Raw genomic sequence first — 108641 nt, 5'->3', positions numbered from 1 at the left:
GCGTGTCAGGGGGAATTGGAATCACCCCCCGCCCGTCTTGCCCGCGCAAGCGGGCATCTTTTGCCTGTCACTGTGTCTGACCCAGAAGATACCCGCTTGCGCGGGTATGACGGTGTTTCAGTCAAAACCTGACAGCCTCTAATGCGCGTCTGGCTTCTTGTGGAATTCCAGAGGCGGCAGGCGGAAGATTTTCACCCGCGCCCATTCCCGCATGTATTGGAAGCAGGTGTAGAGCATCGGGATGACGAAGATCCCGACGAAGCTGGCCGCGATCATGCCGAAGAAGACCGGCGTGCCGACCGAGCGGCGGCTGATCTGCGCCGCACCCGTCGCCATCACCAGCGGCACCAGGCCGAGGATGAAGGCGAAGGACGTCATCATCACCGCGCGGAACCGCAGGCGCGACCCGGCGACGGCGGCTTCCTGAATGGGCACGCCCTGTTCGCGCTGCTCCTTCGCGAATTCCACGATCAGAATGCCGTTCTTGGCCGACAGCGCGATGAGGGTGACGAGGCCGATCTGGGCATAGAGGTTGAGCGGCAGGGACGTCACCGTCAGGCCGATGAAGGCACCGATGCCGGCCACGACGACCGAGATCAGCACCGACATCGGGATGGTCCAGCTCTCATACAGCGCGACCAGGAAGAGGTAGGCGAAGAGCACGGCCAGAGCCAGCACCACGCCCGTCTGCCCGCCGGCCTGGATTTCCTGATAGGCCGTGCCCGTCCATTCGTAGCTATAGCCCGCGGGCAGAACCTTGCTGGAAATCTCGGCCATGGCCGCCAGCGCCTGGGATGATGAGATACCCACGCCCGGCGACCCGTCGATGGTGATGGAGCGGACGTTGTTGTAACGGGTGATGACCTGCGGCCCGGTAATCACGCGCATGGTCGCCAGGCTGCGCAGCGGCACCATGTCGCCGGCCGCGTTGCGCACATAGATTTTCCAGAGGGAGGAGAAGTCGTTGCGGTCCTGCGACCGGCTTTGCACGTTCACCTGCCAGACGCGGCCGAAGAGATTGAACTCATTGACGTAGTAGCCGCCCATCGTGGCTTCGAGGGTGGTGAAGATGTCACTGATATTCACGCCCAGCGCCTGCGCCTTGTCACGGTCGATATCGAGATAGATCGACGGATTGCCGGCCGAGAAGGTGGAGAAGACGCGGCTGAGGCGCGGATCGGTATTGGCCGCCACCAGCAGGCTGCCGAGCACCGCCGACATATCCTGCGGATCCTGACCTTCCAGCGCGTCCAACTGGTATTCGAAGCCGCCGCCGGTCGAGAGGCCGATGATGGGCGGCAGGTTGAAGGGGAAGACGACGGCGCCCATGATCTGCTGCGACATGCCGAACATCTTGCCGATCAGCGTATCGACGCCATTGGCCGGCCCGGGCCTGTCCACGAAATCCTTCAAGCGCGCGACCACGAAGGCGCCATTGGGCTCCGCCGCGCCATCCAAAATGGAATAGCCGACGATCGAGATGACATGCGCCACCTGCGGCATGTCTTTCAGCATGCCGGCGACGCGGTTGACGACTTCCTGGGTGCGGTTGATGGAGGCGCCGTCCGGCAGCTGCACGGCCGTGAAGAAGGCGCCCTGATCCTCTTCCGGCAGGAAGCCGCCCGGCGTGCGGCCCGCCAGGAAAACAAGCACGCCGACACCGATCAGGATGACGGGGACAATGACGATCGCAAACCGTACCAGCCGGCTGACGACATGGCCGTAGCCGTTGCGGACGCGGTCGATGCCACGGCTGAGGCGCGAGAACGGGCCTTTGCGCGTTTCCTTATTGGTGATCGGCCGCAGGAACAGCGCGCAGAGCGCCGGTGACAGCGTCAGCGCATTCGTCGCCGAAATCAGCATGGTGCAGCTGATGGTGACGGCGAACTGCTTGAACAGCTGGCCCGACAGGCCGGGGATGAAGCCCACCGGCACAAAGACCGAGAGCAGCACGAGCGAAATCGCGACAATCGGCCCGGTGATCTGCCGCATGGCGAGTTTCGTCGCCGTCCTGGGGTCCATCCCGGGATTTTCCTCCATCACGCGCTCGACGTTTTCGACCACCACGATGGCATCGTCGACGACGACGCCGATGGCGACGACAAGGGCCAGAAGCGAAATGGTATTGGCCGAATAACCGAGGGCGACGAGAAAGGCGAAGGCGCCCACCAGGCTGACCGGCACGGCCAGCGTCGGGATGATCGTGGCCCTGATATTGCCGCCCAGGAACAAGAAGACAACGAGGACGACGAGGATGAAGCCTTCAACGATGGTGCGGATGACTTCATGCACCGTCTCGTTCACGAAGTCGGAAGTGTCGTAGATGACGCCCGCCTTCAGTCCCTTGGGAAAGCTTTTCGAGAGATTGGCGATCACCGCCTTCACGCGTTGCGCGGTCTGCACCGCATTGGCGCCGGGTTCCAGATAGATGCCGATGCCAAGCGCGGGCGCGCCATCCAGCTGATCCTGCGTCGCAAGACTTTGGGCACCGAGCGTGATGCGCGCGACATCGCGGATACGCAGCACCGACCCGTCGCTATTGGCGCGCAGGATAATCTTGCCGAATTCCTCGGGCGTCGTCAGACGGCCCTGGGTCTGGATATTGAGCTGGAACTGCTGGTTATGGCCGATCGGCTGGCCGCCGATGATGCCGACCGCCGCCTGCGTGTTCTGCGCGCTGATGGCATTGATGACATCCTGCGGCGACAGGCCGAGCTGCGTCAGGCGGTCGGTATTGAGCCAGACGCGCATCGAGTAGTTCTGTGCGCCGAACAGAAAGGCCTGACCGACACCGGGCGTGCGGGACAGGACGTCCAGCACGTTGATGGTGATGTAGTTCGAGATGAAGAGCGGGCTCAGCGACTTGTCGGGGCTGGAAAACAGCACGAACTGAAGAACGGCCGAGGATTTCTGGCGCAGCTGCACGCCTTCCGCCTGCACCTGGCTCGGCAATTGCGACAGGGCCGCCGCCACGCGGTTCTGCACATTGACGACGTCGATATTCGGGTCGGTGCCCAGCGCGAAGCTGACGGTCAGGCTGTAGCTGCCGTCATTGCCGCTATAGGACCGCATATAGATCATGTCCTGGGCGCCGACGATCTGCGCTTCCAGCGGCTGGGCGACGGTGGCTTCCACCACGGCGGCCGAAGCGCCCGGATAGCTCGTCGTCACCGAGACCTGAGGCGGCACGATATCGGGGAACTGCGCGACCGGAATGCGGGTCAGCGCAATCAGGCCGGCGAGCGAGATAAGGACCGCGATGACGATAGCCAGTCGCGGTCTGTCGATGAAGACGGATGAGATCATGGCGCGGGCTCTATTCCTGCCTTAACCGCTCGACCCGTCGCCATTGGCGGACGGTGGCATGACGGGCGCCTGATAGGGAACGGGTTTGACTGCGGCACCCGGATGCACGCGCTGCACGCCGTCGGCGACGACCTGTTCGCCGGCCTTTAGGCCGCTGGCGATGACCGCAAGCAGCGAATTGGACGAATCGCCCATGGTGATGTTGCGGCGTATCGCGACGTTCTTGTCGTCCAGGACATAGACATAGAAACCCTGCTGGTCGGCCAACACGGCGGCGCGCGGGATGGTGATGCTTTGCACCGGGTTCTTGGATTGCAGAATGACGGTCACGAAGCCGCCGTCGAGCAGCGCGCGATTGCCACCCGCGTCATTGGCCGCGCCCCGCGCCGGATTGGGGATGGAGGCGCGCAGATCGATGGTGTCGGTCGATGAGCTGACGCTGATATCGCTGAAATCGATCGTGCCGGTCTGGTCATACATCTTGCCGTTGGGCAGGCGCAGCTTGACGCTCATCTGGCCCAGGCCGCCTTTTTCGTCAGCCATCAGCTTCATGGCATCGACTTCAGAGACCGGGAACAGGACATATTCCGGATCTTCGCTGACGACGGTGACCAGCGGCGCGTCGGTGAAGGCCACGACATTGCCCGGGTCGGTCGAGATGCCGATGCGGCCGTCGATGGGCGATCGGATCGTCGTATAGCCAAGGTTGATCTGCGCCGTCTGCAATTGCGCTTCGGCCACCAGAAGCTGGCCCTGGCTCTGGCCTTGGCTGGCGGTATCGGTATCGACGGTCGAGCGCTGGCCGGCGGGCGTATTGAGCAGGGTCGAGGACCGGTTGAGATTCTGCTTGGCGTTCTTCAGCGAGGCCTCGGCCTGGATGACGGCACCCTGGGCCTGCAACACGGCGGCCTGATAGGGCGGCTGCTCGATGATGAAAAGCTGCTGGCCCTGTTTGACCTCATCGCCTTCCTTGAAGTCGCGCTCCTCCAGAAGGCCGGTGACGCGGGCGCGGACGGTAACTTTGCTGACCGCCTGGATGCGGCCGATATATTCGCTCGACTGGTAGATCGGCGTCTCCGCCGCCTTGGTGACGCCCACGGCCGGCGGACCGCCCGGACCCATCTGGGCTTCGGCGGCGGTGGCACCGCCTGCCAAAAGACTAGCGAAAACAATCGCGGAATACGGGAGTCTCATCAGGGGTTCCTGGCTGGAGCGGCACTCTGGCGGAGGCATTCGGCAGGCGAAAAGATGTCGATGGAGAGACCATGACGGATCGTTCACGATATCTGTGAGGCCTGCTGACCGCACGGTCAACCTCGCTCTCGCATCGCAACAGACACGCTCGGTTTCCGTCATCCGCAGGCGAAGCGATTGACGGGCTGGCGGGATACGGGGAAAAGCCCTTCGGAACGCTAAGCCGCGTATCGTGATTTATACATCTGGAACATGGGTCTTATCCATGAGCCACCGCCTGACGAAAGGTGCTTCGATGCAGCGCGTCTTCTCCGGGATTCAGCCCTCAGGCATTCCCACGCTCGGCAATTACCTCGGTGCGATCCGCAACTGGGTGGCGCTACAGGCCGACCATGACTGCCTCTATTGCGTCGTTGATCTTCACGCGATCACAACATGGCAGGACCCTTTGGTGCTGCGCCGCCAGACCCAGGAAATGGCGGCGACCATCATCGCCTGCGGCGTCGATCCCGATAAGCATATCCTGTTCCATCAATCGGGCGTGCCGGCCCATGCGCGGCTGGCCTGGATCTTCAACTGCATCGCCCGCATCGGCTGGCTGAACCGCATGACCCAGTTCAAGGACAAGGCCGGGAAGGACCGCGAAGCGGCGTCGGCCGGGCTGTACGTCTATCCGAACCTGATGGCGGCCGACATTCACGCCTATCACGCGACCCGCGTGCCGGTGGGCGATGACCAGAAGCAGCATCTGGAACTGGCCAACGACATCGCCCAGAAGTTCAACCACGACTACGAGGTGAATTTCTTCCCGCAGATCCAGCCGCTGATCATGCCGGAAGCCGCGCGCGTCATGTCCTTGCGCGACGGCACCAAGAAGATGTCGAAATCCGATCCCTCGGATCAGAGCCGCATCAATATGAGCGATGATTCGGAGACCATCGCGTCCAAGGTGAAGCGCGCACGCACCGATGCCGAGCCGCTGCCGAGCGAAACGGCGGGGCTTGAGGGCCGCGCCGAGGCGCGCAATCTGGTCGGCATCTATGCCGCCCTGTCGGGCCAGTCTCAGGCTTCGGTGCTGGCGCAATTCGGCGGCCAGGGCTTTGCCACCTTCAAGAACGATCTGGCCGATCTGATGGTCGAGAAGCTTGGCCCCATCGCGGCCGAGACCCGGCGCCTGCTGGCCGAGCCCGGCCATATCGATCGCATCCTGTTCGCGGGCGCCGCGCGGGCCGAGGCCATCGCCAACCCGATCGTCGCGGAAGCCGAGCGTCTGGTTGGTTTTCTGCAACGGCCGGGCGTGTAATCGCCCGCCGGATCGGCTAATGAGAGGCTTATGAGCAGAGATATGGACGCGACCCCTGCCCCCTTCGGCGCCAGCGCTCGCACGGCCGCTCTGTCGCGGAAAACCTCCGAGACCGAGATCACCATCCGCCTGAACCTGGACGGCACCGGCCAGGTATGGACGGAGACCGGGATCGGCTTTTTTGACCATATGCTGACGGCGCTCGGCCGCCACGCGCTGTTCGACCTCGATATTGCCGCTCGCGGCGACCTGCATGTCGACGATCACCATACGGTGGAAGACGTCGGCATCGTGCTGGGCCAGCTCATCCTACAGGCCGTCGGCGACAAGCGCGGCATCACCCGCTATGGCCAGTCGCTGCTGCCGATGGACGAAGCGCTGGTGGAATGCGGCATCGACCTCTCAGGACGGGCGGCACTCGGCTGGCAGGTGAATTTCACGGCCGAGAAGATCGGCACCTTCGATACGCAGCTCTGCGAGGAATTCTTCCGCGCCCTGTCGGCGAACGGGCTGTTCAACCTGCATCTGGTCCAAAAAGCCGGACGCAACGACCACCATATCGCCGAAGCCTGTTTCAAGGCGACGGCGCGGGCGCTGCGCATGGCGGTGGCCATCGATCCGCGTCAGGCCGGAGCCATCCCCTCCACCAAGGGCTCGCTCGCGGGATGAGAGTCTATACGGCCCATCTCCGGCCCGGCAGGCCGGCCTGCCTGGTGAAGGAAGGCTTCTCCCTCGCTGCCTTCCTGTTTGGGCCGCTCTGGCTTTTCGCGCATCGCGCCTGGATTGCCGGCGTGATCGCACTCGCTGTGCTGGTGGCACTTCTGGCTCTGGGCAGCGCTTTGCCTGCCAGCCCGATACCGGGGATTCTGATCGCCGGCTATGCCGGGCTGATGGGCGTCAATGGCCGCGACCTGCTACGCTGGTCTCTGGCCCGCCGGGGCTTCACTGAAACCTATGTCGTGGCAGGGCGTGACGCGGAAGCCGCCCATGGCCGGCTGCTGACCCGCGACCCGGCGCTGGCCTCCGAGGAACTGGCATGAAGATCGCAGTCGTCGACTACGGCAGCGGCAATCTCGCTTCCGCGTCCCGCGCCGTGCAGCTGGCCGCCGACCGCGCCGGCATCGCGGCCGATGTTGTGGTGACCAGCGCCCCCGCCGCCATTCGTGCGGCGTCGCGCATCGTGCTGCCCGGCCAGGGCGCCTTCGCCGATTGCATGGGCGGGTTGGACGCCGTGCCCGGCCTGCGCGACGCGCTGGAACAGACGGTGGATGCCGGCACGCCCTTTTTGGGCATCTGCGTCGGCATGCAGCTGATGGCGGAGCGCGGTCTGGAATATGGCGCGACCGAGGGTCTGGGCTGGGTTCAGGGCGAAATTACCCGCATCGACGCGCCCGGCCTGCGGCTGCCGCAGATGGGCTGGAATGCGCTGGATTTCCAGCCCGGCTCGCATCCGCTGCTGGACGGTCTGCTACCGGGCGACCATGTCTATTTCACCCACAGTTTCGCGCTGAGCGACGGCAAGGGCGCGGAAATTCTGGCGACCACCGATTACGGCGGTCCCGTGGTCGCGATCGTCGCCCGCGACAATCGCGCCGGTACGCAGTTTCACCCCGAGAAAAGCCAGGAGGTGGGCTTGACCATCGTCGGCAATTTTCTGCGGTGGACCCCATGAGCGCCGTGGACAGCAGCACCGGTGGCCCCAAGGGGATGCCGCCTGCGGATATCCGTGAGGCCCGCGCCAAGCTGACGGTCGACCGCATCACCGTTTTCAGTGAGGAAGACCTGCTCGCTTTGTGCGAGGCGACCGATGCCGCCATTATCGATGGTGGCGGTTTCGGCTGGCTGCAATCGCCGGGGCGGCAGGTTATGGAGAGCTATTTCAAGGGGTTATTGATGGTCCCTGAGAGAGAGCTTTATGTCGGGCGGGTGGACGGCGTCATTGTCGGATCGACGCAGCTGGTGCGGCCGCCGCGCAGCAACGAGGCCCAGGCCATGGCAGCGACCCTGACGCAGACCTTCGTCGCCCCCTATGCCCGCCGCCTCGGCCTGGCGCGCATGATGGTGATCCGTGCCGAGGAACGGGCGCGGGCCATGGGCTATCAGGTGCTGAACCTGGACGTGCGGGAAACCCATACCAGCGCCATCGCGCTGTATGAGGATCTTGGCTTCGAGCGCTGGGGCACCCACCCCGCCTATGCCCGCGTCGCCGGCAAGATGGTCGCGGGCGCGTTTTTCTATAAGCTTTTGCAGCGAAAGAGCTGAGACCCGTCATGGCTGGCCTTACCCTTTACCCCGCCATCGACCTCAAGGGCGGGGCCTGCGTGCGCCTGCGCCGGGGCGATATGGATCAGGCGACCGTCTATGGCGAAGACCCTGGCGCCCAGGCGCGGGCTTGGCAGGAGGCCGGCTGCCATTGGCTGCATGTGGTCGATCTGGACGGCGCCTTTGCCGGGCGCTCGGTCAATACGGCGGCGGTGCAGGCCATTCTGGCCAATGCCACGGTGCCGGTGCAGCTGGGCGGCGGCATCCGCGAGATTGCCTCCATCGAGGCCTGGCTGGCGGCGGGCGTGACCCGCGTCATCCTCGGCTCCATCGCCGCCAAAAACCCTGATCTTGTCCGAGACGCCTGCCGGCTGTTTCCCGGCCGCATCGCCGTCGGCATCGACGCGCGGGACGGGTTCGTGGCGACCGAAGGCTGGGCCGAGACCTCCAGCGTTTCGACGGAAGCGCTCGCGCTGCGTTTCGAGGATGCCGGGGCGGCGGCCATCATCTTCACCGATATCGGGCGCGACGGCATGCTACAGGGCCTGAACCTCGACGCGACCGCGACCCTTGCCCGCACCGTCACGACGCCGGTCATCGCCTCGGGCGGCGTCGGCACGCTGGATGACCTGACCGCACTTCGCGCCTTGGCCGGTGAGACGCCTGGCATCGAAGGCGTCATCGTCGGGCGCGCGCTGTATGACGGGCGTATTCTGCCGGCCGACGCGCTGCGCGTTCTTGGCTGAAGCCGACCCTGCCGACCGCGCCCTGACGGAGGCGACCCGCGCGGTCGTGCTGCGCTATCATCAGGCCTGGAAGCGGCGGGACCGCGCGGCCATTCTGGCCTGCTATCACCCCGACATCGCCTATATCGACTATTTCCAGGGCCTCAGCCTGTCTCTGGCGGATCTCCCCGCTTACCTCGACCGCGCCATGCCAGCGGCCCCAGCCGGGGATGGCGGCGATTATCTTGAGCATATCGACCGCATCCGGGCCGACGGCGACACCGCCTTCATCCAGTATCGCATCAGCCTGCCGCTCGGCCGGCATCAGGCCGAGCTGCATTCCAGCGAGGCGATTGCGGTGCGGGACGGCCTCATCTGGCGCATTCGCGAATATGCGACGCTGACCCGACCGGCGGAGGCGGCAACGGCGGCGAAGCCCACACGCCCGGCCGAGCAGAAGCTGGGCCTCTCGGCCCGGCAGATCGGCACCTTGGCCCGCGACCTGGACGGGTATTTCGCCCGCCATCGGCCCTACCTCGCGCCCGACCTCGACCTGACCCATGTCGCGCAGGCGACCGGCTATACCCGCAACCAGATCTCCTATCTGCTCAATCAGGTGCTGGGCGTGAGCTTCTATCAATACGTGACGCAGAAGCGCCTGCAACATTGCCTGACGGCGATGGCAGCGGGGTCTGAGGCCAAGACCGACGCAGCGGCTTTCGCCGCCGGTTTCAATTCTCTCTCCGCCTTCTATCGCGCCTTTCGGCAATCGACCGGCGTCTCACCCGCCGCGTATCGGCGGTCGCTCGCCGAAAAACCGTCCTCCCTGCGGACCCGCTGAGAAGACGCGGCAGGCGCGCTTTGCTAGGCAGGCGTCACGATTACGGTGACGCGCATGACGGATTGGACGAAGCTCAGCCTCTGGACGACGCAGCTGGACGACCCTTTCGTCGCGCGCCCGTCGCTGGCTGGCGATATCGATGTCGACGTGGCCATTATCGGCGCGGGCTATACCGGCCTCTGGACCGCCTATTACCTCAAGACACGCTCGCCGGACCTCCGCATCGCGGTGCTGGAGGCTGAGACGGCCGGTTTCGGCGCGTCCTCCCGCAATGGCGGCTGGGTCATCGGCGGGCTGCTGGGCGAGGATCGGCTGGTGGGCGGCATGGCCGAACCCGGTAGGGGCGAAAGCTGGTCCCTGCTGCATGCCATTCCTGACGAGGTCGGGCGCGTCACCGCCGCTGAAGGCATCGATTGCGATTACCGCAAGGGCGGCATGGTCTATTGCGCCGCCCGTTACCCGGAACAGGAAGCGCGGCTGCGCGCCTATATGGCGAGCCTGTATCATGAGGGGCTGACGGAAGCCGATTTCCGCTGGCTGTCGCCGGCCGAACTGGCGGGCGAAGTGCGGATTAAGGGCGCGCTCGGCGGACTGTTTTCCCCCCATTGCGCGACGATCCATCCGGCCAAACTGGCGCGTGGCCTAGCCCGCACGGTGGAACGCCTGGGTGTGACGGTTTATGAACAAAGCGCCGTAACACATTGGAAAAACGGTGAAGTTCGCACCACCTCGGGTAGGGTCAATGCCCAATGGGTGGTGCCGGCCGTGGAAAGCTATGCCGGCAGCCTGCCGCCGCTCGGGCGCTATCAGCTGCCCGTCCACAGCCTGATCGTCGCGACCGAACCGCTGGCCGATGAGGTCTGGGCCGGCATCGGCCTGGATCGCGGCCAGGGCTTTGGGGATTACAGCCGCCAGGTCACCTACGGGCAGCGGACGCGCGACAACCGCCTCGTCTTCGGGGCGCGCGGCGGCTATCGCTTCGGTAGCCGCATTCGGCGGAATTTTACGCTGACGGAAGCCGAAATCGCGCTGCGGCGGCATCTGTTCACCGACCTGTTTCCGCAGCTGCGCGATGTCCGCATCACCCATAGCTGGGGCGGCAATCTGGGCATGGGGCGGCGCTTTCAGACGCATATGCTGGTCGACCGGCAGAGCCGGACGGCGCTGGCCGGCGGCTATGGCGGCGAAGGCGTCGGTGCCACCAATCTGGCCGGCCGCACGCTGGCCGACCTCATCCTGGGACGTGAGACGCTGGAGACGCGCCAGCCCTGGGTGATCCGGGATCGCCCGGTGGAGAAGGCGCTGCGCGCCTGGGAGCCGGAACCCCTGCGTTGGCTGGGCTACAACGCCATCGTGCGCAGCTTCGCGCATGAGGACAGCGTGCTGGCCGACCCGCAGGCGCCGCACTGGCGCCGCCAATTGGCGCAAAGCCTGGCTGCGCGCATGGAAGCGCTCATGACCTGGAAAATCGGCTGACTTCCTTACTTCCCCTGAAAGGACGACCATGACCATCACTCATCTGCAGAACGCCGCGGCCGCCACCCTGAGCGAGCCCAAACCCGTCAGCGCGCCGCTGGGCGAGCCGGTGCCCGCCATCAGCTATCTGGACGTGGAACGCGCCGATCAGGTGGAGACGGGCATCTGGGAAGCGACCCCCGGACGCTGGGCACGCTATGTCGCCGAGCAGGAATTCTGCCATTTCATCGCAGGCCATGGCACTTTCACGCCGGAAGGCGGCGCGCCCATCGCCTTCAAGGCCGGCGACGCTTTCATGATGTCGGAAAACACGCGCGGCATCTGGGACATTCAGGAAACCGTCCGCAAGACCTACGTCATCATCAAGCGCTGAGGGTTTTCCTCTCCAGGTCATCGCCCTTCGTGCTAGCGTGCTTGCATCGCTGTCACGGAGGTGCGGGCCTTGGCTACTCTGGTCATCCGCAATGTCGATGACGACATTCATCGCCGCTTGAAAGAACAGGCTGCCTCCCACGGGCATTCCATGGAGGAGGAGGTGCGGTTGATCATTGACCGCAGCCTTCAGGTTGAGCCCATCGATCCTGGGATGGGCTTTGCCGATGCCATTCAGGCGCTTTTTGCGCCGCTCGGCGGACTCGATCTTCCCGATATTCCGCGCGAATTGCAGCGCGAGCCGCCTGACTTCTCTGGCCCGGAATGGGATTTTCCCGAGTGATCCTGCTCGACACCAACGTCATTTCCGAATTGGCGAAGCCCAGTCCCATGGTGAAGGTCGCCGCTTGGGCAAACGCCCAGCCGACAGCAACACTTTATGCAACCGCAATAGCAGAAGCCGAGTTGCTGTTTGGGTTAACCATCATGCCGCTTGGCGCACGCCGGCAAATGCTGGAACGCGCGGTCGCAACGATATTCGGCGCTTATCTGGCTGGGCGCGTTTTTCCCTTCGACCGCGCTGCCGCCGAGGAATACGCACTCTGGGCTGCGGATCGGCGGCGCATCGGCAGGCCGGTCGCCACCGCTGATTTACAGATCGCGGCAATCGCCCGGGCCCGTCAGGTTTCGGCCATCGCTACGCGCAATACCCGGGATTTCGCGGGTTGCGGCGTGCCGGTGATCGACCCCTGGCAATAGCTGAACGAGGTTAAATCGCCTCGCCCGGCAGCAGGGTGATGACCGGCCCGCCCGCGCGAGTGGCGGGCGCCATGGCATTGGTCCAGGCCACCTGCCCCACCGTGCCGCAGACCGGGCAGGACGGGTGCCATTCCACCTGTTCCGCCGTGCAGGCGGCGCAGCGCCAGCGCGGATCGGGTTGTGCCGTCTGGCTGCGGCGCAGCGCCTCATGCGCCGCAAAGGTCGCGCCCTCGCCGCCGCCCGCCGCCGCATCCGCTTCCTCGATATCGGCACGCAGCACCCAGACACGCCGCTGATCCAGGCCGGCAGCGATAGCCGCCTGCGCTTCCTGCCGCGCCTGCCCGGTCAGCCGCGCGGCCAGCGCCGCGCGCGCCAGGATGAGATGGCTTTCGCCATGCTCCGGATTGCATTTGGCCAGCCGGTCGGCGGCCTTCAGCCGCGCCATGACGTCGCTGTCGCGCGCCATATAGAAGGTCGCGAGATCGGGATGCGGGCCGCGCGTCCAAGCCTTTTCGATGACGCCGTCAGCCTTGCGCTCCTCGCCGCGCGCCCGCAGGCGGCTGGCATAGGCGAGTGCGGCCGGCGCCAGGCTGGGATCGGCCGCGAAGGCATCGCGCGCCAGACGCAGCGCCTGCGCGGCATCGCTGGCCGCGTCGGCCGCTGCCGTCGCCATGACGGCGCGCGGTGCCTCCGGCCCCGACAGGGCCAAAGCCTCGGCCCAGGCGCCGGTGCGCAGCGCCAGTTTCGCCCGCTCGGCCCGCAGCCAGGGCGCGCCGGGATGGGCGAGTTCGGCACGGCGGGCCAGATCGGCCGCCAGCGTCCAGTCCCCGGCATCCAAAGCCTGCCGCAGCAGGCCCCGCAGGCCCAGAAAGGCGGAATCGGACTGCTCGGCCAAACGGCGGTAGCTGGCCTCGGCTTCCTCGGTCTTGCCCGACAGCCGGGCCGTCTCGGCCGAAATCAGCAGCGCCATGGGCGATTGCGGCAGCAGGCGCCGCGCGCGGTCCGCCTCGCGCTTGGCAGCCTTCGGGTCTGCGGCGGCCAGAGCCGCGAAGGCGCGCGTCACGGCGCGCTCGCCCTGGCGCAATTGACGCTGATGCCGGCCGCGACCGAAACGGCCCGGTGCGCCGAAGATCGCGGCGACCAGCCGGATCAGGACATAAAGCAGCGCGAACAGAATGATGACGGCCAGTGCCACGATGGGCAGCGAGGCGGCGAAACTATAGGTGCCGACGGTCGCGGACATCTCGCCCGGCAGCGTGCCGAGCCCAAAGGCGATACCGACCAGAATGGCGGCCAGGATCAGAAAGCCGATAACCCGCCGCATCAGCCGGCCGCCATCTGGGCCAAAGCCTGTCTGGCGTCGACCAGCGCCTGCGCCTGGCTCACCCAGACCGTCATGGCGGTCGCCGCCGGACCCTGAAGCATCTTCAGCACGGTCAGCGCACCCGGCAGGTCACCCGCCGCCAGCAGTCGCTGGGCATGGGCCAGGACACCGCTGGTGGGGTCTCCCACCAGCACGCGGTCGCCCTGACGGACGGTCACCAGATCCTGCACGCGCGTCCAGATGCCGCGCCAGAAGCCGACACGGCCATTGACCGGGCCGCCGGCCTTGGCGGCTGCTGCCGCCGCATCCGGATAGGACAGAACGAGCGCCGCCTCGGTCGGCGGAGCCGTGTCGGCAAAGCGGCTAAGAGCGGCCGGCGCATTGGGGATGTCCCCCAGCGGAGTGCCGGCGCTGAGCGCGGCCTCGGCCCGCAGGAGGCGCGTCAGATGATCGGATTGGGCGGACAGCTGCGGCAGAGCCTTGGTGCTTTGCGCCAACGACTGCGCCTGCGCATTCAGCTGATCGATCCCGGCCTTGAGGGTCGCAATCTGCTGGCGCAGTGCATCGGCGTCGCCCCCCTGCTTTTCGGCCAAGGCGTCGACGCGGCTGGACAAGGTGGAAACGCTCGCCGCCGAGGGCATGGCCTGCGCCGCTTGGGTTTGAGCCGACTGCGCCGATTGCAATTGCGCGATCTGCGCCTTCAGCACGGCGATGGCGTCATCGGAGCCCACAGTCGTTGCGGCCGGCTGGGCCGTGCTGGGCGCGCCTGACACGGGAGCGGTCTGGATATTGGCGATTGCCTCGCGCAGCGCCGCCACATCGGCGCGCTCCCGCGTGTCCAGCGAATAGACCGCCGATTGCAGGGACGAGACTTCGGATTTGAGTGCCGCCACGACGCTGGTCTGGTCGGGCGGGATGGGGGGCATGGATGGCATCGGCACAGGTCGCGTCCACAGATAGACCATGCCGCCGGCCAGGATGATGAAACCCGCCAGCGTCAGCAGCGGTGTCACGCGGTTGCGGTCGTTCGACACCAGCTGGGGCTCGGTCGGCACCGGCGCCGCTACGGTTTCGGCGTCAGATTCCGGGGCAGGCGTCGGGGTCATTTTGGGCTCATCAGTCATTCAGGAGGGCCAATACCGCTTTCTCATGAGGGTCCATTGCCACATGGATGGCGGCCCAAGGCAAGTCTTGGACAGCTTCGGCCACCGTGTGGCTGATGGCGGCCAGTCTGAACCGACCGAGGCGCGCCGCGAGCGTCGCGTCGTGGCAGACGCACTGAAAGCAAAGTGCGGTCTCGCGCGAAAAGAGCAAGACCCAGCCCGGCCGGTCTCCGTTCAAAAACGCGGCGGCGGCGGGCGGCAGCACGGTGACCGAGCGCGCCGCGTAAACTTCTTCTCTAATAACTTCAATACCAAAGGCTTGCAGGATGGTCTTCAGACGGTTTCCCTGATTGAGCCCAGCCGCAAGCAGCAGCGGCAGCCCGTCTCGCGGCAAATCGCGAATAATTAATGCCGCAAGATCATCGGCTTTGCCGTTGGCGCTGTGAACTTGGGTGAAACCATGACTGCGCGCGGCGGCGGCCGTCGCGTCGCCCACGGCATAAAGCGGCAGCGCATGATAAAGGTCAGGGAGCGCTGCAAGCGCCTGCTGGCTGGCGACCAGAATGCCCCGCAGGCTTTCTACGGGCGGCAAGGTGCGAATGAAGGTCTCCACCCGCAGCAGAGGCGCGACCACGGGCTCGAACCCCATGGACAAAAGGCGCGTTGCTGTTGCGCTGGCGCCGGGTTGCGGCCGCGTCACCAGCACCGGAACGGGCATGGCGGTGGCTCTGGCGCTAATCGAGAAAGATATCGGCGGGCGACTGGCCGCGCAACTCGTCACCCAGGCTGCGGCCGAGCGCTTCCGCGTCACGCGGATTGCCGCGCGATTCGGCGCGCAGCAGGAAAGACCCGTCTTCGCGCGCGACCAGGCCGGTCAGGTGCAACTCGCCGTTACAGATGCGGGCATAGCCGCCGATCGGCGTGCGGCAAGACCCGTCCAGCGCCGCCAGCAGCCCGCGCTCGGCCAGCGAGACGGCGCGGGCGTCCGGGTCTTCGATGGCCGACAGCAATTCGCAGAGTTCGACATCATCCGCGCGGACGGTCACACCGACAATGCCCTGGCCTGCGGCCGGCACCATGATTTCCGGCGCGATTACCACAGCCGCCTCATGCGCGAGGCCGAGGCGGCGCAGACCCGCGAAAGCCAGGAGACTGCCGTCGAATTCACCGGCTTTCACACGGTTCAGCCGGGTCTGGACATTGCCACGGATCATGCGGACGGTGAGATCCGGCCGGGCATGCAGCAGCTGCGCCTGACGGCGGACGGAGGCCGAGCCGATAATCGCCCCCGCCGGCAGGCTGGCATAGGGGTCAAGCGGATCGGGCCGGTCCAGCCCATCGCCCAGGATCAGCACGTCCCGCGCATCCTCGCGCTTCAGCGTGCAGGCCAGGACGATGCCGGGCGGCAGTTCAGTTTCCAGATCCTTCAGGCTATGGACCGCGAAATCGATGCGGCCATCCGCCAGAGCCTCATGAATTTCTTTTGAAAACAGCCCCTTGCCACCGATTTCTGCGAGGCGCTTGTCCTGCACCCGGTCGCCGGTCGTGGTGATGATATGTTCTTCGAAGACGTTCATCGCATCCAGAACCGGGCAGAACCGGCTGAGCTGCGCCTGAAAGGCGCGCGTCTGGGCGAGCGCAAGCGGAGATCCGCGTGTACCGACACGCAGGGGCAGCGTGCGGCGATGGGGTTTTACGCGCGGTTCATGCGATAAAACGTCTGAAATCCTCATTCGCGCGTGGTAGTCCCAGACTTGTCCGAAGAAAAGACTTTTGCACTGCACACCGGCTCTGACCGTAGCGGGATTTTGAGCGGGAATAATGTCGGTCCGCTGCTGGCGATCGAGTCTTCCTGCGATGAGACGGCGGTTGCCATCCTGTCCACGGACGGTCAGATCATCGCCGAGCATGTGTTGAGCCAGTTCGCCGATCATGCCCCTTTCGGCGGCGTGGTGCCGGAAATCGCCGCCCGCGCGCATCTGAGCCATCTGCCGGCCTTGGTGAAGCATGCCCTGGCCGAAGCCGGCCTGACGGTCGGCGACCTCGCCGCCGTGGCCGCCACCACCGGCCCCGGCCTGATCGGCGGGCTGCTGGTCGGCGCCGGTTTCGGCAAGGGACTGGCGCTGGCGGCCGGCAAACCCTTCATCGCCGTTAATCATCTGGAAGGCCATGCGCTGACCGCCCGCCTGCCGGGGCTGGTGCAGGACGGACTCGCCTTTCCCTATCTGCTGCTGCTGTTGTCCGGCGGGCATTGCCAATGCGTCGCCGTCGAAGGCGTCGGCCGCTACCGCCGCCTTGGCGGCACGATCGACGATGCGGTGGGTGAGGCTTTCGACAAGGTCGCCAAGCTGCTCGGCCTGCCTTTGCCCGGCGGTCCCGGCATCGAGCGTCTGGCGGCCCATGGCGATGCCAAGGCTTTCGCCTTTCCACGTCCACTTTCGGGCCGAGCCGGTTGTGATTTCAGCTTTTCCGGTCTCAAGACCGCCGTAGCGCAGGCGGTCGGCGCGCTGCCGCCCGGTGCGATCGACCAGAAGACTGCCGCCGATATCGCGGCCAGCTTTCAGGCCGCCGTGGTCGATGTACTGATGGATCGCGCGAGCCAGGCGTTGAAGGCATTGCCGGAGGCGACGGCCCTGGTAGTCGCCGGCGGCGTTGCCGCCAATCAGGCCATCCGCACCGGACTGCAAAGCCTGGCGGCGCGCCGCGATATTCCCCTGGTCGCCCCGCCGCTGCGCTATTGCGGCGACAATGCCGTGATGATCGGCTGGGCGGCGCTGGAACGGCTGCATGCGGGCCTGGCCGAAGACGGGCTCGACCAGCGACCGCAGCCGCGCTGGCCGCTGACCGCACTCGCCCTGCCCGTTCCCGAAAACGTGAGCGCGGCGGAATGAACTGTCATCAGAAACATTGCTAACAATTAACAAGACCATGCTTAAATCCTGTCGGGTCAATCGTTTCCGAGAGGATCTTCGCGCGCCATGGCCATGGTTTTCCGCGCCCGTCTGCGGCGGCCCGTTGCGGTCATTGCCCTTCTGACCGGTATCGCCGGCTGTGCCGATGCCGTCACTCTGCCCGGGCCCGGCACTGTCGCGGACGATGTCTTCGGCCCGCGCAATCTGACGGCGCCCGCGCCAGGCCTGCCGCCAAGCGCGCCGCCCGCCGCCAAGACGCAGCCGATGCTGCCCCTCCTGCTTGGCGATGGCGCGCGGGTTTACCGCGCAACCTATGCTACGAGCGCGGATGGCGCCGATGCGCCGACGCTGTCCCCTGTCATGGTGCGCCAGGACGCCGATCTGATCGCCGCCGCGATGGCGGCCGAGGTGCCGCATGCGCTGGCCTTGTCCCCCGAGCGGCAAGACGTCCTGATCGGCTTGGCCAAGACCATGGCAGAGAACGGTCATTTCTTCGTGCGCCGCCCGCAGCTTGTTTTGGTCGTCGATCGCGCCCTGAAGGGCCAGACGCTCTCCGTCACCCTGGCCCAGCCTGATGGGGACTGGGTGATTCTCGGCACGCGGTCTGTCTCCACCGGCAAGCCCGGCCGGAAGGAGCATTTCAAGACGCCCGTCGGCGTGCTGCTGAATGACGGGTCCGAACTCGGCTACCGCGCCCAGGGCACCTATAACGAGAACCATATTCGTGGTCTGGGCGTGAAAGGCATGCGCGTCTGGGATTTCGGCTGGCAGACCAGCGACGATTGGCGGACGCCGGGGGCGACCATGCAGGTGCGCGTCGAAATGCACGCGACCGACCCGGCCGTGCTGGCGGCGCGGCTGGGACGCGCGGATTCGGAGGGCTGCATTCGCCTGCCCGAAGCGGTGAACCGCTTTCTGGACCGGCATGGCATTATCGATGCCGATATCGAGAAACTGGGCGAGACCGATAACGGCTATCGCGCCCTGCTCTCCCCTTACCTGACGCCGACCGCACTGGCCGGCGTCGCGGTCATCGTGGTCGATACGTCAGAACCCTGGGCAAAACCCTATCCGCCGGCAACGACCCTGTCGCTCAGCGGCTAGAGCATTTCAGAGTTTTGACGAAAACCGCGTCATTCCCGCGAAGGCGGGAATCTTTTCCCTTTGCCAGTGCGACAAGGCATAGAAGTTGCCCGCCTTCGCGGGCATGACGGTTCGCTGACTACCCGCCGTGGCGCAGCGTCAGCCGTGCCAATTCGGCCCGCACCAACCGTTCCACCATGCTGGGGAGATGCTCATCCAGCCAGGATTTGAGCAGCGGCCGCAATTCGCCGCGCACAAACTCCTCCATCGACGGCGACGCGGAGGGAACGGGGCGCAGCAGCGCGTCGCGATCCTCGGCCAGCTTGCGCAGCAGCGCATCGACCGAAGCGGCGGCGGCGGCGGCGGCCGTCGGCGCCAGCATCTCTTCGATCTGCTGCGCCGTCAGACCCGTCGTCACCGAAGCCGCCGGCTGTACGGTTGCGGGTGGCAGCACAACCGCACCGCCGACGGTTTCCTCGACCATCGGGCCATGGGCCTCCGGCACCGGCAAGACGTGATCGACCACCGGCTCGACCGCCGCCAGATTGCCCGTCATCGGCACAAAAGCCGGGGCCAGACCCGGCAGCGCGCCAATGACCATGCTGTCGTCCAGGACCAGAACGGTGTCGGTGGTGACGGAGGAGGCCGCGGGAACGACCGGCAAAACGAAAGGCGCCGGCGGGCTTTCGGCCTGGGCTTCCGGCACCGGACCATCCTTCAGCCGCGCCTGTTCATCCAGCATGATGCGGCGGATGGAGGCGAGAATATCATCCATCGACTGATCGGTCTGCGGGCCGTCTTCCCCAGTTGCTGTCATGCCTTGTCCCGTTGAAAAGCGCCCGTCCAGGCGGTTTTACTGGTTGTTATTGCTCAGATTGTCGGAAGGGCTGCCATTGGCGTCGCCGACCGTATTCGCCGTCGGGTCGCCCGTGCCGGCCCAGGCATTCTTGACCGCGTTATAATAGGTCGTATCGTCATACAGCGGCACATGGAGGCCGACATCGCGTGCCGTGAAGCGGCCCATGGCGGTCGCCACGTTATAGGAGGCGATGACCAGGTTCGCGAGGTTCTGCACCAGCGTGACCTGGGATTGCAGCAGCAACTGCTGGGCATTCAGCACGTCGAGCGTGGTGCGGCTGCCGACGATGGCCTCGCGCTCCGTGCCGTCAAGCGCGATTTCGTTGGCGGCGATTTCCGCCCGCGTGCTGGTGATGGTCGCGCGCGTCGCGACCAGGGTTTCCCAATATTGCTCGGCATTCTGGATGGCCGTGCGGCGCTGCAACTCCACCTGCTGGCGGGAATATTCACGCTGCTGCACGGCCTGGCGAATGGCAGCGTATTCCGAACCGCCCTGGTAGATGGGCACGGTCAACTGGGCCAGAACCTCGGCGCCGTTCGACACGTAACCGGATTCGGACTGGTTGATCTGCTTATAGACAGTGCCTTCAAGCGACAGCTGCGGCATCAGCTTCGCCCAGGCGACATTCACGCCATCGGCGGAGGATGCCTGCGTGAACAGAGCCTGCACCACCAGCGGGTTATTGTTGGCCGCATAATCGGCGGCCTGCTTCTTGTTCTGAACCGGCAGCGCCATCGGCTGCGGCGGCGTCAGCTTCGCAGGCTCCAGGCCGACCACGGCGCGGAACTGCGCGCGGGACGTTTGCAGCGTGCCACGCGCCGTCTGCACTTCGGCTTCGGCCTGGGCAAGCGCGCTTTCGCTCTGCGCCACGTCGGTGCGGGTAATTTCACCGACCGAGAAGCGGTCCTGCGTCGCCTTCAGCTGCTCTTTCAGCACCTGGGCATTGTTGATGGCGAGCGCCAGCAGCTGCTGATCCTCGATCACCGTCACATAGGCCTGCACGACGTTCGAAAAGACCGTCTGCTCGACATTGATCAGGTTGGCGCGCTCGGCCATGACCTTGTTCTTGGCCTGGGCTGTCGCTGCCTTGGTGCCGCCGCCATTATAGACATTCTCTGTAATGGTGGCCCCGACGGACGCGACGTCGCGATTTTCGGTCAGGGTCGATGTGCCGGTGCCGCCATTCCCCAGGGTGCTTCCGGACGCGACGGCATTGCCCTGGATATAACCGGCGGTGCCTTGCAAGGTCACGGTCGGGCGCCAACCGGCCAAAGCCGCCGGCACGCCTTCATCGGTCGCCCGCAAATTAGCGCGCTCCGATTGCAGCGTCGGGTTATTCGCATAGGCCGCCGCCAAGGACTGTTCCAGGGTCTGCGCCGAGGCGGGCAAGGCCGAGGCCAGAAAGCCCAGGCCGATCAGAATGCTAATGCGTGAGACCATGAACCCCATTCCAATCTTCGACACGCCCTTGTCAGCGCAAGGATGCCGGAACGCTCCGGACTAAACCGCAAGGCAGGCCCTTGTTCCGGACCCCAATTGACCGACACCATGCATGAAACGCAGGCGCGCGAACAGCGCCCTTTGTGCAGTTTCCCACAAGATCAAGGGGCAACGTCATCGGCCTGCAATGATGTGATCCAGAAACCGTATCCGGGTCAAATCCGAAACGATGTCAATGGGCTTCAGAACTCAAATACGGGTTCGGGGGCGAAGCCCGCCAGCGGGCTGGTGGTGCAGTCAAAGGCCGGCGTCACGGTCAGGCTTTCGCCCTGGCGCTCGGCGATGACGGCGACGCCGGTCGGCAGCGCGCCCGGCACCAGACGCGACGCACGAACGGTAACGAGCCGCCCCTGGCCCGGCCGCAACTGGGTCGCGAAAGCCGCCGGAATGGCCGGGATCATACCTTCGATCAGAATAGCGTCCCAGGCCTGGACACCCGGCAGGCCTTCGACCGGATTGCCGATCTGGCTTGCAACCGTCAGGCCCAGGCCCTGATAGGCGGCCCGTGCGGCGGACTGGAGCGCCTCGTTCGAATCGAGCGCCGTGACCCGCGCGCCGCAGGCGGCCAGCACGGCCGCGCCATAGCCGCAGCCCGACCCCACGACCAGAATGCGCTCGCCCTCGACCGGCGCCAGCAGCTGCGCCAGACGGGCAAAGGCCAGCGGCGCCATCAGAAATTGGCCCTGGCCCAGATCAACGTCCTGATCGGCATAGGCGAGGCTGGCCGTCGCCGCGGGCAGAAACCGCTCGCGCGGGATGCGGCGCATCGCGTCCAGCACCGCCGCGCTGGTGACCTTGGTGGGACGAAGCTGGCTGTCCACCATGAACTGCCGCGCCGTCGCGAAAGAAATTGCCGTGCTCGCCATCATGTCCACCGCGTTCCAAGCCTTGGTGCGCGGCAACATAGCGGGGCGGATGACCTGCGCCAAGCAGGCAGGCCATTCCTGACCGCAATCAGACGGGCTTGACCAAGGGCGCGGGTCTATGGATAAGCCGCGTCAGACGCGCCAAGGTCCCGTGGCAGATCGGTTATGTAAGGGACTGCAAATCCCTCTAGCCCGGTTCGACTCCGGGCGGGACCTCCACAGCGACGCCTGACCTTCCGGACGCACCCGCCGCGTCTGGCCGCTATGCCCGGAAAAACATTGACTTTTTGCCGGCGTACCAGCGATACCGCGCTGCATCGTTACTGAGTGATTCGCCCTTGCGGCCGCCTTTCGCGGGCCTTCTGGCGCTTTTCCCTGTAATGACGTCATCGGCGCCGGGGATCCGGCATCGGCCCCATCACGACGCAAGACCACCACAGGATCAGATCCTCTTTGTCTCTTCACGCAGCGTCTCAAGCAGACGCAAACACTCAGGCGGCCGCTACGGCCTCTCAAGACACGACCGATGCCGCGGCTCCCGCCCCGGCTGAGGTTCTGGCTGTGGCAGTCGAAGCGGCGGCGCCGCGCACGACCTTCGCCGATCTCGGCCTGTCCGAAGATCTGCTGCGTGCCATCACCGAAAAAGGCTATGTCCACCCGACACCGATCCAGGAACAGGCGATTCCGATCGTGCTCCAGGGTCGTGACGTCATGGGCGTGGCGCAGACCGGCACCGGCAAGACGGCCAGCTTCACCCTGCCGATGTGCGAAATCCTGTCCGGCTCCAGGGCCCGGGCGCGCATGCCGCGCAGCCTGATCCTGGAACCGACGCGCGAACTGGCTTTGCAGGTCGCCGAAAACTTCGTGCAATACGGCAAGTATCTGAAGCTCAACCACGCGCTTCTGATCGGCGGCGAAAGCATGTCCGATCAGAAGGAAGTTCTGATGCGCGGCGTGGACGTGCTGATCGCGACGCCGGGCCGCCTGATCGATATGTTCGAGCGTGGCGGCCTTCTGCTCAGCGACACCCGCATCCTCGTGGTGGACGAAGCCGACCGCATGCTGGACATGGGCTTCATCCCCGATGTCGAGCGTATCGTCTCCATGCTGCCGTCCACCCGCCAGACGCTGCTCTTCAGCGCCACCATGGCGAAGGAAATCCGCCGTCTGGCCGACGCGTTCTTGCAGAACCCGAAAGAGATCAAGACCGCCGCCGCCGCTTCGGTCGCGACGACGATCACCTCGGGCCTCGTCATCGTCGATGAGGAAGACAAGCGCCGGGCGCTGCGCCAGCTCATCAAGTCGGAAGAGGTGCAGAACGCGCTGATCTTCTGCAACCGCAAGCGCGACGTCGATATTCTGTTCAAGTCCCTGCAACGCCACGGCTTCAGCGTCGGCGCGCTGCATGGCGACCTGCCGCAATCGGCGCGTTTCTCGACGCTGGAAAAGTTCCGCGCCAATGAGCTGCGCATCCTGGTCTGCTCGGACGTCGCCGCGCGCGGCATCGATATCGGCGGCTTGAGCCATGTCTTCAATTTCGATGTGCCGCATCATTCCGAAGACTATGTGCATCGCATCGGCCGCACCGGCCGTGCCGGACGCGAAGGCCGCGCCTTCACTTTCGCGACCCCTGGCCAGCAGGAAGCGGTCGTGGCGATCGAGAAGCTGACCGGCAAGCCCATCCCGCAGATCCAGGTCGAAGGTTTCGATCTTCTGGGCTGGTCGGAAGCCAGCGACAGCCGTGGCAAGGGCCGTGGCCGTGGTCGCGGCAAGGATAAGCCGGCGGCGAAGGATAGCGTGCAGTCGGCCCCGGCCGAGGCGCGGAATGACGGTCCGTCCAAATCGCGCCACAAGCCCAAGGACAAGCCGGCCGAGACGCAGGCCGAGGCCCGCAGCCCCGAGCCGCGTCAGGCCGAGCCGCGCCAGGCAGAGCCCCGCGCGACGGAAGACCGGCAGCCGCGCCATGCTGAACCGCGTGCGAAGCCAGACCGCGGCGACCAGGGCGCGCGTCCCAATCGCGACCGTGGCGGCGACCTCGGCCCGTCCGTCGTGGGCTTCGGCGATGAAATCCCGGCCTTCATGCTGGTTCGCCGGCGCAGCCAGGGCGTTGCCAGCGTCGACGCGCCCGGTTTCGTCGCCGGGGAAGACCGTCCAGCCGATACCGACGCGCCCGAGGATGGCAGCTGAGGCCGGATCGGCCTCACTGCCCTGCCTGTTATTCCTCTGTTGCTGAATTGACGCCATGACCATCGGTCCCGATGCGCCGACCTTCACCGCCCGCATTCAGGGCATCGGCGCGGACGGCGACGGCCTCTCCCGCATGGCGGACGGCCGCCCGCTGTTCCTGCCTTTCACCCTGCCGGGTGAAAGCGTGGAAGCCCGCCCCGTGCTGCGCCGGGGACAGGGGGTCGTCGGCATTGCCGAGACCATTCTGGAGCCGAGCCCCGAACGCGCCGACCCGCCCTGCCCGCATTTCGGCACCTGCGGCGGCTGTACGTTGCAGCATTGGCAGGATGAGGCCATCGCGCAGTGGAAGACCGGCGCGCTGGCCTATGCGCTGAAACAGGCCGGCTACCCGGATGCGGTGGTCGATCCCATCCGCACGACCGCGCCCGGCAACCGCCGCCGCGTCGATCTCGCCATCCGCAAGCAGGCGGGCATCGCGATCATCGGCTTCCATCAGGTGCGGACGGACAATATCGTTCAGATCGAAACCTGCATCGTCGCCGATCCGGCGATCGTGGCTATCCTGCCCGCGCTGCGCCATCTTGTGCCGCGCCTACAGGCGATCCATCGGGACGCAAGCTGCATCATCAACGCGCTCGACAGCGGTCTCGACCTGCTGCTGCGAGTGGACGCCGACCTGACGGCGAATGACCGCCGGCTGCTGGCCGCCTTCGCGGCCGAGCACGATATTCCCCGCATCGCCTGGGCGCTGAAGGACGGCACCATCGAGATCGCGGCTCAGCTGTCTCCCGTGCGGATGATGCTGACCGGCGCCCCGGTGCCGGTCGCGCCCGGCGGGTTCTTGCAGGCGACGCCGGACGGCGAGGCCGCCGTCATCGCCGCCGTGCTGGCCGGCCTGCCTGAGAAATTGAAGGCCAAAGACCGCATCATCGAATTGCATGCCGGCTGCGGCACGCTGACCTTCGCTCTGGCCCAACGCGCCCGCGTCATCGCCTATGAAGGCGACGGCTATGCCGTGACGGCCTTGCAGAAGGGCAGCGCCGAAGTCGGACTGCATGGACCGATCATGGCCCATAAGCGCGACCTGATGCGCCAGCCGCTGCTGACGAACGAGTTCAAGGATACGGCCGTCGTGGTGCTGGACCCGCCTTTCGGCGGCGCCCTGCCGCAGATCGAGGCCATCGGGGCCTCCACCGTCACCCGCGTCATCTATGTCAGCTGCAATCCGCAGGCTTTGACGCGAGACGCCGCCGTGCTCCAGCGCGCGGGTTTCGCGCTGGCCTCCGCCGTGCCTATCGACCAGTTCCTGTGGACCAGCCGGCTGGAAAGCGTGACCGTCTATACCCGCGCCGCGCCGCCGCGCGCCCGTGCCCGCCCGCCGCGCTGACCGGAAAATCTGACCGATCGGTCAGATTTCCTGTGCCTGGATTGACGTAACCCTCTCGCCATCACAAGACTGACCCCCATATGGGCTATGGCGGCCGTCGCCATGCCGTTTTGCCCGCACAACCGACAAGCTCCGGAACTCAGCCACTGCACACCTTTGAGAGCACCGTATGGCCGAGCCTGATCTAGTCGAAGCCCGCGCGGCATACCGGCTGGATCACTGGCGGGAATGCCCGGATTGCGGATTGCTTTCCTCGCTGCCGGATATGGAGCCCGGACTGGTGGCGGAATGCCCGCGCTGCCGCAAAACCCTGTGGCGCATGCTGCGCGCGCCCTTCAGCTTTCCCATTGCCTGCGGCATGGCCGCGACCCTGTTCTATGCCTTTGCGCTGGTGGCGCCCTTCCTGGAAATTTCGGCCTATGGCCGCTTCCAGCTGGCGCGGCTGGAAACAGGCCCAGATGCCCTGATGAGCCAAGGCTATCTGATGGTGGGCATGCTGGTTCTGGCGGTCACCGCTATCTTCCCCGGCGTCAAGCTCGGCATCATGCTGACGACGATGATCGGGCTGGAAACCGGCTTCGTGCCGCCGCGCGTCTCCATCGCGTTGTTCCGCATCTATCATCGCATCACGCCCTGGTCGATGATCGACGTCTATCTGCTGGGCTTCCTGGTGGCCTATACGCGCCTCATCGCCATCGCCCATGTTCATCTCGATACCTCGCTTTACGCGCTGATCGGTCTGATGGTCTCGATGGCGGCGGCCGACGGTGCGCTGGACCATGAAGCGGTGTGGCGCGCTTTGGAGCGCCAGGACCTGGCGGCCGACGCCCGCTATATCCGCCGCCATCCGAAGGTCGCGCGGGGGCCGACGCCGGGCGAACAGGAACGTGCGGAACCCGCCGTCATCGGCTGCCATGTCTGCCACCTCGTCAATCACGCCTCTCCCGGCGATCATTGCCGGCGCTGCGATGCCTTGCTGCATCCGCGCAAGCGCGACAGCGCCGCCCGCACCTGGGCCTTTTTGATCGCCGCGCTGTGCCTTTACATCCCGGCCAATATCTATCCGGTGATGCTGATCACCCAGATCGGGACCACCCAGAGCTTCACCATCATGGGCGGCATCAAGGAACTGGTCGATTACGGTCTGCTGCCCCTGGCCGCCCTGGTTTTCCTGGCGTCCATCACCATTCCACTCGCCAAGCTCATCACCCTCGCCTATCTGCTGGTGCAGACCCAGCGTGGCCGGACGACGCATCTGAACGGCCGCACCCGCGCCTTCCGCGTCATCGACTTCATCGGCCGCTGGTCCATGATCGACATCTTCATGATCTCCATCCTTGTCGCCCTGGTGCGTTTCGACCAATTCGCGCAGATCAAGGCCGAAGTCGGCGCCCCCTGTTTCGCGGCCGTAGTGGTGCTGACCATGTTCGCCGTCATGACCTTCGATCCCCGTGCCATGTGGGACGCCGCCCGCCGCCCCGAAACCGAAACGGCGGCCCACCCGCCGCCGCCCGCCTCTCCCTCGCCTGCCGCCGCGGCGGATAGCAGCCTGGGCGCCAAGGATGTTCCTGCATGACCGACCCTGACCACCCGCCGCGCGTCGACGGCCAGCCGGCGCAACCGGCCATGCCGCCACCGCCCGTTCATATCCGCCGGCGCCACTTCTCCTTCGTCTGGATCATCCCGATCCTGGCGGCGGTGATCGCGATCTATCTCGGCTATCGCACGATCATCGAGCAGGGGCCGCTGGTCACCATCACCTTCAATACCGCCCAGGGCCTGGCGGCGGGCCAGACCCAGATCAAATACAAGGCCGTGGCGCTCGGCACGGTGGAAAGCATCGACCTCAGCCCGGATAATGAGCATGTCGTGGTGCGCGTGCGCATGAACAATCTCGGCACGCGCTTCCTGACCAGCCATGCCCGCTTCTGGGTGGTGCGGCCGCGCTTCTCGGTGACCAATCTCTCGGGCCTCGACACGCTCGTCTCCGGCGCCTTCATCGGCATCGACCCGGGTGCCAAGGGCGGCCATTACGAGACCCATTACAAAGGGCTGGAAGAGCCGCCCGGCGTGCGGTCCGACGTGCCCGGCAGCACCTATGTGCTGCGGGCCGACAGCATCGGCTCCATTTCCAGCGGATCGCCGGTCTTCTATCGCGACGTCGTCGTGGGCGAAGTGCTGGGCTACGACCTGGGCGACGGCATCGGGCCGGTGACGATCAATATCTTCATCCGCGCGCCCTATAATAAGCTGGTCAAGCCGCAGAGCCATTTCTGGAATTCCTCGGGCCTGTCGCTCGGCTTCCAGAACGGCGGCTTTCATGTCGAGGTGCAGAGCCTGGAAGCGCTGCTGGCCGGCGGCGTGACCTATGACCTGCCGCCGAACGCCATTAACGATAATCCCAGCCCCGGCAACGCGACCTTCCGCCTCTTCGCCAGCAAGGAAGACGCGGATTCCGCCGGCTATTCCCACAAAGTGCCGGCCGTCGCCTATTTCCAGGCCTCCGTCGCCGGTGTCGGGCGTGGCACGCCGCTCACGATCTTCGGCATGCAGGTGGGCGAGGTCACGGGCGTGAAGCTGCTCATCGATCCTAATACCGGCAAGGCCCGCGTGCGGGTGGCGCTGGAACTACAGCCCGAGCGCGTCTTCACGGATTCCGACTTCCCCAAGAACCTGGACCCGCTGGTGGTGCTGCAACACATGGTCGATGCCGGGCTGCGCATCTCCATCGCCAGCAGCAATTTCATCACCGGCCAGAAGGAACTGGCGCTGACGATCGAGCCGAACTCACCGCATGTGCAGCTGACGCGCGAGGGTGACGCCATCCTGCTGCCCAATTCCGACGGCAGCGGCGACCCGCTGACGGCGCTTTCCACCATCACCGCCAAGCTTTCGGCCATTCCCTTCAGCGAAATCGGCCAGAACCTGAACAATCTGCTGAAGACCGCCAATGGCACTTTGGGCAGCCAGGACGTGAAGAAAGCCATCGCATCGCTGTCGACCACGCTGCAAAGCGTGCAGACGCTGGTGGACAATACCAACAAGGGCTTGCAGCCGACGCTGAAGCAGTTGCCGGTGATGACGCAGAACCTGAATGCGACGCTGCGCAATGCCAACCAGACGGTGGCACAGCTCAGCCGCAGCTATGGCGGCAATTCCGACTTCTCCCGCAATCTGGGTCAGGTCATGGCGCAGGCGAATGACGCGCTGCGCTCCGTCAAGGAATTGGCCGATTACCTGGACCGCCATCCGGAAGCCCTTCTTCTCGGCCGCACCGGCCATGCGACAGGTGGACAATGATGCCTCCCCGCCGACAGTTTCTGGCACTCGTCTTGGGCGCGGCGCCGGTCGCGCTCGGCCTTAGCGGCTGCGCCTCGGCCGACCCCAACTACTACCGCATCGGTTTCGTGCCCGGCACGGCCAGAACGGGCGGCCCGAGGCAGATCGAAGTGCGGTCCATCAGCATTCCGGGCTATCTGGACCGCACCGGCATCGTGAAGAGCGCGCAGGACTTCAGGCTCGATATCCATAGCAACGATATATGGGCCGATTCCTTCGCCAGCATGTTGCAGGATTCCATGGTCCAAGACCTGACGGCGCGCCTGCAAGGCAGCACCGTGATCGGGGCGGGCGGTTCGATCGGCGCCAATGCCGATCTGCTGGTCGAGATCAACGTCCTGCGCTTCGACCCGGATACCGACGGGCAGATGGTCCTGCAAATCCAGGCCGGCCTGCGCGACGGCAATACCATGACCCTGCTCTCCACCCGCGGCTTCAGCCATCAGGCGCCGGCCGGCGGCCCGGCCGTGGCCGCGATCGTCGCGACCATGAGCAGGCTCTGGGGACAGGCGGCGGACGATATCGCCGATTTCGCGGTGCAGACCTGGGCGACGCATCCGCCCGCCGCCAGCGCCGGCGGCTGATGATGGCGGCCAACGCGCTGCGCGCCGCGATCGGGCCCGGCCATGTCCTGCCGGGCAAGGCCGTGCCGGCTCTGCTGGCCGCGACCGGCATGGCCGATACCGACGCGCTGATGCTGGCTTTGCTGCCTTTGGCGCAGGACTTGGCCCGGCCGCCGATTTCCCGCTTTCATGTGGGCGCCGTGGGGCTGGCGGCCGGAACCGGCGATCTCATTTTCGGTGCGAATGTCGAATTTCCGGGCGTGGGATCGGGCGAGACCATCCATGCCGAGCAGTTCCTGTTCAGCCGCGCCCATACAATGGGCGTCACCCTGGCGCGCATCGCGGTCTCCGCCCGGCCCTGCGGCCATTGCCGCCAATTCATGAACGAATTCGCCGGCAATGAGACGCTTCTGGTCCTCGATCCCGGCGGCGACCGGCAGAGCCTATCCGAGCTTCTGCCCTTCCGCTTCGGCCCCTCCGATCTGGGCGAAAGCCCGGCCGGGCCTGATCGGCGCCACAGCCTTGCCGTCACCGAAGACAAAGGGCTGGACGCCGATGGTTTGGGTCTGAAAGCGCTGATCCGGGCTGGCGAGTGCGCGCATACGCCCTATTCCGGTTGCCCGTCCGCACTGCTGCTGCGGTTGCGCGACGGCACGCTGATCACCGGGAGCGCCATCGAAAACGCGGCCTATAATCCGGGCCTGCCACCGGCTCAGGCCGCGCTGATCAATCTGGTCGCCAATGGGCATGATTACGAAGAGATCGAATCCGCGATCCTCGGTGCCGTTCCCGGCGCGGGTTTCGACCATTTTGCGGGAACCGCACAGCTTTTATCGATCATTGCGCCCGGCGCATTGCTTGAGACTTTGCCCTGGCAGCCGGCGCAGTCCTCGTGACGCGGGCGATCTGATATAGAGGGCGCATGACCGCGCCCTTCTGGAAAACCAAGACCCTTGATGAGATGACCCAGGGGGAATGGGAATCGCTTTGCGACGGCTGCGGGCGCTGCTGCCTGCATAAGCTGCGCGACGAGGACACGGACGAACTGTCCTTCACCAATGTCTCCTGCCGGCTGCTGAATACCCAGGACTGTCACTGCACCGATTACGCGAATCGCTTCGCCAAGGTGCCGGACTGCGTGCAGCTGACGCCCAGCGTGCTGCGCGAGATAGACTGGCTGCCGCCCTCATGCGCCTATCGGCTGCTGGAAGAAGGCCGCGATTTGCCGGCCTGGCATCCGCTCGTCAGCGGCGACCCGATGACCGTCATATCCTCCGGCGTTTCGGCGGCGGGGCGTATCATCAATGAACGCGATGCCGGGCCTTTGGAGCATCATGTGGTGGATTGGCCGGGGCTGATGCCGAAGGGCCGGCTGCCGCGCCGCAAGCGCCCTGCCGGCACCAAGGCCTGAGGCGCGAAGCGGTTCCCATGCCATGAGCGCCCACGTTTCCGTTTCCTGGAGAAGCCTTTTCGCGCGCCCCTATGGCGCCTATCTGGCGACCTTCAGCCTGGGCTCGGCCCTGTACGCCTTCGCGGCCTTCCTGGTCTCGGCCTGCATGCCCTCGGCCGTGCAGGAACTCGGCCATCTCACGCTGATGAGCTGGAGCCTGACCTTCTATCTCATCGCCGCCATCGTCGCGGGCATCGTGGCGTCTCCGCTGAAATGGCGGCTGGGGACCGGGGCCACGCTGCAATGCGCCGGCCTCGCCTATCTGCTCGGCTCCTTCGCCTGCGGCTTCGCGCCCAATATCTGGACGCTGCTGGGCGGGCGCGTGCTGCAAGGCCTGGGGGAAGGCACCGTCTCCAGCGTGACCTATATGCTGATCCCGGAGGTTTTCCCGCCGCTGATGATCCCGGCGATTTTCGGGGTCGAGGCCATGATCTGGGCCGTGGGCTCGCTGGCCGGTCCTATCATCGGCGGGTTTCTGACCCAGGCGATTTCCTGGCGCGCGGCCTTTCTGGTCGAAATTCCGCCCATTCTGCTGTTCATGGCGCTGGTCTGGCGCGTGATCCCAGAGGGCGGGCATCGGGACGAGGCGCATCATCCCATTCCGGTTCTGCGCGTGGCCGGCGTGGGCTGCGGCATTCTGCTTCTGTCCTTCGCCGCCATCGAGCCGGGTGTCTATCCACGCATCGCCAGCCTGATCGCCGCCATGCTGGTTCTGTTTCTGGTGGCGCGCAGCGATCTGGCCGCGCCCAACCGGCTGCTGCCGCAGGGCGCCTTTTCCTTCCGCAAGCCGGCCGGCCTCGCCTTCTGGGTGGTACTGCTGCTGCCCGCTGCCCATACCGGCCCCGGCACCTATATCATTCTGCTGATCGAGCGCGTCTGGGGCTATGACCCGCTGACGGCCAGCGTGCTCGGCTCGGTCATGGTCGCCTTTTGGGGCGGCATGGGCCTGCTGGTCAGCCGCCTGCCCGCAGGATGGACGGAACGCGGCGTGTGGCTCGGGCCATGCAGCTTGGCAGCCGGTCTCGCCTTGGGCTGGATCGGCATGAGCCATGAAAGTCTGTGGATTATCCTGGTCGGTCAGGCGCTGGTCGGCACCGGCAACGGCCTCTGCTGGGGCCTGCTGAGCCAGGTCATCATGACCGGATCGGAAGCCGCCGACCGCGACCGAGCATCCGCCATGCTGCCCTCGGTGCTCTCGGCCGGTCTGGCCATCGGCGCGGCACTCGGCGGCATTGCCGCCAATGCGGCCGGCCTCGCGGAAGGCGTGCCGCAGGCGACGCTGGTGCGGGCCGGCATCGCCTGTTTCGCGGTGGCGACCTTCGCCGGCGTGCTGGCCGCCTGCGCCAGCCTGAAGCTGCGGGCGGCACGTCAGGGCTGAGGCCCAGTCCCGGCGAGGCCTCACAACACCCAACTTGCATCGGCGGCATCACCGACTATGCTGATCCGTGGAAAGTAATCGGTCGCAATGACAACCCGTCGCGTCATCCGCTTCAAATTCGCAGCAGACAAGGCACTTGCAGCCATTCATTGGATGGTCTGCCAAAGCCAGCCGCTTGATCTGCATACGATGCTCAAAACCTGCTATTTCGCGGACAAGGCCCTTTTGAATTCCGAGGGCCGACCGATCTTCGGGGCCACCTATCGCGCCATGAAATTCGGCCCGGTTCCTCTCGAAATCTATGAAATGGCTAAGGGTGAACCCTTGTGGCTCGCCGAGTTGGGTCTGCCGCAATTTCCCTGGCAGCTAAAAGGCTATCGCCTTTCGCTCGACAGCAATTGCCAGCCGGACACCGGGGCACTGTCCGAGCAGGATCTCGCAGCCCTCGAAGACGCCCTGGCCTATGCCAAATCGCTATCGTTCAACGGGCGGACAGCGGCGACCCATGGAGCGGATTGGCAAGCGGCTGACCTTGGTGTGATGCGGTACGAGGATATGCTGGACGAGACACCCGGCCGGGCAGGTCAAATCGCCGAATTGTCGGAAATGGCACCCTTCATGCGGCTTTGACGGCTATGCCGGCAGCGCTTCTCGAAGTGATCTGGATTTTGGACGATTTCATCAAGCCGCCCGGGCCGAAGATGATGGTATGTGTCGCCCCTGCGGACGGCATCTTTTTCAGGATTAATTCCGAGGATAAATGGCCGGTGGGCGTGCCTGTCACCTCCCGCGCCAATGCGTTTCTGCATCATGACTCCTTCGTTGAATGTGGCGGTCCACTTGAGTTCGACGACTACGTTGTCGATCAGTCACGCTCGCACCAGCATGCGCCGATGTTTCTCGATCGTCAGGTTTTGCCCGCCATCGTCGCGGCGGTGCGCAGATCACACAGAATTTCAGACCGAGATCGAACGATCATTTTGGCGGCCCTCGTTTAACGCACGGTCTCACGCGCGGCATTTCCGTTCGCAACCGCACAAAACGCCTCGATCTGGCCATCAAGCCGCGCTAGGTGAAGGTCATACCGCCCCCGGAGCCTTCCCTTGAAACTATCCCCCGCCCTTTTGGCGCTGGCCGCTGCCGCCTTCGGCATCGGCACCACGGAATTCGTCATCATGGGCCTGCTGCCCGAGATCGGGCGCAGCCTTGGCGTCTCCATTCCGCAGGCGGGCCAGCTTGTCTCCGGCTATGCGCTGTCCGTCACCATCGGCTCGCCGGTCATGGCCGTGCTGATGAGCCGCTTTCCCCGCCGCCAATCCCTGCTGACGCTGATGGTCATCTTCATCCTGGGCAACGGGCTCTGCGCTCTGGCCGGCGGCTATGACACGCTGATGGCCGCGCGCATCTTCACCGCGCTGGCCCATGGCGCCTTTTTCGGCATCGGCGCCATCGTCGCCGCCGAGGTGGTGCCTAAGCACCAGCGCGCGCTGGCGATTTCGCTCATGTTCTCGGGTCTGACGCTGGCCAATGTGCTGGGCGTGCCGCTCGGCACCCTGCTGGGCCAGGCCTATGGCTGGCGCATGACCTTCTGGGCGGTCTGCGTCATCGGCGCCGTCGCCTTCGTCGCGCTGTTCATCTGGGTGCCGGCCGTGCGCCAGGGCCGGCGCATGAAGCTGAAGCGCGAGCTGCTGGCCATCGTCCATCCGCAGGTGCAGCTGGCCATGGCCACCAGCACGCTGTGTTCAGCCGCCCTGTTCTCGGTCTTTACCTATATCACCCCGCTTCTGGAGCATGTCACCGGCATCTCCCCCCATGGCGTCAGCATCGCGCTGCTGCTGTTCGGCGTCGGCATCACGCTCGGCAATCTGGCCGGCGGCAAGGCGGCGGACTGGCGGCTGATGATGGCGATCGTCGTCATGCTCTGCGCGCTGATCGTGGTGCAGGCGCTGTTCACCTGGACCAGCGTCAGCCCCATCCCGGCCGTAATTACCATGGTGATCTGGGGTGCGCTGGCCTTCGGCGTCTGCTCGCCTTTGCAGATGCGGGTGGTGGACCAGGCGCGCGCGGCGCCGAGCCTGGCGTCGACCCTCAACCAGAGCGCCTTCAATCTCGGCAATGCCATGGGCGCGCTGTTCGGCGGCATCGTGGTGTCGGCCGGCATATCCTATCGCGCTTTGCCCTGGCTCGGGTCCGGCCTCAGCCTGGCCGCGCTCTGCACCATCCTGATCGCCATGCGGCTGGAGCGGCGGATGCAGCAGCGCCGGCAGGATCGTCGCGCCCTCCAGCGCAGCGCCGGTGCCGCCGCCGCCATCAGCGACATCTGAAAGCCGGCCCCATAAGAAAAGGGCCGCCCCCTCGCGGGAGCGGCCCTTTCAGTTGGTCTGGCGGGAGCCGTTAGGCCGCGATACGCGCGACTTCGACATCCTTCGTGATCTGCTGGCGACGATCCGAGATCTGCGTCTTCATCGACTTTTGCAGCTTCTCGAAGGCGCGCACCTCGATCTGGCGTACCCGCTCGCGGGAGATGCGATAGCGCTGCGAGAGGTCTTCCAGCGTCGTCGCCTCATCCTTCAGGCGGCGTTCGATCAGGATATGCCGCTCGCGCTCGTTCAGCGTCTTCAGCGCATTGGCAAGCAGAGCCTTGCGGTCGGTCAGTTCCTCGCGCTCGGCCAGCATGTCTTCCTGGCTGTCGCTGTCATCGACCAGCCAATCCTGCCACTCGCCTTCGCTATCGGCGCGAACCGGCGCGTTCAGGCTGTTATCCGGCGCCGAGAGACGGCGGTTCATGTTGATGACGTCCTGCTCCGGCACATCGAGCACGCGAGCGATTTCCGTCACGTGTTCGGGGCGCAGGTCGCCGTCCTCAATGGCCTGCATCTGGCCCTTCAGCCGGCGCAGATTGAAGAAGAGCTTCTTCTGGGCAGCGGTGGTGCCCATCTTCACCAGGGACCAGCTATGCAGGATGTATTCCTGAATTGCCGCGCGGATCCACCACATAGCGTAGGTGGCCAGGCGGAAGCCGCGATCCGGATCGAAGCGCTTCACCGCCTGCATCATGCCGACATTGCCTTCGCTGATCAGCTCGCCGACCGGGAGGCCGTAGCCGCGATAGCCCATGGCGATCTTGGCCACGAGACGAAGATGCGAGGTGACAAGCTTATGCGCCGATGCATGGTCGGTCTGGTCCCGCCAGGCCTTGGACAGGCTCAGCTCTTCCTCGGCCGTCAGCATCGGATACTTGCGGATTTCTTGAAGATACCGAGAGAGATTTCCCTCGGGCGCAAAATTAAAGGTAGCAAGGGCCATAAGTCAGACTCCTTTTTTTCTTCCAAACCGGCCTGTAGAAGCGCCGACTCTGAGAGAAGATGGTCAGGTCGTTGACCACTTATAGGAACGGGATCTGCAATTCGTCTCTTCACGACCAAGCGATTACCCCGCATTCGGCAGTAACCGTTGAGTGATGACTATAAAATCTCAAGATGCCGTGATCATTCAGATGTCATCGGCCACTCTTGCGTCGAAGAATTGCTCTCGTCCACGGCGCGGATAATACGCCGCTCACGCACTATAGTTCATTAAAATCTTGAAATTCAGAGCGGCTATGTAGAAGCGGAATGACCGGGGACTTGATCCTGGCCCGCCGCGTCACGGGTCGATGCCTGTGATACGGAGGGGATAGGCCTGCGGTTACTTGGACAGGCGGCTACTTGTCGTCGCGCTTGCGGCGCGCGCGGCCACGGAACAGATCCTGACCCATAACCAGCCCGACGACGGCGGCACCGAGCAGGAAAGCGCCCTTGTGGCGGGAGAAGACGCCGCGGCCCGCGGCAGCGCCCGCCGTGGCGGCCTTGGATGCCGCGCGCTTGGGCGCCTGCATCAGCGCGATGATGCCCGGCAGAGCGGCCGCTGCCATATCCATGGGCGAAGGACCGGCCGGACGGCTGTCGTGGTGGGCGCGGTCGCGCGACCGCGCCGGCTGCCGCTTACCGCTCCGCGACGCGACAAGCCCGATCACGAGAACAATGATCGCGATCAGTGCCAGGGCGGCGGCCGTGATGAAGGCAGCCCAGACCGGGCCGAGATGATGCTGAACCAGAATCCATACCCCGGCGGCGGCGCAGCCGACGGCGGGCAGCAGAATAAACGCCGCGAAAGCGGCGCAGGCGATCAGGATGACGATCCGCCGGGCGGCCGAAGTTGCGTCCTCCACGAGTCGCGCGGGGTTAAGGGCATTGACCACGCCCAGGCGAAGCAATTGCTGCAAGATGCCGATCATGGACCCGCGCCGCTCAGCGTGTCAGGATTTTGCTGAAAACGAAGCCTGCCGCGAAGGCGATCAGCAGGCTGGCGATGGGCTTTTCCTCGATATGCGCGGTGACCTTATTGGCGCTGCGCCGGCCCGTCTCGGACACCGTCTCATAAAGATCAGCCGCCTGACCGGAAATGCTGTCGGCGGTGTCCTGGCCGACCCGGCCGGCGAGATCCTTCATCTGCCGCACGAGCACCGCGACATCGTCCTTCAGCGCCGCGATGTCATCCGCAATGCGCTTCGCCTGTCGCGACGGATCGGGTTCGAAATCGCTCATGAGGACACCTCTTGATTGCAGGCATGGCGGGCGGACGAGACCCGGAAACGGCACGGCCCTTCTCTGCAATCAATTGGGATTGCGGGCGGAAAAGGCAATGACCGTCCCCGGTTTGTGTCAGCCGGCGGTGGCCGGCGCGGCGGGCGGCGCGAAGAACCGGCGGCTGGGCGGAATAACAAGGCTGTAGAGGCCGAAGGCCAGGATCTGGCAGATCATCGCGGCCAGAAGCGCTCCGAGCCAGCCAGACGCGATACCAGCCGGCGCCCAGGCGGCCCAGGCCGTGAGCACGGCGGGCTGCACCAGCATGAAGACCGGCATGGTGCGCGACCAGACCAGCAGCCCACGCTCGCCCACCAGATACCAGCTGCGCTCACCAAGCGCCGTGCCGCTCATAACCATCACGAAACCGATCAGGAACAGCCCCGGTCCGGCCAGGATGGAGCCGGCCAGAAGCGCGATCCAGCCCAGGATCATCGCCGGGCCGCGCACGGAGGCCAGATATTCCACCGCCCGGAACAGCGACGCGCAAATGAAGACGCCCAGCGCGAAGGCGACGAGACTGTTGAACGGCCAAAGCCACAGATAATGATGGAAACCTTCCTGGTAGCCGAGGCCGGTCAAAACGAGGCAGATGACCACGCCCGCCCAGCAGACGTCGGGGATCGCGGTCCAGGTCCAGCACAGCAGCGGCGGCAGAAGGACAAGCAGGACGACGCCCGTCGCCATGATCCAGAAGGCCGGGCCGATCAGCGGGTCTGCCCAGGGCGCGATCAGATGATGCGCGGGTCCGATCAGCTCGACCGCTTCGAACAGGACGAGCGAGACAAGGAAAAGGGCCACCAGCGGCGTCAGCAGGCGCAGATAGAGGCGCTGCGCAATTGCGCGGTTCCATTCTTCCTTCAAAACGCGCTGGAAATGGAAGGCCGCGACCCCCGCGATGATCAGCGCGAAATCCGGCATGAACCGTGCCTTGTCGACGGCGAAGGCCAGAAGCGGCGGCATTCTGTCTAGCTGCGACGCCGCCCCGCCGAGGGCCAGCCATTGCCAGACGAACCAGAAGGCCGCGACCGGCAGGCCCATCATCAGGACGCCGCGCAGATCGTTCGACGGTGCGATCGATTTGTTCTGCCAGCGCAGGGTGCCGCGATCAGCCATGGACGCATTCAACTCCGGCCTGCGGCCCGCCTTGGGCCAGGTTCCGCGCATCGCTAGCAGAGAGCGAAGCCCGCGCCAACGCGGCATGGCAGCCAACACGCGCGGCAGGGCTTTTGCGCGAAAACAGGGGCTTGCTCCGGGCAGCGCTTGCCCTTAGAGAACGGCCCACACCGCGACGGACTGGGTGCGTAGCTCAGCGGTAGAGCATCGCCTTCACACGGCGGGGGTCACAGGTTCAATCCCTGTCGCACCCACCAGTCCATTTTTTCTTCAGATCGTCATCGGGCTCAGCGAAAACAGAGCGAAATTGCCAGCAAGTCTGCGGTCAGCCGCAGACCTTGCCCAGGGACGGCCGGTAGCCTTTCGCTTTTGCCGCTGTCTCGGACATATATTCCCCGGCCTTGGTCTTTCCGTAGTAGCGCGTGCCGGGGCAATGATAGACGCTGCTGGCGGTATTGACCCAAACCTGCCCCGATGTCGGAGCCTTGGCCGGCGTGCTGGTGCTTTGGGCCAGAGGTTTGGCGGGCGGCGACATCGATGGCGCGGCGGTCGCAGCGGTTGACGGAGCGGTCGCGGGGCCTGCGGCTGCGCTGGTCCAAGTCTGCACGCCGCCATGACGCGAACAGGCCCCACGCTTCGTTTGTCCGCTGAATGTCGTCCCATCCTTGCATGTCGCCGTGACCGGCGCGGAGGTCTGCGCGAAAGCCAAGGACACACTCGCCGGGCTGAGCAGCCACAGGCTGCCGATCAGTGCGACCTGCAACTGCATACGCAGTCGCGACCCCAGGCTAAACATTCTGGCTGTCCGTATTGGGGGTCGCGCCGCCCGGTGTCGCCTGATCCACGGCATGGGGCAGAAGCTTCGACACCAGCGGCATCAGCGCCGCGATCGGTAACCCCGTCCTTTGAATCAAGGCCTGCACCTGATCATTGGACAGCACGCCTTGCACCTGCTCGGCGGTGATCGGGATATTGCCGCCCGAACCAATCCACGACTGGACATGCTGCCCAAGCCCGCTCGCGGCGAAGCTATTCGCTAGATTGTTGATCCCATCGGGAGAGTTAAGGTTGAGCACGTCGCTTAATGCGCCATGAACCACCGGAGCGGCATTTTGCTCCGCTTCGCCCATACCCAGGCTCTGCAAAATTTGTCCGAAAAGCCCGCTCATGGATGTCTCCTGGCTGGGAAAGATCATCGTCGGATCAATGTTTTTGCCATCGACCGTCACGCAGCTTGGTTTGCAACGCTAAGACGGCCGACGGTACCGCGAGGGCGCAGCCTTAAACAATAACCCAAAGGATTTAATCCGGAAGCGCGATGTTACTATGGCTTCTGGAATAGGGTGATTTTATCTGACAAATTCATGACCCTTCCATAGACCGTAGCGCTATACTGGGCCTCTATGTTACGGCAGCGCTCAACAAGCAGGGGAAGCGGAACCACAATGCGAAGCTTTTTGACTTTGGCTCTTATTGTCAGCGCGATCTTCGTGACACCTGCTTGCAACGCGGCCCAGTGCCGGGATGCACAAGGCAAATTCGTGAAGTGTCAGACGAAGCCTGTCCATTGCCGCGACGCCGCCGGAAAATATGTGAAATGCAGCGCGCCCGGCGCCAACCCGGCTTGATTTTGTCAGGTTGTCAGTGAAGCAACGGCGTCCCCGTGCTTGGCACGGGGATCGTCTTGCTGTGCCGCATCTGCGGGCAGAAGATGCCCGCTTTCGCGGGCATGACGACGCGTAAAATCAGAACCCGAACATATGGTCGAGCGAAAAACGCCCGGCATCGTCGACCAGACCGTGATAGCCGAAAAGCCGGCAGGTTCTGTCGCGGATGATGACATAGCCGCGCGGACCCGCCTTCGCGATATCGGCTTCGCTGAAAATCAGATCCGGCCGCACCAGCATGGAGCCTGAACGGGCGAGTTTGATCTCCGCCTCGGCCAGCACCACGCCCTCGCCGTCATGCAGCAGCAACTGCGTGTCCGACATATCATGCCAAGGCCCCGACGCCGGATAGATGAGGTGGGAGAAGCTGTTGCGCCCTTCCCCACCCAGCTTCAGGAACAGCCGGGTGGAGAGGCCCGGCGGCGGGCCGGAATAGGATTGCGGCTCGCCCTTATAGGTCATCAGCGTGTTGAAGATATGCGCACCGAAACTGGTCTCGGCGCTATGCGCCTCATCCCGCCGCTCATAGCGCATGAGCGCGTGCAGCCAGCCATTGGCGTCACCGCCTTCGGCAAAGTCATAGACCAGATCGGCATGACCGCCGATGTCCCGCAACGCGCCCTCTGGCAGCAGGTCGTCCAGATCGACCAGGGTTGCGTGGTCACGCGGCAGGCGGCCGAGGAATTTGGACGCCAGTTTCTGGCCCTGGTGATCGAAGACATCGATGCGCAGCGGCAGATTGTCTTCCGCCTCGGCCATCGGCGTCGGCAGCACCTGGCTGCGATACTGGCCGCGCGGCAGGATCGGGAAAGGCAGCAGGAAGCCCCGGCCCATCTGCGGCGGCAGGGTTTTGATGCCGGGATCGGGCCGCAGATCGGCGCGTTCCACGTTCACATGCGCGATGCGGGTGCGGCCCTGGCGCGTCACCTCGTAGCGCGGGCGGACAACATGCCGGCCGGTTCTGATCTCCACCTGCGCCGGCCAGCGCAGATCGGGCAGCAGTTCCGAGACATCTAAAGCGCGTGTGGCGAAAGGCGGAATTTCCTCGTCGAGCGCCACCGGCTGTTCGGCACCCATGCGGTCCAGCACGATGCCGCCCTTGGGGATGGCGGACCCATGGCTATTCTGCACCCAGAGGATCACGCGCTCATCGGCGCGCGGCGCCGGCAGGCCGGCATAGCGGGCGGAAGGCCAGGCATTGGCGTCATGCGTGCAGGAGAGGCTCTGCTCATTGCCCGCGCCGATGGTGTCGACCGCGTATTTCACCACGTCGTGACCGGCGACGCCGACCGCATGGATGAACAGCTGGCCGGTGAAATCGCCCAGATTGAAGCGCGCGCGCACGTCACGGCTGTCGAAGGCAATACCGCCCGCGCCTTTCGGCGCTGTCTCGCTCCATTCCGCCAGAACCTGGCCCGCCTGATCGTACAGACGCAGCCAGAAGCGCACGTCGGTGGCACCATAGCCGGCCCAGTAATTGGCGGTGACAAGGCGCGTCGACAGCCCCTCCGCATCCCGGAAGAAGGCGTAGTTCACCGCGAAGTTCAGCGGGTCCAGATAACGGCGGGTATTGGTCAGCCGCTCAGCCGGAATCCGGACCTCGTCGAGACTGAGGATAGCGATCTCAGCCGGGATGAAGGCGCGCAGCAGAGCCACGGTGCGCGCGGCGTCGAAGCCCGCCACCAGCAGGGTGCGGATGCCGCTGGTGCCGATATCGCTCATCGCTTCGGCGACCAGCCCGGCCCGCGTTTCGCCCACCTGGCGCACGTCCTGCACGAAAAGCCGGGTGACAGGCAGCGCCGGATACATGGTGAGCAAGGGCGGCGCCACCGAATCGGGGTCGAAAAGCCCGACCGGTCCGGCGGATTGCAGACGCCCGCTCAGCTTTTCCATCGCAACCGCCGCCAGCGGATGGGCCAGCGCTTTATAGAGGACGTTGCCACCCTTAACGGCGTCAAAGGTCTGAATATCGAGCATCGCCGCTGCCTCCTAGAAGCCTAGTCTTTGGCGCATGTCCTGCGCCGCTTCCGCCGTATCGTCCAGGGGGGCGACCGGCCAATGCTCATAGCGGCCCTGGAAATGCCGCACGCGGCCGTCGGCCACCAGCCCATCGGTGAAGATGCCGATGCGGCGCGACCGGCCCGGCAGCGAGGCCAGCATGACAGGGGCCGAGGTGGCGACCCCTTCCGAGACCATGGAGACCGAGTCGATGGTGACGATGATCATGTCTGCCAAGGCCAGCATGCCGAAATAGGGGTTTTCGCCCTCGCCGTCCCAGACATAGGCGCCGCGCGGTGAAAGCGTGTCACGAAAGGCGGCCGTCGCCTTCGGGTCGGTGCGGCGCGACGGCGTCAGCATCAGCCCCACGCGATCCTGGTCCATCATCGCGGCCAGCGATTGCGCCAGATTGGCGGCGACCGGTGCATCGAGCTTGAAGCGCCCATTGGTGCCGCCGACCAGCACGGCGACCAGCGGACGCGGCAGATGAGCGAAAACCGGCGCCCATTGGGCGCGGGCGTCCGCCAGCCGGGCCTGGGTCACGCGATGCAGCGCGGTGCGCGTCACGATGACGTTTTTGCCCGTCACCTCGTCATGCCGGTTGACGATGATGAGGTCGAATTTGCTGAAGGCCATACGCGGATTCTGGATATGCACGACGCGGTGCTGCGGGCTGCGGATGGCCGAGCCCACGGCAGCGGCCATGCCGCCGCAGGACAGGATCAGCCCGGGCTTCGGCCCCGCGATGGCCTCGGCCTCGACCGAGGAAAGCGGCCAGGGCCAGCGCGGAGCAGAAACATAATTCCAGGGAAAGCGCGCCTTCAGCGTATGGGTGCTGGGGGCCAGCCCGGCGCGTTCGGCCAGGCCCAGAGCCTGGGACTGCAAACCGGCATAGGGTTCTGTCAGGATCCAGCTGGATGGAACCGTGTCTGAGGGAAAGCCAGCGGATTGGGGCGCCAAGAAGGACATGGGCGCCTTGTCCCCTGTGCGCAGGGCAACGTCAACGCCATGCCTTTTCCGCCCCGTGCGCGCATGGCCGTCGCCACCGAAACAAGATCTGTATGGGAGTTGCCTCGGGCACTGACCCGTATAGGATCAGCCATTATGCAACAGACTGCCCCCCTGGCTCCGGACGCTTCCGGGTCTTCGACCGAGCCGCCGCGGACGCTTGAGCTTCTGTCGCGGCTGATCGGCTTCGACACGACCAGCGACCGCAGCAATCTGCCGATCATCGATTTCATCGCGGACTATCTGGACGGCCAGGGCATTGCGTATCGGCGCAGCTTCAACCCAGCGGGCGACAAGGCGAATATCCATGCCGTCATCGGCAAGCCCGGTCCGGGCGGACTGGCCCTGTCGGGCCATGTCGATACCGTGCCGGTGGAAGGCCAGCGCTGGACCAGCGATCCCTTCACGCTGCGCGAGGATAGCGGCCTGCTTTATGGACGCGGCACGGCGGATATGAAGGGCTTCGTGGCCAGTTGCCTGGCCGCCATTCCCGATATCAAGGCAGCGAACCTTACCCGGCCCGTGCATCTGTTCATCAGCTATGACGAGGAAATCAGCTGCGACGGCGCCCGCCGGCTGATCGAGGATATGGCCGAAAGCGGCTGGAAGCCCGATCTTTGCCTGGTCGGCGAACCCAGCCTGCTGGCCCCCATCACCGGCCATAAGGGGCGGCTGGCCATGCGGGTGACGGTACGCGGCCGCGCCGGCCATTCCGCGACCCCCGCGCGCGGCGTCAATGCCGTGCAGGCGGCGGCGAAAGCCATCGCCTGGGTTGCCGAGGAAGAACGCCGCTTCGCAACGCAAGGCCCCTTCGTGCCGGGCTTCGATCCGCCACACAGCACCTGCCAGGTCGGCCGCATGGGCGGCGGCACCGGCATCAATATCATCGCCGATCTTGCCTGGTTCGAGATGGAATGGCGCACCGTGCCGGGCGATGATTTCTTCGCCGAGGTCGACCGACTGCGCGCCTATGTCGCGGCGGACATCGAACCCGCTATGAAGGCCGTGGATCCCGATTCGGGATTCGCCTTCGAGGTGCTGAACTGGATTCCCGGCCTCGCTTTGCCTGAGGATCATCCGCTCGCCGACACCGTGCGCCAGCTGACCGGGCGCAATAGCGCCGGGCGCGTCAGCTACGGCACCGAGGCCGGACTGTTCCAGGATGCCGGCATCCCCGCCATCGTCTGTGGACCGGGCAATATCAATCAGGCCCATCAGGGCGATGAATGGATCGCAGTGAGTGAACTCGTGGCCTGCGACCGCTTCATCCGCCAGATGGCGACGCGGGTATGCGGATGACCGCCCCGCGCACCACGGCGAATGGCGCGATGGCGTTGCCGCAATTCGAGGTTCAGCTTGCGGCCCCCGACCTGACGCCTTGGCTTGCCGGCAATACCGGCGTGCCGGGTTTCACGACCCGGGACAGCGGCCAGCCGGGGCCGCATGTCGCGCTGGTTTCTCTGGTTCATGGCAATGAGATCGCCGGGGCCATTGCGCTGGACCGGCTGCTGGCCGGCGGTTTTACCCCCAGCCGGGGCCGCGTCACCTTCGGTTTCGCCAATCTGGCGGCCTTCGCGCGCTTCGATCCGGCGGACCCCATCGCGTCCCGCTATATCGACGAGGATATGAACCGCATCTGGGACAAGGACGTGCTGGATGGACCGCGCCACTCGGCGGAACTGGACCGCGCCCGCGAATTCCGCCCGATGATCGAAACGGCCGATGTGCTGTTCGACCTGCATTCCATGCTCTGGCCGTCCGACCCGCTGATTCTCTGCGGCGGCACCGAACGCGGACGAGCACTGGGCCAGCGCGTCGGCGTTCCGGAATGCGTCGTCTCCGACCCCGGCCATAGCAATGGCCGCCGGCTGATCGACTATCACCGTTTCGCCGATGACGGCGTGGCGCCGGTCTCCAATCTGGTCGAAGCCGGGCAGCATTGGCTGCGGGATACGGTGGAGACGATGCTTTCGGCCATCGCCGGGCTGCTGCGGTCGCTGGATATGGCCAGCGACACCGCGCCGCTGCTGCCCGCGCCGGCACTGCCGCGCCGCTCCGTCTTCGCCGAGGTGACCAGCGTGGTGACGGCCAAGACAGCGGGCTTCACCTTCATGCAGCCCTATCGCGGCGGCCAGGTCATCCGCCACCGCAATACGCTGCTGGCGATCGACGGCCCCACCGATATCCGCACGCCTTACGACAATTGCCTGCTGGTCATGCCCAGCCTGCGGCCGAGCCGGGGGCATACCGCCGTCAGGCTGGCGCGGATGGGCTGAAAGCCTCTCAGACCCGCGCGGTGACGCGTGGATTGGCAAGCGCCAGCGGCACGGCGATGCCGATGGTGATGGCCCCCGTCACCAGCAGAACGGTGACGGCCAAAGCCAGCGTCGTGTCGACCAGAACCGGGCTGGGGGAAACACCGGCCCCGGCGATCTGAAGCGCGCCCGCGATTGTCCTAAATCCATAGATGCCCGGCACCATGGCGACGACACCGGGAAAGGCGAAGGTCGCGGCCGGGGCGTCCAGCCGGCGGGCGAAAATCTGCGCGAGGCCGCCGGCCAGCAGGGCGGCGATGAGCGTGCCCAGCACCAGATCGGCGCCCGTCCATTGCATGACGGCGAGCCTGACCGTGTGACTGGCCAGCCCGCAGACGGCGCAGGCCCAGGCCAGCCGCAGCGGTACGCTGAACAGCAGCACGAAGCCGAGCGCCGCCAGCGCCGCGAAGACGGCATCCTCGGCGATCGGCACCGAGCCGGACGGGATATCCAGCGGCAACGGCACGCCGGAGACGAGCGCGCCGACCTCCAGACCAAGCCCGATGGCCGCGATGACGAAGAACGAAAAGCCAAGACGCGCGACGCCGATACTGGCGTGATTACGCAGCATATCCTGCACGCCGTTGATCAGCGGCACGCCGGGCACGATGACCATGCCGGGCGCCACCAGGCACAAAGCCGGCGTAGCGCTGCCCAGCAGCCGCGCGCCGAAGCCGCCGATGATGCCACTGACGGCCGCCGCCAAAAAAGCCACCAGAACCGGGCTGAACCCGCGCTTGCCGAAGTCCTGCCGCGCCACCGTGCCGATGGCGACGGCCACCCAGCAGGCAATGAAGGCCATCCAGTCGCCGCCGAACAGCCGGCTGAGGGAGGCCGCCGTCATGCCCAGCGCGATGGCCACCAGATAGCGGTTATAGAGGGGCGGGCTGTGTTCAAGCTTGTCCAGCCGCGCGGTCGCGCCGGCCACATCGCAACGGCCGCCGACCACGTCATGCAGAACCTGAAAGGCCGCCGCCGCCTGGCTCATGCCGACATTCATCGCCGGAATGCGGCTGCCGATTTTGGTGGCGAAGTGATGGCCTGAGACGAGGGTCAGCACCATGCCTTCATAGGAGATCAGCATCCGCGCCTCATAACCGAGGGCGGTCGCCATGCGCCGCACGGCCACCTGCACGCGGCCGGTATCGGCACCGTTCTGGAGCAGGATGCGGCCGAATTGCAGCAGGCAATGCCCGGCGGCTTCCGCTTCCGCCGCCTGGGCTGTCTCATCCGGCATGGTCTATCAGCCTTCGGCGGCAGCTTTGATGAGGGCCGCCAGGTCGCGCGGGTCCGGCCGATCGGACAGCAGCAGGTCCAGCGTCCAGGGGCAGTCATCGGGCAGAGTCGGTGTCTGCCCTCGCGGCGCTTCCGCGCGGACGGCATAGACGGCATCTTTCCAGAGTTCCGGCAGATCGATGCGCTGGCGCATGGATGGCGAGAAGCCACGGCGCGCACCGGTCAAGAAAGCAGCCGTCTCAATGCGCCAATGACCAGCCGGCTCGGCGTCCGGCGATCGCGAGAGCCTCAGTAGGTGCACCATGGCCTGGGTCAACAGGCTGCGGCAGGCCTGGAGTTCTGAGAGGCCCACGTCTTCGATCTCCTCGATCACATGCGCCCAGTCCGGTGCCTCGTTCACCTGTTCGCCGCGCGAAATGCGGCGCAGCAGATCGGCCTGATGCTCGCCCCAGGCCAGGACATCGCTGTCATAGAGATGATCCGGCATGTCTCTCCCTCCCCCCCAACGTCATGCCCGCGAAAGCGGGCATCTTCTTATCGCGGCGCCTGAGCCAGAAGATCCCCGCTTTCGCGGGGATGACGTCGCTTCACTGAGACTTTAAACTGCGGGCTCGCCCTGAATGGGGGCGAGGCCCAGCTTTTCCATCAGTACCGTCACCTCAGCCGTCGCGGCTTCCGCCGCTTCCACATCGGTGCCCTTGCTGACGATGGCGACGCCATGGCCGGCTTCGCGCGCGAAGGGATAGCTGCCGACATCGAGCTGCGGATAGCGTTTCTGCACCGCTTCCAGGTCGGCGGCGATGATGCCTTCCAGCAGGCCGAGCGCATAGACGGCGCGGGAGATGATGGGCGGACCGCCTTCCAGCGTCGGCGCCAGCGCATCGAACATGGCCTGCATGATGCGCGGCACGCCGGCCATGACATGGACATTGCCGATGGTGAAGCCGGGCGCGGTCGAGACCAAATTCGGGATCAGCGTCGAACCGCGCGGCATCGTCGCCATGCGCTGGCGGGCGGCGTTGAATTCACCCGCCGGGTAGCGCGCATTCATCAGCGCGAAGGCTTCGGCATGGATTTCCCACGGCACGCCGAAGGCGGCGGAGATGCATTCGGCGGTGATATCGTCATGCGTCGGCCCGATGCCGCCCGTCGTGAAGACATGGTCGTAACGCGCCCGCACCTCGTTCACCGTGCCGATGATGGTTTCCGGCACGTCCGGAATGACACGCACCTCACGCAGCGGAATGCCGATCTGGCCCAGCCGGCGGGCAAGGAAATTGATATTGATGTCCTGCGTGCGGCCCGAGAGGATTTCATTGCCGATCACGAGCAGGCAGGCGGTCGGATTGGTCATCGGCTTGGGCCCCTTGGCAGAATCGCAGCGCAACGAGGAAAGCTTACAGCAGGTCCCGCAGCAAGGGCAGCAACGGTTTATCCGCCGGCAGCATCTGATAGTCCATCATCTCGTCCGGGGTGACCCAGCGGAGGAGCTGCCCTTCCCTGGCGACGGGATGCCCCTGCCAGCGCCGGCACAGGAAGAGCGGCATCAGCAGGTGGAATTTGGGATAGCTGTGGGAGGCGAAGACGAAGGGTGCCAGGCAGCTGCGCGCGACATCGACGCCCAACTCCTCCCGCAATTCCCGGATCAGCGCTTCCTCGGGGCTTTCCCCCGGCTCCAGCTTGCCGCCGGGAAACTCCCACAGGCCCGCCATGGCGCGGCCTTCCGGCCGGCGGGCGATGAGTACGCGGCCCTGGCCGTCGATCAGCACGCAGGCCGCGACCAGGACCAGCGGCAGGCCAGGCGGCGCAGCTGCCGCCGCGAGACTGTCAGCCACTGGCGTCGACTGGGTCGGTGCAGGGGCCAGGTCAGCCCGCGCCGCCTCGAAACGCAGCACGCTATGGGAACCGTTGCCCCGCGACAGGAAGGTCTCCGCGCCCCGGCCGATTTCCCGAAAACCGATGGCGCGCAGAACGGCGGTGGAGGCCGGATTGTCGATGGCGACCGTCGCTTCCACGGAATCAAGGTCGAGATTGGCCAGCGCCCAGCGCAGCACGCGGCCCGTTGCCTCCCGCGCCACGCCATGACCCCAGAAGCGGCGTCCCACCCAATAGCCGATGGTCGCGCGCCGCTGGCCGGGCAGCAAGGTAAGCCCGACGGCACCGACCAGCTTTTCCCGCCCGTCTTCCTGCCCGGTGACGGCGAAATGATAGGCCCGGCCGTCCAGCCGCTGCGACACCGAATCGGCGATGAACTGATCGGCGATCAGACGCGGATAAGGAAAGGGCACGGCCTGCAGCATGCGGCAGACCTCCCAGTCATTGAGCAGGCGATGAAGCTGCTCGGCATCGTCAGGCGTGACGGCCCTGAGCGTCAGGCGTTCGGTGGTAAGCCGAACCTCCGACGCTGGAGGGGCATCAGCTTCGGTAACTGCCATTGATGTCGATATATCCATGGGTCAGATCGCAGGTCCAGACAGTGGCTTCCCCGTTGCCGAGGCCGATATCGACCGCGATCTCAACCTCCCGCCCCTTCATATGGGCGACGACCGGAGCCTCGTCATACCCTGCAACAACGGTGCCGTTGCGGGCCATCCAGGTACCGCCGACACCGACCGCCAGACGGTCACGGTCCGCCGGCTGGCCGGATTTGCCGACCGCCATGACGATGCGGCCCCAATTGGCGTCCTCGCCGGCAATCGCCGTCTTCACCAGCGGCGAATTGGCGATGGCAAAGGCGATGGCGCGGGCCGAGCGCTTGCTGACCGCGCCGGTGACGTCGATCTTGATCAGTTTCTGCGCGCCCTCGCCGTCCCGCGCCACCTGAAGGGCGAGGTCCAGCATCACTTCATCCAGCGCGCGGCGGAAGTCGCGCAGCATGGAGCCGCCCGTCGCCGGCACTTTCGGATTGCCGGCAGCCCCGGTCGCGAAAAGCAGCACGGTGTCGGAGGTCGAGGTATCGCTGTCGACGGTCACCGCATTGAAGCTGGGGCCGACGCCCTTGGACAACAAAGATTGCAGCGCCTCTGCCGGGATGGCGGCGTCGGTGGCGATGAAGCACAGCATCGTCGCCATATCTGGCGCGATCATGCCGCTGCCCTTGGCGATGCCGTTGATGGTGACCGTGGTGCCGCCGATGACGGCGGTGCGGGTCGCCCCTTTCGGGAAAGTATCCGTCGTCATGATGGCGCGGGCGGCGGCTTCCCAGCCGTCTTCCACCAGCACCTCATGCAAAGCCGGCAGGGCATCGGTGATGCGCTCGGCCGGCAGAACCTCACCGATCACGCCGGTCGAGGCCAGAAAAACCTGCTTGGCCGGGCAGCCGGCCAGCTCGGCGGCGGCTTTCGCCGTCGCCTTCACCGTGGCCACGCCGGCCTTGCCGGTGAAGACATTGGCATTGCCGGCATTGACGACCAAAGCCTGCGCGCGGCCGCCGTCCAGCGCCGCGCGGCACCAGTCGATCGGCGCACCCGGACAGGTATTCTGGGTGAAGACGCCGGCAACGGTGGTGCCGCGAGGAAAGACCATCATCATGAGGTCCGTCCGCCCCTGGTAGCGAATACCGGCGGCGGCCGAGCCCAGGCGAACGCCTGCGATCGGACCCATGTCCGGCAGCGGAACCGCCAGCGGAGAGACGCTCGTGATGCTGGCCATGGCGCTTAGTTCCCGCTGGCGGGAGCAGCGGCGGCAGGCGCGGCGCCAGCCGCCGGGGCGCCGGCTGCCGGCAACGGCGAACCGTCAGGCGCGAATTCCTTCACCGTGACGGCGGCGCGGGCCTGCGCCAGCAGCTTATGGATGCCGTCCTGGATCAGCTGGTTGCGGATCTTGTCCTGCACATCGGCCAGAGTCGGCGCCGGGTCGGTGCGATGGCCCAGAACCTGGATGACGTGATAGCCGAACTGGCTATGCACTGGGGTCTGGCTGATCTGGTTGTCCTTCATGGCGAAGGCGGCATCGGCGAAGGCCGGCACCATGTCGGTCTTCTTGAACCAGCCGAGATCGCCGCCGTTCACGCTGCCCGGATCGGTGGAATACTTCTTGGCCAGATCGGCGAAGTTCTTGCCGCCGTCCTTGTCGAGCTGCTTGATGATGTCCTCGGCCTGCGCCTCGGTCGCCACCAGGATATGGCGGGCATGGACTTCCTCGACGCCCGGCTTGTTGGCGTAGTCCTTGTCATAGACCGCCTTGACGGCGTCCGGCGTGATATCCGGGCCGATGGCCTTGCGGATCAGCGCGCCTTGCAGAACCTGATCGGTGCCGACCTCGATCTGGCGCTTCACGGCCGGATCATTCAGCATGCCGTCCTTGCGCGCCTGGATCGCCATCGCCTTCTGGTCGACCAGCTGGTCCAGCAGGATCGGGTAAAGCTGCTCGGGCGACATGCTCTGTAGCTGCTGCGGCAGGTTGCGGCTCATGTCCTGCATATCGGACAGATAGATATCGGTGCCGTCCACGGTCGCGATGACCGGGTTCTTCTGGGCGGCGCCGGCCGGGGCGGCCGCAGGGGCCGTGCTGGTCTGCGCCTGGGCGGCGAGCGGAAAAGCCAGGGCCGTGCTGGCCAGGACTGCAAGCATCAAACGAGAAAGGCGCATAAAAACCTCTAATCCGGCGGGGGTGCCAAGGGCGGCGGAGAATGGCCGATGCGGCGCCGGACGACAAGGCGGCCATCTTGCCGGAACATGACAAAGCCATGCGTTGACCCGATTTAGCGGGAGTCCTATCACTTGCTCCCCTCCAGGCTATCGCGGCCCGGTTCACCAGGGCATTCCGCCAGCCGGCGGCCGGCATCTGCGCCCGGCCAACTGACCCAAGGTTATCATGTTCGGATCTCTCGCCCGCGCCATTTTCGGAAACAGCAACGACCGCACGCTGAAAGGCTATCGGCGGATCGTGCCCCAGGTCAACGCCCTGGAGCCCCAGATCGCGGCCCTGACGGACGAGGCGCTGCGCGCCAAGACGGCTGAGTTCAAGGGCCACCTGGACGGTGGCGAGGGCCTGGACAATATCATGGCGGAAGCCTTCGCCGTGGTGCGCGAGGCCGCCAAGCGCGTCCTCGGCATGCGGCATTTCGACGTCCAGCTGGTCGGCGGCCTGGTTCTGCATAACGGCCGCATCGCCGAAATGAAGACCGGCGAGGGCAAGACCCTGGTCGGCACCCTGCCCGTCTATCTGAACGCCCTGGCGGGGCGCGGCGTGCATGTCGTGACGGTGAACGACTACCTGGCCCGCCGCGACGCCGAGACCATGGGCGAGCTTTACGCCTTCCTGGGCCTGTCCACCGGCATCATCGTCCATGGCATGGAAGACAGCCAGCGCCGCGCTGCCTATGCCTGCGACATCACCTACGGCACCAACAACGAATTCGGCTTTGACTATCTGCGTGACAATATGAAGTACCGCCTGGAAGACATGGTCCAGCGCGACTTCCACTATGCGATCGTCGACGAGGTCGACAGCATCCTGATCGATGAGGCGCGCACGCCGCTGATCATCTCCGGCCCGGCCGAGGACAGTTCCGACCTCTACCGGCAGGTGGATGAGGTCGTGAAGATCCTCGTGCTGGACCCCGAGACCTTCGAGAAGGATGAGAAGCAGAAGGCCGTCACGATGACGGAATTCGGCTCCGAGAAGGTGGAGGAGATGCTGCGCGAAGCTGCCGTCCTCGAGGACGGCAATCTGTATGACGCCTTCAATATCTCGATCCTGCATCATGCCCAGCAGAGCCTGCGCGCCCATACCCTGTTTACCCGCGACGTCGACTACATCACGCGCGACGACAAGGTCATCATTATCGACGAGTTCACCGGCCGCATGATGGAAGGCCGCCGCTATTCGGAAGGCCTGCATCAGGCGCTGGAAGCGAAGGAACACGTCACCATCCAGCCTGAGAACCAGACGCTGGCCTCCATCACCTTCCAGAACTACTTCCGTCTCTACCCGAAGCTGGCCGGCATGACCGGCACGGCGATGACGGAAGCCGACGAATTCGAGGAAATCTACAAGCTCTCGACCGTCGAGATCCCGACCAACGTGCCCGTCTCGCGTCTGGACGAGAATGACGAGGTCTATCGCTCGGCGGCCGAGAAATACGACGCGCTCGCCAAGCTGATCGGCGAGACGCGCGCCAAGGGCCAGCCCGTCCTGGTCGGCACCACCAGCATCGAGAAAAGCGAAATCCTCAGCGAATTGCTGAACCGCGCCGGCGTGCCTCATGCGGTGCTGAACGCGCGCTTCCACGAGCAGGAAGCGACCATCATCTCCCAGGCCGGGGCGCCGGGCGCCGTGACCATCGCGACCAACATGGCCGGTCGCGGCACGGACATTAAGCTCGGCGGCAATATCGACATGCGCCGCCGCCTGGAACTGTCCACTATCGCCGATCCGGCCGAATATGCGCAGCGCGACGCGGCGCTGATCGCGGAAGTTGCCCAAGCGCATGACGCGGTGGTCGCCGCCGGCGGCCTGTTCGTCATCGGCACCGAGCGGCATGAAAGCCGCCGCATCGACAACCAGCTGCGCGGCCGCTCCGGCCGTCAGGGCGACCCCGGGCATTCGCGCTTCTTCCTGAGCCTGGAAGACGACCTGATGCGCATCTTCGGCTCGGACCGGATGGGCGGCATGCTACAGCGGCTTGGCCTGAAGGAGGGTGAGGCCATCACCCATCCCTGGATCAACCGGGCGCTGGAAAAGGCCCAGAAGAAGGTCGAGGCGCGGAATTTCGATATCCGCAAGAACCTCCTGAAATACGACGACGTCATGAACGACCAGCGGCGCGAGGTTTATGCGCAGCGCCGCGAATTCATGATGCTGGAAGACGTCTCCGAGGTTGTGGGCCAGATGCGGAACGAGATCATCAACGAACTCGTCTCCCGCCGCATTCCCGAAAAGGCTTTTGCCGAACAATGGCAGACCGCCGAACTGGCCGAGGATATCGAGCGCCTGCTCGGCCTGTCGCTGCCGATCGAGGACTGGGGCCGCGAGGAAGGCATTGACGAAAGCCATATCCGTGAGCGGATCGAGGAAGCCGGCAATGCCCTGATGGCCGGGAAAGCCGCCAATTTCGGCCCCGAACTGATGCGCATGGTGGAAAAGTCGCTGCTGTTGCAGACGCTGGATCAGGTCTGGAAGGAGCATCTGCTCAATCTGGATCATATGCGCCAGGGCATCGGGCTTCGTGCCTATGGCCAGCTGGACCCCTTGCGCGAATACAAGTCGGAAGCCTTCGCGCTGTTCGGCGCGATGCTGGAAGACCTCAAGGATCGCGTGACGGCCACCCTGTGCCGGGTCGACTTCACCCAGTCCGCAGAACCGCCGCCGCCGCCCGGCGTGATGTTCGAGAACAATCCCGAGCAGCTTCTGAACCAGAGTTTCGGCACCGATATGGGTCTGGGCGTCATGTTGGACGCCCAGCCGGCCGTACAGGCCGGGATGGAGGCCACCTCTCTGGCGGAACTGCCGGCCGATTGGCGCGAGACGCCGCGCAATGCGCCTTGCCCCTGCGGCTCGGGCAAGAAGTTCAAGCAATGCCACGGCCGGCTGGCCTGATCTGAAAAAGGGGAGCAACTGCTCCCCTTTTTCGTTTCTGCCGCAGGATAGGCTGACAGCGCCAATCCGGCAGTCCTGGCCAGCATTCCAGGGCCTAGGCCATTTGCACAGCGGACCTGGCCGGCCCGCACTACCTTCGAGCTTGACCCATCAGGCTTTCGGCGATCCGTTCAGGACATAACCCAAACAGACGTACGTCCTCCCTACGCCTATTGGCTGGGTTTTGGATCCTGTCCGCCTCAGTCTATGTCTTTGCTGCCGGCTGCCCTTGGCCGAAAGACCGTTTTGATGCCGGCGGGCCAAATCTGCCGCCGCAACCCGGTTGGGGGTTCCCCTGAACCCGCCGGTGGGCGGCGTGACGCCTAGACGCCTGTTGATGTTTTCGCCCGGCGGGGCTTGAGTTTTTGAACGGTAAGTTGGTTCTGTATGTTTGTTGAGATCGGTATCGCAACCTTGGGTCGGCCTGGCGTGCTCAGCGCCGCGCTGGACCATCTGCTGAACCAGACGCGGCTGCCGGACCGCATCATCATCTGCGCCGGCCGACCGGACGAAGACGTCGATCAAGCGCATCTCGACACCATTCGCGCGCGGGTGCCGGTGACGGTCGTCCAGGGCACAAGCCGCGGATCCTCCGCGCAGCGCAACGCGATCATCGAGCACTCGGACGAGTCCGATATCCTGCTGTTCCTGGACGACGATTTCTTTCCGGCGAATAGCTTCATCAGCCGCCTGCACGATCTGTTTGCGGCGAGGCCGACGCTTGTTGTCGCAACCGGCCTTGTTCTGGCCGACGGCGCGACAGGCCCGGGCATCGAACCGCCGGATGCGCTGACGACACTGATGCAGATCACGCCTGAGGTTGATCAGAACCGCCAAGTCATGCCGATCTATAACGGCTATGGCTGCAACATGGCTGTGCGCGCCGACCTCGTTCGCAAGCACGGCGTAAAGTTCGACGAGGCCCTGCCGCTCTACAGCTGGCTTGAGGACGTGGACTTCAGCCGCCAGCTCAGCGGCTTTGGCGAGATCGTGCAGGCCCATGGCCTGCTCGGCGTTCATCTTGGCATCAAGCGCGGCCGCGTCTCCGGCCAGCGCTTCGGCTATGCCCAGATCGCCAATCCCATCTATCTGGCCCGCAAGGGCACCATGGCGCCGCGCCGCGCCTATAGCCAGATGACGCGCAATATACTGCGCAACTTCGCCGGTGCGTTTTTTCCGGAGCCCTGGGTCGATCGTCGCGGAAGAGTGATCGGCAACACGCGCGCGTTTTTTGATCTTATTCGTGGACGGCTCAAACCTGCCAATATTATAACCATGAGCTGATGAAATTTTGAGGCGCCATCGCGGCACCTTCAAAATTGTTGGATATGCATTCGCTACAGTCGCTTCCTGTCAAATAGACGAGCGCACATAATTAGTCGAAGTCGAAGGGGAGTAACGGCAATTCCTAGCGACGCAACATTATCAACGCCATCGCTGAGACCCAGGCGCTCAGTGACAGCTGATCGATCAACTTTAGCGACACGCGCGGCCAGCGCCTATCTGCCTGAGGTTGACGCCCTGCGCTGTCTCGCGATGCTTGCCGTCATTGCCATCCATAGCGGGCTTTTTCCTTTCGGTTGGACAGGCGTCTGGCTGTTTTTCGTCATTTCCGGATTTGCGGTCACAAGCTCGCTTTTTTCGGCCAAGCACGCGCAACACTCGGTCACGCGGCGCATCGTCAATTTCTTTGCCCGCCGCGCCTTTCGGATATGGCCGATCTATTTCGGCTATATTGCGGTATCTGCAATCTTTATTCTGGCTTTCAGGACGCCGGGCGATCTGGCTGAAGTTCCCTGGCTGCTGACCTTCACGCAGAACATCAAGATGATCATCGAAAGCTACGCACCCGGCACAGTCTGGGGCGGCTTCGCCCATCTTTGGACCCTGTCGGACGAACAGCAATTCTACGTCGTCTTTCCCTTTGTGCTTCTGCTGCCCAATCGGCGCCTGCGCACCATCGCCCTGGTCGGCGTCATCCTTCTGGCGCCGGTCATTCGTTACGCCGTCGCGTCATGGAGCCTGGACCAGCATTATGACGCCCTACACGCGGCCTTTGCCGTCTATGCTTTCGGCCCCGGCCATTTCGATGCTTTCGCCGCCGGCAGCCTGATCGCGCTTTATCGCCAGGAAATTGCCGCCAATATCCGCTACGCGCAGGTCGCGGCGGTGGTGGCCCTGGCCATATCCGTCGCCTATGTCCTGACCTATGTGCTGGTGAATATCAGATTGTCCGGCCATGTTTCCGTCAGTGATACACGGAACGTTCTGTCGGGCGTCCTGTTCGGGCAGGGGCGGCAGATTTGGGTCTACTACGTCCCGACCAGCCTGGGCGTCGCCTTGCTAATGGGCATCCTGGTCAGAAACAGCGCCCTGCTGCGCATCTGCAATCTGCCGGGGCTACAGGCCATCGGACGCATCTCCTACGGCGGCTATCTTTATCACGTGCCGGTGCTGATGATCCTGGGCGCGCTCGTCCCCGCACTATCCCCGCCCATTACCGGCGCGTCCTCCTATCTCGCGCATATCCTGCTGTTCTTCGCGACCGCTGCCTTGACCGTCTTTGCCGCTTCGCTGTCCTACCAATACCTGGAACAGCCCTTCAACCGCTTCGCGCAGCGCCGCATGGGCTGACGATCCGATCTTTTTTTTGCGGCGGCCGTCACATCCGGGGCGGCTGCCGCGTCTTGGGACTGAACCCTTGAAAGGAACAGTCTCATGCAACCCCGTCTGGACTATTTCGCCGCCGCCCCTGAGGTCATGCGCGCCATGCGCGGCCTGGAACAGGCCGTGGTCACTTCCGGCCTTGAGCACAGCCTGATCGAACTGGTGAAGACCCGCGCGTCCCAGATCAACGGCTGCGCCTATTGCATCGACATGCATACGCGCGACGCGATGAAGGCGGGCGAGACCCCGGCCCGGCTGTTTCTGCTCGACGCCTGGCGCGAAGCGCCGCTTTATACGCCGCGTGAGCGCGCAGCCCTGGCCTGGACGGAAGCGCTGACGCTGATTGCCCAAACCCATGCGCCGGATGCGGATTATGCGGCGCTCACCGAACAGTTTTCGGAAGCAGATATGGTGAAGCTCACGATGCTGATCGCCGCCATCAACGCCTGGAACCGGATCGCCATCGGCTTCCGCTCCGTCCCCGCCGGCCGGTGACGACGTGACTGCGATGTCCGAGGCCGCAACCCATGCCGATGCCGCCGAAACGTTCCAGGCCGTGCGGCCGGCGCTGATCGGCCTCGGCTATCGCATGACGGGGTCTTGGGCGACGGCCGAGGATATCGCCCAGGACGTCTATCTGCGCTGGCAGGCGGCAGACCGTGCCACCATCGCCCTGCCCCGCGCCTGGCTGATGAAGGCGGCCGGCCGCCTTGCGCTCGATCATCTCAAATCGGCGCGGGTGCGGCGGGAGGATTATGTCGGCCCCTGGCTGCCCGAACCTGCGCTGGACAGCGAAGACCCGCCGCAGGAAGCCGCCTGGGCGCGGACGGAGACCCTATCCCTCGCCTTCATGCTGACTTTGGAACGCCTGTCGCCGCCCGAACGCGCCATCTTCATTCTGCATGACCTGTTCGACACGCCCTTCGACGAACTCGCCGGGCTGCTGGACCGGACGGATGCCGCCTGCCGGCAGATCGCCGTGCGGGCCCGCGCGAAACTGGAGGGCCACAGGCCCCCGCACCCGGTACCACCGGCGGAAAGCGACAGGCTGACGCGCGCTTTCTTTGCCGCCACCCAAACGGGCGACGAGGCGGGCTTGCGGCGCCTGCTGACCAGCGATGTGGTGCTGCATACCGATGGTGGCGGCATCCGCCCGGCCGCGCTCAACCTCATCCATGGCGGCGACAAGGCCGCGCGGATGTTCGCGTCCCTGGCGCGCAAACGCGCCGGCGCCGAACGGTCTCTGATCCATACCGGGCTGATCAATGGCGAACCGGGCTATGTGACACGGGAGCCGGACGGACTGCCCCAGGCAACCGTGCTGACGATCACCGAGGGGCAGATCAGTGCCGTCTATATTATCCGCAATCCCGCAAAGCTGGGTGCGATTGCGAGTCAGCTTGGCCTCAATCTCTGAGACCACACCCCAGCCTTTCGGCCGCTTGCCCTTTAAAACGTATCAGGTTTTCACTGCAACGACGGCATTCCCGCGAAAGCGGGCATGACGGTTGGGGGCATTTCAACCCAACCCTGAAAGGCTCTAGGCGACCCGCTGCCTCCGTGCAGCCATCGCAACCAGCAGCGCCCGCACGCGCGCCACTTCCGCGCCTGTGACGCAGAGCGGCGCATAGGCGCGGGCTTCCCAGATCAGCGTCACATCCTGCCGCGCCTGACCGAAGAGCGGGTGCAGCGCCAAGGCCGCGCCGCCATTGGCGAAAGATGCGCGGTCCCCCGTGTCGAGATAGCTTTCGGTCGCGAGGCCTTCGGCGAAAATGACGGAATGGCGCGGCAGTTCGATATGGAAATAGGTGACCAAAGGCCAGTCCGTCTGGCGGATCGTGCTGCCATTGATCAGATGCTTGACCGGGATGAAGACCTCTTCCGCGAAAACGGCATGGTCGGGCGAGATAAACAGATCACGCGCCGGCTGACCGGCAGCGAAGGCGCCGGCCGTTACCCGCACCGGCCGGATGGCCGCAGGCCGATCGTGCCGCGCGCAGTCAACGGTGCGGCGACCGATCCAGGCAATCGGCTGAGCCGCGCCATCCAGGGTGAGAACGAGATCGCCTTCCGCCAGATCCTCGACGGCGACATCGCCGGACGGCGTCGCGATGCGCGTGCCCTGGGCAAAACAGGCAAAGGTCTGGTTGTCCGCAATCGTATTGCCGGTACTCGCGCCCGTGTCGATCGGAGCCCCGTGATTGGGAATGGGCTGCGTGCCTTCGGTGCCATAGCCGATGATGTTGTTGGTGATCGTCGTATTGCTTGTGGCGTCACCGAGCGTGATGCCGGGGCCATCATTGCCGCTGACGATATCGGCCGCCCGCACGCCGGCGCTGACCGTGCCGCCGATTGTGTTGTCATGCGCCTGACCGGAAATCAGGATGCCGCCGGCCCCGTTGGCCAGCGCATAGGTGCCCAGAACATCGGTGCCGATATCGCTGGAAAAGACCTGATTGTCATAAGCCTGCCCGGTTATTTCGACACCGTAATTGGCATTGCCCGAGAAGGTGTTTTCCGGAATGACGGATTGTTGGTCGCCGCCGATGATATTGTCATGGGCGGTGCCGTCGATTTCCAGCCCGTCATTGCCGTTGCCGCCGCCGGTCAGAAAGGCCTGACCGTTGGTTTGCAGTCCGACGATATTCGGATCGACCGTGACGCCCGAGGCATCGCCGCCGATTTCAATGCCGTCATTGACGTTACCGGACAGAACATTCGTTTGCAGCGTGTTGAAGCCGCCGGTCGAGGTGATCAGAATACCGTCATTGCCATTCGGGGCGGCGGCGCCAAAGGCGAAAAGGCCGCCGAAGGTATTGAAGCTGATGAAATGGCTGGCCGTGTCCGCAACTTCAATGCCGTTCTCGCCATTGCCGGCCGAGACATTCCCGAGCGGAATGACGCCGCCGACCTGCGTGACCGAGGAATCGCCGTCGACCAGAATGCCGTCACCCGCATTGCCCACGATCGTTGCGTTGTCAGCGCCGATGCCGAAGAAATTGGCCTGCACCGTCGTGTCGTCGGAATTGGTGATGTGCAGACCATTGCCGCCATTGCCGCTGACGACATTGTAATAGACGAAGGGATTCTCAAGCGCGGTGCAGCCGATGAGCGAATTATTGTCGGAATCGTCGATCGCGACACCGTCGCCGCCATTGCCGAGCGCCGCATTGCCGCTGGCCGTGGTGCCGACGTAATTGCCGCTGAGCACGTTGTTTTCGGAATTGTCGCTGATCAGAATGCCGTTACCGGTATTGCCCGAGACGAGATTGCCCAGCGGCGGCGTGACGAAAACCGGGGCAACCGTGCCCTTGTCACCGGTCGGGTCATTCACCGCACCCGTGCTGGTATCCGTATAGGCCGTGCCGCCGATCAGGTTATTGGTGGCGCCGTTGGTGATCAGAATGCCGTTTTCACCATTCGCAATCGCCGTGCTGCCGGTCGGGTCGGTGCCGATATAGTTATTGACCAGCGTATTGTCGGAACTGCCGTTGATCTGGACGCCGTTGCCGCCATTGCCGGATATGACATTAGACACGACGCCGGACGCGGCCGTGGGGTTGGAGCCGATCGTATTGCCTGATGACGTGGCAGCGATATTGATGCCGTCGCCGCTATTCGCCAGAACCGTGCCGCTGGTCGAAAGACCGACATAATCCCCGGCGATGGTCACGTCGCTGGACTCGATGGTGATGCCATTGCCCGCCGCACCGCCGACCGAGACGCCGAGCAGGGATGACCCGTTGGAGCCCGAAGCGAAGGTCAGACCGCTATTGCCGTTGAAATCGATGCCGACGATCGGCGCGCCGCCGGCCGTGGCGCCGGGCGCAGAGGTTGCATCGATCGTGACCGAAGACGTGATATCGGGCAGGTCGCTGTCCAGCGTGACGGTACCGCTGACCGAGAAGACGATGGTTGATGAACCGCCGGTCGCGCTATTGGCTTCCTCAATGGCTTCTCGGAGAGAGCCAGCACCGGAATCGTTTAAATTGGTGACGGTGATCGTGGCCATCTACCTGCTCCCGCTCTGTGCCGCTGTTCTACGAAGCCCTGGCCATACGCGAAGAGAGGCAGACTTCGTCACGGCTTAACAAAGACACTGACACGGTCATTGCGCAGTTTCAATGTCAGAAACTGGTTCAATAATCTCATATTTTCAGAGATCTAAGGGACTAGATCGATGGACAGACCGGGGGATGCTCATCGGTAGAAGCATCACTCGCGTCCGTCAGATTTTGATTGAAGCAGTCCCAACCGTCATGCCCACGAAAGTGGGCATCTTCTACGTCCCGACGCGGTGCCAAAGGCAGAGGATTCCCGCCTGCGCGGAAATGCCGTCGTTTATGTGAAAACCTGAAACGCTTTAGGCGCGGAAGCGGCAGCCCGGAAGCTCAGTCGCCGGTTCCGGGTTGCGGCGCGCCGTGCGGCGGTGCGGCACCACTATCCGTCTCTTTCTTTTTTGTGCCACGCAGCCATTCGTCGAACCGCTGCAGCACGATGAAGAAGGACGGCACAAACAGCACGGCCAGGCAGGTGGAGGCCGCCATGCCGCTGAAGACGGTGATGCCGATGGATTTTCGCGAGTTAGCGCCAGCGCCGGTTGCCATGATCAGCGGCACGACGCCGAGCATGAAGGCGAAGGAGGTCATCAAAATCGGACGGAAGCGCGCATGGGAGGCATCGCGCGCGGCGTCCAGAATGGACCTTCCGGCGATGCGATGCTCGCGCGCCACCTCCACGATCAGGATGGCGTTCTTGGCGGCCAGCGCGATCAGCAGCAGCAGACCGATCTGCACATAAAGGTTGTTGCCGACGCCCAGCAGCCCCAGCACCAGGCCCGGGCCGATCAGCGCCAGCGGCACCGCCAGCAGCACGGCCACCGGGCTGACCCAGCTTTCATACTGCCCGCAGAGCACGAGATAGACGAGGATGAGCGCGAAACCGAAGGCATAGATAATCTGCCCGCCGGCTGCCTTCTCCTGATAGGACATCGCCGTCCAGTCATAGCCCGTGCCGCGCGGCAGGTTATGCGCCGCCACCTGATCCATCAGATCCAGGGCCTGGCCAGAACTGAAGTTCGCCGCATTGCTGCCGATGATGGTGGCGGAAGGGTAAAGGTTATAGAGGCTGATCAGCGAAGGCCCGACCGTCGGCTTAATCTTTACCAGCGTGCCGACCGGGATCATCAGCCCGTCCGTGCTTTTCACATAGAGATTGTTGAGCTGGTCGATATTCAGGCGGAATTTCGAATCCGCCTGGGCATAGACCTGGAAGGTCAATCCGAATTCGTTGAACTGATTGACGAAGGTGGAACCGACATAGGAGGAGATGGTCGAGAAGACGTCACCGACATTCACATGCAGGCTTTCGGCCTTCACGCGGTCAACGACGACGTCATATTGCGGCACATCGGCGCGGAAGGACGTGGTGGCGCGGGCGATGCCGGTCTGGCCATTGGCCGCCGCCAAAACCGTGCGCGCGATATTCTGCAATTTGACGAAATCGCCGCTGCCGTCGCGCTGTTCCAGCATCATGGTGAAGCCGCTGGCATTGCCGATGCCCTGAATGGCGGGCGGCACCAGAACGTAGGTCATGGCCGACTGCACCGGGCCCAGCGCCTTGGTCAGATTCATATAGATCGAGCGCAGGTCTTCGCCCTTGCCGCGCTCACCCCAGGGTTTCAGCATGATGTAGTCGACGCCGGCATTGGCGAGCTGCGCGCTATTGTCGATGACCGAAATGCCGCCGATGCCGATGACCTGCTGCACGCCCGGCACTTTCTGGGCGATGTCGCCGATCTGCGTCAGCACCTGCTGCGTGCGGCCCAGGGCCGCCCCGTCCGGCAGCTGCGCGCCGACGATGACATAGCCCTGGTCTTCGATCGGCAGAAAGCCGGTCGGCAGGCGGGCGATGCCCCACAGCGCGCCGCCGATCAGGATCAACGCGACGATCACCGAAAGACCGGCATGTTTCGTCATGCGGGCGATGATGCCGCCATACCAGCGCGCCACGCCGTCATAACCACGGTTGAAGCCGCGGGCGAGGATATTGCGCTGCTCAGGCGGTCTCGGCACGCGCAGGAACAGGGCGCATTGCGTCGGCGTCAATGTCGCCGCGTTCATGGCCGAGATCAGGGCGGTGGCCGCGATGACCAGCGCGAACTGCGCATACATCTGCCCCGTCAGCCCCGGTGTCAGCGAGGCCGGAATGAAGACCGACATCAGCACCAGCGTGATACCGACGATGGGGCCGAACAATTCCTTCATCGCCTGGATGGCGGCTTCCTTGCGGCCGAGCCCATGCTCCAGTTGCTGGGCCGAGCCTTCCACCACGACGATACTGTCATCGACGACGATGCCAATGGACAGCACGATGGCGAAGAGCGTCGAGAGGTTGATGGTGAAGCCGAGCGCTGCCATCGCCGCGAAGGCGCCGATGACGGTGATGGGAATGGTCGTCGCCGGCACCAGCGTCGCGCGCCAATCCTGCAGAAAGACCAGAATGACGACGAGAACGAGGATGCCCGCCTCGATGAGCGTCTTATAGACCTCGTCCACCGAGGCGGTGACGAAGAGCGTCGTGTCGAAGGGAACGCTGTAGGTCAGGCCTTCCGGAAAGCTTTTGGCCAAGGTGGCCATGGTCTTCTTGACCTCGCTCGCCACCTGCAGGGCATTGGCACCCGGCTGCTGATAGATGGCGATGCCGGCAGAGGGTTTGTTATTGAGCGTGAAGGTCTGCGCGTAGTTCTGGGCGCCGAGTTCGATACGGGCGACGTCGCGCACGCGCGTCACCTGCCCGCCCGAGCCGCTGCCGGTCTTGAGCACGATATCGCCGAATTGCTGCGGCGTCGTCAGAAGGCCCTGGATATTGATCGTGTACTGAAATGCCTGCGTGCTGGGCGCGGGCGGTGACCCCGTCTGCCCCGCCGTCACCGCCTGGCTCTGGCTTTTCACGGCGTTGATGACGTCCGTCGGCGTCAGGCCGCGCGCCTTCAGCGCATTCGGATCCAGCCATAGCCGCATGGCATAGGAACCGGCCCCGAAGACCGCGACATTGCCGACGCCCGGCAGGCGCGCCAGAACGTTGGTGATATTGATGCCGGCATAGTTGCTCATATAGAGGCTGTCGTACTGACCGGTCGGCGAGGTCAGCGTCACGATTTGCAGAATGGACGTCGATTTCTGCTGCACGACGACGCCCTGCGCCTGCACCGAAGCGGGCAGCGAGGCGAGCGCGGCGGAGACGCGGTTCTGCACCAGCACCTGGGCGAAGTTCAGGTCGGTGCCGATCTTGAAGGTCACCGTCAGCGTATAGGAGCCGCTGCTGGTGGAGGAGGACTGCATGTACAGCATGTCCTGCACGCCGTTGACCTGCTGCTCGATCGGCAGGGCGACGGTATCCATCAGCGTCTCGGCGCTGGCACCGGGATAGCTTGTCGTCACCTGCACGGTGGGCGGCACGACATTGGGATATTGCGCGATCGGCAGGCCGACCATGGCGACGAGACCGACCAGCACCACGACGATGGAGAGGACGTTCGCGAGAACCGGCCTCTCGATGAAGAATTTTGACAACATGGGCGGGCGCCTACTGGGCGCTGTCTATGTCGGCAGGCGCGGTCAAAGGCGGGGCGGTTTGCGGCGCCACCTTCTCGCCGGGGATCGCGCGTTGCAGACCGTCGACGATGACTTTGTCCGTGGGCAGAAGACCCTTGTCGACTACGCGCAGCCCATCCACCAGCGTGCTGGTTGTCACGCTTTTCTGCTGCACCTCGTTCTGCGCATCGACGACGAGAACATAAGACCCCGCCTGATCCGAACCGATGGCGGTATCGGGCACCAGGATGGCATTGCTATCGACGCCGGCGGGCACCTGCACGCGCACGAACATGCCGGGCAGCAGGCTGAGATCGGTATTGGTCATCAGGGCACGCGCCGTCAGCGTGCCGGTATCGGCGTCGACCGTCGGCGCCACGTAATCCAGCTCACCGATATGCGGATAGCCGGTCTCGGTCTGCAGGCCGATGCCGATGGGAATATTGTGGACATCGGCAATCGTCTTGCCCATGGCCTTCAGCGCCGCACGGATGCGCTGCACCACCGGCTCGCTGAGCGAGAAATAGACATAGATCGGCTTGATCTGAACGATGGTCGCGAGTTTCGTTTTCTCACCACCCGCACCGACCATCTGGCCGACGGAGACGAGATGGGTGGAGACCTGGCCGTCATACGGCGCCTTCACCTGGGTATAGGAATAGTTGATGGCGGCGAGCTGGGTGCTGGCAATGGCATTGTCGACATCGGCCTGGGCCGCGTCCTGTTTCGCCTGGGCATTGTCGTAGTCGGCCTGCGAATTGACATTCTGCGTGCGCAACTGCGCCTGACGGGCGAATTGCTGCTGCGCCTGCACCAGGTTTGCCTGGGCGGCGGCCTGCTGCGCCTGCGCCTGCTGCAACTGGGCGTAATAGGGCGGCGGCTCGATCGTAAACAGCGTGCCGCCGCTTTTGACCATCGCACCGTCGGTGTAATTCTGGCTGTAGAGAAAGCCCTGGATACGAGCGACCAGATCAACCGAATTCAGGGCCACGACATTGCCTGTCGTCTCCAGATGGCGGCGCACGTCATGGACGAGCGGCACAGTGACCGAGACTTCGGGCGGCGGCGGCGCCACATAGGTATTGCTTTTCTTGCAGGCCGACAGCCCGACGATCAAAGCCAGCGCCGAAACCGCGACGCCCCGCTGAGCAACACCGTTTAACTTCATGAGTTTATAACGATCTCTTCTAGAAATGACGCAGGCCGTTATTGCGGTTCTAGAAGCTTTGCGCAGCCATCCGCAAGGCGGATTCACTGTCAGACCCTGCGGTTTCCTTGGGCTTCGCCGCTTAACTTCACGCTTTTGCCATAAGCAAAGGGGCGGTCACCGACTGGCACCGCCCCTTTGCTTCAAAAAACCCCTCAGTACCGATCGTTACTGCGCCGCAGCAACAGAATCGGCGGTCATGCCTCGGCGTCGTCCGGCTCCGCCTGCGCCGGCTCCAGCCCGGCTGGCGCCTTGTTGCGCGACCCGATGATCGGCAGCCTGTTCTTGAGTTCCAGCAGGCGGACAATACGGCCGCCCATGCGGATCAGCTCAACCAACTGCGTCGTTTCCAGCTTGTTGATGTCGGCAGACCATTTGGTGATGAGTTCCAGCAGGTCATGCATCTGCCGCATGCGGAGATAGGCATGCTGCTCGTCCGGATTGGTCTTCTCGTCCAGCAGCAGATCGCGCAACACGGACAGCGTCGGGTCCAGCTCGCGCTTGCGGCGCTCCTCCGCCAGGATGCGGACGATCTGCCAGACATCCTCGGGCGTCGAGAAATGCTCCCGCCGGTCGCCGGGCAGATGTTGCAGCCGCACCAGCCGCCAGGATTGCAGCTCCTTCAGCCCCATGGAGACATTGGAGCGCGAAAAGCCCAATGCCTCGGCAATCTCATCGGCCGCCAGCGGCCTGGCCGAGAGGAACAGCAGGGCGTAAATCTGCCCGACCGTCCGGTTGATACCCCATCGGCTGCCCATTTCACCGAAATGCAGAACGAAGGCCTGTGTAACGGGAGAGAGTTCCAACTAACGCACTTTCAGCTTTGTCCGATCAGCACCAATAGGGCAAAGCCGGCCCGATACCAAAATTGGCTCTGCGCTGCCGTCAGACGACGTCGGCCGGCGCCAGGCGGCAGGCCCCCATCGGGTCGATTTCGATCTGCAGCGTGGCATGGCCGATGCGGAAACGTGTCTGCAACTGCTCGCAAGTGCTGCGCAAGAAGCCGTCGCCCGGATGGGCGCCGGGAATGACCAGATGCCCGGTCAGCGCCGTCTCGGTCGTGCTCATGGCCCAGATATGCAGGTCATGCACTTCCGTCACGCCGGGCAGCGTTTCCAGGTAGCGCCGCACGCCGGCCGCATCCATGCCCTCGGGCACCGCGTCCAGCGACATGCCAACCGACTGGCGCAGCAGACCCCAGGTGCCGACAACGATGACGATGGACACGACGATGGAGACGATCGGATCAATCCGGTTCCAGCCCGTCACGCTGATCAACAAAGCGGCGATGACAACGCCGGCTGAAACCAGGGCATCCGCCAGCATATGCTGGAAGGCACCTTTGATATTCAGGTCATCCTTCGCGCCCGACATGAACAGCCATGCGGTAAAGCCGTTAATGGCGATGCCGATCAGGGCCACGATCATCACCGTGCCGCCGGAGACGGGCGCGGGGTCTATCAGCCGCTCCACCGCTTCCAGCAGGATCGCGCCGGTCGCGACCAGCAGCAGCACGCCATTGCTGAGCGCCGCGAGAATTGTCGAGCGTCCGAGCCCATAGGTGTAGCGCGTGCTAGGCGCGCGTTTGGCGAGGACCGTCGCCAGCCATGCCGCCGCCAGGCCCAGCACATCCGTCAGATTATGGGCGCCGTCCGCGATCAGCGCCACCGAATTGCCGAGCACGCCGTAGATCACTTCCGCGAAGACGAATCCGACATTCAGAATGATGCCTATGAGGAAGGCGCGGCCGAAATTCGCCGGGGCGTGAACATGGCCGCCAGCGCCGTGGGAATGGCCGGCATGGGAATGCCCCTCATGACTATGGCCGCCATGGTCATGCTCCGCCGCATGGGACTCGTCGTGATCATGGTCGTGGCCATGCGCATGACCATTGCCGTGGCTGCCGGCACCGTGCGCGCTGCTCATCGGTCAGCGCCCCCCATTGCGGCGGCCGCATGCTTTCCCTTGCACGAAACGCGGGTCTTGCCCAAAAGACAGGCAAGATGAGAAGCCCGGTCCCATGTTGAAGCTGCGTGTCATTCCCTGCCTGGACGTGAAAGACGGCCGCGTGGTGAAAGGTGTCAACTTCGTTTCTCTCCGCGACGCCGGCGACCCGGTTGAGCAGGCGGCGCTGTATGATGCCGCCGGGGCGGACGAACTCACTTTCCTCGACATTACCGCAAGCCACGAGAATCGCGATACGATCCTCGATGTCGTTTCCAAGACAGCCGAGCGGATTTTTCTGCCTTTGACGGTCGGAGGCGGCATCCGCTCCACGGCCGATATGCGCCGCCTGCTGCTGGCGGGTGCGGATAAATGCAGCATCAATTCCGCCGCCATCACGCGACCGGAACTGGTCAGCGAGGCGGCGGAGAAATTCGGCAATCAATGCGTCGTCGTCGCGGTCGACGCCCGCACCGCCGGACCCGGCCGCTGGGAGGTCTATAGCCATGGCGGCCGCACGCCGACCGGGCTGGATGCCGTCACCTGGTGCCAGCGCATGGCGGTCATGGGCGCGGGCGAAATCCTGCTGACCAGCATGGACCGCGATGGCACCGGACGCGGGTTCGACCTCGACCTGCTGCGCACGGTGTGCAGTTCCGTGACCATTCCGGTCGTGGCCTCGGGCGGCGTCGGCAGCCTGCACCATTTCGTCGAAGGCGCGCAGATGGGTGCCACCGGTCTGCTGGCCGCCAGCGTGTTTCATTTCGGCCAGTTCACCATCGCGGAGGTCAAACAGGCTTTGGCTGCCGCGCAATTGCCCGTCCGCCTGCCCCGCGCTGCCCAAGGATCCGAGTGAGATGGCTAAATCCACGAAACCCGCCGCCGTCAGCCGCAAGGCCAAAGCCGAAAAACCGAAAGCCGCCAAAAAGATCGCAGCCAAGAAGGCCGTCGCGAAAACCGTCGTCAGCGCCCCCGGCCGAGATGCCGCCGTGCTGGACCGGCTGTGGCAAACAATCGACAGCCGCCGAGACGCGGACCCGGCGGCCAGCCATTCGGCGCGGCTGATGTCGCGCGGGACTGCCAAGATCGCCCAGAAATTCGGCGAGGAAGCGGTGGAATGCGTGATCGAGGCGGTGCGCGGCGAGAGCAAAACCGCGCTCATCGCCGAAAGCGCGGACGTGCTGTATCATCTGCTGGTGCTGTGGGTGGATGCGGGCGTCAGCCCGGATGAGGTCTGGGCGGAACTGACCCGGCGCGAAGGCGTCAGCGGCATCGCCGAGAAAGCGTCCCGCCTGCGGCAGCTGCGTGTTTCTCAGTCCGTGGAGACGAAAAAAATCCCATGACGATCACCCGCTTTTCCGTGCCGCCCCTGTCAACCGTCACCCGGCACCTGGCAGCGGTGGCGCACGGAAGAGCGGCGCCCGATCTTGTCATCCGCGACGCGCGCATCCTCTCGACCTATTCCGAGCGGATCATCCCGAACCGGGAAATATGGGTCTCCCAGGGCCGCATCGCCGCCGTGAAGCCGGCCGGCAGCTGGCGCGGCGAAGGGGCGGCCCTTTATGACGCGGCCGGCGGCATCCTGGCGCCCGGCCTTGTCGACAGTCATGTCCATATCGAAAGCAGCCTGATCACGGCCTGCGCCTATGCCGAGGCGGCGCTGCTGAACGGCGTCACCTCGATCTTCTGCGACAGCCATGAGATCGGCAATGTCCTCGACAAGGACGGCGTCGACTGGATGCTGGAAGACGCCCGCGCCGCGCCGCTGAACATATTCCTGACGGTGCCGAGCACGGTGCCCGCGACTTCGCCCGAATTCGAGACCGCCGGCGGCGATCTGACGCCGGAAAAGATCGGCGCCATCTTCGACGCCTGGCCGGAAGCGGCGGCGCTCGGCGAAAAAATGGATTTCGTCCATGTCGTCATGGGTGACGCGCGCAGCCACGCCATCATCGCGGAAGCGCTCAAGCGCGGCCGCCCGGTCAGCGGCCATTGCTATGGGCGCGAATTCGTCGCGGCCTATGCCGCGAGCGGTGTCACGGACACGCATGAGGCGATCGACCGTGACATCGCCAATGACTTCCTGGAAGCCGGTCTCTGGGTCTTCCTGCGCGGCGGCCCGCCGACCACGCCCTGGCATTCCCTGCCGCAGGCGATCAAGGCGGTGACGGAGCTCGGCGCTTCGACCAAGCGCGTCTGCATCTGCACCGATGACCGCGAGGCGGACGATCTGGCGATGTTCGGTCTGGACTGGGTGGCGCGCGAAGCGGTGCGGGCCGGTGTCAGCCGTGAGACCGCCTGGTCGATGGGGTCTCTGCATGGCGCCACGCGCTACGGCATGGACGGCGAATTCGGCGCCCTCGGCCATAGCCGCCGCGCCGATATCGTGCTGCTGAACGACGATCTGGAACCGCAAAGCACCTGGTATGGCGGCGTGCTGGCGGTCGATCAGCGCAAGATTACCGCCGCGCTCGACGCGCAACTGGAGGGCGAGCGCTACGTCTATCCCAAGCGGGCTTATGAGACGGTAACGGTGCCGGACGGTCTGGTGCTGACGCCGGCACTGCCGACCGAAGCCGTGATCGCCAATACCGTGAAGACGGCGCTTCCCGGCATCGTGCTGATCCACGAGCAGGTCCGCCTTGACCCCGCCGACGGCGGTTGGGATGCGCAGATGGACAAGCATGGCCTCTGCTTCACCGCCGTGATCGAGCGGCATGGCAAGTCTGCCGGCAATGTCGGGTTGGGACTGCTGAAGGATTTCGGCCTGACCAGCGGCGCGGTGGCCAGCAGCGTCGGCCATGACGCCCATAACATCATCGTTGCCGGTCGCTCGGAGGCCGATATGCAGGTGGCTTTGGCCGCCGTGCGAGAAAGCCAGGGCGGCCTGGTGGTGGTGAAGAACGGCCGCGTCGTCGCCAAGCTGGACCTGCCGGTGGCGGGGCTGCTGTCCGACAAGCGAGTCGGCGTGGTCGCCGAAGAAGCCGCCGCGCTGAAAGCCGCCTGGGCCGACCTTGGTTGCACCCTGCCCTTCATGGGCTTCAACCTTGTTCCGCTGGCGGTGATCCCGGAAATCCGCCTGACCGACAAGGGCCTGGTGACGGTGCCGGGGATGGAAATCCTGTCCCTGTTCGAGCCGCTGCGGGCCGGAGCCAATGCCTGACAGCAAGGCGACAGACGGGCTTGCGTTTTATTATTGAAATGAATGATTGAATGGGTATATAAATTGCTCAAAGGAGCCGTTTATATGACCGTGGCAAGCCCGATGTTTCAACTGGCGGACGTTCAGCAGCCCTTCATTTACGACGAGCCCGGCTTCGACGGCGGTAGCGTCGCTGATTTCGTGGCTCTGTATCGCGCGGCACCGTTGGACCGCATCGCCCTGATCAAGCAGGGCCTGCCGGCTGCCGACGCCAAAGCCATCCTGGATGACCTTGGTATCGAACAGGGTTTCGGGCTGAAGGCCCTCAACCTGTCGGTCGCGACGGTCAACAAGAAGGCCAAGCTGGGCGAACGCCTGTCGGCCGATGAAAGCGAACGCGTCATCGGCCTGGGCAAGCTCATCGGCCAGCTTGAGGTGATGATCGCGGATTCCGGTGACGGTTCGGACTTCGATGCACTGGCCTGGATGGGACGCTGGCTGGCAACGCCGGTTCCGGCTTTGGGCCATCTCCGCCCTGCCGATCTCATCGGCACTATGGAAGGCCAGGCCATGGTTTCGACGCTTCTCGCCCAAATTCACAGCGGCACCTACGCTTGAGCCGTGCCGTCTGGCGGATAGCGGCCGACACACCTGCCTATCAGGCGCATGACCTGTCCGGCGCCGGCGCCAAAGCCTGCGGCGGAAGGTGGAATGCGGTCGGATTGGCTGCGGTCTATGCCTCCGAAAGCCGGGCGCTGGCCTGCCTGGAAACCATCGTGCATGTGGAAAGCGGCGGCCTGCCGCTGAACCGCTATCTGGTCGAAATCACCATCCCCGATGCAATCTGGCAGGCAGCTGAACACCGAGCGGCCGCCGAATTGGCCGTAGGCTGGGAAGCCGAGCCCGCCGGTCAGGTCAGCATCGCTTTCGGGTCGCAATGGTTGAAGGCCGCCCGCTCCGCCCTTCTGGTCCTGCCGTCCGTGATTGTGCCCGAAGAACACACGATCCTCATCAACCCACTGCATCCGGACAGCCGTGCGATCACCGCCCAGAAGCGGCGGCGCTGGCTTTATGACCCCAGGATCAGGCAGCGCGCCGCCTGATCGGCGCTATTTCTTCACCAGGGTCATGTCTTCATGCGGAATCGGCAGAACCGGGAAGGTCATCATCGTGCCGGGCGGCGCTGCCGCAAAGGCGCGGGCCTTCGCGTCGAAATCGGTCGCGCGCATATGTGGATAGGGGAAATCCCCCGCGATGCCGGCGATCAGAGCGACACCGGCGATCAGCCCGCAGCGTGACAGCCAAAGCCGCCGATCGGATGCCAGCGAAAAGAAAGCCGCCGCGAGAACCAGTTTCGGGATCAGGAAATAGCGGTCCCCGGCCCCCGGTGACGCCAGGATCACCCAGGCAGGCGTGCCGGTGACCACGGGACTGACCAGGGCGGCCGCGAAGACGAGGCCGCCGAAGGCCGCGAAACGACGGAAAAGCGGACCACCGCGCAACCAGGCCAGCACCAGCATCGCCAGCACAGCCGCCGCGATGATACAGGCCGCAAAGTCGCCGTTCCAGAAAGCGTCCTGATGCAGCCGCTTGGCCGCCCGAGACCCAAGCAGCAGGCCGTAAGCCAGCTTTTCCGTCAGGATATGAGCGAGGTTGATCAGGCTGACGCCAAGCATCACCGGCCGGCGCGCCTGCTCCAAGGTCGTTGCGATCATAAGGAGTTGCAGGCACGCGCCGCCAAGGATCAGCCCGAAGCGTAAAAGCCGATCCGCCCCCCGGTCGCTCCACCATACCCAAAAGGCGATTGGCGCGACCATCAGGCAGAGCGGACCGCTGAGCGCCGAGACGATCAGAACAAGGCTGTCGCCAATGCGGCCTGCCATGCCGCGCGGCGGCGCGCCCAGCACGATGAGGCAAGCGAAAATCCCGAGATACCATTGGCTATTGGTCAGATTGCCGAAGGTCTCGAAACTGTCGGGCAGGCCGATGAAGACCAGCGCGAAAAGCAGCCGGGACCAGTATTGCGGCCAGGCGGCGTCGAAACGCCGTGACAGCAGCAGCAAGGCGGGCGACGCCTGCACCACCAGGGCGATGACCGCGAAAACGGTCGGCGCCCATAGCAAAGGCATCCCTTGCGCAATCAGGCCACCGAGGCGGGACAAGGTCTGCAAATAACCGGTGTGCGGAATGATGAGGCAGCGCAGACCAAGGCGGTAGGCATCCGGATACCAGAACCACCCGTCTTCCGCCCAGAAATTGGCATGCAGAATGCCCGCCGGATGGCGCAGAAACAGGATCAGCAGAAAAAGGGTGGCGATGACCAGCAGCGGTGGGCGCATGATGCGCTTGCGGCGGGAGCCGATATCGGGCGTCGCGGTCGAGGCAGCTTGCATAGGCACCTTTCAAACCGACGCGACGGCGCCACAGCGGTCAGATATCGGAACAGGCCGAGCCAATAGACAAGGCAATTAGCCCAGGCAACGTTCTTCGCACTCAACCGTTTTCAGGACGAAATGGATTCGGCAACCGCTATAGGAGGGATCCCTGCCGTGCGGCCTGCCTTGGCCGCGGCGCCTTCGCCGGCTTGCCGGCCTCCGCTTCACCCGCCGTCACGCCGACCGCGCCATCGGCGAAGCGGAGCGTCAGCGCGTCGCCGGCAGCGATACCGCCCGCCCGCGTGACCGGCTGGCCGCCGGCATCGGCGACGAGCGCAAAGCCGCGTTCCAGCACCGCCTGATAGGAGACGGATTGCAGGCGCGCCGACAGCCCCTCCAGCCGCGCGCGGGCTTCGCGCTGGCCGGACAAAACCGGCGCCGGAGACAGGCGCGCGCTGATGCGGGCTTCGGTCTGGCGCAGAAGGGAAATCCGGTGGCGCAGGCCGGTCGGCAGACCCTGGGCCGAGAGCGTCAACGCATTGCGCCGCAGGCTGAGCAATTGCGGCAGGCCGAGCGACAGGCGCCGCCCTTCTTCATCCAACCGCGACCGCAAGCCGTCCAGCCAGACCTTGGGATGGGGCAGACGCTCCGCCGCATGGCGCCATTCGGCCCGGCGCATGCGCAGCAGATTGTCGGGCGCCATGCGCAGACGCTCTGCCCGGTCATCCAGCCTGAGCCGCGCCTGACCCAGCAGACCCGCGATATCGGGCAGGCCGCGCGCGGCCCCGGTGACGCGCAGCCGGCCTTCCGCCATCAGCCGCGCCACGGCGGCGGTCAGCCGCCCGCCTTTCTGCGTGACGTCGCCCAGCAGTTCCAGCCGCGACGGCACCGCCATTTCGGCCGCTGCCGTCGGCGTCGGCGCCCGGCGGTCGGACACGAAATCGATCAGCGTCGTATCCGTCTCATGCCCCACCGCCGAGATCAGCGGAATGGTGCAGGCCGCCGCCGCCCGCAGCACGCCCTCGTCATTGAAGGCCATGAGATCTTCCAGGCTGCCACCGCCGCGCGCGACGATGACGACGTCCGGACGCGGAATCTCGCCATCCGCCGGCATGGTAGAGAAACCGCGAATCGCCGCGGCGATCTTTTCGGCCGATCCCTCGCCCTGCACCGGCACCGGCCAGAGCAGGATGTCGCGCGGAAAGCGCCGGGCGATGGTGGTGCGGATGTCGTGCAGCACCGCGCCCTGCGGGCTGGTGACGACGCCGATAACGCGCGGCAGCATGGGGATCGGGCGCTTGCGCGCCTCGTCGAACAGCCCCTCCTCCGCCAGCCGGACCCGCAGCATTTCGATCTTGGCCAGCAGCGCGCCGGCGCCCGCGAATTCCATCTTCTCGACGATGAGCTGATAGGAGGAACGCTCGCCATAGGCCGTCACGCGTCCGGTGGCGATGACTTCGATCCCGTTTTCCGGCACCAGGCCAAGACGCGAGACCGAGCCCTTCCAGACGATACCGGCGATCTTCCCGGCCTCATCCTTCAGCGAAAAATAGATATGGCCGGAGGGATAGCGCTTCATCTCCGTGATCTCGCCGCGCACCCGCACGCGGCTGAAAGCGCCTTCCAACGTGCGCTTCACGGCGGAGGAGATTTCACTGACCGAATATTCAGGGATATTCGAGGGGGCGGGAGCGTCTAGGATGTCGGCCATGGCCGCAGACTATGCTAAGGCCGCCCCGGTTTGAAGCAGTGGCGGAGTAAGGCGATGCGCGTTTTGGTGGTGGGGTCCGGCGGCCGGGAGCATGCGCTGGTGCGCGCGATCGCGAAAAGCCCGCTGGTAACCGAGATTTTTTGCGCCCCCGGCAACCCCGGCATCGCGACCTTCGCCAAGCTTGTGCCCATCGCCGTGACTGAAATCGAGGCATTGACCCGTTTCGCGGCCAATAATGCCATCGACCTCGTCGTGCCCGGCCCGGAAGCGCCGCTGGTCGCGGGTCTTTATGACCGTCTGCACGAGCAGGGCATCCGCTGCGCCGGGCCCAGCATGGCGGCCGCCCAATTGGAAGGCAGCAAGCAATTCACCAAGGAAGTGGCGGATGCCGCCGGCATCCCGACCGCGCGCTGGGAAGCCTTCACCGATGCCGAGCAGGCGCTTGATTTCATTCGCCGTCGTGGCGCGCCTATCGTCGTGAAGGCCGATGGCCTGGCCGCCGGCAAGGGTGTCGTCGTCGCCCAGACGGTCGAGGAAGCCGAAGAGGCGGTCATCGCCTGCCTTCAGGAGGGCAGTTTCGGCGCGGCCGGCGCCCGCGTCGTCATCGAGGAATTCCTGGAAGGGCCGGAAGTCTCGGTTTTCGCGCTGTGCGACGGCACGGATGCCATTTTTCTCGGCGCGGCGCGTGACCACAAGCGCGTCGGTGATGGCGATACCGGCCCCAATACCGGCGGCATGGGCGCCATCGCCCCGCCCCCCGGCTTCACGCATGAGCTGCGCGACAGCGTGATGGAGACCATCATTCGCCCGACCCTGCATGAAATGGCGAGTCGCGGCATTCCCTTCCGTGGCATCCTCTTCGCCGGGCTGATGCTGACGGCGGAGGGGCCGAAGCTCATCGAATATAATGTTCGCTTCGGCGACCCGGAGGCCGAGACCCTGCTGCCGCTGCTGGATAGCGACATCATGCCCGCCCTGCTGGCGGTGTGCGACGGCGGCATCAAGCATGTGGCCCCGCGCTGGCGGGCCGAGGCCTCGGTCTCCATCGTCTTGGCCGCGCGCGGCTATCCGTCTGCCTATGAACGCGGCACCGAGATTCGCGGATTGGATAAGGCGGCGGCCGACGTGGAGGTGACAATCTTCCAGGCCGGCACCAAAGCGGACGGCAGCCGAATCCTGGCCGATGGGGGCCGCGTACTGGTCGTCAATGCAACGGCGCCGACCCTGGCCGGGGCGCGCAGCCGCGCCTATGCGACGGTCGATGCGATTGACTGGCCCGAGGGATTCTGCCGCCGCGACATCGGCGCGCACTTTACCTGACGGGCCAAGCAGGAGAGGGGTCGCATGCATAAATCGCGTTTTCAGTGGCAAAGCACTTGCATTGGGTGGCTGGGCCATGAAAACTGATCACATTGCAACCGGGGGACCTCTCTCTAATGCCATCTGAAGTGCTGAGTGCCGCTCCCGCAGCGACAGCCCGACCGGGCGCCCCTGCCCGCCACCTCATTGAAGTGGTGGGCGTTGAGAAGATCTTCGGCGATGTGGCGACCGGTCACCGGGCGCTGGAAGCGATCAATATCCTGATCGAAGAGAAGGAATTCTTCACCCTTCTCGGGCCTTCGGGCTGCGGCAAAACGACGCTGCTGCGGATGATCGCCGGTTTCGAACACCCGACCACCGGTGAAATCTGGTTGCAGGGCAAGGACGTCGCCAGCCTGCCGCCGCGCGAGCGGCCGGTGAACATGGTCTTCCAGAACTATGCGCTGTTCCCGCATCTGACGGTGTCGCAGAACGTCGCTTTCGGGCTGGAAATGCTGCGCTGGAAAAAGGCAGATATTACCGCTCGCGTGCAGGAAACGCTGAGCCTGGTGAAGCTCGCCCATTTCGCCAATCGCAAGCCGGCGCAATTGTCCGGTGGCCAGCAACAACGCGTGGCCCTCGCCCGTGCGCTCGCGCCGCGCCCGCAAGTGCTGCTGCTGGATGAGCCGCTGTCGGCCCTCGACCTTAAGCTCCGCAAGGAAATGCAGTTCGAGCTGAAACGGCTGCAGCGCGAGACCGGCATCACCTTCATTCTGGTGACGCATGACCAGGAAGAAGCGCTGGCCATGTCCGACCGTATCGCGGTCATGAATACCGGCCGCGTGCAGCAGATCGGCACGCCGGAAGAAATCTACGATCACCCCACCAACCGTTTCGTCGCCGACTTCATCGGTGAGGCGAACCTCATTCCGGGTGAGAGCCTGGGCCGCCGCGCGGATGCCATTATCGCCGTCCGCCCCGAGAAGATCGAAATCGCGCGCCCCGGCGTCACGCCGCGCATCAGCGGCGTCGTCGATGTCGCGACCTTCCTCGGCTCGGATACGCTGATGGAAATCACCATTCCGGGCGGCCGCCTGCGCGCCCGTATCCGCGGGGCGGCCAAGCTGCCCCAGGGCACGGAGGTGGGCCTCGTCTGGGAGACGGAGGCTGAACGCGAGTTGTTGGATTGATGCCATCATGCTGAACAAACGCTCCGCCTATTGGCTTATCCTGCCCGCTGTCCTCGTCATCGGCATTTTCGGGGCCATCCCGCTTTTCATTTCTCTCGCCTATTCCTTCATGTCCGCCAATCCCTATGGCGGCGTGCAGGCGCCGCTGACCTTCGGCGCCTATGTGCAGATGCTGTTCGATCAGGATTTCGACGGCAGCCTGATCTTCATGCCGGATTATTTCTGGATCGCTTTCCGTTCGCTGTATCTTGCGCTGGCAACGACGATCCTCAGCCTCGTCATCGGCTTTCCCGTGGCCTGGTACATCGTCTGCCAGTCGCCCGGCCGGCGGAAAGTCCTGCTGACGCTGGTGTCCTTGCCCTTCTGGATCAATACGCTGATCCGCACCTATTGCTGGATCCTGATTCTGCGCGACGAGGGCCTGGCGAATAAGCTGTTCGGCTGGCTGGGCTTCATCTCCCACCCGCTGCCGCTGCTGTATAATCAGGGCTCGGTTCTGCTCGGCCTCGTCTATACCTTTCTGCCCTTCATGGTGCTGCCGATCTATGCGACGCTGGAACGGCTTGATCCGCGCCTGATCGAAGCGTCCTATGATCTTTATGCCAATCGCTACCAGCTGTTCCGCCGCGTCATCTGGCCCTTGACCAAGCCCGGCATCGCCGCCGGCACCGTGCTGGTCTTCGCGCCCGCCCTCGGCTCCTTCCTGCAGCCCGATCTTCTCGGTGGCGGCAAGCAGTTGCTGATCGGCAGCCTGATCGAAATGCAGTTCACGTCGTCCCGCAACTGGCCCTTCGGCGCCGCCCTTTCCATGCTCGTGACCTTCGCGGTCATTCTTTCTCTCGCGTGGCAGCGCTGGCGAACCAAGCGCGCCGCAGCAGCGCAGGCAGCTTGACCATGGCAACCACGATGCAAACGGCCGCGCGCCGCAAGATCCGCCCCTTCGACTGGCGGCATAATCCGGGCTTCGGGATTTTCAGCCTGATCGTGATGGGTTTCCTGTATCTGCCCCTCGCCATCCTGGTGATCTATTCCTTCAACGCCAATCGCTTCGTCACCGTCTGGACCGGTTTCAGCCTGCATTGGTTCTCCCGCGTCGCGAATAACGGCGACATCCGCCACGCTGCCTGGGTTTCCGTGCTCGTCGGCGTGCTGGCGACCATCTGCTCCACGGCCATCGCCATCGCAGCCGCCCTCGGTTTCGAGCGTGGCGGACGGTTCAAGGGCGAGGCCGCCGCGAACAGCCTTGTCATGATGCCGCTGGTGGTGCCGGAAATCGTCACCGCCATCACGACGCTGATCTTCTTTTCCTCGATCGGCTTCCACTATGGCGTGCTCAACCTTGTGCTGGCGCATACGGTCTTCTGCGTGCCCTTCGCCATGCTGCCTATCCAGGCGCGGCTGAACACCATCGGCACGGCGTATGAGGATGCGGGGCGCGACCTCTATGGCGGTGAATGGCGGATTTTCATGCGCATCACCCTGCCGTTGATGGTGCCCGGCATCATGGCCGGCGCCATCCTGGCCTTCGTCACGTCGCTGGATGACTTCCTCATCAGCTTCATGGTGAGCAGCGCCGGCACCACCACGCTTCCCGTCTATGTCTATGGCATGATGCGCCTGGGCGTGACGCCGGAAGTGAATGCGATCTCGACCATCCTGCTGGTGATTTCGGCCGCCCTTGCGCTGGTCGCCTTCCTCATCAGCCGGCCCAACGAGGCGGGAGCCGCGGCAAGCGCCGCTACCCCCGCCGCGACCGCGACAACCTGAACCCCAGCCTTCCATACCGGAGGAAGTTCCAATGAGCCTCAAGACTGCCCTGATGGCCTTCGGCCTGGGTGCCGCCGCTGTCGCGGCCGCGCCCCTGGCCCAGCCGGCCCATGCCGCCGATGCGGGGGTTCTGCACATCTTCAACTGGACCGATTACACGGCCCCGGACCTGCTGAAGAAGTTCACGGCCGAGACCGGCATCAAGGTCACGCTCGATACCTATGATTCGAACGAGACCCTGCTCGCCAAGCTCAAGGCCGGCACCACGGGCTATGACCTTGTCATCGTCTCCGACGATTTCGTGAAGATCTTCGTCAACCAGAATCTGCTGCAGAAGGTTGACGCTGGCGACATGCCGAACTTCAAGAACCTGGAACCGCGCTGGAAGACGCGCTTCTGGGATCCGAAGGCGGAATATACCGTTCCCTGGCAGTGGGGCACGACCTCCTTCACCTATGACACCAAGGTCTATCCGGGTCCGGTGGACAGCCTGGCGACGCTGTTCAAGCCGCCGGCGGTCTTCAAGGGCCAGGTCGGCATGTTCGGATCGCCGAGCGAAGTCATCAACCTGGCACTGACCTATCTGGGCTACCCGCCCTGCGATACCGACCCGGCGCATCTGAAAGAGACGCTGGCTCTGCTGGAAGCGCAGAAGCCCTTCGTGAAGCTGTATAACTCCGACGGTATCATCGACCGCCTGACGGCTGGCGAAGTGACGATGAGCGAGCAATGGTCGGGTGACGCCATGCGCGCCCGCCAGGCCAAGCCCTCGCTGAAATACGTCTATGCCAAGGAAGGCGGCTCCGGTTGGATGGACAACCTCGCCATCCCGGTCGGCGCGCCCGACGTGGCGAATGCCAAGAAGTTCATCAACTTCATGATGGACCCGCAGAACGCCGCCATCGAAAGCAATTTCGCGGGCTACCAGAACGGCGTTGCCGGTTCCAACAAGTATCTGCAGCCGGCGATGGCGACCGCGCCGGAATTCAACCCGCCGGCGAATTACAAGATCGTCTTCTCGCCGGGCTGCGACGCGAAAGCGACGAAGGACTTCGACCGCATCTGGACGCTGATCCGGAAATAACCGACAACTCCCCCCGAGGTCACTCGGGGGGAGCTTTTCATGGACGTCATCTATTCGCCTGATCACGCGCTGCATCAGAGCCCTGGCGAATTGAATTCCGGCGAATTCGTCGCCGCCTTCGAAAAACCCGAACGTGCCCAAATCATCCTGGACCGCGCCCTGGCCGTGGGTCTTGGCCCGGTACTGGCGCCTGAGCGCTTTCCGCTCGACGCCATTACCCGCATTCATGATGCCGGCATGGTGGATTTGCTGCGCCACGGCTTCGCGGAATGGGAAAAGCTGGGTCGCAAGGGCGGCGCCTTTCCCTTCACCTTCTTTACGCGCGGCTTCCGCGCCGACCGCGTGCCGCAGAATTTGGAAGGCCGCCTCGCCCATTACTGTTTCGATGCCGGCACACCGCTGACGGCGACGAGCTGGCAGGCGATCGAAAGCTCGGCGCATGTGGCATTGACGGGCGCCGCCGCCATCGTTTCGGGCGCCAGCAGCGTCTTTTCGCTATGCCGTCCGCCGGGACATCATGCGGGGTCGGATCATTACGGTGGCTATTGCTTCCTCAACAATGCCGCCATTGCCGCGCAGCACGTGCTGGACCAGGGCGCCAAGCGCGTTGCGATCCTGGATGTCGATTACCATCACGGCAATGGCACGCAGCAGATTTTCTATCAGCGCGACGATGTTCTTCTGGTCAATATCCATGCGACGCCGGAGCAGGAATACCCCTATCTGCTCGGCTTCGCGGATGAGCCCGGCGCCGGCGCGGGCGAAGGCTTCAACCTCAACCTGCCTTTACCCTGGGGCACGGATTGGGAAGCTTGGAGTGCCGCGCTGGAAACCGGCTGCCGGCGGGTGGCGGAGTACGCACCTGACGTGCTGCTGGTCTCGCTCGGCGTCGATACCTATCTCGGCGACCCGATTTCCCAGTTCAAGCTGGATCATGAGCATTTCACCCGCATGGGCGAACGCATCGCCAAGCTCGGCCTGCCGACGCAATTCGTCATGGAAGGCGGCTATGCAGTGGCGGAGATCGGCATCAATGCCGTGAATGTTCTGACCGGTTTCGAGGGCCGCTGAGGCGAGTGGTTTGCCTGAAGGATCGTCATCCCCGCGCAGGCGGGGATCTTCTGGCTTTGGCGTCACAACCGGGAGAAGATGCCCGCTTTCGCGGGCATGACGGCTTGAAGCTGGCTTTAATCACGTCCGACAAGCGTTCAGATATCTATAAACAAATATAAAGAAACGCGCCTGCACTCCCGAACTTCGTTTCGGGTGAAGAGAAAATTAGGTTTTGCCATGTTACCACCCTGCCCGTCCCGGGGTGACATCATGGCCATTCTATCCGATGCGTTGCGAGAGAAACTGACGAAGGCTGGTGTCGAGTATTTCGTCGCCAATGGTTTCGCCTTACCGGATCGGGCAAGCTTCGAACCGCCCTGCGGCCCGAAATGGATCGCCATCGGCCATGAATTCGAGATGGGCGCTTTCAGCTATGCCGTGAGCGGATTTTTCAGCGAAGTCCGCATCGGGCGCTATTGCTCCTTCGGCGAGAATGTTCAGGTCGGGCGCGGCGCGCATCCGACAGACTGGCTGAGCACCAGCCCCGTCTTCTACGCCTATCAAGGCAATATGCTGGAGGTCGGGCATGATTTTGACGGTGCCGCCGAATACCACGCCTTCCGCCCCGGGCCGCCCGGCGACATCGCCGTGCGCAATGCGCGGACCGTGAACGACTTTCTGGCCAAGACCACCATCGGCCATGACGTCTGGATCGGCCATGGCGCTTTCCTGGCGCAGGGCATCACGGTCGGCAATGGTGCCGTCATCGCCGGTGCCGCCGTCGTCACCAAAGATGTTCCGCCCTATGCGATTGTCGGCGGCAATCCCGCGCAGGTGCTGCGCATGCGCTTTTCCTTCGCGCAATGCGCAGCGCTGGAGCGTCTGGCCTGGTGGCGTTTCGCGCCATGGCAGATCAACACCATTCCCTTCGCGAATATCGACCGCGCCATCACGCAGCTTGAGGAACGCCTGCCGGGCCTGACGCCGTACGAGCCGGCGCGGGTTCACATCGGCACGCTGGCCTCACAAACCGCCGAATAAGTCTGGGCTGTCACCGCCTGTCGCGAAAAAAATCCCGCAGCAGGTCGCCGCATTCCCTTTCCCGTACCCCGCCGATGACCTCCGGCGCATGGTGGCAGGAGGAGGCCGCGAAGATGCGCGCGCCATGCTCCACGCCGCCGCCCTTGGGGTCATAGGCGCCGAAAACCAGCGTCTTGATGCGGAAAGCGCTGATCGCCGCCGCGCACATGGGGCAAGGTTCCAGCGTCACCACCAGGGTGCAGTCCGGCAGCCGGGGCGAGGCGCGCAGGCGGGCCGCCTGCCTGAGCGCCAGCAATTCCGCATGGGCCGAGGCATCCGTGTCCGCCTCCGTCCGGTTGCCGGCGGCGGCGATGACGGCGCCGGCCGCGTCCAGCACCACGGCGCCCACCGGCACTTCACCGCGCGCGGCGGCAGCGCGGGCTTGGGCCAAGGCGAGGTCCATCGGGGTCATCGACACGGTCATGCGGCTTGATGCCTCCTGGCAGGCGCACGCGTCCAGTGGACCCGGGGCGCCATCTCATGCCATCAGCACATTATGGCAATACGACCCGATAAACCGAAACCCAGCACCATCCAGCGCCCGCTGTCCCATGCGATCATGGATCTGCACCGCGCGCTAATCCAGGCCGAAGCCCGCGCCTACGGCCTGGATACCAGCCCCTACAAGCTTTTGCAGTCCGTGATGGGCGATGAGCGCTTCGCCTGGCTGAAGGCCTTCAGCGACCTCATCGTCGCGATGGACGAGGCCGGCGCGCGCGGCGAACTGCCCGATGTCATGGCGCTTGCCCCTTACCTGGAAACGTTGCACGGCCTGGTCGCGCCCGTGACCGAGGCCGGCCAGCGTGTGGCGACGCTCTCCAGTGGCGCGCCTGACGTTGCCGCCGCGCAGGAAAAGCTGGTGCATGTTCTGGCGGGCTTCAGCCAATGATCGGCGAGCCGCGCCGCCCGTTGGTGGGCATCACGCTCGACAGCGAGGAGCCGGGCGGCTGGTCCCGCTACCCCTGGTACGCGATCCGCCAGAACTACCTCTCGGCGGTGGCCGCCGCCGGCGGCCTGCCGGTGGCCTTGCCGCATGACCCGGCCCTGGCCGAGGAATGGCTGGACAGGCTGGACGCGCTGGTGGTGACGGGTGGCGCCTTCGATATCGACCCGTCGATCTATGGCGAGGCCGACACCCATGAGACAGTGACACTGAAGGCCGGCCGCACGACGGCGGAACTGTCGCTGCTGCGCGGTGCGCTCGCCCGCAACCTGCCGGTTCTTGGCATTTGCGGCGGCGAGCAATTGCTGGCGGTCGCCCTCGGCGGCACGCTGATTCAGCATATCCCCGACAGCATTCCGGACGCGCTGGCGCATGAGCAGAAGACCCGCCATGACGAGCCCGGCCATAGCGTGGCGGTGACGCCGGACAGTCTATTGGCCCGCATCACCGGGACGGCGGAGATGACCGTCAATACCTCCCACCATCAGGCGGTGCGGACGGCCGGGCCCGGCGTGATCGTGAATGCGATTGCCCCGGACGGCGTCATCGAAGGCATCGAAGACCCGCGCTACCGTTTCTGTCTGGGTGTACAATGGCACCCTGAATTCCATACCGATCCGGGCGATGCCCGTATTTTCACCGCTCTGATCGAGGCCTGCCGATGACCGAGATCGAAAACGAAAACGACGCCGAGACCGGCGCCGAGACCGAAGACGCCGCCCGGGGCGAGCGCATCGCCAAATGGGCGGCGCGCGCGGGCGTCGCCTCCCGCCGCGATATCGAACGCATGATCGAGGAGGGGCGCATCAAGCTGAACGGCCGCTCGGTCGAGCATCCCGCCACCTTCGTGACGGACGGCGATGTGGTGCAGGTGGACGGCAAGGTGGTGGACGCCCCGGCCCGCACGCGCCTCTTCCGCTATCACAAGCCCGCCGGGCTGGTGACGACGCATAAAGACCCCGAAGGCCGCCCGACCGTCTTCGAGAAGCTGCCGCCGGGCCTGCCGCGCCTGATTTCGGTCGGCCGGCTTGACCTCAATTCCGAGGGCCTGCTGCTGCTGACCAATGACGGCGAACTGGCCCGCAAGCTGGAACGGCCGGAAAGCGGCTGGATCCGCCGCTATCGCGTGCGCGTCAACGGCTGGGTGGATGAGAAGGCCCTGGCCTCGCTGTCCCAGGGCGTGACCATCGAGGGCATGAAATACGGGCCGATCGAAGCTGGGCTCGACAGCCGCAAGGGCGACAATAGCTGGCTCTCCGTCAGCCTGAAGGAAGGCCGCAACCGCGAAATCCGCCGCGTCATGGCCCATCTGGGGCTGGAGACCTCGCGTCTCATCCGTCTTGCCTATGGCCCCTTCCAGCTTGGCGTGCTGCCCAAGGGCGCGGCCGAGGAAGTGCCGGGCAAGATCCTGAAGGAGCAGATGCCCAAGGCCGATGCGGCGCCGAAAGCCGGGGCAAAGCCCGCCCCGCGCCGCCGAGGCTAAGGCCGTGAGGATCATTGCCGGACGCCTGCGGGGCCGCCGGCTGGAGGCGCCGACCGGCGACGCGACGCGCCCGACATCCGACCGCGCGCGACAGGCGCTGTTCGACATGCTGATGCACGCGCCCTGGGCGGAAGGGCGGCTGCGGGACGCCCATGTGCTGGATGTCTTCGCCGGTACCGGCGCGCTGGGGCTGGAAGCCCTGTCGCGCGGCGCGGCGCGTGCGACCTTCATGGAGAACAACCGCCCGGCGCTGGCCGTGCTGCGCGTCAATATCGCCGCCTGCAAGGCCGAGGATCTGTGCCGGGTCATCGCCGCCGATGTGCGCAAGCCACCGCGCGGCACGCCCGCGCGTTTCGTGTTTCTCGACCCGCCCTATGGGCAAGCCCTGGTGCCGACGGCCGTCGCCAGCCTGACCGCTGCCGGGTGGATTGCGCCGGATGCGCTGATCATCGCCGAAATCGGCGCGGAGGACGCGCTTCCGACCGAGGCCCCGCTCCTGGCCGACCGGAATTTCGGCGCGGGGCGGATCTGTATCTGGACCTTATCCTAGCCACTCGCTCGTTGCGCGGGGATGCGAGCCGTGAGCAGCGCCCGCACCCTGTTCACTTCCGGGCCGGTCACCCGCAAGGGCGCATAGCCCAGGGCGTCTGCCCGCAGCATGAGGTCGCAGCGGTCGGCCCCGAAGACGGGATGCAGGGCGACGACACCGGCGCCTTCCGCGAACTGGTCACGGTCGCCACTGTCGAAATAACTTTCCACGGGCAGACCTTCCGCAAGAATGACCCCGTGGCTTGGCAATTCGACATGGAAATAGGCGATGCTGCTGACCGGCAGCCGGGCGATGGTGGCACCGTTGATGAGATATTTCACCGGGATCAGCACGCCGGCGGCGTAGATGGCATGGTCCGGTGACAGCAGCAGGTCGCGCGCCGGCATATCCGGGCCGAAGGCATGGGCCGCGATGCGCACGGGCATGACGTCGGCCGGGCGCGGATGGCGCCGGCAATCGACATAGCGGCCGCCGATCCAGGTAATAGGGGCGAGCAGGCCGTCCGGTCTGCGCAGAACGTCACCGACGCGCAGATGCTCGACCGGCACAGCCCCGCGCGTCGACAGGATGAGCGTGCCGGCCGCGAAGCAGGCGACGCTATCCGTGAGCAGCGTACCCGATCCATATTGCCCAAGCGAAAAGGCCAAGCCGGAATAATCGCCAGCGAGATTAAGCGAGTAGCTTTTGCCACCTTCAGTAACTGTAAGGGCATCGGTTTCGGTATCAAGCGTCGCAGAGCCACCGCTGACGAAAGCGATATCGGGCAGATAGATGGCGTCAAAAACCTGGAAATTGCTGATCGTAGCGGCGGGCATAGCCAAGTCTTCGATGAACAGGCTCGAATCCTCATCAAAGACGATCGTCCCGGAGGCGACAGCACCAGCGTCCAGTGTCAGGGCGCCGAAGTCAAGGGTCGCACCGTCGATCGTGCCGCCGGACGTGACCTCCAGCGTCTGCCCGGAGCTGACCACGACATTGCTGACGGTCTGGCCGCTGCTGACGTAATCTGTCCTGTAAAGCCTGCCGCCGCTGCTGATGATCAAAGACGATGTGACGCCGCCCGATACATAGGCCCATCCGCCTGACAGCACGGTCGTGGAAATGGCAGTCGCGCCGGATACGACATAAATCTCGGTGGCAGCGCCGACAGTCGCGTCAATACTGGTGCCGCCGGACCCGATATATTCCTCAGTGAGGCCGTAAAATTCACCGAGATTGGCGGCGAGAATGGTGACACCACTGGCAAAGCCGCCATAGAGGTTCAGGTCACCGCCGCTGATCGTCGTCGCTAAGGCGGTGCCGCCGCTGACATATTCTTGGCTATAGAGTTCTATGGTCGTGCTGATGCTGGTGCCGCCGGATTCCACGGTCATGTCACCGCCATTCAGCGTTGCGCTGATAACCGTCCCTCCGGACAGGATATCGAGTGCCCGTCCGGAACTGACGATGATGCCGCTGACGATCTGCCCGCTGCTGACAATGTCGGTGACAAGAGCAAAGCCGCCGCTGCTGACGACAGTATCGGTCGCGACGGCACCAGAGACATAGAGGGCACCGCCAGACAGGACAGTGGTCGAGATGGCTGTGCCACCGGCCGACACCAAAGCTTCCCCACCGTCGCTGACCGTGGTTTTTATGGCCGTGCCGCCGGATTCCACAAAAAGAGCGCTCGGCTTGTCTGAGCCGACATTCGAGCCGACCTCGGTATCGCGGGCGACGCCACCGCTATCGACCATAACGTCGCCGCCGTTGATCACGGTATCAAGAACGCTTCCTCCGCTGGCGACGACCCACCCATTCAGCCCCACCAAAGTGCTGATCGCGACGCCATTGGAAATGACATCAATGGCGCCAAGATCATAATTAACACCGCTGCTTGATATCAGGATGCCGTCAACCGTCGCGCTGATGAGCGTCCCGCCCTGGACCGTCACGCTACCGCCGCTGACCAGCAAACCGGTCGCCGTCCCGCCTGCATCAATGATCAGGTCGGTGGTGGACCCAATCGTCAATCCGCTGACCGTCTGGCCGGAACTGACGGTGATCGTGTTGATATCCCGGCCGCCGCTCGATACGGTGGTTGCGATATCCGAACCACCAGCCGAGACGACGAGCGATCCGCCGCTCAGAACGGTAGTTGATATGGCAACACCACTTGAGCTGACCTGTTGATCTCCGCCGCTACTAACAATGGTTTTCACCATTATGCCGCCGCTGGAGACGACGGCCAGTCCGTTATAGTCAAGCGTCGTGCTGACGGCGCTACCGCCCTGATATACGTAGATCACGCCGATAGAGCCGCTGGTGCCCTCCACCACGGTGTCGCTGGCGACACCGCCTGCGACGTCGAGTGCGGCATAACCCACGACGGTCGCACTGATCGCGACACCTCCCGCCGATACGATGAGATAGGATGCCTGGGGAAAAACGCCCGAAACCGTGGCGATATCGACCGTGCCGCCACGATCAACATCGGCCATGCCGCCCGTCTCGATGGTAAGATTGACGGCCGAACCGCCGGCCTCGATCACCACAGTCTCTCCGGCGAAAACAGTTGCGCCGCTCAGCGTCTGACCGGAACCGATAATAACCGTCTCCGACAATATCCCGCCGCTCGATACGGTGGTCGCGATATCCGATCCACCGGACAAAACCAAAACCGCTCCGCTGCTAAGGATGCTTGTGGAAACCGCCGTCCCGCCTGATGAGACGACCTCATTGCCACCCGAGCCGACGATGGTGCTGATCGTTTTGCCTTGATCATAAACCAATCCACCGGCGCTGATGGTGGTGCGCAGAGCCGTGCCACCGCCGTTGACGTAAATCTCACCATCGTAAATGCCCGAAGCGCCACTGCTTCCTTCGACAATTGTTGCGCTGGCAATTCCACCGCTTGATATGGCCATGTAGCCGCCGGCCAGCGTCGTATCGACGACGGTGCCGCCGGACGCGACAGTCTCATAGCCATAGGCGCTGATGGACACGCCCGTCGCCACGCCGCCTGACGAGATCGTCAGCTCGCCCGAGGACGTGCTGATACCGTCGATCGTGACATCGCTGACGAGACCGCCCGCCTCCACCACCAGCCAGCCATTGGCTTCGACGGTAACGCCGACGAGCGTGGCGCCGGATTCGACGACGATCGTATCCGCCGCCGTAACGACGACGCCGGACAGGGTGGTCGCACCGCTGATATAGACGGGAATATAGGCCGAGCCGCCATCATTGGTAACAGTGACGGCAGTGCCACCGGGAAGCACGTTCAGCGTGCCGTCTGAAATTACGGTGGTGCTGATTGCCGTGCCGCCGGCCGACACCGTTTCATACCCGTTGGAAACGATGACGCTGTCGAGCGAAGTTCCCCCGGATTCGACAGTCAAACCGGACATTAAGAAATAGCTGATTCCTGCCCCGGCACCGCTGATCAGCGTGTCTTCAGCGAGACCGCCGCTCCAGACGAACCCGCTGCCACCCCCCGCTATCGTCGTTGAGACGATCTTGCCGCTGTCACCCGCGATGATATCCGCAGCGCTGCCCGACACCGTAACGTTGGAACCGACACCACCGCCAATATAGAGTGTGCCACCGCCATCAACCGTTCCACCCTGAATGACGCCGCCGGAATCCACTTCGAGCCGCATGCCGGAACTGACGGTGACATTGGACAGAACCTGCCCGGAACTGATGACTGTCGGCGCAGAGAAAATGCCACCGCTGGCGACTGTCGTCCCAACCGCGTGTCCGCCGAGACCGACATAGACGTCGCCGCCGCTGCTCACCGTTGCTGAAACAGATGAACCGCCGAATTCGACATCGTCATAGGCGCCATTCTGAATGACGCTGCCGCTGTCGACGCCGCCGACAAAGGCTTCGGCACCGCTGGACAGCACGGTTCCTATAGCCGTACCCCCGGAAGAGATATCAATATAGCTATAGACGTAACCTGACCCGGTGGCCGTCGTATGGTCAGCGACGCCACCGCTTTCGATTTCCAGGCTGACCCCTGCTTCCAGCGTCGCGGATAGCAGCGTGCCCCCGGAACTGACGATGATCTCCTGCCCGCTGATAACGGCACCGCTGAGCGTCTGGCCGGAGCTGACCGTGATGGTGGACATAAGGCACCATTTCTTAAAAATTGCGAAATTGGACGCTAAGAAACAAATATCCTTAAACAGAAACAAACCTTGGCAAATCGCCGAAGGATAAGACGCTCCCATTTCGTTGAAAATAAGCATCGATATGCGGTCGTTGCAACACCGATCTTGGCGACAGATTGATGATTTGACGGCTAGATTTCCAGAATTCTTACGAACCGTTTCTGCCATTGATGGCTGTTCCATCAATTATTTTTGCCTCTTGATGGGGCATTCCAGCAAAAAAGCGAGCAATATTTGCCAGCCGCACAATAACGGCGGCTGGCAATCCTTGATATTGCAAGGGAATATTTCGGCGGCCGAGATAATCGCCCCAGCCGGTTACGGCCGGTTCAGTCGAACTCGGTCGGCAGCGCGCGGTCGCGCCAATGGGCGAACATGCGCCCGATCTGATGCCGCTGAACACGACCCAACGACAGATCCTCGGGGATGGCGTCTTCCGCGAAAAAGCCGATCTCCGACGTCTCGAGGCTGGTCTGGGCTGCGCCGCCGGTCAGTTCGCAGAGATAGAAATGCTTGATGATGGAATAGAGGCTGGGCGGAAAATGGCCCTGCCGCGCATGGTCCCAGACCGCCACGAGCTTGACGGCGCGCGCCGTGAAGCCGGTTTCCTCCAACACCTCGCGCACGGCGCTTTCGGCCGTGGTCTGGCTGACATCGGCCCAGCCGCCCGGTAGCGTCCAGCGGTTATGGTCCATGACCTCCCGCACCATGAGGATGCGGCCCTGACCGTCGAAGACCGCGCCGCGCACGTCGATCTTGGGCGTGGCATAGCCGGCGTCAGACGCGAAGAGCGCCCCGAAGTGCTCGGCAGACCCGTCCGTCCGGGCCGCCAGCATCTGGGCCGCCAGGGCGCGCAGCGCCTCGTAGCGCTCCCGGTCATAGGGGTCTTTCGTGAAGGCGAGCCCCGTCTGCGCGGTCGCCTGAATGTTCCGCGCCCACAGCAGCCAGTCAGGCTCCACGCCGGTCATTCCGCGGCCTGCGCGCTGACAGGGCCTGCGGCGGCCCGGGCCGCCTCATGCTGCCGCGCATAGCGCTTGGCCAGCACGGCGCAGACCATGAGCTGCATCTGATGGAAGATGATCAGCGGCAGCACGATCATACCCACAGTCGAAGCGCCGAACAGCACATTGGCCATCGGCACGCCGGTGGCCGCACTTTTCTTGGAGCCGCAGAAGACGATGGCGACCTCCTCCGGCCGCTTGAAGCCCAACGCCCGCGCGCCGAAGGTCGTGATCAGCAGCACCAGCGCCAGCAGGACAGCGTTGGAGAGGATGATCTCCCCGAAACCCGACAGCGGCAGCTTATGCCATAGCCCCGCGATGACCGCGCCGCTGAAGGCCGTATAAACGACCAGGATGATGGAGCCGCGATCGGTATATTTTAGGATATGCTTGTTGCGCGCGGCCCAACCGCCCACCCAGGGGCGCAGCACTTGCCCGGCCACGAAGGGCAGCAGCAATTCCACGAAAATCGACCCGATACTCTCCAGCCCGCCGCCACCGCCATGGGTTTTGAGCAGGATGCTAGCCATGATCGGCGTCACGATGACGCCGAGCAGCGTGGAAAAGGTCGCGGAGCAGATCGCCGCCGGGACATTGCCATGGGCGATGGAGGTGAAGGCAATGGAAGACTGCACGGTGGAAGGCAGCAGACAGATATACAGCAGCCCCATCAGCAGCGCCGGGGTCATCAGATGCGGAAACAGCGCCTGAAAGCCAAAGCCCAGAACCGGGAAGAGCACGAAGGTGGAGCCAAGAATGGTCAGATGCAGGCGCCAATGGCCGAGACCGGCGACGACCGCTTCCCGCGATAGCCTGGCCCCCTGCATGAAAAACATGATGGCGATGGCCAGCGTCGTCAGGGCGCTGAAAATCTTCGCCCCTTCCCCATAACAGGGAAAAAAGGAAGCAAAGACAACGGTCGCCACGATGCTGAGCGTGAACGCGTCCGGCAGAAAGTTCATGATCTTGCGCATGACACGCAGTCTAGCCACGTGCGACGACAGAGGTGAAGCCATCACAGACGCGGGTTGCCACCGGCCAGCCGGGGGCTGACATGCAGTACCGCTCGGTCTCGGGATGCGCCGCTTGTCGACACCCAGCGGCACGATTAAGGGTGCAGACTCAAAAGAGTTGGGATGCGAACCGTGACGATCAACCGCCGTTCCTTTCTCGCCTCGGCCGCCATCGGCCTGCCCGCGATCACCCTGCCGGGACTGAGTGCCAGTGCCGCGACACCGCCGGCCGGTGCGGTGCCCATGGCGGCCTGGCCGCATCAGATCACGCAGAACGGTGCCAAGGTCACCATCTACGAGCCGCAGACGATCGACTGGGTGAACCACGCGACGCTCCGCGCCCGCGCGGCGATCGCCATCACCCCCATCGGGCGGACGGCGCCGATCATGGGCACGATCGAGGTGTCCGGCGTGACGGAGGTCGATACCGACAATAACCTCGTCTATTTCAGCAATCCGACGCTGATCTCCTCCAGCTTTCCGTCGCTGGACACCAGCCAGGCCTATACGCTGCAGACGCGCATCGCGGCCTATCTGACGCAGATGCCGCCGAAGATCATTCCGCTGAATACGGTGCTGCTGAGCCTGAATGAAAAGCCGGTGGCGTCAGCGCCGCTGAACAATAATCCGCCGCCCATCTTCTACAGCGCCCAGCCGGCCAGCCTTGTCGTGTTCGACGGCGAGCCGACCATGGCGCCGATTGCGAGCACGGGCCTGACCTATGCCGTGAATACCAATTGGGACGTCATCCAGGATCCCACCAATGGTGGCGCCTGGTACCTGCTCAATAACGGCACCTGGCTGGTGGCCCAGGCCTATACCGGCCCCTATCAGCCGACCGGCCCCCTGCCCGCCGCCTTCAGCGCAATGCCCAATGACGCGAATTTCGGCGAAATCCGCAAGAACGTGCCGGGCAAGCCGCCCGCACCCGGTCTGGTGCCGATCATCTTCGTGTCCACCAAGCCGGCGGAGATCATCGTCACGGCCGGCGCGCCGGCCTTCACGCCCGTGCCGCAAACCGCTTTGCAGGCGGTCAGCAATACCGGCGCCGTGCTGTTCCGCTATACGCCGACGAATACCTTTTACTATCTCGTCTCCGGCCGCTGGTTCTCGGCCAGCAGCCTGTACGGTCCCTGGACCTTCGCGACCCCCAGCCTGCCGGCCGATTTCGCGCGTCTTTCGCCGGACGGCGCTTACGGCAATCTTCTGGCGTCCGTGCCTGGTACGACGGCCGCTCAGGCGGCGGTGCTGAAGGCGCAGGTGCCGACCCAGGCGACGCTGCCGCGCAGCACGACGAAGGTGGCGGTGACCTATGCCGGCGCGCCGAATTTCGTGCCCATCCCCGGCACGGCCATGACATACGCCACCAATACGGCCTTCCAGGTCATCGGCGCGGAGGGCAAGTATTACTGCTGCTATCAGGGCGCCTGGTTCGTGGCACCCGCCCCATCCGGCCCCTGGATGCTGGCGACCGCCGTGCCGCCGGCCATCTACACCATTCCGCCGACCAGCCCGGTCTATAACGTGACCTATGTGCAGGTTTACAACGCAACGCCAGCGGCCGTGACCTACGGCTATACCGCCGGCTATATGATGGGTTTCGTGACGGCCGGAATCCTGGCCTATGGCACTGGCTTTTACTATCCGCCCTATGTCGCCTATGGCCGCGTGCCGGTCTATTACCCTTACGCCTATACCTATGCCGGCAACGTCCATTACAATACCGCGACCGGCGCCTGGGCCAATACCGGCACCGTCTATGGCGCCTATGGCCGCACGGCCACCGCAGGCTACGGCTATAACCCGTCGACCGGCACTTATGCGCGCGGGGCCGCCGTCTATGGCCCCAATGGCGGTGCGGCCGCAGGCTCGCGCTACAATCCGTCCACCGGCGCCTATGCCCATGGCAGCGCGGTCTGGGGTAATGGCAGCGCCAGCGCCCATGCCTATGGCTATAACCCGACGACGGACCGCGCCGGCAGCACGACGCAGAATGCCAATGCCTATGGGCGCTGGGGGTCCAGCACCGTCAGCGGTCCGAACGGCACGGTGAATACGGCGAGTGCGAGCAACGCGCGCGGCTCGGCCGGCGCCTTCAATGCCAGCAATGGCGCGCAGGGCGCGGCGGTGCATGGCAATAACGGCAACAATGCAGGGGCGGTGAAGACCACGAATGGGAATGTCTATGCCGGCAAGGACGGCAATGTATACCAGCACAACAGTTCCGGCTGGTCGCAATACAATAACGGCTCCTGGCAGCAGATGCAGAAGCCGACGCAGCAGAGCGCGCAGGCCAATCACCCGAATTACCAGAAGCCGACGACCTCCCAGCGCCCGACGACGAGCAGTCAGAACTGGAGCCAGCTCAACCGCGACCAGACGGCGCGGCAATATGGCGGCTATAATCGCGGCAGTTACAGCGGCGGTGGCGGCGGCGTGCGCCGCCGCTGGTAGTCACCGGCGTCCTGTCCTAATCACAGCCCCATGACCGAGATTCTGACCGCGCGCCTGCGCCTGACCGTGCCGACTATCGACCATCTGCCGGCCTGCCGCGCGCTGTGGAGCGACCCGGCGGTGACGCGCTTCATCGGCGGCGTGCCGCAAACGGAAGAACAGGTGTGGTCGCGCCTGCTGCGCTATATCGGCCATTGGCAGGCGATGGGCTTCGGTTATTGGGTTGTCCAGACAATCGACGGTGGCCGCTTCGTGGGCGAAATCGGCTTTTCCGACTATCGCCGCGACACGGTGCCGCGCTTCGACGGTACGCCGGAAATGGGCTGGGTGCTGAGCCCGGAAGCCCAAGGCCAGGGCTTCGCGCGGGAGGCGACCGAGGCGGCTTTGGCCTGGCGCGACGCTCATCTTCCGGGTGCCGAGACGGTGGCCATCATCCAACCCGACCACGCGGCGTCATTGCGGGTGGCGGATAAGCTTGGCTTCGTGGCAGAGCAGACCGCCATTTATCACGATGCGCCGATCCTGCTGCTGCGCCGGACCAGAATGATCCCGAGCAGATAAGGGCCGCCGATCAGCGTCGCCAACAGCCCGGCAGGCAGCATGTCGGGCGCCGCAAGGTTATGCCCTGCCCAGTCCGCCAGCAGCATGATGAGGCCGCCGGAGAGTGACGCCGCCAGCACTTGCGGCAGCGGGCGGTGAAAGCCGCTGATGCGCGCCAGATGGCCGCTCATAAGCCCGACGAAGCCGAGCGGCCCTACCAGCAGCGTCGCCGTCGCCGTCATCAGCCCCGCGGCCAGCAGCAGCAGCCCGCGCGCCGTGGCAACACTCAGACCCAGATTGCCGGCGGCAAAGCCGCCCAACGGCAGCAGCGCCAGCCAGCGGCGCATCGCCACCAAAGCCGCAGCCGCCACCGGCACAAGCGCCACAGCCGTTATGGCCGCCGGCCCCGTGATCAGCCCTGTATCGCCCAGCATCCAGGCGCGGAGCGACCCGGCGGCAGGCCCGGCCGCCAGCAGCGCCAGCGTCACCAGCACGCCGCCCAGCGCATTGGCGGCGATGCCGACCAGCAAAAGCCGGTCCGGCTGCGCCCTGCGGCCCCGTCCGCCCAGCGCCAGCACGAGCGCCAGGACCATCATCGCGCCCAGGGATGAGCCGAGCCAGACCAGGCCGGCGGCCGCCGGGCCGACGATGGCCGTCGCGACGATCCGCCCGCAGGCGGCACCTTCGCTGATCCCGAGCAGGTCGGGCGAGGCCATGGGATTGCCGGTCAGCCTTTGCAGCAGCACGCCGGCGGCGGCCAGCAGCATCCCGGCGGCAGCCGCGCCCAGCAGATGCGGCCAGCGGAGGGCGACCATCGCATCCGTCCAGACCCAGCCCTGCGGCATGCGCCCAAGATGCAGCGCCCCATAGCCGGCGCCGAGAAAGAGCTCCACCCAAAGCAGCAGGATCAGGCCAGGATGACGCGCGCGGATTATGGTAGCGGTGCGGGCATAGGCCACGGCCGCGCGCAGACGCGGGGCGAGGACAAAAATCAGCGGCGCGCCGATCAGCGCAGTGGCCGCCCCGGTCGGCAGAAATTCCCGGCCCGCGCCGAAGGCCGTCAGGACAATCTCATCCGTCAGCCACAGGATGAGCGCACCCAGCAGCGGCGACCAGAGGAGTTGCTGGCCGATGCGCCGCGCGCCGCAGGCGCGGGCCAAGGCCGGCGCCGCGAGGCCCACGAAACCGATGACGCCGACCGCGCTGACGACAAAGGCGGCCAAGCAGGTGGCGAGGCCCAGCGTGGCCAGCCGCGCCGGTGCCAGCGCCAGACCCAGGCCCTTGGCCCCAGCCTCGTCCAAGCCCATCACCGTCAGCGGACGGACCAGAACGATCACGGCCAGTCCGACAGGCAGCAGCCGCACCAGCAGCGACCGGAACAGGGACCAGTCCTGCTGGACCAGAGACCCGCCGCCCCAAAGATAGAAGGACAGATCGTAGGGATTGGCGAGAAGCTGCACGCCCGCGCTGACCGCGCCGGCATAGAGGCTGACCAGCAGGCCTGCGAGCAGGATGGCGATGGGCGAAAACCTCTGCTTGGCCGAGAGGCCGAAGGCAAGGACAGCGGCCAGCAGCGCGCCCGTCAGCGCGATGAATGGCCGGCCCCAACTGGCCGCCAGTCCCGGCGCCAGAGCGTCCGCGAGGGTGATGGCGAGCCCAGCTCCGGCAGAAATGCCCAAGGTCGCGGGCTCGGCCAAGGGATTACGCAACACCTGTTGCAGCAGCACGCCGGACAGGCCCAAAGCGGCACCCGCCAGAAGTGCAACCGCGACACGCGGCAAAAGGCTGAAATGCAGCGTCAATTGCGCGACGCTGGTGGCATCAGGGTGAAAGGCCGCCGCCAACCAAGCCCCGCCGGGCAACAACACGGCAATACGATGCAGCAGCAGGGCAGCAGCAAGCGCGGCCAGGTACAGAACCACAGACAGGCTCAGCGCAGGTCGCATCAGCCGACGCGGTCCTGCCCGTCCGGGCGCGCGAGTGCCGCGCGCATGAGGCCAGCGAGGCGCATGGCGGTGGGCAGCGCGCCGTAATTCCACACCGGCGGCAAAAACCGCAGCCGACCCGCCCGCACCGCCGGCAGGCCGCGCCACAGCGGGCTTTGCGCCATCATGCGTCGGGCTGGTTGTGGGACGGGGCCGAAACAGATCAGCCGCGCCTCGGGGCTTTGTGCCAGCGCCGGCAAGGACAAAGGCACCACGCCCCAGCCGCCACCACCCTGCCCCCAGGCGTTCGCGAGACCGAGCGCGGAGAGCACATTGCCGGCGAGGCTTGACCGGTCATAGAGCGCGATATGCGTCGCATCCAGAAAGCTGAAAAGCAGAATGGACCTGCCGTCATAGCCGGCCAGAGGCGTCAGGCTTTGCTGTGTGGCAGCTACCAGACTGCCGGCCTGCTGGCTGCGTCCGATCCTGCCGCCTAGATTGCGCGTGACGCTGACGGCATTGCGCAAGGGCAAGCCGCTGCCGTCATAGATGGTAAAGCGCCAGACCGGTGCGAGCGGCTTCAAAACCGGCACCTGCGCAGATTGCGCCGAATTGATGAGAATGGCATTTGGCTTGAGCGCGCTGATCCATTCCAGATCAGGGTCCAACCGCAGCCCGATATCGGTGACGCTGCGCGGCACCGGCAGGGTCGCGGCCGTTCGCGCATAATTGCCCGTCTCCGCCGCCGCTATCGGTGCCACGCCCAGCGCCAGAAGCGTTTCCAGCAATCCCCAGTCCAGCACGACAAGACGCGGCGAGAGACCCGCCGCGTCTGCCAAGCCAGGTATCAAACAGGCGCTAGCCGCGCCTGCCAAGACGGCACGGCGCGAGGTCACCACTTATACTTCAGCGATCCCAAGACAACGCGCTTCAGGCCGTAGGAACAGGCGATATCGCTGGTGCAGCCGGCGACATAGGTGGTGTTGAGCAGATTGGTGCCGTTCATCTGGAAGCTCAGCCCACTCAGCTGATCGCTCAAAGCCGAAAGATCGTAGGTCACCGTCGCATCCAGCAGCGTCACGGCATGGAGCGAGAAACTGTCGGCGTCGTCGCCATAGGTGGAGCCGACATAGCGCAGGCCGCCGCCCAGCGTCAGGCCGCGCAGCGCGTGCCAAGGCAAGCGGTAATCGGCCCAGACGGACGCCATATTGCTCGGGATTTCGGCCGGCGTAGCGCCGACATTATAGGTATAGGCGCCGCTGGTCGTGTTGCTTTTGGTCACGACATTGTCGAGATAAGTATAGGACAGGATAAGGTTGAGATGATCCGTCAGGCTGGCATGGCCTTCCAGCTCCAACCCGCGTGAGCGGATTTCCCCTGTCTGTGTCTGGAAGTTGGAATTGGTCGGGTCCGTCGTCAGAACATTCTGCTGCGTCAGGTTGAACAGGGCGGCGGTGACGAAGCTGTTATAGCCGGGCGGCTGGTATTTGACCCCGACCTCGTACTGCTGGCCCGTCGTGGGCTTGAAGGCATTGCCATTCGCGTCCGTGCCGACTTCCGGCTGAAAGGACGTGGAATAGCTGGCATAGGGCGAGAGTCCGTTATCCATCAGATAGACCGCCCCGACGCGCCATGTGAATTTGCTGTCGTTCTGATCGGCCCAGGCGCTGCCATCCGTCTCGTCATGCTCGGCCTGGGATGACCAGTCATTGCGGCCGCCAATGAGCAGCGCCAGGTGGCCGAGACGCATCTGGTCCTGCGCATAAAGCCCGGTCTGCTGCTGCAATTCGGTATCGGTGGTGAAAGACGTCACCGGATTGATGACCTGATGATAGACCGGCGCGAAGATGTTGAGGTCCGGCTCGTCAAAATTGCTGCCGTAGACTTCCTTGTAATAGACGCGCTGATAGTCCAGCCCCATGGTGACGGTATGGCGCACGGGACCGGTGCCGAACCTGGCCTGCGCATTGGTATCGACCGTAAACTGGTTCAGCGAGGTGTCGTTGGAGAAGGCATAGCGTTCCAGCGACATGCCGTCCGGCGTCACGCCATAGGCGAAGACATTCTGCAAGTCCGCCTTGTCATAGGTATAGCGGGCGGACTGATGCACCGACCAGACATCGTCAAAACGATGATCGAACAGATAGCCGATGGAGGCTTCGGTCTTGCTGTAATGCTGGTAGTTGGGGTCACCGGGGTTCAATTCGGTCGGAATCTGGCCCGGCGTATTGCCCCAGACCGTGCCCTGCGCCGGCAGCGTATTGTAATAGCCGGCCTCCGGCACATCCTGATAGCGGCTGAGGATGGTGAAGCTGGTATCGGCGTCGGGCTTGAAGGTGACGGAGGGCGCGATGGAGACGCGCTTCTTGTCGATGCCCTTGACCTGGGTATCGCCGTCCACGGCAGACCCCACGATACGGTAGAAAACCTTGTCGCTGCCGTCGACAGGTCCGCCGAGATCGAAACCGCCGCCGATCTGCTCGGGCGATCCGCCTTGCAGATAGACTTCATGCTGCGGCGTTTCGGTGGGCATCTTGCTGGTCAGGTTGACCATGCCACCGGGGCTGACCGAGCCGTACAGAACAGAGGCCGGGCCGTGCAGAACCTCGATCCGCTCCAGGTCATAAGGGTCAATCGACAGAACATTATAGGCATTGGTCGGCAGCAACATGCCGTCCAGAAATTCCTGCATCAAAAAGCCACGGCCATAGACCTGTTCATAGGTTTCGCCGTTGAGGCCGTTTTCCTCGGAATCGACGCCGGAAGTGTAAAGCAGCGCCTGCCGCACGCTCTGCACATCCTGGTCGTCCATCTGCTTGCGCGTGACGGTGGAAATGGCCTGCGGCACTTCCCGGATCGGCGTATTGCTTTTGGTGGCCGTATCCGTGCGCGTCGCGACATAGCCGACACCGGGTCCGCGCGGGCTCTGGCCGTTGGCAGCCGAGCCCAGGACCGTCACCGGCGGCAGGCTGGCGCCGCTGCCCTGCGCCACCGCGTCCAGCCGCACCACACCCGTGCCGGTCACGCTATAGGCGAGACCGGTGCCGGTGAGCATGACGCCCAGCGCCTCGGTGCCGCTATAGCGACCACTGACCGGGGCCGAGCGCTTGCCGGCCGTCAAATCGGCGGAATAGGCAATCTGCAAGCCGGTGCGCAGCATCAACTGGCGCAAAGCCTGATCCAGCGGCTGGCCGGGAATGGCGATAGCGACCGCCGTCGCCGTCCCCACGCCCTGCGCCCAAAGCGGTCCGGGCAGAACCGCCAGACCGCAGCTGAGCGCGGTGGTCAGCCCAAGAACGGCCAGAAACCGGTTTTGGCGAGGCAGCGGGCCGGATCGGCCGGTATCGAGGCGCGTCATAGAATTCCTCATGGCGGAGCGGCAGGCGCTCAAAAAATGCAACTAAGAAGCGTTTGCATTTCTATGACGTGCGGGCAGCGCCGGGATCACAACTACGGCTCAAACTTTTTGAACAAAAATCAGTGCAGGATGAGCAGCCGGTCCGAAACGCGGGTGACGGCCGCGCCGCTGAGCCTGGCCAGATCGTCAATGGCGGCGGCGGGCTGCCGCAGGTCATAGCCGCCACTGACTTTGATGCGCGCCAGAACGGGATTTGCCATGACAATCCAGCCGCGCTGATAGCGGCGCAGTTCGGCCACGACATCGCCCAAGGACGCGTCCTGAAAGAACAGCCGATGATCGAGCCAGGCGAAGGTGATGCCGGGGTCGATTGCCTGCACGGGTTGCAAGACCCCGCCGATGACCGAAACCGCCTGCCCTGCCTTGACGCTTTCCCCGCCCGTCGGGGTTTGGACGGAAACCTGCCCCTGCCGCACCGCGACCGTCACATCACCGCCGCGCCGGTCCACCGAAAATTCCGTGCCGATATCCTGGACGATGATGGCGCCCACATGCACACGGAAAGGCTTCGCCGCATGATGCACGGCGATGAAAATGCGTCCGCTCCGCAAGGTCAGGCTACGTTCGGATGGCCCGACGCCGAAATCGACCGCCGAGGCGGTATCCAGCGTCAGCTCGCTGCCGTCTGCCAATATCGCGCTGCGTTCCGCGCCGATGCGGGTGGTGTAATCGTCCCCCAGATGCAGCGGCAGACCGGCCAGACGCAGCGGCAGACCGGCCAGACGCAGTGCGCCGAGGCCCAGGAAGGCCGCCACCAAGATGGACGCCGCCATAGCCAGGGCCGGCCGGAGAACGCGGCGCTTCCGCGCCGCTTTCTGGCTCCGCAGGGCAGCGAGAAAAGCGGGGTCATGCCAAAGCCGCGATACGTCCGCGAAAGCCGCTTCATGCGCCGGGTCCGCCGCCAGCCAGGACCGAAATTCTGTCCCCGCAGCGCCCGCCATCAGCCAGTCCAGCGCCGCCTTGCGCGCGCTTGTCATGCCGTCACCGGACAATGGGGCATGATTGCTGTCATCGCCCTCTATGACGTTTGAGGGCTGGCTTTCTCCCATTCTGTCAGACATCGAAATTTTTCGCGGCTTGCAGGCAGAGTTCCATGGCGCGGCGGATATCGGCGGTGACGGTATTGGGCGAGACGCCGAGGTGGCGCGCGATCTTGGTATGCGGCCAGCCTTCGATGCGGCTGAGGACAAGCGCCTGCCGGCAGCGCGGCGGCAGGCCCGCCAGGATCGTCTCATAGGCGCGCTGGCGGTCGGTATCGATCAGCCCGGCCTCGGCCGTCGGCGCAGGTGCCGCGACGTCGGCCACCGCATCCGCATCGATTTCCGTGGCATGGTAGCGGGCGCGAATTTGGCTTTTGCGGCGATGGTCGATGGACAGGTTATCGACCACGCGATGCAGGAAGGCGCGGATATTGCCAATGGCGCCCTGGTCCTGCACGGCGAGCTTGGCCCAGGTATCCTGCACCAGATCGTCGGCATCCGCCTGCGTCGTCGCGCGGCGGCGGGCATGGGTCCGCAGCTCCCCCTGATAGAGCGCGGCCAGCCTCGCGAGACCTGAACCTCCCCCCTCAGTCACCCGACCCTCGGCACCGGCACATGGTCTCGCTTCATAAAAACGAGCCCAGCGCCCGCGCGCCTGCTTTAGGTTAGTTGCGACTAATTCGCAAATTCAATTACAGGAAGAGCTGCACGACCGAGAGGATGACGCAGGTGATGATGGCATTCAGCGCCATGCCGAGGGACGCGAAAGCCCCAGCCGTCGGGTCGACCTGAAAGGCCCGTGCCGCGCCGAACCCATGGGCCGTCACGCCGATGGCCAGTCCCCGCGCCCGATAATCGCGGATGCCCAGGCGGTTGAAGATGGGGGTTGCCGTCATGGCGCCGACGACGCCCGCGAAGAGCACGATGACGGCAGCGAGCGCCGGCACGCCGCCGAGTTCCGCGGCCATCTGCATCGCAACCGGCGTGGTGGTGGCGCGCGGCGCGATGGAGGCCAGCATGGCGCGCGGCGCGCCGAACAGCGACAGGATGCCGACGGCACTGACGATGGCCGTCACCGCCCCGGCGCAGAGTGCGAGCGTGATCGGCAATGCCAATTGGCGGATAAGCCGGGCGCGCGCCCAGATGGGCACGGCCAGACCCACCACCGCCGGCCCCAGCAGGAAGGCCAGAACTGAAGTGGCACTGGCATAAGTGGCGTAAGGCGTATGCGTGATCAGCAATATCGCGATGATGACGGGCGTGGAGAGCAGAACCGGATGGCACAGCGGATGCCGCCCCGTGCTGCGCGACAGCCTGTCCGCTCCTTCGAAGACCAGCAGCGTCACCGCCAGCCAGAAGGCCTGGGTGGACAGCAGCCCGTTCATGCCGTCACCACCGGCGCCGGGCCGGAGCCCGTGCGTTTGACGACGAAGCGAAAGACCGAGACGGTGACAAGCATCGTCAGCAGGGTGGAGATTGTGGTTGCGACAACAAGCCCGATGCCGTAGCGCGCCAGCGCCGGCCCCTCGTCGATCAGCCCGACGGCGGCCGGCACGAACATCAGGGACAGATGCGCCGTCAACCATCCTGAAACGGATTGCAGCATCGGCCTTTCCCGCCGCACGGCCGCCAGCCAGACCAGCAGCGCCAGCAGGCCGATGACGGAGGGCGGCAGCGGCACCCCGGCGACGCGGTGCAGACATTCACCCAGGCCCAGACAGACGAATAACAGGGCGATGGCATCGATCACGGCAGAACCTCGGGACAATGGGTCCGTCTACGCCCCTGGCCGGATGAAGTAAAAATCATCTACCGCAGTGCAGCATCATGCGGACCGCAAGGGAAAACCCCAGATCAGCGCGCGCAGTAATGGACCAAGGCGGCCACCGCCGCGCCCAGCAGCATGACGAGGCCGAAGATGTTCCGGCGCGGCAGCAACAGAAGCAGTAGCAGAACGGCACCCGCCGACAGTACGCGGCCATCGATACGCATGCCGCCGTCATGGCCGAAGACGGCCGCCGCCACCAAGGCCGGGTAGATCGCCAGCGGCAGGGCGGCCACCGGCCGTTGCAGCCAGGCCGGAATCGGCCGATGGACGAAGACCATCACGCCCATCAGTTTCAACGCCATATTGCCGCCAGCGAGCGCCAGCACCACCAGCCAGTTCATGCCGGCACCTTCGGCAGCGGCGGCCACAGCCTCTCCACGATCAGCCCGCAGGCCGCCCCGCCGAGAACGGAAATGCCGGAACTGACCCAGAGCATCAGCGCGATGGTCGCGGCGAAGGAACAGAGGGCAATCGCGATCGTGCGCCGGTTGCGGATATGGGTCATGGCCAGCGCCACGAAGGCGCCGATGATGGCGCCATTCGCCCCGAAAGCCGCGACATCAACTTGGGCGCCGACCAGCGTGCCGATCAGCGTGCCGCCAACCCAGGCGCCGCCCGCCAGGATGCCAACCAGGATAAACAGCCGGCCGCGCGACGGGCCGCTTTGCGTCAGCGCGACCCCCACCGGGATATCGCTGATAAGATAGGCCGCCAGCATGCGCGGCAGGGCGGCTTTCGGCAAATCCGGCGCGATGGCCAGCGCCAGCGCCATGAAGCGCAGGTTCAGCGCCATGCCGACCAGAATGGCGGCGAGTGCCGACCCGCCGGAGCGTAGAACCCCCTGGGAGGCGATCTGCGAGGCCCCGCCCTGGACCAGAAAGGAAGTCAGCACCGGCCCCAGCACGCCTCCGCCCTCGGCATAGCTGTCCGCGCCATAGGCGATGCCGAACAGGGCCACTGCCAAGGTCAGCAGCAGCAGCCCGGTCGGCGAAAAGCCAGCCTGCTTAGTCATGCCGTCCGGCTTGCGCGGAGGCCGGCTGAAAGGTCAGCTCCCCTTCGATCGGCGCTGTCTTCGCCGCCGCGTGCAGCGGCGCGAAATCCACCTGCTTGCTGACGACGCGCTCGGCCGCTTGCTGCAACTCGGCCTCCGACAGCGGCAGGCCGAGCTTGGCCGCCGCGACATCGGCATAGGCGCGCGCCTTGTCCTGGCTCATGACAGCATCTCCCCGCGCGCGATGGGCGGCATGGCGCGATGATGCGCCGTCATCGCCTGAAAGGCATCGGCGATGGCCAGAACCTGACCGTCATCGAAAGCGCGCCCGGCAATTTGCAGGCCGAGCGGCAGCCCTTCGCCCGTGACCCCCATAGGCAGGGAAATGGCCGGTCCGCCGGTGAGGTTCCACAGCGAGGTGAAGGCCGTTTCATCGACGCCGCTGCCAGACCGCTCGTCATACAGAAGCGCGGCCGTGCCGTGGGTTGGTGACATGACAATATCGACGCCGTCCAGCACCTGCGCCATATGCGCGCAGATCTGCCGCCGCACGCGGTCGGCCGCCTTCATGTCGGACGGCGTCACCAGCATCCCTTCGATGAACTGCGCGCGGATGCCGCGTCCGAATTCGCTCCAACGCTCGCGCAGCAGGTCATGGTGATAGGTCAAAGCATCCACCTGCCAGACGACGGCGGCACTGAGCGCACAGAGCCGCCATTCCGGTGCGACGTAGGGAACAAGGATAGCACCGGCATCGGTAAAGACGCGCAGCGCCGCTTCAAAGACCCCGAATGTCGCCGGGTCGCAGCCCACACGGCCGGCGACGGCGGCAAGATCGACGCCGATGCGCAGGCCGGTGAGATTGACGGGTGTATCCAGCCCCTTGGCATAGCCGCCGCCAGCGACGCGGGCGGAGGATGCGTCGGAGGCATCATGCCCGGCCATGACATCCAGCATGAGCGCGCAATCCCGCGCGGTGCGCGCCATGGGGCCGACGGCATCCAACGAAAAACCCAGCACATGCACGCCCGATTTCGGCACGAGGCCGAAGGTCGGCTTATGGCCGGTAATGCCGTTGAAGGCGGCCGGCAGGCGCACGCTGCCGCCGGTATCGGTGCCGACAGCCCCCAGCATCAGACCGGCCGCGACGCCCGAACCGGAGCCGGAGCTGGACCCGCCGGCCCAGCGCCCCAAGTCCCAGGCGCAGCGCGGCTGCGCCAAGGCCTGATCGCTGTCGGGCTCGCCCAGCGCATATTCCATGGTGGTGGTCTTGCCGAGGATGATGGCGCCCGCCGCGCGCAGGCGGGCCACGACCGGCGCATCCTGCCCCTGCCACCAGGACGGGTCGACGACCGCGGAACTGGCCGTCGTCGGGCCTTCCTTGGCGGCGACAATATCCTTCACCGCCAGCGGAATGCCGTGCAGCGGTCCACGATCCTGCCCGGCCGCCAGTTCGCGGTCTGCAATGGCGGCGGCCGCCAGAGCGTGGTCGATATATTGCGTTGTGAAGGCACCGAGACGCGGATCAATCGCCGCCGCGCGGGTCTGAAGGGCGGAGACAAGCTGCACGCTGGTCAAACGTCCATCGCGCAGAGCGGAGGCACTCTGCGCGATGGTTGTGGGCATATCAGAGAGGGTCAAGCGGAAGCCTTCGCGAGTGCGCTGCGGCCGGAGCCGCCGATGTCACGGATGAGGGACACGATAAACAGCAGCGCCGCAAGACCGAGCGCGATGGCAGGGGCCGCCTTCTGGATCGTGCCGGTGAGCTGGCTGATGCTGTAGACGGTCAGGAAGATCAGAAACAGGAAGCCCAGGACTGCAATCAAGGTGGTGAGCGAGACCAGCGCGCCTTCCCGCCGCTTGATGGCGATGACGCCGACGAACATGGCCAGATACGGCACCAGCCACAGATAGACCAGCGTCGGACCCATGGCAGCGGAGGCCTGCAAGGGCGATTGCTGCACGACATATTGCGAGACCGCCGGAATGCCGATGGCCAGCACCGCCATGAAGATGATGGAGCGCGCGGGCGTGCCCGTCTTGGGGCTGATGACGCCGAGGCCTGTCGGCAGCATGCCGTCACGCCCTGCCGTCGCGGTGACGCGCGCGGCGTCATTCAGAACGGCGATGAGGCAGGAGAAGGTCGCCAGCAGCAGCGTCGCATCCAGCGGGATTTTCAGCCAGCTGACGCCGGAGGCATCGGCGACAATGGAAGACGGGGACTGGCCGGCATTCACGGCGGCCACATGCTGCAACAGAACCGGCACCAGCGTCAGGCAGCCGACCAGCAGCACGACGACGACGAGGCCGACGAGGACGGGCAGGATGATCAGCGTATTGCGCACCGGGTCTTTCGTCTCACGGCCGAGGGCGGTGAAGCCTTCGAAGCCGACGAGGCCGACGAAGACCATGACGAGGCCGGCGACGAGGTCGGAGAATTTCATGCCCTTGAGGGAGAACTGATCGGTAAAGCCCGAACCGGTATGGATCAGGGCGGCGACGATCAGGATCAGCACGAAGGGCGCGCAGATGACGGTGCAAAAAATCGCGAAACGCGCCGACAGATTGACGCCGCGATAGGAAATATAGGCGGCGATGATGGTGACGACAGCGACGACCAGAACCTGAGCGGTGGGGCTATTGGCCCAGGTCATATGCATGTCGAGCAGCAGGCCCTGGGCGAAGGTCAGCACGAAAATGGCGGTCAGCGGCATGGACAGGAAATAGGCCACCAGCAGCGGCGCGCCCGAGAACATGCGGGATTTGGAGCCGAAAGCCTCGCCCAGATAGGACATCAGCGAACCCGTCACGACATAGCGCTTGGCGAAGACCGCGACGCCGACGACCAGAAACAGGAAGGCCGGAATATCGAGCAGGATGGCCAGCCAGGATTGCTTGCCCGAGACCAGCGCCATCGACGCCGGATTGAAGATCAGGATGACGCCGGGCGCGAGGTACGAGGCGCCCATGCCCAGCACCTTGGGCATGGACAGCGTGCCGGCGCGCAGGCTGGGGGCGCCCTCTTCACGCGAGGCGGGCAGTTCAATGTCGGACAAGGTCTTTCCTTTACCAGATGGCGGCGGTTGAGCGTCAGTCGATGCGGGTGGCTGGGCCGACGGCCGCAAGAGCGATCATCAACCAAGCGCAAGATTTCAGTGAACCGTTTCGGGTCATCGTTGAACAATACCAGGGCATATCCCCTCGACGTCAAACGGATTCCAGGCAAATGTAGCGCGAATTTCAGGCGTTTAGGCATAATTTGCCTAATATTTATTCATATTCTGGCGGCATTCGCCGATAAAATGCGCAGAGTAAGGATGATGTCATACCAGCTGGCGGACCCACCTGACGCTGTATGGCCGCGATCAGAGGCCTTGCGCGGGACGCCACGCGGTTCCACGGTCGCCGAACCGGGTTGGGTAAGGACGCCAAGGATGCCGACAGTCGAGAATTTTCGGGACAGCCTAAATGGCACAGCCCCGCCGCCTGCCCTGCCCCCGGCGCTCGTGGCATTATGGTGGGCGGGTCGGCAGGATTGGGACCGCGCCCATGATGTCGTGCAGGGCCATGAGGGCGAAGCCGATTGCGACCTCATCCATGCCCATCTGCACCGGCAGGAGGGCGATACCGGCAATGCCCGCTACTGGTATCGCCGCGCTGGACGCGCCATGCCGGGCCTGTCCATCAGTGACGAATGGACGGCGCTGGTGGCAGAATTTTTGGCGCGCGCGGACGATTGAATGGCCGCCTTGGGCGGGGAAAGCGGACTATCGCCTTCCGGTTGAAATTGGCAGTGAGCAGACAGGACGAAGCTAACCGTCCTTGCACCGCCATTCTGATGGTCTCAATTTATTATTATTTAAGAACGATACCGCGCGAGCGCAGGGTTCGGCGGCCTGTGCTCAGCATATCGATAAGGCGTGCGCAGGTGTCGCGAAGATGGCTCTCAAGCAGATCAACGGCGCGATTCATGTCAAATTGGTGGATTGCAGCGACGATGGCACGGTGTTCTTCCCAACCGTGATGTTTGGCGTCAGCTTCGAGCCAGCGTGCCCTTTGCAATCGCGCCATGGCATCCGCCACGCCCCGGCTGATGAATTCATTCTGTGCCAGATCGGCGACCCAAAGATGGAACTGCCGCCCCGCCAGATCAATCTGTTCCGGCGTCGCGTCGGCGCTGGTCTCATCCAGCAGGCGTTCGATCTCGGCAATCTTGGCTGGGATGATATCCGGATGCGCCCGCCGCAGGCCTGAGACCTCCAACACTTCGCGATAGGCGAAAAGCTGCGCGATTTCCTCCAAATCGAGCGGCGGCACAATCCAGCCCCTGCCTTCGCGCGCGACCAGCCCCTCGGCTTCAAGCCGGAACAAAGCAGCCCGGATGGAAGTTCGCGATGCGCCAAGCTGACCCTCCATCCAGCGCTCGGTCAGCCTCTCGCCAGGACCCACTTCCATATCCAGAATCATCCGCCGCAGGCGGTCTTCCGCATCTTGCATTTGCGTCATCTCAGGCGAATACCCCCCTTTTTCACGCGGCCGGTCTCCTATGCGTCAGTCGTCTTGTTTTGGTATACCAAAACGGTCTACCAAAAAAGAGCAAAAGCAAATCAAGGCCGTTTCACGATGACAGATTCTCAACAAGCGCCTCAGGCCAGTGGCAACAGTGCGGGTCATTGGCAAAGGAATTTGGCCGTCTGTGTGTTTGGGTCGTTCACGACCGTCTTCGCGATGACCCTTCTGCTGCCGTTTCTGCCGCTTTATGTCGCCGAGATGGGCGTTCACGGCCATGCGGCGATCGTTCAATGGTCCGGCATCGTCTTCGGCGCGACTTTTCTCGCCGCTGGCCTGACAGCCCCCCTCTGGGGCCGTTTGGGAGACCGCTATGGCCGCAAGTCCATGTTGGTGCGCGCTAGCATCGGCATGGCCGTTACCATGTCGCTCATGGGTCTCACCACGACCATCTGGCAACTCGTCGGTTTGCGGCTTTTGGCCGGGCTCTCTGGCGGTTACGCATCAGGCTCGACCATCCTGGTTGCGACACAAACGCCGAAAGCGCGCTCCGGCTGGGCCCTCGGTCTGCTGTCCTCCGGCATCATGGCGGGAAATCTGTTGGGCCCCTTGGTGGGTGGCCTGCTGCCCCATTTGATCGGCATTCGCGCGACCTTCTTCGGGGCCGGTGGATTGATCTTTGTCGCTTTCCTGGCGTCGCTGTTTCTGTTGCGTGAGCCGCCGCGTGTGGTGCGGGCCGAAGCTGCCCGGCCCAAGGCATCATGGCCTGAAATTTTCGCGAACAAAGTGGTTCTGGCCATGCTGGCGACGGGGCTTCTCCTGATGGTCGCTACTATGTCGATCGAGCCAATTATCACTGTCTATGTGGCGACGCTGATCGATGACCCGAAACGCCTGACCTTCATGGCCGGTCTGGTGATGTCTGCCGCTGCTTTGGGAAGCATTATTTCTGCCTCAAGGCTGGGCAAGCTGGCCGACCGCATTGGCCACACGACCGTTA

At 64.7% G+C, this 108641-nt stretch carries 96 protein-coding genes, 2 tRNA genes and 1 pseudogene; 52 read left to right on the top strand and 47 right to left on the bottom strand.

Translation table 11 applies throughout. The annotated features are described in order from the left end of the window. Nucleotides 1-138: 138 nt before the first annotated feature. Together ASILVAE211_RS19430 and ASILVAE211_RS19425 are read right to left on the bottom strand one after the other, a co-directional pair. The gene (locus ASILVAE211_RS19430; RefSeq protein WP_227323018.1) at nt 139-3306 is read right to left on the bottom strand and encodes an efflux RND transporter permease subunit; all 3168 of its coding nucleotides are present in this window, start codon (nt 3304-3306) and stop codon (nt 139-141) included. Between the two features lie 21 nt (nt 3307-3327). Further along, nucleotides 3328-4500 (bottom strand): efflux RND transporter periplasmic adaptor subunit, encoded by a 1173-nt coding sequence (locus tag ASILVAE211_RS19425; protein WP_227323017.1) that lies wholly within the window; start codon nt 4498-4500, stop codon nt 3328-3330. A 295-nt stretch (nt 4501-4795) separates the two neighbouring features. Here ASILVAE211_RS19425 and trpS point away from each other — a divergent pair, with 295 nt between their 5' ends. The 10 genes and pseudogenes from trpS to ASILVAE211_RS19370 all read left to right on the top strand — a co-directional run bounded on the left by trpS (nt 4796) and on the right by ASILVAE211_RS19370 (nt 12238). After that, nucleotides 4796-5803: a tryptophan--tRNA ligase gene (gene trpS, locus ASILVAE211_RS19420; protein WP_227323024.1), complete on the top strand. Its 1008-nt coding sequence runs from the start codon at nt 4796-4798 to the stop codon at nt 5801-5803. Nucleotides 5804-5845: 42 nt separating this feature from the next. Next, nucleotides 5846-6472: an imidazoleglycerol-phosphate dehydratase HisB gene (gene hisB, locus ASILVAE211_RS19415; protein WP_227323023.1), complete on the top strand. Its 627-nt coding sequence runs from the start codon at nt 5846-5848 to the stop codon at nt 6470-6472. Next, nucleotides 6469-6843, top strand: a complete 375-nt coding sequence (locus ASILVAE211_RS19410) for a DUF2628 domain-containing protein (protein WP_227323016.1) — start codon at nt 6469-6471, stop codon at nt 6841-6843. The genes hisB and ASILVAE211_RS19410 overlap by 4 nt, the downstream gene beginning before the upstream one ends. Next, entirely contained in the window at nt 6840-7475 is a 636-nt protein-coding gene (gene hisH, locus ASILVAE211_RS19405; RefSeq protein ID WP_227323015.1) for an imidazole glycerol phosphate synthase subunit HisH, read from the top strand. Before ASILVAE211_RS19410 ends, hisH begins: the two co-directional genes overlap by 4 nt. 35 nt (nt 7476-7510) lie before the next feature. Next, a pseudogene (gene hisA / locus ASILVAE211_RS26375) lies at nt 7511-8811 on the top strand (1-(5-phosphoribosyl)-5-[(5-phosphoribosylamino)methylideneamino]imidazole-4-carboxamide isomerase). After that, on the top strand, nt 8804-9631 hold the full coding sequence (locus ASILVAE211_RS19390) for an AraC family transcriptional regulator (RefSeq protein ID WP_227323013.1): 828 nt from the start codon (nt 8804-8806) through the stop codon (nt 9629-9631). The pseudogene hisA and the gene ASILVAE211_RS19390 overlap by 8 nt, the downstream one beginning before the upstream one ends. 54 nt (nt 9632-9685) lie before the next feature. Next, nucleotides 9686-11107, top strand: a complete 1422-nt coding sequence (locus ASILVAE211_RS19385) for an NAD(P)/FAD-dependent oxidoreductase (protein WP_227323012.1) — start codon at nt 9686-9688, stop codon at nt 11105-11107. Between the two features lie 28 nt (nt 11108-11135). Beyond that, a complete protein-coding gene (locus tag ASILVAE211_RS19380) occupies nt 11136-11480 on the top strand; it encodes a cupin domain-containing protein (protein WP_227323011.1) in 345 nt (114 codons plus the stop codon). A 69-nt stretch (nt 11481-11549) separates the two neighbouring features. Beyond that, on the top strand, nt 11550-11822 hold the full coding sequence (locus ASILVAE211_RS19375; protein WP_227323010.1) for a FitA-like ribbon-helix-helix domain-containing protein: 273 nt from the start codon (nt 11550-11552) through the stop codon (nt 11820-11822). Then, nucleotides 11819-12238: a type II toxin-antitoxin system VapC family toxin gene (locus tag ASILVAE211_RS19370; protein WP_227323009.1), complete on the top strand. Its 420-nt coding sequence runs from the start codon at nt 11819-11821 to the stop codon at nt 12236-12238. The genes ASILVAE211_RS19375 and ASILVAE211_RS19370 overlap by 4 nt, the downstream gene beginning before the upstream one ends. 10 nt (nt 12239-12248) lie before the next feature. On the opposite strand, the gene ASILVAE211_RS19365 is transcribed toward ASILVAE211_RS19370, so the two are convergent. Genes ASILVAE211_RS19365 through hemC form a run of 4 tightly spaced genes read right to left on the bottom strand, consistent with a single transcriptional unit; the run spans nt 12249 to nt 16398 of the window. After that, entirely contained in the window at nt 12249-13562 is a 1314-nt protein-coding gene (locus ASILVAE211_RS19365) for a heme biosynthesis HemY N-terminal domain-containing protein (RefSeq protein ID WP_227323008.1), read from the bottom strand. Further along, on the bottom strand, nt 13562-14668 hold the full coding sequence (locus tag ASILVAE211_RS19360) for a COG4223 family protein (protein WP_227323007.1): 1107 nt from the start codon (nt 14666-14668) through the stop codon (nt 13562-13564). Before ASILVAE211_RS19360 ends, ASILVAE211_RS19365 begins: the two co-directional genes overlap by 1 nt. A gap of 10 nt (nt 14669-14678) precedes the next feature. Continuing rightward, nucleotides 14679-15383, bottom strand: coding sequence for a uroporphyrinogen-III synthase (locus ASILVAE211_RS19355; protein WP_227323006.1), 705 nt, complete (start codon nt 15381-15383; stop codon nt 14679-14681). 16 nt (nt 15384-15399) lie between these two features. Then, nucleotides 15400-16398: a hydroxymethylbilane synthase gene (gene hemC / locus ASILVAE211_RS19350; protein ID WP_227323005.1), complete on the bottom strand. Its 999-nt coding sequence runs from the start codon at nt 16396-16398 to the stop codon at nt 15400-15402. A gap of 75 nt (nt 16399-16473) precedes the next feature. Here hemC and tsaD point away from each other — a divergent pair, with 75 nt between their 5' ends. Beyond that, complete coding sequence (gene tsaD, locus ASILVAE211_RS19345; protein ID WP_227323004.1) at nt 16474-17556, top strand: tRNA (adenosine(37)-N6)-threonylcarbamoyltransferase complex transferase subunit TsaD; 1083 nt, start codon at nt 16474-16476, stop codon at nt 17554-17556. A gap of 87 nt (nt 17557-17643) precedes the next feature. Beyond that, nucleotides 17644-18681 carry a L,D-transpeptidase gene (locus ASILVAE211_RS19340; protein WP_227323003.1) on the top strand — a complete coding sequence of 346 codons (1038 nt, stop codon included), beginning with the start codon at nt 17644-17646 and terminating at the stop codon, nt 18679-18681. Between the two features lie 118 nt (nt 18682-18799). Here ASILVAE211_RS19340 and ASILVAE211_RS19335 read toward each other — a convergent pair whose 3' ends face one another. The 3 genes from ASILVAE211_RS19335 to ASILVAE211_RS19325 form a co-directional block, all read right to left on the bottom strand. Beyond that, the gene (locus ASILVAE211_RS19335) at nt 18800-19477 is read right to left on the bottom strand and encodes a DUF2497 domain-containing protein (protein WP_227323002.1); all 678 of its coding nucleotides are present in this window, start codon (nt 19475-19477) and stop codon (nt 18800-18802) included. 36 nt (nt 19478-19513) lie between these two features. Further along, nucleotides 19514-20959, bottom strand: coding sequence for a TolC family outer membrane protein (locus ASILVAE211_RS19330; RefSeq protein WP_227323001.1), 1446 nt, complete (start codon nt 20957-20959; stop codon nt 19514-19516). Between the two features lie 242 nt (nt 20960-21201). Continuing rightward, nucleotides 21202-21948: a protein-L-isoaspartate O-methyltransferase family protein gene (locus ASILVAE211_RS19325; protein WP_227323000.1), complete on the bottom strand. Its 747-nt coding sequence runs from the start codon at nt 21946-21948 to the stop codon at nt 21202-21204. Nucleotides 21949-22030: 82 nt separating this feature from the next. Between ASILVAE211_RS19325 and ASILVAE211_RS19320 the strand changes: the two genes are divergently transcribed. The 12 genes from ASILVAE211_RS19320 to ASILVAE211_RS19265 all read left to right on the top strand — a co-directional run bounded on the left by ASILVAE211_RS19320 (nt 22031) and on the right by ASILVAE211_RS19265 (nt 34513). Next, nucleotides 22031-22104 (top strand) — tRNA-Cys (locus ASILVAE211_RS19320). Between the two features lie 222 nt (nt 22105-22326). Beyond that, on the top strand, nt 22327-24072 hold the full coding sequence (locus ASILVAE211_RS19315; protein WP_406566081.1) for a DEAD/DEAH box helicase: 1746 nt from the start codon (nt 22327-22329) through the stop codon (nt 24070-24072). A gap of 55 nt (nt 24073-24127) precedes the next feature. Next, nucleotides 24128-25459 (top strand): class I SAM-dependent RNA methyltransferase, encoded by a 1332-nt coding sequence (locus ASILVAE211_RS19310; protein ID WP_227322999.1) that lies wholly within the window; start codon nt 24128-24130, stop codon nt 25457-25459. A gap of 169 nt (nt 25460-25628) precedes the next feature. Next, nucleotides 25629-27035, top strand: coding sequence for a paraquat-inducible protein A (locus ASILVAE211_RS19305; RefSeq protein ID WP_227322998.1), 1407 nt, complete (start codon nt 25629-25631; stop codon nt 27033-27035). Beyond that, nucleotides 27032-28759 (top strand): PqiB family protein, encoded by a 1728-nt coding sequence (locus ASILVAE211_RS19300; RefSeq protein ID WP_227322997.1) that lies wholly within the window; start codon nt 27032-27034, stop codon nt 28757-28759. The genes ASILVAE211_RS19305 and ASILVAE211_RS19300 overlap by 4 nt, the downstream gene beginning before the upstream one ends. Continuing rightward, complete coding sequence (locus tag ASILVAE211_RS19295; protein ID WP_227322996.1) at nt 28759-29382, top strand: PqiC family protein; 624 nt, start codon at nt 28759-28761, stop codon at nt 29380-29382. The genes ASILVAE211_RS19300 and ASILVAE211_RS19295 overlap by 1 nt, the downstream gene beginning before the upstream one ends. Then, nucleotides 29382-30257, top strand: a complete 876-nt coding sequence (cdd, locus tag ASILVAE211_RS19290) for a cytidine deaminase (protein ID WP_227322995.1) — start codon at nt 29382-29384, stop codon at nt 30255-30257. The genes ASILVAE211_RS19295 and cdd overlap by 1 nt, the downstream gene beginning before the upstream one ends. Before the next feature lie 26 nt (nt 30258-30283). Next, on the top strand, nt 30284-30772 hold the full coding sequence (locus tag ASILVAE211_RS19285) for a YcgN family cysteine cluster protein (RefSeq protein ID WP_227322994.1): 489 nt from the start codon (nt 30284-30286) through the stop codon (nt 30770-30772). A 22-nt stretch (nt 30773-30794) separates the two neighbouring features. Then, nucleotides 30795-32189 (top strand): MFS transporter, encoded by a 1395-nt coding sequence (locus tag ASILVAE211_RS19280; protein ID WP_227322993.1) that lies wholly within the window; start codon nt 30795-30797, stop codon nt 32187-32189. 87 nt (nt 32190-32276) lie between these two features. Beyond that, on the top strand, nt 32277-32819 hold the full coding sequence (locus ASILVAE211_RS19275; RefSeq protein ID WP_227322992.1) for a Panacea domain-containing protein: 543 nt from the start codon (nt 32277-32279) through the stop codon (nt 32817-32819). 5 nt (nt 32820-32824) lie between these two features. Then, on the top strand, nt 32825-33187 hold the full coding sequence (locus tag ASILVAE211_RS19270; protein ID WP_227322991.1) for a hypothetical protein: 363 nt from the start codon (nt 32825-32827) through the stop codon (nt 33185-33187). A 105-nt stretch (nt 33188-33292) separates the two neighbouring features. Next, the gene (locus ASILVAE211_RS19265) at nt 33293-34513 is read left to right on the top strand and encodes an MFS transporter (RefSeq protein WP_227322990.1); all 1221 of its coding nucleotides are present in this window, start codon (nt 33293-33295) and stop codon (nt 34511-34513) included. A gap of 70 nt (nt 34514-34583) precedes the next feature. On the opposite strand, the gene rpoH is transcribed toward ASILVAE211_RS19265, so the two are convergent. The 4 genes from rpoH to ASILVAE211_RS19245 all read right to left on the bottom strand — a co-directional run bounded on the left by rpoH (nt 34584) and on the right by ASILVAE211_RS19245 (nt 37930). Next, nucleotides 34584-35495: an RNA polymerase sigma factor RpoH gene (gene rpoH / locus ASILVAE211_RS19260; protein WP_227322989.1), complete on the bottom strand. Its 912-nt coding sequence runs from the start codon at nt 35493-35495 to the stop codon at nt 34584-34586. 397 nt (nt 35496-35892) lie between these two features. Beyond that, a complete protein-coding gene (locus ASILVAE211_RS19255) occupies nt 35893-36465 on the bottom strand; it encodes a phage holin family protein (RefSeq protein ID WP_227322988.1) in 573 nt (190 codons plus the stop codon). 13 nt (nt 36466-36478) lie between these two features. Beyond that, nucleotides 36479-36775: a DUF883 family protein gene (locus tag ASILVAE211_RS19250; RefSeq protein WP_227322987.1), complete on the bottom strand. Its 297-nt coding sequence runs from the start codon at nt 36773-36775 to the stop codon at nt 36479-36481. A gap of 117 nt (nt 36776-36892) precedes the next feature. Continuing rightward, a complete protein-coding gene (locus ASILVAE211_RS19245) occupies nt 36893-37930 on the bottom strand; it encodes a hypothetical protein (protein WP_227322986.1) in 1038 nt (345 codons plus the stop codon). Nucleotides 37931-38112: 182 nt separating this feature from the next. Here ASILVAE211_RS19245 and ASILVAE211_RS19240 point away from each other — a divergent pair. Beyond that, nucleotides 38113-38187 (top strand) — tRNA-Val (locus ASILVAE211_RS19240). A gap of 68 nt (nt 38188-38255) precedes the next feature. Here ASILVAE211_RS19240 and ASILVAE211_RS19235 read toward each other — a convergent pair. The 4 genes from ASILVAE211_RS19235 to ASILVAE211_RS19220 form a co-directional block, all read right to left on the bottom strand. Further along, a complete protein-coding gene (locus tag ASILVAE211_RS19235) occupies nt 38256-38726 on the bottom strand; it encodes a DUF3761 domain-containing protein (protein WP_227322985.1) in 471 nt (156 codons plus the stop codon). Next, nucleotides 38719-39126 (bottom strand): YidB family protein, encoded by a 408-nt coding sequence (locus ASILVAE211_RS19230; RefSeq protein ID WP_406566080.1) that lies wholly within the window; start codon nt 39124-39126, stop codon nt 38719-38721. The genes ASILVAE211_RS19235 and ASILVAE211_RS19230 overlap by 8 nt, the downstream gene beginning before the upstream one ends. Before the next feature lie 549 nt (nt 39127-39675). Then, entirely contained in the window at nt 39676-41574 is a 1899-nt protein-coding gene (locus ASILVAE211_RS19225) for a hypothetical protein (protein ID WP_227322983.1), read from the bottom strand. A gap of 12 nt (nt 41575-41586) precedes the next feature. Continuing rightward, entirely contained in the window at nt 41587-42564 is a 978-nt protein-coding gene (locus tag ASILVAE211_RS19220; protein ID WP_227322982.1) for a mitochondrial fission ELM1 family protein, read from the bottom strand. A 135-nt stretch (nt 42565-42699) separates the two neighbouring features. Here ASILVAE211_RS19220 and argE point away from each other — a divergent pair, with 135 nt between their 5' ends. Next, complete coding sequence (gene argE / locus ASILVAE211_RS19215) at nt 42700-43902, top strand: acetylornithine deacetylase (protein ID WP_227322981.1); 1203 nt, start codon at nt 42700-42702, stop codon at nt 43900-43902. Then, entirely contained in the window at nt 43893-44879 is a 987-nt protein-coding gene (locus tag ASILVAE211_RS19210; protein WP_227322980.1) for a M14 family metallopeptidase, read from the top strand. The genes argE and ASILVAE211_RS19210 overlap by 10 nt, the downstream gene beginning before the upstream one ends. A 7-nt stretch (nt 44880-44886) precedes the next feature. On the opposite strand, the gene ASILVAE211_RS19205 is transcribed toward ASILVAE211_RS19210, so the two are convergent. The 6 genes from ASILVAE211_RS19205 to ASILVAE211_RS19175 form a co-directional block, all read right to left on the bottom strand. Continuing rightward, nucleotides 44887-46155, bottom strand: coding sequence for a threonine/serine exporter family protein (locus ASILVAE211_RS19205; protein ID WP_227322979.1), 1269 nt, complete (start codon nt 46153-46155; stop codon nt 44887-44889). Between the two features lie 6 nt (nt 46156-46161). Further along, nucleotides 46162-46641 carry a DUF29 domain-containing protein gene (locus ASILVAE211_RS19200; RefSeq protein WP_227322978.1) on the bottom strand — a complete coding sequence of 160 codons (480 nt, stop codon included), beginning with the start codon at nt 46639-46641 and terminating at the stop codon, nt 46162-46164. A 111-nt stretch (nt 46642-46752) separates the two neighbouring features. Next, nucleotides 46753-47508: a competence/damage-inducible protein A gene (locus tag ASILVAE211_RS19195; protein ID WP_227322977.1), complete on the bottom strand. Its 756-nt coding sequence runs from the start codon at nt 47506-47508 to the stop codon at nt 46753-46755. A 43-nt stretch (nt 47509-47551) separates the two neighbouring features. Next, nucleotides 47552-48589 (bottom strand): 8-oxo-dGTP diphosphatase MutT, encoded by a 1038-nt coding sequence (mutT, locus tag ASILVAE211_RS26370; protein ID WP_319799602.1) that lies wholly within the window; start codon nt 48587-48589, stop codon nt 47552-47554. Continuing rightward, entirely contained in the window at nt 48570-49805 is a 1236-nt protein-coding gene (gene argJ, locus ASILVAE211_RS19180) for a bifunctional glutamate N-acetyltransferase/amino-acid acetyltransferase ArgJ (RefSeq protein ID WP_227322976.1), read from the bottom strand. Before argJ ends, mutT begins: the two co-directional genes overlap by 20 nt. A 5-nt stretch (nt 49806-49810) precedes the next feature. Further along, nucleotides 49811-50743: a peptidylprolyl isomerase gene (locus tag ASILVAE211_RS19175; protein ID WP_227322975.1), complete on the bottom strand. Its 933-nt coding sequence runs from the start codon at nt 50741-50743 to the stop codon at nt 49811-49813. Between the two features lie 226 nt (nt 50744-50969). On the opposite strand from ASILVAE211_RS19175, the gene secA reads away from it, so the two are divergent. From secA to ASILVAE211_RS19150, 5 genes are all read left to right on the top strand, one after another. Beyond that, nucleotides 50970-53696 carry a preprotein translocase subunit SecA gene (gene secA, locus ASILVAE211_RS19170; RefSeq protein ID WP_227322974.1) on the top strand — a complete coding sequence of 909 codons (2727 nt, stop codon included), beginning with the start codon at nt 50970-50972 and terminating at the stop codon, nt 53694-53696. 426 nt (nt 53697-54122) lie between these two features. After that, on the top strand, nt 54123-55019 hold the full coding sequence (locus ASILVAE211_RS19165; protein ID WP_227322973.1) for a glycosyltransferase family 2 protein: 897 nt from the start codon (nt 54123-54125) through the stop codon (nt 55017-55019). Between the two features lie 171 nt (nt 55020-55190). Further along, nucleotides 55191-56369 carry an acyltransferase family protein gene (locus tag ASILVAE211_RS19160; RefSeq protein WP_227322972.1) on the top strand — a complete coding sequence of 393 codons (1179 nt, stop codon included), beginning with the start codon at nt 55191-55193 and terminating at the stop codon, nt 56367-56369. A gap of 84 nt (nt 56370-56453) precedes the next feature. Beyond that, the gene (locus ASILVAE211_RS19155) at nt 56454-56897 is read left to right on the top strand and encodes a carboxymuconolactone decarboxylase family protein (RefSeq protein WP_227322971.1); all 444 of its coding nucleotides are present in this window, start codon (nt 56454-56456) and stop codon (nt 56895-56897) included. A 13-nt stretch (nt 56898-56910) separates the two neighbouring features. Next, on the top strand, nt 56911-57819 hold the full coding sequence (locus tag ASILVAE211_RS19150; RefSeq protein ID WP_227322970.1) for a sigma-70 family RNA polymerase sigma factor: 909 nt from the start codon (nt 56911-56913) through the stop codon (nt 57817-57819). Between the two features lie 123 nt (nt 57820-57942). On the opposite strand, the gene ASILVAE211_RS19145 is transcribed toward ASILVAE211_RS19150, so the two are convergent. The 5 genes from ASILVAE211_RS19145 to ASILVAE211_RS19125 form a co-directional block, all read right to left on the bottom strand. Next, nucleotides 57943-60414 (bottom strand): Hint domain-containing protein, encoded by a 2472-nt coding sequence (locus ASILVAE211_RS19145; protein WP_227322969.1) that lies wholly within the window; start codon nt 60412-60414, stop codon nt 57943-57945. Nucleotides 60415-60793: 379 nt separating this feature from the next. After that, on the bottom strand, nt 60794-63979 hold the full coding sequence (locus ASILVAE211_RS19140) for an efflux RND transporter permease subunit (protein WP_227322968.1): 3186 nt from the start codon (nt 63977-63979) through the stop codon (nt 60794-60796). Between the two features lie 10 nt (nt 63980-63989). Further along, nucleotides 63990-65165 (bottom strand): efflux RND transporter periplasmic adaptor subunit, encoded by a 1176-nt coding sequence (locus ASILVAE211_RS19135; RefSeq protein WP_227322967.1) that lies wholly within the window; start codon nt 65163-65165, stop codon nt 63990-63992. A gap of 236 nt (nt 65166-65401) precedes the next feature. Beyond that, entirely contained in the window at nt 65402-66010 is a 609-nt protein-coding gene (locus tag ASILVAE211_RS19130; RefSeq protein ID WP_227322966.1) for a GbsR/MarR family transcriptional regulator, read from the bottom strand. A gap of 79 nt (nt 66011-66089) precedes the next feature. Further along, complete coding sequence (locus tag ASILVAE211_RS19125) at nt 66090-67130, bottom strand: cation diffusion facilitator family transporter (protein ID WP_227322965.1); 1041 nt, start codon at nt 67128-67130, stop codon at nt 66090-66092. A gap of 94 nt (nt 67131-67224) precedes the next feature. Between ASILVAE211_RS19125 and hisF the strand changes: the two genes are divergently transcribed. From hisF to ASILVAE211_RS19100, 5 genes are all read left to right on the top strand, one after another. After that, nucleotides 67225-68004 carry an imidazole glycerol phosphate synthase subunit HisF gene (hisF, locus tag ASILVAE211_RS19120; RefSeq protein WP_227322964.1) on the top strand — a complete coding sequence of 260 codons (780 nt, stop codon included), beginning with the start codon at nt 67225-67227 and terminating at the stop codon, nt 68002-68004. A 1-nt stretch (nt 68005) separates the two neighbouring features. Further along, the gene (locus ASILVAE211_RS19115; RefSeq protein WP_227322963.1) at nt 68006-68491 is read left to right on the top strand and encodes a phosphoribosyl-ATP diphosphatase; all 486 of its coding nucleotides are present in this window, start codon (nt 68006-68008) and stop codon (nt 68489-68491) included. After that, nucleotides 68488-70311, top strand: a complete 1824-nt coding sequence (locus tag ASILVAE211_RS19110; RefSeq protein ID WP_227322962.1) for an adenine deaminase C-terminal domain-containing protein — start codon at nt 68488-68490, stop codon at nt 70309-70311. The genes ASILVAE211_RS19115 and ASILVAE211_RS19110 overlap by 4 nt, the downstream gene beginning before the upstream one ends. Before the next feature lie 84 nt (nt 70312-70395). Beyond that, complete coding sequence (locus tag ASILVAE211_RS19105) at nt 70396-70908, top strand: antitoxin Xre-like helix-turn-helix domain-containing protein (protein WP_227322961.1); 513 nt, start codon at nt 70396-70398, stop codon at nt 70906-70908. Next, nucleotides 70905-71393, top strand: a complete 489-nt coding sequence (locus tag ASILVAE211_RS19100; RefSeq protein WP_227322960.1) for an RES family NAD+ phosphorylase — start codon at nt 70905-70907, stop codon at nt 71391-71393. Before ASILVAE211_RS19105 ends, ASILVAE211_RS19100 begins: the two co-directional genes overlap by 4 nt. 6 nt (nt 71394-71399) lie before the next feature. Here ASILVAE211_RS19100 and ASILVAE211_RS19095 read toward each other — a convergent pair whose 3' ends face one another. Both ASILVAE211_RS19095 and xseA read right to left on the bottom strand, forming a co-directional pair. After that, entirely contained in the window at nt 71400-72683 is a 1284-nt protein-coding gene (locus ASILVAE211_RS19095; protein ID WP_227322959.1) for a hypothetical protein, read from the bottom strand. 136 nt (nt 72684-72819) lie between these two features. Then, on the bottom strand, nt 72820-74376 hold the full coding sequence (gene xseA, locus ASILVAE211_RS19090) for an exodeoxyribonuclease VII large subunit (RefSeq protein ID WP_227322958.1): 1557 nt from the start codon (nt 74374-74376) through the stop codon (nt 72820-72822). 54 nt (nt 74377-74430) lie between these two features. Between xseA and purD the strand changes: the two genes are divergently transcribed. The 7 genes from purD (at nt 74431) to ASILVAE211_RS19055 (ending at nt 81810) form a co-directional block, all read left to right on the top strand. Beyond that, a complete protein-coding gene (gene purD, locus ASILVAE211_RS19085) occupies nt 74431-75696 on the top strand; it encodes a phosphoribosylamine--glycine ligase (RefSeq protein ID WP_227322957.1) in 1266 nt (421 codons plus the stop codon). A gap of 116 nt (nt 75697-75812) precedes the next feature. Then, nucleotides 75813-76865, top strand: coding sequence for an ABC transporter ATP-binding protein (locus ASILVAE211_RS19080; protein ID WP_227322956.1), 1053 nt, complete (start codon nt 75813-75815; stop codon nt 76863-76865). 7 nt (nt 76866-76872) lie between these two features. Beyond that, entirely contained in the window at nt 76873-77757 is an 885-nt protein-coding gene (locus ASILVAE211_RS19075) for an ABC transporter permease (protein ID WP_227322955.1), read from the top strand. A gap of 2 nt (nt 77758-77759) precedes the next feature. Beyond that, a complete protein-coding gene (locus ASILVAE211_RS19070) occupies nt 77760-78632 on the top strand; it encodes an ABC transporter permease (RefSeq protein ID WP_227322954.1) in 873 nt (290 codons plus the stop codon). Nucleotides 78633-78663: 31 nt separating this feature from the next. Then, complete coding sequence (locus tag ASILVAE211_RS19065; RefSeq protein ID WP_227322953.1) at nt 78664-79716, top strand: extracellular solute-binding protein; 1053 nt, start codon at nt 78664-78666, stop codon at nt 79714-79716. 39 nt (nt 79717-79755) lie between these two features. Beyond that, nucleotides 79756-80787 (top strand): histone deacetylase family protein, encoded by a 1032-nt coding sequence (locus ASILVAE211_RS19060; protein WP_227322952.1) that lies wholly within the window; start codon nt 79756-79758, stop codon nt 80785-80787. Between the two features lie 252 nt (nt 80788-81039). Then, nucleotides 81040-81810, top strand: a complete 771-nt coding sequence (locus ASILVAE211_RS19055) for a CatB-related O-acetyltransferase (protein WP_227322951.1) — start codon at nt 81040-81042, stop codon at nt 81808-81810. Between the two features lie 10 nt (nt 81811-81820). Here ASILVAE211_RS19055 and ASILVAE211_RS19050 read toward each other — a convergent pair whose 3' ends face one another. Beyond that, nucleotides 81821-82273, bottom strand: a complete 453-nt coding sequence (locus ASILVAE211_RS19050; RefSeq protein ID WP_227322950.1) for a nucleoside deaminase — start codon at nt 82271-82273, stop codon at nt 81821-81823. 72 nt (nt 82274-82345) lie between these two features. On the opposite strand from ASILVAE211_RS19050, the gene ASILVAE211_RS19045 reads away from it, so the two are divergent. From ASILVAE211_RS19045 to rsmD, 4 genes are read left to right on the top strand one after another with little or no spacing between them, the layout of a single operon-like run. Then, nucleotides 82346-82738, top strand: a complete 393-nt coding sequence (locus tag ASILVAE211_RS19045) for a hypothetical protein (RefSeq protein ID WP_227322949.1) — start codon at nt 82346-82348, stop codon at nt 82736-82738. Beyond that, complete coding sequence (locus ASILVAE211_RS19040; RefSeq protein ID WP_227322948.1) at nt 82735-83457, top strand: gamma-glutamyl-gamma-aminobutyrate hydrolase family protein; 723 nt, start codon at nt 82735-82737, stop codon at nt 83455-83457. The genes ASILVAE211_RS19045 and ASILVAE211_RS19040 overlap by 4 nt, the downstream gene beginning before the upstream one ends. Further along, on the top strand, nt 83454-84275 hold the full coding sequence (locus ASILVAE211_RS19035; RefSeq protein WP_227322947.1) for a pseudouridine synthase: 822 nt from the start codon (nt 83454-83456) through the stop codon (nt 84273-84275). The genes ASILVAE211_RS19040 and ASILVAE211_RS19035 overlap by 4 nt, the downstream gene beginning before the upstream one ends. A 4-nt stretch (nt 84276-84279) precedes the next feature. Continuing rightward, on the top strand, nt 84280-84825 hold the full coding sequence (gene rsmD, locus ASILVAE211_RS19030) for a 16S rRNA (guanine(966)-N(2))-methyltransferase RsmD (RefSeq protein WP_319799601.1): 546 nt from the start codon (nt 84280-84282) through the stop codon (nt 84823-84825). Here the strand turns inward: rsmD and ASILVAE211_RS19025 are convergent. The 3 genes from ASILVAE211_RS19025 to ASILVAE211_RS19015 form a co-directional block, all read right to left on the bottom strand. After that, nucleotides 84822-88940, bottom strand: a complete 4119-nt coding sequence (locus ASILVAE211_RS19025; protein ID WP_227322945.1) for a Hint domain-containing protein — start codon at nt 88938-88940, stop codon at nt 84822-84824. The genes rsmD and ASILVAE211_RS19025 overlap by 4 nt on opposite strands. A 371-nt stretch (nt 88941-89311) precedes the next feature. Further along, nucleotides 89312-89950, bottom strand: a complete 639-nt coding sequence (locus ASILVAE211_RS19020) for an NUDIX hydrolase (protein WP_227322944.1) — start codon at nt 89948-89950, stop codon at nt 89312-89314. After that, complete coding sequence (locus ASILVAE211_RS19015; RefSeq protein WP_227323019.1) at nt 89947-90945, bottom strand: bile acid:sodium symporter family protein; 999 nt, start codon at nt 90943-90945, stop codon at nt 89947-89949. Before ASILVAE211_RS19015 ends, ASILVAE211_RS19020 begins: the two co-directional genes overlap by 4 nt. Nucleotides 90946-91119: 174 nt before the next feature. On the opposite strand from ASILVAE211_RS19015, the gene ASILVAE211_RS19010 reads away from it, so the two are divergent. Continuing rightward, nucleotides 91120-93450, top strand: a complete 2331-nt coding sequence (locus tag ASILVAE211_RS19010) for a hypothetical protein (protein WP_227322943.1) — start codon at nt 91120-91122, stop codon at nt 93448-93450. Between the two features lie 30 nt (nt 93451-93480). Further along, nucleotides 93481-94011, top strand: a complete 531-nt coding sequence (locus tag ASILVAE211_RS19005; protein ID WP_227322942.1) for a GNAT family N-acetyltransferase — start codon at nt 93481-93483, stop codon at nt 94009-94011. On the opposite strand, the gene fhuB is transcribed toward ASILVAE211_RS19005, so the two are convergent. The 12 genes from fhuB to ASILVAE211_RS18945 all read right to left on the bottom strand — a co-directional run bounded on the left by fhuB (nt 93957) and on the right by ASILVAE211_RS18945 (nt 106188). Next, nucleotides 93957-95936, bottom strand: a complete 1980-nt coding sequence (fhuB, locus tag ASILVAE211_RS19000) for a Fe(3+)-hydroxamate ABC transporter permease FhuB (RefSeq protein WP_227322941.1) — start codon at nt 95934-95936, stop codon at nt 93957-93959. The genes ASILVAE211_RS19005 and fhuB overlap by 55 nt on opposite strands. Beyond that, nucleotides 95936-96754, bottom strand: coding sequence for an ABC transporter substrate-binding protein (locus ASILVAE211_RS18995; RefSeq protein ID WP_227322940.1), 819 nt, complete (start codon nt 96752-96754; stop codon nt 95936-95938). The genes fhuB and ASILVAE211_RS18995 overlap by 1 nt, the downstream gene beginning before the upstream one ends. Nucleotides 96755-96807: 53 nt before the next feature. Beyond that, complete coding sequence (locus ASILVAE211_RS18990; RefSeq protein ID WP_227322939.1) at nt 96808-99273, bottom strand: TonB-dependent siderophore receptor; 2466 nt, start codon at nt 99271-99273, stop codon at nt 96808-96810. A gap of 119 nt (nt 99274-99392) precedes the next feature. Beyond that, nucleotides 99393-100310, bottom strand: coding sequence for a FecR family protein (locus ASILVAE211_RS18985; RefSeq protein WP_227322938.1), 918 nt, complete (start codon nt 100308-100310; stop codon nt 99393-99395). A 76-nt stretch (nt 100311-100386) separates the two neighbouring features. Continuing rightward, a complete protein-coding gene (locus ASILVAE211_RS18980; RefSeq protein WP_227322937.1) occupies nt 100387-100908 on the bottom strand; it encodes an RNA polymerase sigma factor in 522 nt (173 codons plus the stop codon). Between the two features lie 97 nt (nt 100909-101005). After that, nucleotides 101006-101698, bottom strand: a complete 693-nt coding sequence (locus ASILVAE211_RS18975) for an LrgB family protein (RefSeq protein ID WP_227322936.1) — start codon at nt 101696-101698, stop codon at nt 101006-101008. Continuing rightward, nucleotides 101695-102063, bottom strand: a complete 369-nt coding sequence (locus tag ASILVAE211_RS18970; protein WP_227322935.1) for a CidA/LrgA family protein — start codon at nt 102061-102063, stop codon at nt 101695-101697. The genes ASILVAE211_RS18975 and ASILVAE211_RS18970 overlap by 4 nt, the downstream gene beginning before the upstream one ends. 104 nt (nt 102064-102167) lie before the next feature. Beyond that, nucleotides 102168-102509: an AzlD domain-containing protein gene (locus ASILVAE211_RS18965; RefSeq protein ID WP_227322934.1), complete on the bottom strand. Its 342-nt coding sequence runs from the start codon at nt 102507-102509 to the stop codon at nt 102168-102170. Continuing rightward, nucleotides 102479-103153: an AzlC family ABC transporter permease gene (locus ASILVAE211_RS18960; protein WP_227322933.1), complete on the bottom strand. Its 675-nt coding sequence runs from the start codon at nt 103151-103153 to the stop codon at nt 102479-102481. The genes ASILVAE211_RS18965 and ASILVAE211_RS18960 overlap by 31 nt, the downstream gene beginning before the upstream one ends. Beyond that, nucleotides 103146-103355: a hypothetical protein gene (locus ASILVAE211_RS18955; RefSeq protein WP_227322932.1), complete on the bottom strand. Its 210-nt coding sequence runs from the start codon at nt 103353-103355 to the stop codon at nt 103146-103148. The genes ASILVAE211_RS18960 and ASILVAE211_RS18955 overlap by 8 nt, the downstream gene beginning before the upstream one ends. Beyond that, nucleotides 103352-104773, bottom strand: coding sequence for an amidase (locus ASILVAE211_RS18950; protein ID WP_227322931.1), 1422 nt, complete (start codon nt 104771-104773; stop codon nt 103352-103354). Before ASILVAE211_RS18950 ends, ASILVAE211_RS18955 begins: the two co-directional genes overlap by 4 nt. Then, on the bottom strand, nt 104770-106188 hold the full coding sequence (locus ASILVAE211_RS18945; RefSeq protein WP_227322930.1) for an APC family permease: 1419 nt from the start codon (nt 106186-106188) through the stop codon (nt 104770-104772). Before ASILVAE211_RS18945 ends, ASILVAE211_RS18950 begins: the two co-directional genes overlap by 4 nt. Nucleotides 106189-106566: 378 nt before the next feature. On the opposite strand from ASILVAE211_RS18945, the gene ASILVAE211_RS18940 reads away from it, so the two are divergent. Continuing rightward, on the top strand, nt 106567-106872 hold the full coding sequence (locus tag ASILVAE211_RS18940; protein WP_227322929.1) for a hypothetical protein: 306 nt from the start codon (nt 106567-106569) through the stop codon (nt 106870-106872). A gap of 115 nt (nt 106873-106987) precedes the next feature. Here ASILVAE211_RS18940 and ASILVAE211_RS18935 read toward each other — a convergent pair whose 3' ends face one another. Then, the gene (locus ASILVAE211_RS18935; RefSeq protein WP_227322928.1) at nt 106988-107638 is read right to left on the bottom strand and encodes a GntR family transcriptional regulator; all 651 of its coding nucleotides are present in this window, start codon (nt 107636-107638) and stop codon (nt 106988-106990) included. Nucleotides 107639-107860: 222 nt separating this feature from the next. On the opposite strand from ASILVAE211_RS18935, the gene ASILVAE211_RS18930 reads away from it, so the two are divergent. Continuing rightward, the coding region (locus ASILVAE211_RS18930; RefSeq protein ID WP_264478980.1) for an MFS transporter at nt 107861-108641 on the top strand (781 nt) is incomplete at its 3' end.

Origin of the sequence: Acidisoma silvae, assembly GCF_020618775.1 — a bacterium.
Lineage (GTDB): Bacteria > Pseudomonadota > Alphaproteobacteria > Acetobacterales > Acetobacteraceae > Acidisoma > Acidisoma silvae.
This window is presented reverse-complemented; position numbering and strand designations above follow the sequence as displayed.

Excerpts from the sequence above, each read along its gene's own strand:
- ASILVAE211_RS19365 (WP_227323008.1), bottom strand. The coding sequence starts at position 13,562 with ATGCGGCGGGTTATCGGCTTTCTGATCCTGGCCGCCATTCTGGTCGGT.
- trpS (WP_227323024.1), top strand. The coding sequence starts at position 4,796 with ATGCAGCGCGTCTTCTCCGGGATTCAGCCCTCAGGCATTCCCACGCTC.
- secA (WP_227322974.1), top strand. The coding sequence starts at position 50,970 with ATGTTCGGATCTCTCGCCCGCGCCATTTTCGGAAACAGCAACGACCGC.
- ASILVAE211_RS19025 (WP_227322945.1), bottom strand. The coding sequence starts at position 88,940 with ATGTCCACCATCACGGTCAGCTCCGGCCAGACGCTCAGCGGTGCCGTT.
- ASILVAE211_RS19005 (WP_227322942.1), top strand. The coding sequence starts at position 93,481 with ATGACCGAGATTCTGACCGCGCGCCTGCGCCTGACCGTGCCGACTATC.
- ASILVAE211_RS19075 (WP_227322955.1), top strand. The coding sequence starts at position 76,873 with ATGCTGAACAAACGCTCCGCCTATTGGCTTATCCTGCCCGCTGTCCTC.
- ASILVAE211_RS19230 (WP_406566080.1), bottom strand. The coding sequence starts at position 39,126 with ATGATCTTTCCCAGCCAGGAGACATCCATGAGCGGGCTTTTCGGACAA.
- ASILVAE211_RS19220 (WP_227322982.1), bottom strand. The coding sequence starts at position 42,564 with ATGTCCTTCTTGGCGCCCCAATCCGCTGGCTTTCCCTCAGACACGGTT.
- argJ (WP_227322976.1), bottom strand. The coding sequence starts at position 49,805 with ATGGCCAGCATCACGAGCGTCTCTCCGCTGGCGGTTCCGCTGCCGGAC.
- ASILVAE211_RS19035 (WP_227322947.1), top strand. The coding sequence starts at position 83,454 with ATGACCGAGATCGAAAACGAAAACGACGCCGAGACCGGCGCCGAGACC.
- ASILVAE211_RS19280 (WP_227322993.1), top strand. The coding sequence starts at position 30,795 with ATGAGCGCCCACGTTTCCGTTTCCTGGAGAAGCCTTTTCGCGCGCCCC.
- ASILVAE211_RS19335 (WP_227323002.1), bottom strand. The coding sequence starts at position 19,477 with ATGACAGCAACTGGGGAAGACGGCCCGCAGACCGATCAGTCGATGGAT.
- ASILVAE211_RS19270 (WP_227322991.1), top strand. The coding sequence starts at position 32,825 with ATGCCGGCAGCGCTTCTCGAAGTGATCTGGATTTTGGACGATTTCATC.
- ASILVAE211_RS18960 (WP_227322933.1), bottom strand. The coding sequence starts at position 103,153 with ATGACTAAGCAGGCTGGCTTTTCGCCGACCGGGCTGCTGCTGCTGACC.
- ASILVAE211_RS19165 (WP_227322973.1), top strand. The coding sequence starts at position 54,123 with ATGTTTGTTGAGATCGGTATCGCAACCTTGGGTCGGCCTGGCGTGCTC.
- ASILVAE211_RS19155 (WP_227322971.1), top strand. The coding sequence starts at position 56,454 with ATGCAACCCCGTCTGGACTATTTCGCCGCCGCCCCTGAGGTCATGCGC.
- ASILVAE211_RS19105 (WP_227322961.1), top strand. The coding sequence starts at position 70,396 with ATGACCGTGGCAAGCCCGATGTTTCAACTGGCGGACGTTCAGCAGCCC.
- ASILVAE211_RS19255 (WP_227322988.1), bottom strand. The coding sequence starts at position 36,465 with ATGATCGGCATCTTGCAGCAATTGCTTCGCCTGGGCGTGGTCAATGCC.
- ASILVAE211_RS19200 (WP_227322978.1), bottom strand. The coding sequence starts at position 46,641 with ATGCCGGATCATCTCTATGACAGCGATGTCCTGGCCTGGGGCGAGCAT.
- ASILVAE211_RS19425 (WP_227323017.1), bottom strand. The coding sequence starts at position 4,500 with ATGAGACTCCCGTATTCCGCGATTGTTTTCGCTAGTCTTTTGGCAGGC.
- ASILVAE211_RS19305 (WP_227322998.1), top strand. The coding sequence starts at position 25,629 with ATGGCCGAGCCTGATCTAGTCGAAGCCCGCGCGGCATACCGGCTGGAT.
- ASILVAE211_RS19070 (WP_227322954.1), top strand. The coding sequence starts at position 77,760 with ATGGCAACCACGATGCAAACGGCCGCGCGCCGCAAGATCCGCCCCTTC.
- ASILVAE211_RS18955 (WP_227322932.1), bottom strand. The coding sequence starts at position 103,355 with ATGAGCCAGGACAAGGCGCGCGCCTATGCCGATGTCGCGGCGGCCAAG.
- ASILVAE211_RS18935 (WP_227322928.1), bottom strand. The coding sequence starts at position 107,638 with ATGACGCAAATGCAAGATGCGGAAGACCGCCTGCGGCGGATGATTCTG.
- ASILVAE211_RS19285 (WP_227322994.1), top strand. The coding sequence starts at position 30,284 with ATGACCGCGCCCTTCTGGAAAACCAAGACCCTTGATGAGATGACCCAG.
- ASILVAE211_RS19150 (WP_227322970.1), top strand. The coding sequence starts at position 56,911 with ATGTCCGAGGCCGCAACCCATGCCGATGCCGCCGAAACGTTCCAGGCC.
- ASILVAE211_RS19015 (WP_227323019.1), bottom strand. The coding sequence starts at position 90,945 with ATGAACTTTCTGCCGGACGCGTTCACGCTCAGCATCGTGGCGACCGTT.
- ASILVAE211_RS19340 (WP_227323003.1), top strand. The coding sequence starts at position 17,644 with ATGGCCATGGTTTTCCGCGCCCGTCTGCGGCGGCCCGTTGCGGTCATT.
- cdd (WP_227322995.1), top strand. The coding sequence starts at position 29,382 with ATGATGGCGGCCAACGCGCTGCGCGCCGCGATCGGGCCCGGCCATGTC.
- ASILVAE211_RS19410 (WP_227323016.1), top strand. The coding sequence starts at position 6,469 with ATGAGAGTCTATACGGCCCATCTCCGGCCCGGCAGGCCGGCCTGCCTG.
- ASILVAE211_RS19245 (WP_227322986.1), bottom strand. The coding sequence starts at position 37,930 with ATGGCTGATCGCGGCACCCTGCGCTGGCAGAACAAATCGATCGCACCG.
- ASILVAE211_RS19110 (WP_227322962.1), top strand. The coding sequence starts at position 68,488 with ATGACGATCACCCGCTTTTCCGTGCCGCCCCTGTCAACCGTCACCCGG.
- ASILVAE211_RS19380 (WP_227323011.1), top strand. The coding sequence starts at position 11,136 with ATGACCATCACTCATCTGCAGAACGCCGCGGCCGCCACCCTGAGCGAG.
- ASILVAE211_RS19275 (WP_227322992.1), top strand. The coding sequence starts at position 32,277 with ATGACAACCCGTCGCGTCATCCGCTTCAAATTCGCAGCAGACAAGGCA.
- xseA (WP_227322958.1), bottom strand. The coding sequence starts at position 74,376 with ATGGCCGACATCCTAGACGCTCCCGCCCCCTCGAATATCCCTGAATAT.
- ASILVAE211_RS19205 (WP_227322979.1), bottom strand. The coding sequence starts at position 46,155 with ATGCCGGATGAGACAGCCCAGGCGGCGGAAGCGGAAGCCGCCGGGCAT.
- ASILVAE211_RS19330 (WP_227323001.1), bottom strand. The coding sequence starts at position 20,959 with ATGGTCTCACGCATTAGCATTCTGATCGGCCTGGGCTTTCTGGCCTCG.
- ASILVAE211_RS19295 (WP_227322996.1), top strand. The coding sequence starts at position 28,759 with ATGCCTCCCCGCCGACAGTTTCTGGCACTCGTCTTGGGCGCGGCGCCG.
- ASILVAE211_RS19135 (WP_227322967.1), bottom strand. The coding sequence starts at position 65,165 with ATGAAGTTAAACGGTGTTGCTCAGCGGGGCGTCGCGGTTTCGGCGCTG.
- ASILVAE211_RS19355 (WP_227323006.1), bottom strand. The coding sequence starts at position 15,383 with ATGCCCGTTCCGGTGCTGGTGACGCGGCCGCAACCCGGCGCCAGCGCA.
- ASILVAE211_RS19050 (WP_227322950.1), bottom strand. The coding sequence starts at position 82,273 with ATGACCGTGTCGATGACCCCGATGGACCTCGCCTTGGCCCAAGCCCGC.
- argE (WP_227322981.1), top strand. The coding sequence starts at position 42,700 with ATGCAACAGACTGCCCCCCTGGCTCCGGACGCTTCCGGGTCTTCGACC.
- ASILVAE211_RS19010 (WP_227322943.1), top strand. The coding sequence starts at position 91,120 with ATGCGAACCGTGACGATCAACCGCCGTTCCTTTCTCGCCTCGGCCGCC.
- hisB (WP_227323023.1), top strand. The coding sequence starts at position 5,846 with ATGGACGCGACCCCTGCCCCCTTCGGCGCCAGCGCTCGCACGGCCGCT.
- ASILVAE211_RS19020 (WP_227322944.1), bottom strand. The coding sequence starts at position 89,950 with ATGACCGGCGTGGAGCCTGACTGGCTGCTGTGGGCGCGGAACATTCAG.
- ASILVAE211_RS19065 (WP_227322953.1), top strand. The coding sequence starts at position 78,664 with ATGAGCCTCAAGACTGCCCTGATGGCCTTCGGCCTGGGTGCCGCCGCT.
- ASILVAE211_RS19125 (WP_227322965.1), bottom strand. The coding sequence starts at position 67,130 with ATGAGCAGCGCGCACGGTGCCGGCAGCCACGGCAATGGTCATGCGCAT.
- purD (WP_227322957.1), top strand. The coding sequence starts at position 74,431 with ATGCGCGTTTTGGTGGTGGGGTCCGGCGGCCGGGAGCATGCGCTGGTG.
- ASILVAE211_RS19175 (WP_227322975.1), bottom strand. The coding sequence starts at position 50,743 with ATGCGCCTTTCTCGTTTGATGCTTGCAGTCCTGGCCAGCACGGCCCTG.
- ASILVAE211_RS18990 (WP_227322939.1), bottom strand. The coding sequence starts at position 99,273 with ATGACGCGCCTCGATACCGGCCGATCCGGCCCGCTGCCTCGCCAAAAC.
- ASILVAE211_RS19195 (WP_227322977.1), bottom strand. The coding sequence starts at position 47,508 with ATGACCAATCCGACCGCCTGCCTGCTCGTGATCGGCAATGAAATCCTC.
- hisF (WP_227322964.1), top strand. The coding sequence starts at position 67,225 with ATGTTGAAGCTGCGTGTCATTCCCTGCCTGGACGTGAAAGACGGCCGC.
- ASILVAE211_RS19145 (WP_227322969.1), bottom strand. The coding sequence starts at position 60,414 with ATGGCCACGATCACCGTCACCAATTTAAACGATTCCGGTGCTGGCTCT.
- ASILVAE211_RS18940 (WP_227322929.1), top strand. The coding sequence starts at position 106,567 with ATGCCGACAGTCGAGAATTTTCGGGACAGCCTAAATGGCACAGCCCCG.
- ASILVAE211_RS18975 (WP_227322936.1), bottom strand. The coding sequence starts at position 101,698 with ATGAACGGGCTGCTGTCCACCCAGGCCTTCTGGCTGGCGGTGACGCTG.
- ASILVAE211_RS19235 (WP_227322985.1), bottom strand. The coding sequence starts at position 38,726 with ATGTTTAGCCTGGGGTCGCGACTGCGTATGCAGTTGCAGGTCGCACTG.
- ASILVAE211_RS19140 (WP_227322968.1), bottom strand. The coding sequence starts at position 63,979 with ATGTTGTCAAAATTCTTCATCGAGAGGCCGGTTCTCGCGAACGTCCTC.
- hisH (WP_227323015.1), top strand. The coding sequence starts at position 6,840 with ATGAAGATCGCAGTCGTCGACTACGGCAGCGGCAATCTCGCTTCCGCG.
- ASILVAE211_RS19250 (WP_227322987.1), bottom strand. The coding sequence starts at position 36,775 with ATGAGCGATTTCGAACCCGATCCGTCGCGACAGGCGAAGCGCATTGCG.
- ASILVAE211_RS19095 (WP_227322959.1), bottom strand. The coding sequence starts at position 72,683 with ATGCAAGCTGCCTCGACCGCGACGCCCGATATCGGCTCCCGCCGCAAG.
- ASILVAE211_RS19115 (WP_227322963.1), top strand. The coding sequence starts at position 68,006 with ATGGCTAAATCCACGAAACCCGCCGCCGTCAGCCGCAAGGCCAAAGCC.
- rpoH (WP_227322989.1), bottom strand. The coding sequence starts at position 35,495 with ATGGCCCTTGCTACCTTTAATTTTGCGCCCGAGGGAAATCTCTCTCGG.
- mutT (WP_319799602.1), bottom strand. The coding sequence starts at position 48,589 with ATGGCAGTTACCGAAGCTGATGCCCCTCCAGCGTCGGAGGTTCGGCTT.
- ASILVAE211_RS19055 (WP_227322951.1), top strand. The coding sequence starts at position 81,040 with ATGGCCATTCTATCCGATGCGTTGCGAGAGAAACTGACGAAGGCTGGT.
- ASILVAE211_RS19225 (WP_227322983.1), bottom strand. The coding sequence starts at position 41,574 with ATGCTCGATATTCAGACCTTTGACGCCGTTAAGGGTGGCAACGTCCTC.
- fhuB (WP_227322941.1), bottom strand. The coding sequence starts at position 95,936 with ATGCGACCTGCGCTGAGCCTGTCTGTGGTTCTGTACCTGGCCGCGCTT.
- ASILVAE211_RS19300 (WP_227322997.1), top strand. The coding sequence starts at position 27,032 with ATGACCGACCCTGACCACCCGCCGCGCGTCGACGGCCAGCCGGCGCAA.
- ASILVAE211_RS19210 (WP_227322980.1), top strand. The coding sequence starts at position 43,893 with ATGCGGATGACCGCCCCGCGCACCACGGCGAATGGCGCGATGGCGTTG.
- ASILVAE211_RS19360 (WP_227323007.1), bottom strand. The coding sequence starts at position 14,668 with ATGACCCCGACGCCTGCCCCGGAATCTGACGCCGAAACCGTAGCGGCG.
- ASILVAE211_RS19430 (WP_227323018.1), bottom strand. The coding sequence starts at position 3,306 with ATGATCTCATCCGTCTTCATCGACAGACCGCGACTGGCTATCGTCATC.
- ASILVAE211_RS19385 (WP_227323012.1), top strand. The coding sequence starts at position 9,686 with ATGACGGATTGGACGAAGCTCAGCCTCTGGACGACGCAGCTGGACGAC.
- ASILVAE211_RS19310 (WP_227322999.1), top strand. The coding sequence starts at position 24,128 with ATGACCATCGGTCCCGATGCGCCGACCTTCACCGCCCGCATTCAGGGC.
- hemC (WP_227323005.1), bottom strand. The coding sequence starts at position 16,398 with ATGAGGATTTCAGACGTTTTATCGCATGAACCGCGCGTAAAACCCCAT.
- ASILVAE211_RS19060 (WP_227322952.1), top strand. The coding sequence starts at position 79,756 with ATGGACGTCATCTATTCGCCTGATCACGCGCTGCATCAGAGCCCTGGC.
- ASILVAE211_RS19040 (WP_227322948.1), top strand. The coding sequence starts at position 82,735 with ATGATCGGCGAGCCGCGCCGCCCGTTGGTGGGCATCACGCTCGACAGC.
- ASILVAE211_RS19080 (WP_227322956.1), top strand. The coding sequence starts at position 75,813 with ATGCCATCTGAAGTGCTGAGTGCCGCTCCCGCAGCGACAGCCCGACCG.
- ASILVAE211_RS19045 (WP_227322949.1), top strand. The coding sequence starts at position 82,346 with ATGGCAATACGACCCGATAAACCGAAACCCAGCACCATCCAGCGCCCG.
- ASILVAE211_RS18985 (WP_227322938.1), bottom strand. The coding sequence starts at position 100,310 with ATGACAAGCGCGCGCAAGGCGGCGCTGGACTGGCTGATGGCGGGCGCT.